Below are 93858 nucleotides of genomic sequence, written 5' to 3'. Positions count from 1 at the left end.
AAGACGGCCACGGTCAGTGGCGTCAGCGACGTCTACGGGGCCGGCAACCTCAACGACGGCAACGCCGGCACCTACTGGGAGAGCACGAACAACGCCTTCCCGCAGTGGGCCCAGATCGACCTCGGAGCCGCGACCAGCATCGACCAGGTCGTCTTGAAGTTGCCGCCGGCGACGGCGTGGGCGACCAGGACGCAGACCCTGTCGGTGCTGACCGGCACGACCAGCCCGCCTGCGACCACGACCGTCGCGTCCGCGGGGTATGCCTTCAACCCGGCGACCGGTAACACGGTGACGATCAACTTCACCGCGACCAGCGCCCGGTACGTGCGGATCAACGTCACCGGTAACACCGGCTGGCCGGCCGCCCAGATCTCCGAGTTCGAGGTCTACGGCGCGAGCGGCCCCGTGGACACCGTCGCCCCGTCCGCCCCGTCGAATCTGGCCTACACCCAGCCGGCGAGCGGTCAGATCCGGCTGACCTGGAGTGCCTCCACCGACAACGTCGGGGTGACCGGGTATGACGTCTACGCCAACGGCGCGCTGCGCGGCAGTGTGGGCGCCGGTGTGCTGACCTACACCGACACCCAGCCGGGTACCGCGACGGTGGCCTACTACGTGCGGGCCAAGGATGCGGCGGGCAACGTCTCGGGCAACAGCAACACGGTGACTCGTACCGGCACGCCGGGTGGTGACACCCAGAACCCGTCCGCTCCGTCGAACCTGGCCTACACCCAGCCGGCGAGCGGTCAGATCCGTCTGGCCTGGGGCGCTTCCACCGACAACGTCGGGGTGACCGGGTATGACGTCTACGCCAACAACGCATTGCGTGGCAGTGTGGGCGCGGGGGTGCTGACCTACACCGACACCCAGCCGGACAGTGCGACGGTGGCCTACTTCGTGCGGGCCAAGGACGCCGCGGGCAACACCTCGGCCAACAGCAACACGGTGACGCGTACCGGTACCAGCGTTCCGGGGTCGAACCTGGCTCTGGGCAAGGAGATGGTCGAGTCCGGTCACGTGCACACCTTTGTCGCGGCCAACGCCAACGACAACAACACGGCCACCTACTGGGAGGGCAACGGCCAGCCCAGCACGCTCACCGTGCAGCTGGGCTCGAACGCCGCCCTCAGCTCGATCGTGCTGAAGCTGAACCCCGACAGCTCGTGGGGGACGCGCACGCAGACCGTCCAGGTCCTGGGCCGCGAGCAGAGCGCCAGCGGGTTCACCAGCATCTCCTCGGCGACGCCCTACGTCTTTAACCCCGCCTCCGGCAACACCGTGACCATCCCGGTCAGCGCGACGGCCGCCGACGTCCAGCTCAGGTTCACCACGAACACCGGCGCGCCCGCCGGTCAGGTCGCGGAGTTCCAGGTCATCGGCGTCCCCGCCCCGAACCCGGACCTGACGATCACCGGTGTGACGTCGGCCCCCGCGTCCCCGATCGAGACCGACTCCATCACGCTGTCGGCCGCGGTCAGGAACATCGGGACGGCTGCCTCCGGCGCGACCAACGTCAACTTCTACCTCGGCACCACCAAGGTCGGCACCGCCACGGTCGGCGCGCTGGCGGCCGGAGCGACCGTCACCGTCTCCGCCAACATCGGCCCGCGTGACGCGGCCACCTACCCGCTGAGCGCCAAGGTCGACGAGGCCAACAGCGTCATCGAGCAGAGCGAGGCCAACAACACCTTCACGAGCCCGTCCTCGCTCGTCGTCAGGCCCGTCGACAGCTCGGACCTCGTCCCGGTGACCAGCTGGACGCCGAGTAACCCGGCGACCGGCAACGTCGTCACCTTCTCCGTGCCGATCAGGAACCAGGGCAACGTGGCCTCCGCGGGCGGCGCCCACTCCATCACCCTGACGGTCGCCAACGAGGCGGGCACCGTCCTCCGTACGCTGACCGGCTCCTACACCGGCGCGATCGCCGCCGGCGCCACCACGGCCCCGGTCAACCTGGGCACGTGGACGGCCGCCAACGGCAAGTACACCGTCAAGACCGTGCTGGCCGACGACGCCAACGAGCTGCCGGTGAAGCGGACGAACAACACCAGCACGCAGTCGTTCTTCGTCGGACGCGGCGCCAACATGCCCTACGACATGTATGAGGCCGAGGACGCCGTCGTCGGCGGCGGCGCGGCCGTCGTCGGCCCGAGCCGGGACGTCGGCACCCTGGCGGGTGAGGCGTCCGGCCGCAAGGCGGTGACGCTGAACTCCAACGGCAGCTTCGTCGAGTTCACCACCAAGGCCAGCACGAACACCCTCGTCACCCGGTTCTCCATCCCGGACGCCGCGGGCGGCGACGGGATCAACTCCTCGCTCAACATCTACGTCAACGGCACCTTCCTCAAGGCCATCGACCTGACCTCGAAGTACGCGTGGCTGTACGGCAACGAGACGGGTCCGGGCAACTCGCCGGGCGCGGGCGGAGCACGTCACATCTACGACGAGGCCAGCGTCATGCTCGGGACGACCGTCCCGGCAGGCAGCAAGATCAAGCTGCAGAAGGACCCCGCCAACACGACGACGTACGGGATCGACTTCATCAACCTCGAGCAGGTGTCGCCGATCGCGAACCCCGACGCCGCCAAGTACGCGGTTCCCACCGGCTTCGCCCACCAGGACGTGCAGAACGCCCTGGACCGGGTCCGGATGGACACCACGGGCAACCTGGTCGGCGTCTACCTGCCGCCGGGCACCTACCAGACGGCGAGCAAGTTCCAGGTGTACGGCAAGGCCGTCAAGGTGGTCGGCGCCGGTCCCTGGTACACCCAGTTCCAGGCCCCGCAGACCCAGGCCAACACCGACGTCGGCTTCCGCGCCGAGGCCTCGGCGAACGGCTCCTCGTTCGCGAACTTCGCCTACTTCGGTAACTACACCTCACGCATCGACGGCCCGGGCAAGGTGTTCGACTTCGCCAACGTCGCCGACATCGTGATCGACAACATCTGGAACGAGCACACGGTCTGCCTCTACTGGGGCGCGAACACCGACCGCGTGACGATCAAGAACTCCCGTATCCGCAACCTGTTCGCCGACGGCATCAACATGACGAACGGCAGCACGGACAACCACGTCATCAACAACGAGGCCCGCGCCACGGGCGACGACAGCTTCGCGCTGTTCTCGGCCATCGACGCCGGCGGCGCCGACATGCGGGGCAACGTCTACGAGAACCTGACCTCGATCCTGACCTGGCGCGCCGCCGGTGTCGCGGTCTACGGCGGGTACGACAACGTGTTCAGGAACATCTACATCGCGGACACGCTGGTCTACTCGGGCATCACGATCAGCTCGCTCGACTTCGGTTACCCGATGAACGGCTTCGGCGCCAGCCCGCCCACGACGTTCGAGAACATCTCGATCGTCCGTGCGGGCGGACACTTCTGGGGCTCGCAGACCTTCCCGGCGATCTGGGTCTTCTCCGCCTCGAAGGTGTTCCAGGGCATCCGCGTCAGCGACGTGGACATCGTGGACCCGACCTACAGCGGCATCATGTTCCAGACGAACTACGTGGGAGGCCAGCCGCAGTTCCCGGTGAAGGACACGATCTTCACGAACGTCTCCATCTCGGGCGCGCAGAAGAGCGGCGACGCCTTCGACGCCAAGTCCGGGTTCGGCATCTGGGTCAACGAGATGCCGGAGGCCGGTCAGGGTCCGGCGGTCGGTTCGGTGACGTTCAACAACCTGAGGCTGACCAACAACGCCACGAACATCAAGAACACGACCTCGACCTTCACCATCATCAACAACCCGTAAGAAAAACCAGAACCGCTAACCCGTAAGCAACCAGAACCAGTCGACAGCGCCGATAACGCCGATACGTCGGTGATGTCGACGACAGGGTGCCGCCGGAGGTCCGACCTCCGGCGGCATCCCTGTGTCCGGGGCGACGTGATCCGCCGTCCACGGCTGGAGCCGACACTCGTCCAGACGTGGACACCGGCTGTCTGCGCGTTCCGGGCGGTACGCGACGGAGATGATGATTTACTCGGGTCTGCGCAACGCGGATGGACGGTTGCTCGCGGCGTGTCCGAGGGGGACGGTTCTCAACGTCCCGGTGCTCCCGGGGACTTCGCCGGGGGAGACGCCCGCCACGCACCGTTCCACCGGCCCCCGCCCCCATCGCCCGTACGGGAGGCCGGACGTCCGCGAGGTGAGGGCACGGCCACTGTAAGGAGATCCATATGCGTTCACTCGGCATCGACGGTGCGTGGGTGTTCGAACCCAGGGTGTTCCCGGACGGCCGGGGCAGCTTTCACGAGTGGTTCCGCGGAGACGCCTTCCGCGAGGCCACGGGCCAGGATCTGAATCTCTCCCAGGCGAACCACTCGATCTCCCGTGCGGGGACGCTGCGAGGCGTTCACTTCGCCGACGTGCCACCCAGCCAGGCCAAGTACGTGAAGTGCGTCCGGGGCGCGGTCCTCGACGTGGTCGTCGACATCCGTGTCGGCTCGCCGACCTTCGGGCGGTGGGAGCCGGTGCGCCTGGACGATGAGGACCACCGCGCCGTCTACGTCTCCGAGGGGCTCGGCCATGCCTTCATGGCCCTGACCGACGACGCGACCGTGGTGTATCTCTGCTCCGAGGGATACGCGCCCGGGCGCGAGCACGGGATCAACCCGCTCGACCCCGAGCTCGGGATCGAGTGGCCGGCCGGCGTGACGCCGCTGCTCTCGGAGAAGGACGCCGCGGCTCCGACCCTCAACGAGGCCAGGGAGCTGGGGCTGCTTCCCGACTACGAGGAGTGCCGCCGGTTCTACGCCAAGCTCCGTGCCGGAAGCCCGGCGCCGAGCTCCGCGCCCGAGGCTTGAGGTCGAGCTCCGCGCCCGCATCGCTCAGAACGGCCACCTCGTCCACTGCCGCAGCGTGGGGCTGATCGATTCCTCCTCGAAGTCGAGGTGTTCGAGCAGGTGCGTGCTCACCTCGTCGAGAGCGAGGACCAGCCGCTTGCGGTTGTCGGGGGTGTCCTCACCGCCGAGCAGATCCGCGAGGGCCGCGACCTGGTCGAGGAGATCGGAGATCCGCCTGTGGTCGGCCTCCAGGCGCTTGACGGTCGGTATCAGCGCGGGATTCGAGCGGCGCAGCGCCGGGAAGAGGTGAGCGTCCTCTCCGCCGTGGTGGGCGTGGACGAACTGGCAGTACTGCAGGCAGTTGACGCGTAGCTGCCACAGGGGGCTCCGGGTCTGCAACGAGCGGATCCTGGCCTGGACGAGCGCGGCTGATCCGCCCGAGCTGATCTGGCCGGCGACCTCCCGCAGGACCCGAAGGTCTCGGCGGAGCATCCCGTGGACCCATTTCAGCTCATTTACCAGGTGCTCACCGGGCGCGCCGGTTGAGGCCGTGTTCTGCGTCATGTTGTTGACGGTAGCAGATGATTGAAGAGCCTCAACGATTAACATGTGCCGACTATCGACCTCCTGTTACGATGCCGGTATGGCAGCGGAGGACACTCGGATGGCGGCGGAGGGGCTGGACCGCATCGGCTTCCTGCTGGCCCGGCACGGCGCGATCACCGACGGCCGCATACGCCAGGCGCTCGGCGTCGCCGGCCTCACGACGAGACAGAGCATGACCCTCATGCACCTCGCCAAGGTGGGACGGATGAGCCAGCAGGCCCTCATCGAGGCCCTGGGCGTCGACCCCAGCATCCTCGTCGCGGTCCTCAACGACCTCGAACGGGACGGGCTCGCCGTGCGCCACCGTGACCCGGCCGACCGGCGCCGCCACATCGTCGAGATCACCACCGACGGGAGCGAGGCGCTGACCAGGGTGGAGCGCGCACTCGCCGCCGTGGAGCGGGAGCTGTTCGCCGACCTCGACGACAACGAGATCGCCCGTCTGCGGGAGCTCCTCGCCCGGGTCAGGACCGCACCCGACGACCCGATATGCGCCGGGCACTGAGTCCTCCCGCCGCCGCCGCCGACCACGCCACGCCGCAGGGCCAGGCCGGTCCGCGATTCGGCGTGCGGTGGTTGCAGGATGGAGACATGGCACAGAAAATGTCGAAGGATCAGTGGCAGGCGTTCGTCTCGGAGGGGACCCGCACCGGCAAGCTGTCCACCGTACGGGTCGACGGGAGCCCTCACATCGCACCCGTGTGGTTCCTGCTCGACGGTGACGACCTGATCTTCATGACCGGTCAGAACACCGTCAAGGGACGCAACCTGGCGCGGGACTGCAGGGTCGCGATATGCGTCGACGACGAGCGGCCGCCCTTCGACTTCGTCACGCTGCAGGGGCGCGCCGAACTCAGCGACGATCTGGACACGCTCCGCGTCTGGGCGACCCGGATCGCCGCGCGCTACATGGGCGCGGACCGGGCACAGGAGTACGGCGACCGCAACGGCGTCCCCGGCGAGGTGATGGTCAGAGTCCGCATCGAAAAGGCCATCGCCCTCGCCGACGTCGCCGACTAGCGCTACGACGGCGATCGCGCCGGCCCGGCCACATCACCGATCTGTGGAGAATCTCGGATCAACGAGCAGGAAGCTCTCCCACCAGCGCGACGGTGTGGCTCCTCGAAGCCCTGCAGACCCAGATGGCATGGCCTCGCGCGCAGTCGACATGCATGCCGAGCCGGTGCTCGGGACAGACGGGCCACGCCGTCCAGATCGTCTCCATGACGACCTCCTGGACGGCGTCGGCAACGATCTCCAGAGCCCCCTCGAACCGGCTTCCGAAGCTCGGGCGGATGCCCTGCCCATGGCACCCGCCGCGGAACTCCACCCACGCCTGCCCGAATTCGGTGTCCCAGTCCGGGATCACCAGGCGCAGGTCCCCGGTGACTCCCGCTGTCCGCACGTCACGTTCGACCACGGCCAGGGCCTGTTCGAGCGTCGTCCACCAGGTGGGCTCAAGGTCGAATCCGGGTTCGAAACCCGCCTCCGCCAGCAGCGACCCACCGAGCCGGACCAGGTCCGCGGAGGTCAGCTCCGCGCTTGGGCGCTCGAGCAACTCCCGTGTGGCGCGGCCACGCCCGCCACCCTCGTAAACCGCGAAGGCCAGCTCCACCAGAGGCCCCACTCGCGCCTCACCGTCGCGATGAGCGAGGTAGACCTGTCTAGCCGCTTGATCGAAGGCGGTGCCGTACATGACCCGAAGTGTCCTCCAACGGCGCAGGCGGGCCAACATGTTTTCCCCGTAGTTCCTTTCCTGCCGCAGAACGGCGAGCCCTTCGGGGATGATCGACCTCTCCCAGACAGGTGGAGGCCCTCCACCTGTGGGGCTTCCACACGACTCCGGAAGCCTTCGGCGCTCCCGTAGCCGCAGGATGGGTCCCTGCTGCCCGCTCCCAGCCGATCTGGCAAAGTCTCGTGTGATCCGACGTTACCCAGAAGGGCCACTCATGACGCACATCGAGTTCAGCACTCCCTCGACGCTGCCGGCGACCAACGGGTACAGCCATGTCGCCGCCATCGCACCGGGCAGCCGGCTCGTCTGGACCTCGGGCCAGGTCCCGATCACCACGGAGGGCACACCGGCCGCCGCCGGCGACTGGGAGGCCCAGACACGCCTGGTCATGCGGAACGTCGAGGCCGCGCTCAAGGCCGGGGGCGCGACCTGGAACGACGTGTTCAAGCTCACGATCTTTGTTGTCGACACCTCGGCGCTGTCCGTCGTCCGGGCCGTGCGGGACGAGTTCGTCAACCTGGAGCGGCCGCCCACAAGCTCGCTCGTACAGGTCGCGGGCCTCTTCCGCCCGGACATCCTGATCGAGATCGAGGCGGTCGCCGCGGTTCCCGCAACCTGACGGCCGGCGCCCCCGTTCTTGCGGGCCAGGCTTCCGTCCTTTGCGATCATGGCTGGGGTGCCGACCGACGAGCCGGTGCCAGACGCGCACCCGGACCCGCGATGGCGGCACGTGGGCCCGGATCCGAACCCGCGACCTCTTCCTCTCGAACACCGGAGCGGTCTTGCATGAGGTGCCAAACGGTACCGAACAGCGCCGGCACCTGCGATCTGCCCTACCTCGCGGTGCTCACGTCGAGGACTCCGAGGACGCTGGTTACGGGGACCATGCCGCCACCCGCCCTGCTGCTATAGCTACGCGAGTCGAGGGAGACATCTCGATTGTCGCCCTGAACCCAGATGCTCCCTTCGGGTACGACGACTGGCTCGAACTCCAGGTGTGAGGCCCGCTCATTGGCCACGTAGGGCTCGTCCAGCGGCTTGCCGTCAACGACCATCCGATGATCCGCGTCGCAGCAGCTGACAGCGCTCCCGGGAACGCCGATGACTCGCTTGATCATGTAACCGCCGCTTCCACCCCATGACTTCGGCGGCAGGAAGGCGATGACGTCACCCGCCTTGGGCGCATACGTCCCGTCGGTCATCTTGCCGGTGACCACGTCGCCCGTCTTGAGCGTGGGCATCATCGCCTCGCTCGGTTCTCGGTAGGACTCGTGTCCGGTCAACTTGGAGACGAGCGGCTCGGGCAGGACCGAACACGCCGACGCCATTGCTACCACAAAAGGGACAATCAGAGTGCGTAATCTGAAAAGTGACATAAAGGTACTATTCGGCCTAAGTCTCGTATGGGTGGCTTGCGCCTCGCCATGATCCCATCGGGGGTCATCTCGCCGCGACCCCCGATATCCCTCTGGGGACCCTCTCGTCTCACCCGAAGGAACGGCGAGCCGGCGACGAAGGCCAGGTCCGTCTTCGGGTGGGCTCCGAGTCGGTGATCTTCTTCGTCCGTGAGGTGTCAACGAGCACGGACGGGCCTGGCTCGGAGGAGTTGGTCCGCTGGGCCTGCCGGGGACGCGGAGGACGGGAATGTGATGTCGGCGTACCTCGCTGGGCTTCGCGGCACGCGGAGCCTTGGGACACCGATACGAGTGCGGCCGTGTCGGCGCTCCGAGAGGCAGGGGCGATGGGTATCCCGAACAGCTCGGAACACCAAAAAGTCCCAGATCATCGGCTGCCGCCGCGACCTGGGACTCTGTCTCCTGTTTGACCAGGTCGGACCTGGCCCACCATGGAGCCTGGTGGACGATACAGGGATTGAACCTGTGACCTCTTCCGTGTCAGGGAAGCGCTCTCCCGCTGAGCTAATCGTCCTCGCTGAAAACCAGAGGTGGAGACGGGATTTGAACCCGTGTACACGGCTTTGCAGGCCGTTGCCTCGCCTCTCGGCCACTCCACCGAGTGGGGGGCACGAGCCCCTTTTCCGAGCGGAAGACGGGATTCGAACCCGCGACCCTCACCTTGGCAAGGTGATGCTCTACCACTGAGCCACTTCCGCGTGTGCCTGGCCAGGATCGGCTCGGCGTCACTGAGGGAACTCTAGCGAATACCCGGCGACTCCCCAAACCGAATGCGACCGGTATGTTGTGATGTAAGGAGCCATTATCGGGTTCACCAGTTACCAATGCTTACTATGCGAGAGAGTGACGCCATGCGCGACAACGTGGTCGTGAACATCGGTCCGGAGCCGTTGAGCTTCGAAGAGGTCGTCCAGGTAGCCCGGTACGGCGCCACCGTACGCCTCACCGACGACGCCGTGGCGGCCATGGCCGCCGCCCGCACCCGCGTGGACGAGCTCGCCGAGAGCCCCACCCCCGCCTACGGGGTCTCGACAGGGTTCGGCGCACTCGCCACCCGGCACATCGACCCCTCGCTCCGGGCCCAGCTGCAGCGCTCCCTCGTCCGCTCGCACGCCGCGGGCTCTGGCCCCGAGGTGGAGATCGAGGTCACCCGGGCACTGATGTTGCTGCGCCTGCACACCCTGGCCACCGGCCACACCGGCGTGCGCCCGAAGACGGCCAAGGTGCTGGAGAGCCTGCTCAACGCGCGGATCACCCCGGTCGTGCACGAGTACGGCAGCCTCGGCTGCTCCGGCGACCTCGCGCCGCTCTCCCACGTGGCCCTCACGATCATGGGCGAGGGCGTCGTCCGCGACGCCGCGGGCGAGCGCGGGGACGCCGCCGAGGTGCTGAAGCAGGCGGGCATCGAGCCCGTCGAGCTGGCCGCCAAGGAAGGCCTGGCGCTCATCAACGGCACCGACGGCATGCTCGGCATGCTGATCCTGGCCATGGACGACCTCACCCGGCTGTTCAAGACCGCCGACATCGGCGCCGCCATGAGCGTGGAGGCGCTGCTCGGCACCGACCGCGTCTTCGCCTCCGAGCTGCAGGCCCTGCGCCCGCACCCGGGGCAGGCCGCCAGCGCCGCCAACCTCAGGGCGATGCTCAAGGACTCCGAGATCATGGAATCTCACCGGGACGGCACCTGCACCCGGGTCCAGGACGCCTACTCACTGCGGTGCGCCCCACAGGTCGCCGGAGCCGCCCGCGACACCCTCGCGCACGCCGCCTCGGTCGCCATGCGCGAGCTCGCCTCCGCGATCGACAACCCGGTGGTCCTGGCCGACGGCCGGGTGGAGTCCAACGGCAACTTCCACGGCGCCCCGGTCGGCTACGTGCTCGACTTCCTCGCCATCGCGGTCGCGGACATGGCGAGCATCTCCGAGCGCCGTACCGACCGCATGCTGGATGTGACCCGCAGCCACGGCCTGCCGGCCTTCCTCGCCGACGACCCCGGCGTGGACTCCGGTCACATGATCGCCCAGTATACCCAGGCCGCGATCGTCTCCGAGCTCAAGCGCCTGGCCGTGCCCGCGAGCGTGGACTCCATCCCGAGCTCCGCCATGCAGGAGGACCACGTCTCCATGGGCTGGTCGGCCGCGCGCAAGCTGCGCCGTTCGGTGGACGGCCTCACCAGGGTCCTCGCGGTGGAGATCCTCACCGCGGCCCGGGCGCTCGACCTGCGGGCGCCGCTCCGGCCCGCCCCCGCGACCGGGGCCGTGGTGGCCGCCCTGCGTGAGACCGTCCCCGGCCCCGGCCCCGACCGTTTCCTGGCCCCGGAGATCGAGTCGGTGGTCCAGTTCGTCGCCGACAACGCGGTCGTCGCCGCCGCGGAGTCGGTCACCGGCCCCCTGGTGTAGTCACTCGCCTCCCCGGTCCGCGGGTACGGGCGCCGGCCCCTGGCGTAGGCAGGCGCCCCCCGGCCCGCGGGCACGGGCGTCGATCCCTGGCGTAGGCACTCGCGTCCCCGGCCGTGAGTACGGTCGCCGGCCTCATCGGGCAGTGGGGGTGGTCACCGGGTAGCGGGCAGGGCGGCGATCACCTCCACCTCGATCATCAGCCCCGGCCGGAACAGCCGTGACACCTCCACGGTCGTGCTGGCCGGGGGCTCGCCGGTGATGTGGCGCTGCCGGACGGCCCCGTACTCCGCCAGCAGCGACATGTCGGTGAGGTGCGTCCGGATGTGGGTCACGTCGTCGAACGTGCAGCCCTGGTCGGCGAGGATGCGCTCCAGCAGGTCCATCACGTACTCCGACTGGCGCGTCATGTCCCCCTCGCCGACCACCTTCCCCCCGGGGTCCAGCGCCACCTGCCCGGAGACGAACAGCAGCCCCCCGGCCCTGGTGGCGTGGGAGTAGTAGCCGTTGGTCGCCGGGACCGACGCGGGGTTCAGCTTCCTCACGCGGGAAGGGCGGGCCGTCGCGGCGTGTCCGAAGACGGCGGTCACATCCGCCCCGCCCAGCCCGGCCGCCGTGGCGTCCAGCAGCCTGTCCCTGGCCGCCGCGGCGAGTGTCTGCGTCTCGTGGGAGGCCAGCACCAGGTCCTTGACCGCGAGCGCGAGGCCGTGGCGGGTCTCGGGGGGCCCGTTCTCGATCGCCGGGCGAACCCGTTCGACGAGCGCCCCCAGGAATGTGCCGCCGAGCACGTCCAGCAGTGTCCCGACGTCCACGCCGGACGCCTCGCCGTACGCGACGGTCTCGGCGAGCAGGACCTGCGCGGGCACCATGGCGCTCATCACGGCCAGCTTCATCGCCGCCCCAGAGCCCGGCCCGCCGATCTCACGAACCTGGCCGAAAACCCCCAATATCTCCCGGCAGCGCTCCAGATCGCCCGGCAGCCCCCCGGCCAGCACCGTCAGCGTGCCGTCCCGCGCGGGCTGAACGCTGCCCAGCACCGGCGCGTCGACCAGTCCCACCTGCGAGGGGAGCCGGTCGCGGAGCTCGGCCACCGCCTCGGGCCCGATCGTGGACATCTCCACGATCACCGCTCCCGGCCGCAGACCGGGTGCCGCGTCCGCGAGTACCCGTTTCACCGCCGCCGGATCGCTGAGCATCGTGATGACCAGCTCCGCCTCCGCCACGGCCTCGGCGGGAGACGCCGCGGTAACGGCTCCCTCGACGGTGCGGGGAGTGCGGTTCCACACCGTCACTTTGTGCCCGGCCTCCACGAGTCGCCGGGCCATGGGGGCGCCCATGTGCCCCAGTCCAAGGAAAGAAATCATGTCCTCCACGGTAGAGAACGCCGGAGGCATTCCACCAACGACTAGATTGCATCAAAGCCATGCGAGGGAGGAATGTGTTCGACACCGACGCACTACGCCTGCTGGACGCGGTGGCCCTCGCGGGGTCGTTCACCGGAGCGGCGGCCAAGCTCAACTACACCCAGTCGGCGGTCTCCCGGCGCGTCGCCTCCCTCGAACAGCAGGCGGGTGGCCCGCTGTTCGAGCGCCTGCCCCGGGGAGTGCGGCTGACGCCCGCCGGCGAGGCGCTCCACCGGCACGCCCAGGTCGTCCTGAACCGGCTGGTCAGAGCCGGGGAGGAGCTGGCCGGCATCCACGGCGGCTACCGGGGACGGCTGCGCGTCGGCGCGTTCGCCACCGCCAACGTCTCGCTGGTGCCGAGCGCCCTGCGCTCCTTCCGGCAGGAGTTCCCCGAGGTCGAGCTCATCCCGATCGAGGGGCCCAGCCGCCGTCTGCTGAGCCGGATGCGTGAGGGCGGCCTGGACGTCGCGGTGATCAGCGACTACCCGTCGGGGCTGCCCTACGACGGCGAGGTGGAGACGGTCGAGCTGGTCGACGACGAGCTGCTCGTCGCGCTGCCTCGCGGCCACCGGCTGGCGGCGGGGGAGAGCGTCGACCTGCGCGAACTGCGGGAGGAGACCTGGATCGAGGCGCCCCCGCCCGCCGGGACCACCATGCTCGGCGCAGCCTGTGCCCGCGCGGGGTTCGCGCCCCGCACCACGGTCAGGATCGCCGAATGGACGGGCAAGTTCGGGTTCGTCGCGGCGGGGCTCGGCATCACGTTGGTGCCCTCCATCGCGGCGGGGGCCGTACCACCCGATCTTGTGCTCCGCTCCCTCGGTGACCTCGCCCCGCGCAGGATCGTTTCCGCGGCCCTGCCGGGCACGCCCCTGCCCGCGGCCCGTGCGCTGGTGCGGTTCCTCGCGAAGGTGGCGGGACAATAGGGGCGTGCACAGTTCATTTGCGCATGTCACCGGATATCTGGCCACTCGGCTCCGCGACGTCACCACCGACCTGGCGGCGCTCGACGGCGAGGGCTGGTGGGCCGTCGTGGTCGACTACGAGGGCAAGGTGACGTGTGCCAGGTTCGACGATGTCCGGCCGGCGCCGCTGCCCACGCCGCGCGGCCCCTGGCGGGGGCCCCACCCGTCGTCGTGGCGCAGCTCGCTGGACCGGGCCGCCTACGAGGACGGCGTGCGCCGCATCCGCGATCACATCGAGCGGGGCGACGTCTACCAGGCCAACCTGTGCCGGGTGCTGAGCGCGCCCCTGCCCGCGAACGCGGACCCGCTGGCGCTGGCCGTACGGCTGGCGGAGGGAAACCCCGCGCCCTACGCGGCCACGGTGAGCCTGCCGGAGCTGAGTGTCGTGTCCGCCTCCCCGGAGCTCTACCTGTCCAGGGACGGCGACGTGATCGAGTCCAGGCCGATCAAGGGGACCGGGGTCACGGCGGAGGACCTGCTGGAGAAGGACTACGCGGAGAACGTGATGATCGTCGATCTGGTCCGCAACGACCTGGGCAGGGTCGCCGAGGTCGGTTCGGTGAGCGTGCCCGCGCTGTGCGAGGTGGAGGAGCATCCGGGGCTCGTGCACCTGGTCTCCACGGTCCGGGCGCGCCTCGCGCCGGAGTGCGGCTGGCCCGAGCTGTTCTCCGCGACGTTTCCCCCGGGCTCGGTGACCGGGGCTCCGAAATCCTCCGCCCTGAGGATCATCAATGAGCTCGAACCAGAGCGGCGCGGGCCGTACTGTGGAACGGTGGGCTGGGTCGACGCCGACCGGCACCGGGCGTCACTGGCCGTGGGAATCCGCACGTTCTGGCTCTCCTCCGACGAAATTCACTTCGGTACGGGCGCGGGCATAACGTGGGGTAGTGATCCGCGACGCGAGTGGGACGAGACCGAGTTGAAGGCCTCCCGGCTCATCGCGCTGGCTTCCACATCAGCTTAGAAGGAGTCGCATGAACGTACCCGTATGGGTTAACGGGGCCCTTATCCCTCCGGATCAGGCCATCGTCTCAGTCTTCGATCACGGCCTGATGGTCGGTGACGGGGTGTTCGAGACGATCAAGTGCATGAACGGCGCCTCGTTCGCCCTCACCCGCCACCTGGACCGGCTCCGACTGTCGGCCCAGCGCATGGATCTGCCCGAGCCCGACGTGGACGCGATCGCCGACGGCATCCGCGCCTGCCTGGCCGAGGCGCCGCCGTGGCCGCTCGGCCGGATCCGCGTCACCTACACCAGCGGCCCCGGGCCGCTCGGCTCCGACCGCGGTGACCAGGGCTGCACCGCCGTGGTGATCGTCGGCGAGCAGTCGCCGTTCCCCGCGACCGCGGACGTCACCGTCGTGCCCTGGCCGCGCAACGAGCGCGGCGCGCTCGCGGGCGTCAAGAGCACCTCCTACGGCGACAACGCCAAGGCCCTGCTCTACGCCAAGACGAGGGGCGGCGCGGAGGCGATCTTCGAAAACCTCGTGGGCGACCTCTGCGAGGGCACCGGCAGCAACATCTTCATCGTGCGCGACGGCCGGCTGATCACTCCCACGCTCGCCTCCGGCTGTCTGGCCGGGGTCACCCGCGCGCTGACGCTGGAGTGGTGCGGGGGCGTGGAGGAGGATGTCCCGCTGTCGGCCCTCTACGAGGCCGACGAGGCCTTCCTGACCTCTACCACCCGCGACATCCAGCCGATCCGGGCGGTCGACCAGACCGTGCTGCCGGTCGCGCCGGGCCCGGTCACCGCCAAGGCGATGAAGATCTTCGCCGAGCGCGGCGCCGCCGACCTCGATCCGTGACGATCCGGCTCCGGGTTCGTGAGAGCCGTACGGAACCCGGAGCCGACCGCGATCCACGGCGATGCGTCGCCGGTTCTGTCCCCCGGACCGCCCCACCCGATTTGTCCTGAAGTGGAAGCTTCTCGTGGCGGAGGCGGGCTTCTACGAGTCGAGTTTCACCACGACCTACCGGGGCTGGAAGAGCGGCGAGGAGAAGATCCGGGTGCCCCGGTGAGATCGCGGGCCGTTCAGTAGGAGGCCTGAGTCTGGGCGTTCAGTTCCTTCAGCGTGACCTTCTTGGCCGGATCGGTCAGCGGGTCGTCGATCCGGAGCACGTCCAGGCCCCTGGTGATGTCGCTGGAGTAGATGTAGCCGTTGTAGTAGTAGGCCGACCAGGAGCCGCCGAGCCCTTCGATCGGGCCGCGTTCGAAGAAGCCGATCTCGCGGGGCTGGGACTCGCCGGTGAAGTCCCAGATCGACACCCCGCCCTGATACCAGGACTGGACCATGATGTCCCTGCCGGGCACCGGGATCAGGGCCCCGTTGTGCGCGACGCAGTTCTCCTCGGGCTGCTGCTCCCGGGGGATCTTGAAATAGCCGCGCAGCTTGAGCGTGCGGTCCGGGGCGAGGTCGTACACGGCGTTCGCCCCCTTGGTCTTCGGGGTGTCGGCGTCACAGGTAGCGCTCCCGCCGCCGCCCAGCTCGTCTCCGAAGATCACCTTGGTGGCGGAATTGTTGAACGTCGCCGAATGCCAGATCGAGAAGTTCTCCTCGTCGCTCACGTGCTGGAGAACCTTGGGCCTGACCCGGTCGGAGATGTCCAGCAGGAACCCGTCGCCGAAGCAGGCGGCGGCGGCCAGGTCCTTCTCCGGGTAGACCGTGATGTCGTGGCATCCGCCGGGGAGTTCCTCCTGGCTGATCTGCCCGGAGAGCTTCGGTTGCGACACCACCTTGGCGGTGGCCGGGGCCTTGACGGGCACCTCGACCACGGAGATGTTGTTGTGCGGGGCCGGACAGGTCGCCGACTGCTCGGGGCCGGGGGAGGAGACGTAGAGGTAGACCTTGTCCGCGTCCTTGCCGGGGACGAGCGTGTGGGTGTGGGAGCCGCATTCCGTGCGGACCGCCGACACGAACACGGGATGGGTCTTGTCCGTGATGTCGAAGATCCGGATGCCCTCCCAGCCGGTGCCCCGCTCCTCTCCGCTGTCGCACTCCGGCCCGACGCGCGCCGCGTCGATCGACAGGAACAGCAGGTTCCCGCTCACGGAGATGTCGTTCTGCTCGCCGGGGCAGAGCACCCGGCTGACCGCCGTGGGTTTGGTGGGATCGGAGATGTCGAACACGCTGAAGCCGTCGAAGTTGCCGACGAACGCGTGATCGCCCTGGAAGGCGAGATCGGTGCCCCAGGACTGGGGCCCGTCGAGCGGCGCCTGGGGCGGCACGTTGGCCACGTGCGTGACGTTGGCGCTGTGGGTGACGTCGTCCGCGGTCGGCGGGGATCCCGAGGGCGATGGCTCCTGGGAGGTCGTCGCGGTCGTCGCGCCCGCCGAAACGGCGGCGCCCGGGGGCGCGGGATCCCCGGCGCATCCGGCCACCAGGAGTAACGCGGCAAGGCCGGATGCCACAGTCGATCGCACAGTGCCCCCATCGAGTCAGCTCTTTTGCCCCATTATTAAAACTATGTGGAGGTTGCGTCTGCCGGATCGGATTATTGTTGCGATCTTGGTTGCGCCGCTCCTCGCGGGCTGCACGACGGCCGAACCGGAGCCGCGGACCCCCCTGGTCGCGGGCACCGGCGCGCCGGTGATCATTCCGGGCGGCCCCGGTGACGCGGGCCGTACGGCGCGGCCGGGTGAGAATCTCGGCGAGTCCGAGGCGAGGATCACGGCGGCCGACGTGAGGTTCGCCGAGGGCATGATCCCGCACCACCGGCAGGCGCTGGAGATGGCCGCGCTGGTCCGGCCCAGGTCGTCCTCGCCGGTCCTGTGGAAACTCGCCGAGAGGGTCACCGCCGCACAGCGGCCCGAGATCGCGGCCATGACGTCCTGGCTGAAGTCGGCCGGCCGGGCTCCGGCCGGGTATGACGGTGGCGGCGGCCCCCACGGCGACCACGGGGACCACGCCGTCACACAGGAGCAGGAAAATCAGCTCAGGACGGCCAGAGGAACGGATTTCGACAGGCTCTTCCTGAGCCTCATGATCGTTCATCACGAGGCGGCGGTGACGATGGCCAAGCAGCAGATCGAGGACGGTACGGATCGGATCATGCTGGCGATGGCCGCGGACGTGGTCTCCGGCCAGGCCATCGAGATCACCCGGATGCGGAGGGAACTGCTCAGGCTCGGAGGCTAGGCGTACGGTCGCTCGCGCGCGAGGTCCACGGCGGCTCGGAGATCAGATGCTCCGAAGGCCGGACACGCGGTGGTTCGACCGCCACGTTCCGAGTACGCGGTGGTTCGATGGCCGGCGTCCCGGATGCGAGATATGTGGCGGCCGGACGCCGGGCTCACGAGTCTCGGGCCGGCGGGCATGGGGCCGCACGGAACCACCGGCATGAGGGCCGCACGGAACCGGGCGTGTCCCCCGCTGCGGTGAGGCAGCCGGGGACACGCGGGGCAGCCGGGGAGGCGGACGGCTGCGGGACGGTCAGGAACTCCAGAGCATGTTGCTGAGCTCGGCGTCGAGATCCATGAAATCGGTCTCGCGACCCGCCGGGACCAGCTCATACGTCCGGTGCAGGAACTCCGTGAGCGGAGCCAGCGGCACCTCGAACAGGGCCTGTCCGAACGGCGACGTGAGGCTGATGTGCAGGGTGCGTTCACCGTCGGCACGCGCCGGCCACACCTGGACGTCTCCGTCACCCACGCGCCGCACGATGCCGACTGTCAGCAACTCGCGGGCAAAGATCCACTCGACCGGTTCGTCGTTCCCCACGTGGAAGGCCATCCTGATCGCGTAAGGATCATCGGCCGTGTAGCTGAGTCCGGCTAGCAGGGGGACGGTGGTACGGTCGGGGACCACAAGCCGAAGGCCCAGCTCGGCAGAGACGGTGGAGCTGTTCATCGTCAGCCAAACCTTTTCGTCGTCGGTCCCCTCTTCGGGGCTTTTGATGCTCTGACGGACTTCGTCCCGAGCTATGCACGCGGAACAAAAAAACCTGTAGGAAAGATTCCGCCTCCACGCCCTTCTGTAACACACATCACAGCGCGACATTTGGGCATCTACCTGGCTAAACATCACCAACAGGGCCGTATTTACAAGGGTTTTGCGTCTCGTTTTGGTCACCGTCGACTTCCCGTTAGGGCGTCTCGGGCGATAGAGGTCTAGCTCGGGTTGTTCGGTGCTTCTGTGGATCAGGACGATGCTATGACACCGTAGCCCCCTGCCGGATGCATCCCCAGACCTTTGCCTCACGGATCGTGCCACCTCCAAGATCATCTTGGTGGTCGGGACCGCTTCGCGAGCGGTGCCGGAGTGCGGTATGGTTTCTCACGTCAGCACCGAGAGGCTGCCGACGGGGCGGGCGATTAGCTCAGCGGGAGAGCGCTTCGTTCACACCGAAGAGGTCACTGGTTCGATCCCAGTATCGCCCACAGTAGTAAGACGCAGGTCAGAACCCGACGGACTACATGGTCCGTCGGGTTTTTCCATGCCCGGGGATGTCTCTGGAAGAACCCAGGGAAACCAAGATCATTGCAAACGCCTTCCGGCGAGAGATTTTCGGCGCCGAGATGTGGGTGCGGCGGAGATCGGATGCGACGGGATCGGGGCCCCGGTTCGCCGAATCGGCAGGGTCGTCCTCCGGGGGAAATCTCCATGACGATCACCCCGAGGCGGGCCGGCCGGATGGGCCGGGACATTTCTCGTGCGTAAGTCGTCGGCGAATCGTGGTCGAGTGCGCCCGCTCGCAGATTCCAATGAGCGCCATTCCATCACTCTTGTCGGGTTACGTAACTACCATCCCTTTTTTACCTTGGGCGCCCTGATGGTGTTTTCAATCATCTCTCGTCGCAATAATCACCGTTGTCCTTGATTGGCCTGAGTCGTGTCCACCGGCTCGGTCATCTCGGAGGTTTTCCGTAAACGCCGTCTTCATTTCCGAACGGCCGCCGGCCCCCTGGCGACGGAGGGCCCATCGCCCGCGTGCCTCACTCGCACCCGCCGCGGCCGCGAACCCGTTCGGCCGTGGGGCGGAGGCAGGGGTCCCTGTATAACCGGCAGGTCTCGGATCGCCGCGTGACCTACCGGTCGGTCGGTTGGCCTCTAGACTGATCGAAAAAACTAGAATGAGGTTCGGTAGCGATGCGATTTGGACTGCTCATCAACGAGTCCAGGGGACCGGACGCGCTGGTCAAAATGCGGGATCGGGTCGCCCGCGGAGCCGACGACGGCTTCTCCTCGGCCTGGGTGTCCAACATCTTCGGCCTGGACGCGCTGACCGCGCTCGCGGTGATCGGCAGTCAGGTCCCCGGGATCGAGCTCGGCACCGGTGTCGTGCCGACCTACCCCCGTCACCCGGCGGTTCTCGCCCAGCAGGCGCTCACGGTCAACACCGCCGTGGACGGACGGCTCGCGCTCGGCATCGGACTCTCGCACCAGATGGTGATCGAGGGCATGTACGGCTACAGCTTCGACAAGCCCGCCCGGCACATGCGCGAATACCTGTCCGTCCTGGTGCCGCTCGTCCGCGGGGAGAAGGTGTCCTTCAAGGGCGAGACCCTCACGGCGAATCTCGGGCTGTCGACACCGGGCACGGGGGAGATGCCCGTGCTCATCGCCGCCCTGGCTCCGCGCATGCTCAAGCTGGCCGGCGAGGTGGCCGACGGTACCGTGCTGTGGATGACCGGTCCCAAGACCGTGGCCGAACACGTCGTGCCCGCCATCACCGAGGCCGCCAGGGAGGCCGGGCGGCCCGCGCCCAGGATCGTGTGCACGCTGCCCATCTGCGTCACCGACGACGCCGAGGCGGCCAGGGCGGATGCCTCGACGAAGCTCGCGATCTACGGCCAGCTGCCGTCCTACCGGGCGATGCTCGACAGGGAGGGCGTCGAGGGCCCGGGCGGGGTGGCGGTCGTCGGCGACGAGGACGCCGTGTCGGCCCAGCTCGAGGAGCTCGCCAGGATCGGGGTCACCGACTTCGTCGCCGCCGAGTACAGCCGCGACGGGCGGACGAGGGAGTTCCTCAAGACCCTGCTCTGAGGGCGCTGCCGTCTCCCGGGGGGCCGAGGGGCTGAGAGCCGAAGGCTCAAAGCCCGAAGCCGCTCAGGACCGCCCAGGCCGTACCGGCGCCGGTGAGGGCCCCGGCGACGACCTGGGCCGGGGTGTGGTGGGCGAGCCGCACCCGGGCCCAGCAGACCGTCGCCACGATCAGCGCGCCCACGCCGAGGGTCGGTACGGCGGGCAGCACCTGGGCGAGCACCAGGACGGTGCCCGCCGACACGGCCGCGTGGAAGGAGATCTTCCATCTGAGGGTGATCGGGATCGTCACCGCGAGCGCGGCCAGCATCGCGGTCACCGTGGCGACCAGCAGCCGGGGCGCGCCCAGGAAGATCAGCAGCAACAGCGCGACGAGCACCGCGGCCACCGCCACCAGCAGCGGCTTCGTCCGGCTCGCGCGGTCCACGAGGTGATGGGAGTCCAGCCGCCCCGAGCGGACCCCGGCCAGGATCACCCCGGCGGGGACGCCGCCGCACAGGGCCGAGGCCACCAGCCCCCAGGCCGCCCCGGACCAGCCGTCCGCCAGCAGCCCGACGATCGGCGGCAGCCCGATGACCAGAATCTGTGGCGCGAACAGCCCGGTGACCCATCGGGCGGCCACCGTCGTGGCCCTCGTGTCGCTCGCCGTTCCCTGAGCGGTCATGGAGCTCCCATCGCTGTCGAGGTCCGTGGGCCAACCCTGTCAGGTGGACGGCCGGGAGTGAAGATCGTCGGGTGGGCGCTCCGGGAGCGAGCCTCGGCAAACCGTTGACGGCGGGCGGGGGCGGCTCGGTGAGCCGCCCCCGCCTCAGACCAGCCGAGGAGAGTCTCGCGGGTCAGCCGTTGGCGTGCAGGATGCTGTTGAGCTCCGGGCCGGTGCCCTTGCGGGGGACGACCTCGACGGCGCCGGAGGTGGAGTTGCGGCGGAACAGCAGGCCGGAGGCGCCGGAGAACTCGGAGGCCTTGGCCACCCGGCCGTCGGGGAGGGTCACCTTGGTCCCGGCGGTGACGTAGAGGCCGGCCTCCACGACGCAGTCGTCGCCGAGGGAGATGCCGACGCCGCTGTTGGCGCCCAGCAGGCAGCGCTGCCCGACGGAGATGACCTGCTTGCCGCCGCCGGACAGGGTGCCCATGATCGAGGCGCCACCGCCGACGTCGGAGCCGTCGCCCACGACGACGCCCGCCGAGATGCGGCCCTCGACCATGGAGGTGCCCAGGGTCCCGGCGTTGAAGTTGACGAAGCCCTCGTGCATCACCGTCGTGCCGACGGCCAGGTGCGCGCCGAGGCGGACCCGGTCGGCCTCGGCGATCCGGACGCCGCCGGGCACCACGTAGTCGACCATCCGGGGGAACTTGTCGATGCCGTAGACGGTCACCTGGCCGCGAGCGCGCAGGCGCAGCCGTACCTCCTCGAAGCCCTCGACCGCGCAGGGGCCGTGGTTGGTCCACACGACGTTGCTCAGCAGGCCGAACAATCCGTCCAGGTTCTGGCCGTGGGGCTGGACGAGGCGGGCCGACAGCAGATGGAGACGGAGATAGGCGTCGTGCGCGTCAGCGGGGGCCTCCGACAGCTTGGTGATCCCGGTGTACACCGCGACCACCTCGACGCCGCGGTCGGCGTCGGGGCCGAGCAGCGCGGTGACCCCGGAGCCGAGCGCCTCGACGGCCTCGGAGGCGCTCAGCCGCCTGGTGCCGGGCGAGGACGGCTCGCCCAGCTGAGGGGAGGGGAACCAGGTGTCGAGCACGGTTCCGTCGGAAGTTATGGTCGCGATGCCGGCGCCATGGGCGCCGGAGGTCTGGGCTGCTGCGTTCACGCCACCCAAGCCTAGTCAAAGTCGGCGCAATGGCCGTACGCCGAGGGAGCGTTGGGCGTGTGCGGAAGGACGCCCGCTGGTTAGCGTGGCCGACATGTTGAACGGCATCGATGTGTCGAACTGGCAGGGCGTCGTCGACTGGGGGCGCCATGCCAAGGCCGGGGTCTCCTTCGCCTTCGCCAAGGCGACCGAGGGCGTCACCTTCACCGACCCGTGGTTCGGCAGGAACTGGACGGGCATGCGGGAGAGCTGGATCGTCTGCGGGGCTTATCACTTCGCGCGCCCGTCGGGCAATCCCGAGGCCCAGGTGGGGCACTTCCTGCGGGCCGTGGGGCAGGCGGGCGGGCTGCACCGCGGTGATCTGCTTGCGCTCGACCTGGAGACCAACGACCACCTGCCCGCCCCCAGGGTGGCCCGCTTCGCCCGGCGCTGGTGCGACGCGGTCATCGCGCAGGCCGGGGTGAGGCCGGTGGTCTACACGTTCCTGTCGTTCGCGCGGGGCGGCAACTGCGCGGGGCTGGAGGGCTACCCGCTCTGGATCGCCGCGCCCGACCACCCGCGGGGCAGGCCGGAGGTGCCGGTGCCGTGGAGCAACTGGGCGATCCACCAGCACTCCAACAAACCGGTGGATCGCAACGTCTTCCGCGGCACCAGGGCCGACCTCACCTCACTGGGTTATCGCCCGCGCCGGAGCGAGGACGCCTGAGATTTCGCGTTGCGAGCACCGGTAGCATCGAGGTTCAAACCAACCTCCGAAGTTTTTCAGGGAGTAACAGTGTCCGCCGTGCCAGAACTTCGTATCACCCTCGCCGGAGCCGAGCGTGTGGTGGCGGGGGGCACGACGTACGGCGACGCGCTCGAGGCCGACGGCCGCTCCGTGATCGCCGCCCGTGCCAACGGTGAGTTGAAGGACCTCGCGGCCGCCGTGTCCGAGGGCGACGTGATCGAGCCGGTCCCCGTGGGCAGCGCCGACGGCAGGGCCATCGTGCGCCACTCCACCGCCCACGTCATGGCCCAGGCCGTTCAGGAGATCTTCCCCGAGGCCAGGCTGGGCATCGGCCCGCCGGTCGAGAACGGCTTCTACTACGACTTCGACGTCAAGAGCCCGTTCACTCCCGACGACCTCAAGCGCGTCGAGAAGCGCATGCGCGAGATCGTCAAGCAGGGACAGCTCTTCTCACGCCGGGCCGTCTCCGACGACGACGCGCGCGCCGAGCTCGCCGCGGAGCCGTACAAGCTGGAGCTGATCGGCCTCAAGGGCGGCGCCGGTTCGGATGACGGGGCGGACGTCGAGGTGGGCGGCGCGGAGCTGACCATCTACGACAACCTCGACCCGAAGACCGGCGAGCTGTGCTGGAAGGACCTGTGCCGCGGCCCGCACGTGCCGACCACCCGGTCCATCCCGGCGTTCAAGCTGATGCGCTCGGGCGGCGCCTACTGGCGGGGCAGCGAGAAGAACCCGCAGCTCCAGCGGATCTACGGCACCGCCTGGGAGTCGCGCGAGAGGCAGGACGAATACCTCCACCTGCTGGAGGAGGCCGAGAAGCGCGACCACCGCAAGCTGGGCGCCGAGCTCGACCTGTTCTCCTTCCCCGACGAGCTGGGCTCGGGCCTGCCGGTCTTCCACCCCAAGGGCGGTGTGATCCGCCGGGTCATGGAGGACTACTCGCGGCGCAGGCACGAGGAGGGGGGGTACTCCTTCGTCAACACCCCGCACATCACCAAGGGCCACCTCTACGAGACCTCCGGCCACCTCCACTGGTACAAGGACGGGATGTTCCCGGCCATGGAGCTGGAGGGCGCCGAGTACTACCTCAAGCCGATGAACTGCCCGATGCACAACCTGATCTTCAAGTCGCGCGGGCGTTCCTACCGTGAGCTGCCGCAGCGGTTCTTCGAGTTCGGCTCGGTCTACCGCTACGAGAAGTCCGGCGTCATCCACGGCCTCACCCGCGTGCGCGGCATGACCCAGGACGACGCCCACATCTACTGCACCCGCGAGCAGATGCAGGACGAGCTGAAGTCGCTCCTGAACTTCGTGCTCCAGCTGCTCAAGGACTACGGGCTCGACGACTTCTACCTGGAGCTGTCCACCCGCGACGACTCCGACAAGTTCATCGGCACCGCCGAGAACTGGGAGACGGCCACCGAGGCGCTCCGTCAGGCGGCCATCTCCAGCGGTCTGGAGCTCGTGCCCGACCCGGGCGGCGCGGCCTTCTACGGACCGAAGATCTCGGTGCAGGCCAAGGACGCCATCGGCCGTTCCTGGCAGCTGTCCACCATCCAGGTGGACTTCAACCTGCCCGAGCGCTTCGAGCTGGAGTATCAGGCGGCCGACGGCTCGCGCCAGCGGCCCATCATGATCCACCGGGCGCTGTTCGGCTCGATCGAGCGTTTCTTCGGCGTCCTGGTCGAGCACTACGCGGGGGCGTTCCCCCCGTGGCTCGCCCCGGTGCAGGTCGTCGGCATCCCGATCGCCGAGGCCCACGCGCCCTACCTGCACGACCTGGCCAAGAAGGCGCGCGAGCGGGGCATCCGCATCGAGGTGGACGCCTCGGACGACCGGATGCAGAAGAAGATCCGCAACGCGCAGAAGTCCAAGGTGCCGTTCATGCTCCTGGCCGGTGACGAGGACATCGCCAACGGCGCGGTCTCGTTCCGTTTCCGTAACGGTGAGCAGCGGAACGGCGTCCCGATCGAGGACGCGATCGACGAGATCGTCAGCGCGATCGAGCGGCGCGTCCAGGTCTGACCCGGCCGTCGTACGACCCGTCCCGGACGGCCCGTGTCTCCCCGGAGATCACGGGCCGTCCGGCTTCTCACTCGTGATCGGGACCTCCGGGACGCGCCGGCATCGATCGCGCGGGCCGTACGGGGATCAGGACTCTTCTGAGCCGTCGCCGGGGATCGAGGGGACGCGCTCGCCGGGCAGGCGGACGTCGTCCACGGTGACGTTGACCTCGATGACCTGCATGCCCAGCATCCGGCTGACCGTGTGGGACACGTTGGTCTTGACCGCGTTGGCCACCTCCATGACCACGTGCCCGTACTCCACCACGATCGTCACGTCCACCGCGACCACCGCGATCGTGCGGTCCTGGACGACCTGGGCGCTCACGCCCTGGGTGCCGTTTCTGGCCCCGATCCCGATGCGCTCGCGGACCGACTCGATCGCGCGGGCGAAATCGCCTCCCAGGTCGGCGACGCCCGCCACCTCAAGGGTGGCGAGGGCCGCGACCTTCTCCACGACCTCGTCGGCGACCTTGATCCGGCCCTTGACCAGCGGTTCGGTACCGGACGGCTCCGACAGCTCCGACAGATCGGAGGGCGCGGAGGAGTCCGGGGAATGCGGACCGTCGGTGGTGCCTGCCTCGGTGGGAGATTCGGTCTTCTCGGTGAGGTCCTCAACGGAGACGTCGGTCATGGGGGGTGCTCCTCGGGTGTCGATGGTCACGCTCGCTGGGATTCTGCCGGAGATTCGCCCAATTTGTCCGCCAATGCTGGGTGGATGGCATCCGAACTCTCCCGGTGACCCTTCTCGCGGCTCTCGGCGGGGAGGTGCCAGACCGTACGAATCCGCTTGGCAATATGCTGATCGCCATGAGCGAAGAGCCAGAGGAGCAGCACGGGGCAGGGACGCCGGACGCGTTCGAAAGGCTCTGGACTCCTCACCGGATGGCTTACATCAAGGGAGCCAACAAGCCGACCGGCTCGGGCCCGGAGGACGGCTGCCCGTTCTGCGAGATCCCCAAGATGAGCGACGAGGACGGCCTGATCGTCGCCCGGGGCGAGTCGGTCTTCGCGCTGCTCAACCTCTACCCGTACAACTCGGGCCACCTGATGGTCTGCCCCTACCGGCACGTGCCGGACTACGCGGATCTGGACGTGGCGGAGACCGCCGAACTCGCCGACTTCACCAAGCGGGCGCTGGTCGCCCTGCGCAAGACGAGCGGCGCGCAGGGCTTCAACGTCGGCATGAACCTCGGCACCGTGGCGGGCGCGGGCATCGCCGCCCACCTGCACCAGCACGTGGTGCCCCGCTGGGGCGGGGACACCAACTTCATGCCCGTGGTCGGCCAGACCAGGGTGCTGCCTCAGTTGCTCCGTGAGACCAGGGAGCTGCTCGCCGGATCCTGGCCCGTCCTGTAAGACCGCGCGTCACCCTCGGGAGCCTTGGCGCCCGCCTGGTGCGGCGTGCCGTCGTCCGGGTTCTCGATCTCGGCCTCGCCGGGCGCCGTGCCGCCGCCCAGGGCCCTGATGCCCACCGACAGCGTCAGCGGCACGCCGAGCGCGAGTGCCATGGACAGCACGGCCGCGCCGGAGTCGTTGACCAGCATGCCGACCACCCCGCTGATCAGGGTGCCGATCAGGCCGGCCTTCAGCGCGGGGGAGTGTTCGAACGCGGCGGGAAGGATCCCGGCGCTGGCCGCCTCCGGCCGCAGCAGCGCGTAGATCAGGAAGGCGAACGCGGCGATCACGATCGGCATCAGGTTGGGGCTGAGCAGCGTGCTCAGCATCGCGCCGAGCTTGCGGAAGATCACATCCAGCGCCTCACCGGTGAACACCTGGCCGACGAATCGGCCCAGGTGTGTCTGGGAGGCCGGCGGACGCATGTAGTCGAGATAGGCGATGATCATCACGGTGACGCCGCCCACCAGGCAGAACGCACCCAGTTTGACGATCGAGACCCTCTGGCCCCCGATCAGCAGCGCGGTCACCGCGATACCGGGCACAAACGCGATCACACCGCCGAAGTCGCTGCCCACGCCCGGCCAGCCGCCCAGGATCATCGCCGTGCAGCCCAGTACGACCACCACGGCGACCGCCGCGCGCCTGAGGTCCCGGCGGGTCAGCCGGTGCGCGATCGTGGCCGCCAGCAGCAGCACCGAGGTGGCGAAGAGGGCGAACGGGATATTGCCCAGGCCGTAGTAGCGGGCTCCGACCACGGCGGTATAACCCATCACGCTGTTGAGCTGCAGGGTCGTCCCGGTCAGCAGGTCACCGCCGAGCACCGCCGCCGTCACCCCCGTCACGATGGCCAGCGGCCCGAGCGGGCTGCGCCGCCAGGGACCCGCCAGCGCCACCGCGGCCAGCAGGAGCGCGAACCCCACGATCCCGCCGACCAGGGCGAGCATCGGCGCCCCCGTGTGGTGCCAGGAGGTGAGGTTGACCAGATACGTCGCCACGGGCACGGACGCGAGCGCCACCGCGGCCACGCGGACCCCGGACAGGCCGCGCCTGCGGCGCAGCAGCAGGAACGCGACGATGTAGAAGGCGACCTGGAGCACGGCGACGGTGGTGAAGAAGATCCCGCCCATCTCCCTGATCGTCTGACCGGCCACGTCGGCGTTCTTCAGCTCGACCCGCGCCGCCTCGATGCCGCCGGTACGGCTCTCGCCCGCCTGCCAGGGCACCCCGACGACGGTCGCCGGCACCGGGATGCCGGTCATCGAGAGCATCGTGGCGGTGATGTCCGGCAGGATCGTGATGTCCTCGCGGTGGGTGGAGGCCGCGCCCAGGAAACGGCCGGAGACGTCTCCCCGGCGCATGACGGCCACCCGCAGGTGCGGTGTGCTCCCGTGGTCGGACAGGCCCGCCAGCAGCACGCCGGCGTCCGTGGGGAGCACACTCAGCAGTGCCCCCGCCTTGGCGTCGGCCAGCCGCAGCGCCGTCGTCCGCTGCGCGGGAGCGAGCTGCTCCTCGGCCGCGGGGAGCCGGCCGCCGGTCACGTAGGGCCTGATCAGATCATCCACGTCCATGGCGATGACCCGGCATCTGGTGAGATCCTCGGCGCGGACCTGCCCGGGGGAGGAGGCGTAGACGTCCACCTTGCCCGCGCGGTCGGCCAGCGCCAGCGCCGCCCCCGGGCCGACCGCCGCCGTGCACTGCCCGGCGGCGTGGACGGCCTCGCCGAGCGTCCCGGCGTTCTTCTGCCCGGCGACCTCGTGCAGGTATCGGTAGTCGGGGATGACCGCGCCGGCCTGGCCGGGCTCGGGCACCGGCGGGAGCCCGCAGCCGTAGCCGACCGCCGACCTCGTCCCCGCCGACACCGTCAGCCACCCGTCGTAGGGACACGTCACCCGGCCCACCGTGCGGACGGACAGCGAGCCCGAGGCGCCCTGCCCGGCCAGCCGCCACAGGTTCGGGGTGACCTCGGCGCTGAGGTCACTCCATTGCAGACCGGGAACCCCGATCAGCACCACCCGTCCGTCCGCCTGCGTGGCAGCCTGCGCGGCCCCCGGCCACAGCACGCTCAAGACCAACGCAAACGCGACAAGCGTCCGCCTCACGAGTGACCTCCCCATACTTTTGACCAAATGCTGGCACCGTAGGGGAGAACCGGGCCACGGGTCCAGCCGACTCGTGGATCGACGTCAGGCCAGGGCGGGGTTGGTGGGCGCACTCTCGTTGCCCAGACGGTCCAGGGCGGTGACGAGGTAGGCGCCGCCCGCCGCGGCGGCGAAGGTCTGGCGGGCGCCGCCCGCCGCGGGAACGACCGCGACCAGGTTGCGGGCGTCGGCGGTGGCGCACTTTCCAGGCTTGCCCGAGGGGACCCGGTAGACCGCGTAGGAACGGGCGTTCGCGGAGGTCTTCCAGGTGAGCGACTTGCCCTGGAGTCTGACCTCGGCGGGCGTGGCGGGAGCCTGACCGCCGAGACCCTTTATCAGGGGCAGCAGCGCCGGGCGGGTGTAAGCGCTCTTGACGATCCGGTCGAGCGCGCCGAGCGGATTGGTGAGGAGCTGTTTGGCGCTGAAGTAGACGTCGCCCTTGACCTCCCCGTACTTGCGGTTCGCAGTGAGATGCGAGGCCAGCTCGCCGGGGTTGGTCCAGGCGCCGCCGGTGCCGACCTGGTAGAGGGCCTGGCCGATGTAGAGATCCACCCCCGTGCCCTTGACCTCCTTCGCCCACCACGGCATCAGCGTGTTGTAGTCGGCGACCTTGAACCCGCGCGGCCAGTAGAGCTGCGGTATGACGTAGTCGACCGTGCCCTGACGGATCCAGTGGCGGGAGTCGGCGTAGATGGAGTCGTAGGCGGACATCCCGGCGGTGGCGGAGCCGGTGGGGTCGTCGGACTTGTTGCGCCAGATCCCGAACGGGCTGATGCCGAACTTCACGTGCTTCTTGGTCGCGTGCACGGTCTTGTCGACCTGGGCGATCAGTTTGTCGACGTTGGAGCGGCGCCAGGCGGCCAGCTTCGTGCCCTTGCCGTACTTCTTGAAGGCGGCGTTGTCGGCGAACGTCGCGCCACCGACCGGATAGGGATAGAAGTAGTCGTCGAAGTGGACCCCGTCCACGTCGTAGCGGCTCACCACGTCCTTGACGACCGAGGTGACGTGGTCGCGGACCTGGGGCAGGCCGGGGTTGTAGTAGGACTGGCCCCCATACTTGACGATCCAGTCGGGGTGGATCCGGGCGGGGTGGTTCACCGGAAGCTTGCCCAGGTCGGTGCCGTAGGAGGCGCGGTAGGGGTTGAGCCAGGCATGGAACTCCAGCCCACGCTTGTGCGCCTCGGCGACCAGGAAGGGCAGCGGGTCCCAGCCGGGGTGCTTGCCGGCCTTACCGGTCAGATACTCCGACCAAGGCTCCATCGCCGACGCGTAGAGGGCGTCGGAGGCCGGGCGGACCTGCACGAACACCGCGTTGAACCGGCGCTTGACCGCGCTGTCGAGAATCCTGACGTATTCCGCCTGCTGCCGGGCGACCGGCAGGCCGGTCCGCGAGGGCCAGTCGATGTTCTTGGTGGTGGCGATCCAGATCCCGCGCAGCTGCCGCTTGGGATACCTCGCGTCGACCGGGCACGCCGCCGTGGCGGAGACCTCACCCGCCGCGCCGACGGTGGGTGCCGTGGCGGCTGCGGCGGCTGCGGCTCCCACCGGCTCGGCACTCGGGCCGAAGGTGTAGGCGGCGCCGGTGGTGACGACGGCAAGGGCGGCAGCGGCAAGCAAAGGGCGTCCTGTTCGCATAGTTCATCAGTTTGGCACCAGGACCGAGATGCTTTGACCGGAAAAACGAAATGAGTTTGTGATACTACCGTGACTTGAGTACATTTTTGGGAGGCGTGCGCCGGATGGTGCGCGCCTCCCAGCGCCTTTCCGCGAGCGACGCGCCCAAGGACTCTGTGGACGGCACGCGCCCTCAGGGACGCTCCGCGGGCGGTGGCACGCCTTCCCGCCGGTCAGCCGGCGACTTTGTCCACCAGGTGGGACGGGAGCGGCTCGTACCGCAGGAAGACGCGCTGGAACGTCCCGGTGCCGTGCGACATCGACCTCAGGTCGATGGAGTAGCGGGTGATCTCCAGTTCGGGCACCTCCGCCCGGACCAGCGTGCGCCCGATGCCGACCGGTTCGGTGCCGAGGACCCGGCCCCTGCGGGAGGACAGGTCGGACATCACCGAGCCGACGTGGTCGTCGGCCACCAGCACGGACACCTCGTCCACCGGTTCGAGCAGCAGCATCGGCACCTTGGCCGCCGCCTCCTTGAGCGCGAGCGCCCCGGCGATCTGGAAGGCCATGTCGGAGGAGTCGACCGAGTGGGCCTTGCCGTCGTACAGCGTCACCCGGACGTCCACCATGGGATATCCGGCCAGCACCCCGCGCTGCATCTGGGTGCGCACCCCCTTCTCCACCGAGGGGATGAACTGGCGCGGCACCACACCGCCGACGATCTTGTCCACGAACTCGAAGCCGCCGCCCGAGGGCAGGGGCTCGATCTCCAGGTGGCAGACGGCGAACTGACCGTGACCGCCGGTCTGCTTGACGTTGCGGCCCAGGGCCTGGCAACTGCCGCCGAAGGTCTCCCTGAGCGGCACCCGGAGGTCGATCTTCTCCACCTCCACGCTGTGCCGCTTGCTCAGCCGTTCGAGCAGCACGTCGGCGTGGGCCTCGCCCATGCACCACAGCACGAGCTGCCGGGTCTCGGCGTTGTTCTCCAGCCGGAGCGTCGGGTCCTCGGCCACCAGTCGCTGCAGCGCCTGGCCGAGTTTGTCGTCGTCGGCCTTGGACTTGGCCTGGATCGCCACCGGCAGCAGCGGTTCGGGCATCGTCCACGAGGTCATCAGCAGCGGCCGCTCCTTGTCCGACAGGGTGTCACCGGTCTCCGCCCGCGCCAGCTTGGCCACCGCGACGATGTCGCCGGCCACGCATTTGGCGGCCGTCCGCTGAAGCTTGCCCAGGGGCGAGGAGAGCGCGCCGATGCGCTCGTCCACGTCGTGGTCATCGTGACCGCGATCGGCCAGGCCGTGCCCCGAGACGTGCACGGTCATGTCCGGGCGCAGCGTCCCCGAGAACACCCGGACCAGGCTGATCCGGCCCACGTAGGGGTCGCTGGTGGTCTTGACGATCTCAGCCACGAGCGGTCCGTCGGGGTCGCAGGCGATGGCCGGGACCGGAGTGCCGTCAAGAGAGGTGATCTCCGGCATCGGGTGCTCGAGCGGGGAGGGGAATCCCTGGGTGATGAGTTCCAGCACCTCCAGCGCGCCCACGCCGGTCCCCGCGGCGAGCACCGGATAGAAGCCCCCGCGCGCGACGGCCTTCTCCAGGTCGTCGATGAGGACCTTGGTGTCGATCTCCTCGCCGGAGAGGTAACGGTCCATCAGGGACTCGTCCTCGCTCTCCTGGATGATGCTCTCGATCAGGGTGTCGCGATACTCCTCGAGCTGGTTCTCATACGTGGGGCCCGGGACGTTCTCGGTCCTGGTGCCGGTCGCGTAGTTGTAGAACTTCTGGCTCAGCAGCCCGATCAGGCCGTTCACCCGGCCGTTGGTCACCACGGGGAGATACAGCGGCGCCACGCCGTCGCCGAAGGCGTCCTGGCAGGCGATGAGGACCTCCTCGAAGTTCGCCCTCTGGTGGTCGATCTTGGTGATCACGACCGTACGGGGCATCCCGACCGTCGCGCACTCCTCCCACAGCATCTTGGTCAGGCCGTCCACGCCCTCCGACGCCGAGACCACGAACAGCGCGGCGTCGGCCGCGCGCAGTCCGGCGCGCAGGTCGCCGACAAAATCGGCGTAGCCGGGGGTGTCCAACAAGTTGATCTTGACGTCGTTGTAGATCATCGGAGCCACGGTCAGGTTCACCGACCGTTGCTGACGCACCTCGACCTCGTCGAAGTCGCTGACCGTCGTGCCGTCCTCGACCCGGCCGGTCCGCTGAATGGTCCGCGTCGCGGCCAGCAGCGCCTCGACGAGAGTTGTCTTTCCGGCACCGGAAGGGCCGACCAGCACGACATTACGCACCATGTCCGGCCGATCGACCGCAGGTGCCCTCCCCGCGGCTCCTGCTGTTCCGCCGGTTGCTCTCTCCGCCACATCGCCTCCCGCGTCATTGCCGAAGGAGCGCGGCCAGTGGGGCCACACCCCTGGATCCGCTGTCGCGTCCATACCCCGCATGAACGCAGTGTGTTCACCAAATACCCATGTGGCGAATATCACAAGAGGGCTGGGCGCATCCTCTTGCGAACCCATGACTTGCCCGCTAGCGCTTCGGCCCGGTTTCCGCGTCCTCGTCGGGCCTCTCCGGCCCTGTCGGGCCCCGTCTCGCCTCCCGGTTCGCTTTCCTTTGCGCGGGGCTCGCCGCTTTCCGCTGTACGGGGGTCGCCACTCCCTGACCTCGATACGCGCGCGCAGGACGAGTGGCCTACGATCAGAGCGCGATGCTGAAACTTCTGCGCCCCGTCGTCACCCGAATCTTGACCCCCCTGGGCAGGGCACTGGCCCGCAGGGGGATCAGCCCCAACGTGGTCACCACGGTCGGCACGGTCGGCACGGTCGCCTCTGCGCTGTTCTTCTACCCCCGCGGCCAGCTGTTCCTCGGCACGGTGGTGATCACGTTCTTCGTGCTGGCGGATCTCCTCGACGGGGTCATGGCCAGGATGACCGGCTCCGGAAGCCTCTGGGGGGCCTTCCTCGACTCCACCCTTGACCGGGTGGGCGACGCCGGGATCTTCGCGGGACTGGTGTTCTGGTTCATCGTGAGCGATCAGCGGGTGCTGGCGGGAGTCGCGCTGTTCTGCCTCGCCGCAGGGGCGCTGGTGTCCTACATCAAGGCCAGGGCCGAGGGGCTGGGCATGACGTGCGACGTCGGCATCGCCGAACGGCCCGAGCGCCTGGTCGTGGGATTGGTCTCCGCCGGCCTCAGCGGCCTTGGCCTGCCGTACATCCTGGCTGTGGGACTCTGGCTGCTCGCGGCCGCCAGCGCGATCACGGTCGGCCAGCGCCTTCTCCGTGTCTACCGGCAGGCCGTCTCCGCCTCACCCCCCACCCTCCGCTGATCGGGAGAGCGATGACCGACAAGCCGTCCCCGCAGGATCGTCTCGTCGCGGCCGGGTTCGGTGCGGGCTGGGCCGTCGTGCCCCGCCTCCCCGAACGTCTCACGGGCTGGGCCTTCCGCGTGGCCGCCGACCGGCTGTGGAAGCGCCGTGGCAAGTCGGTGCTCCGGCTGGAGTCCAACCTCGCCAGGGTCAAGGGCGCATCGCCTGACGATCCGGCGATCCGAATGCTCAGCCGAGATGGCATGCGCTCCTATTTCCGCTACTTCCACGAGGTGTTCCGGCTCCCCTCGATGTCCACCGACGAGATCGTCTCCCGCATGCACGTCATCGGCGACGCGCAGATCTACGACAACCTGGACAAGGGCCGCGGCGTGGTCCTCGCCTTGCCGCACATGGGCAACTGGGATCAGGCGGGCGCCTGGTTCGCCGGGACGGGCCACTCGTTCACCACCGTCGCCGAGCGCCTCAAACCCGAGTCGCTGTTTCACCGCTACACCGCCTTCCGCGAAGGGCTGGGCATGGAGGTGCTGCCCCTCACCGGCGGTGACGGCCATGTCTTCGCCACCCTGGCCTCGCGTCTGCGTGCCGGTCGCACGGTCGCCCTGCCCGCCGAGCGGGATCTGACCGCCAACGGGGTCGAGGTCCAATTCTTCGGCTCGCCCACGCGCATGCCCGCCGGCCCCGGCCTGCTCGCCGTGCACACCGGGGCCGCCCTGATCCCGGCGATCCTCTATTTCGAGGGCAGGGACTGGGGACTCCAGTTCCACGAGGAGATCGCGGTTCCCGAGGAGGGCACGAGAAAGGAGAAGGTGGCCGTCGTCATGCAGAGTCTGGCCACCGTCTTCGAGAAGGGCATCACCGAGCACCCCGAGGACTGGCACATGCTCCAGCGGCTCTGGCTGGAAGATCTGGATCCGGGAGCGGTGGGGGAGTAGTGAGAATCGGCATTGTCTGCCCGTACACATGGGATGTGCCGGGCGGCGTTCAGGCGCATATCCGCGACCTTGCCGAGGCGCTCATAGAGGACGGTCACCACGTCTCGGTGATCTCCCCGGCCGCGGAGAACGCGTCGCTGCCTCCCTACGTGACCTCGGCGGGCCGGGCGGTCCCCGTGCCCTTCAACGGATCGGTGGCCAGGCTGTCGTTCGGATTCCTGTCGGCCAACCGGGTGCGCCGCTGGGTGCGCGAGGGCGGGTTCGACGTGCTTCACGTGCACGAGCCCGCCATTCCCTCACTGGGCCTGCTCGCCTGCTGGGTGGCGAGGGGGCCGATCGTGGCCACCTTCCACGCCTCCTACGAGAACTCCCGCTCGCTCTCGGTCACGGCCTCGGTCCTCATGAGCGCCCTGGAGAAGATCACGGGCCGGATCGCCGTGTCCGACGCGGCCAGGAAGACGCTGGTCGAGTTCATGGGCGGCGACGCCGTGCTCATTCCCAACGGGGTGACGGTCAGCCGCTACACCGAGGGCGAGCCCCTGCCCGGCTGGGACGGGGGCGAGGTGATCGGTTTCCTCGGCCGGATGGACGAGCCGCGTAAGGGCCTGCCCGTGCTGCTGGAGGCGTTCACCCTGCTGGCCGCCGAGAGGCCGGGGCTGCGCCTGCTCATCGCCGGACCCGGCGACGCCAAGGAGGTGCTGGAGAAGGTCCCGGCCGCCTTCCACGACAGGGTCGGCCTGCTCGGCATGGTCAGCGAGGAGGACAAGGTGCGCGCCTACCACACGGTGGACGTCTTCTGCGCTCCCAACCTGGGAGGAGAGAGTTTCGGCATCGTGCTCACCGAGGCGATGTCGGCCGGCGCCGCGATCCTGGCCAGTGACATCCCGGCCTTCCGCAAGGTGCTCGGCGAGGGTCAGGCGGGAGCGTTGTTCACGACCGGCGACGCCTCCTCACTCGCTCGCGAGGCCGCCGCGTTGCTCGACGACCCCGTGCGCCGGGCCAAACTGTCGGACGAGGCACGCCAGGCGGTCTGGAAATACGACTGGTCCACGGTCGCGCGCGATGTCCTCCGCGTCTACGAGACGGTGGCGGCGAGCACGGCCGGCGTCGAGGAGGACGACACCCCGTGACGACCACGTTGATCCTGGTGGTGGGCGTGATCGTGGTGCTCACGGCCGTCTACATCTCCTGGCGGGCGGGCCGGCTGGACCGGCTGCACATCCGGTTGGAGCTGGCCCGCGAGTCCCTGGACGCCGCCCTGGTACGGCGGACCGCCGTCTGCCTGGAGCTGGCCGGCTCCCGGCTCCTGGATCCGGCGACGAGCCTGGTGCTGGCCGCGGCGGCGCACGAGGCCCGCACCGCGGGGCCGGAGGAGCGCGAGCACGCGGAGAGCGACCTGTCGCGCACGCTGCGGGCCGTGGTCGACCAGGAGCGCTTCCACGATCGGCTGGCCGACACTCGCACGGGTCCCGACCTGCTGGAGGAGCTCGGTGCCGCGGTGGCGAAGGTGCTCTACTCGCGCCGTTTCTACAACAACGCGGTGGGTGTGACTCGCACCGCTCAGCGCCGCTGGCTGGCCCGCACGCTGCGACTGGCCGGTCACACCGAGTATCCGGATTTTTTTGAAATCGACGACGCGCCCCCGCAGGCTTTGGCTGCGGAGTAATGCCTTTATAAAGCACGGCACCTGACAAGTCGGACACGGGTAGGCTCTTGGCATTTCGTGACCGACTTGAGGAGATGTAGTCGTGCGGGTGCCCCGGATGATCGCCATCACGCTGGCGGGAGTGACGGTTCTGGCGCCGGCCGCTGCCTGCTCTTCCGCCGATTCGCCCGCCGCGGGTCAGGCCGCGCAGGCGGCCACGGCTCCCCCCGCGACTCCCACCCCCGAGCCGACCCACCCGTTCACCGGGCTCCCGGGTGCGGCCCGCAAGCCCGTGCTGGTGGCGAAGATCGAGAACACCTCGTCGGGCAAGCCGCAGCTCGGCCTCAAGAAAGCCGACATCGTCTACATCGAGCAGGTCGAGGCGGGCCTGACCCGGCTGATGGCGGTCTTCTCCTCGAACCCCCCGGCCAAGATCGGCCCGGTCCGCAGCGCCCGGATCTCCGACCTGCACCTCATGCCGCAGTTCGGAAAGCCCGCATTCGCCTACTCGGGCGCGCAGACCAAGATGCTGCCCTTCATCGCGAAGGCGTCGCTGTTCGACGTCTCCGACAGCCGGGTGCCGGGCGCCTACTTCCGCCAGCCGGGGCGTTACGCGCCCTACAACCTGTTCGCCAACACCAAGCAACTGCTGGCGGCGGCGCCCAAGGCGACCAAGGAGAAGGACATCGGCTTCACCTTCGGAGACGCCCCCGAGGGCGGTGTGCCCAAGAAGACGTTCAGCGTGAAGTATCCCGGCGCCCGCTTCACCTTCGGCTGGTCGGAGACCGCGGGCAAGTGGCTGATCTGGCAGGACGGGCAGAAGGACATGGCGGCCGAGGGCGGCCAGCTCGGCGCGCCCACGATCGTCGTGCAGTACGTCAAGACCGAGCGCTCGGAGTTCCACGACCTGAACGACAGCTACACGCCCCTGATGCACACCACCGGCAAGGGCAAGGCGGTCGTGCTCCGCGACGGCCAGGCGTTCAAGGCCGAGTGGTCGCGTGACTCGGAGAAGGACGGCACCGTCTTCACCACCGCGGCGGGGGAGCCGATGAACTTCGCTCCCGGCCAGGTCTGGGTGGTCCTGGCCGCGCCCAAGCCGGTCATTCCCTGACGGCGCGAGCCGTACAACTTGTCCAAGAAGATCGTTCAAGCGGGACAAGACGGTGTAGGGGGGCGAGCTGATCAGCGCCTACCATGGAGAGGTGGTGGCCGTCCCCCACGGGCGGCCCGTGATCCGCAACCAGCCGTCGTGAGGTAAAGACCGTGTCCAGCAGCACGCCCGAAGTCACCGAGACCACCGTCACCGGCACCGCCCGGGTCAAGCGCGGCATGGCAGAGATGCTCAAGGGCGGCGTCATCATGGACGTCGTCAACGCCGAGCAGGCCAAGATCGCCGAGGACGCCGGTGCCGTCGCGGTCATGGCCCTCGAGCGCGTTCCCGCCGATATTCGCGCCCAGGGCGGCGTCTCCCGGATGAGCGACCCCGACATGATCGACGGCATCATCGCCGCCGTCTCGATCCCCGTCATGGCCAAGGCCCGCATCGGCCACTTCGTCGAGGCGCAGGTGCTCCAGTCGCTCGGTGTCGACTACGTCGACGAGTCCGAGGTGCTGACTCCGGCCGACTTCGCCAACCACATCGACAAGTGGCAGTTCACGGTGCCCTTCGTCTGCGGCGCGACCAGCCTGGGCGAGGCGCTGCGCCGCATCACCGAGGGCGCGGCGATGATCCGCTCCAAGGGCGAGGCCGGCACCGGTGACGTCTCCAACGCCACCACCCACATGCGCAAGATCAGGGGTGAGCTCAAGCGCCTCTCCTCGCTGCCCGAGGACGAGCTGTACGTCGCGGCCAAGGAGCTGCAGGCGCCGTACGAGCTGGTCGCCGAGGTGGCCAGGACCGGCAAGCTGCCCGTCGTGCTGTTCACCGCGGGCGGCATCGCCACCCCGGCCGACGCCGCGATGATGATGCAGCTCGGCGCCGAGGGCGTGTTCGTCGGCTCGGGCATCTTCAAGGCCGGCAACCCGGCCCAGCGTGCCGCCGCGATCGTCAAGGCCACCACGTTCCACGACGACCCCGACGTCATCGCCAAGGTCTCCCGCGGCCTCGGCGAGGCCATGGTCGGCATCAACGTCAGCGACATTCCGGTTCCGCACCGGCTGGCCGAGCGCGGCTGGTAGGGAGTTTCGGGGAAGGCGACATCCATGGAGGATGTCGCCTTTTTCATGACCGGAGAAGTTCACTCTCCCGTCATGATGCTCAGCAAGGCTGACGGGCATTCGTGCCTGATCACTCTGGGAGGCCCCCCATGTCCCGGCTCACCCGACGGTCCTTTCTTGTCACCGGCATCGCGGCGGGCGCGGTGGCCGGTGTTCCCGCCATCGCGAACGCCGATCCCGGCCCCGCCGCTTCGGAGAGCGCCGCCTCCCTGGCCTCCCGTGGCCTGAGCGCCAACCCCTTCACGCTCGGCGTCGCCTCCGGCGATCCCGACGCGGGCGGCTTTGTCATCTGGACCCGCCTGGCACCCCAGCCTCTCGCCGAGGACGGCCTGGGCGGGATGCCCAGCAGGCGCTTCTCGGTTGACTGGCAGGTTTACAGCGACGAGGCAGGCCGCCGCGTCGTGCGGCGGGGCGTGGCCGCGGCGACCCCGGAGTGGGGTCACAGCGTCCACGTCGAGCTGGACGGGCTCTCCTCGGACCGGGACTACTGGTACCGCTTCAAGGTCGGCCACTACGTCTCGCCGATGGGCCGCGCCAGGACCGCCCCGCACGCGTCCTCCTACGGTTCGGGCCTGGCGATGGCCTTCGTCTCCTGCGCCCAGTACGAACACGGCTACTTCACCGCCTACGGGCGCCTGGCCGAGGAGCAGCCCGATCTGATCCTGCACCTGGGCGACTACCAGTACGAGTACCGGCGCGACACCTACACCATCCCCGGCGGCAACATCCGCCACCACGAGGGCCCCGAGACCGAGAGCCTGGCGAACTACCGTCAGCGGCACGCCCAGTACAAGACCGACCCCGACCTGCAGGCCGCGCACGCCGCCGCGCCCTGGCTGGTCGTCTGGGACGACCACGAGCTGGACAACAACTGGGCCGACGAGGTGCCGGAGAAGCCGGAGGTCCCCCAGCCGGACTTCCTCACCCGGCGCGAGGCGGCCTTCCGCGCGTACTACGAGAACATGCCGCTGCGGCGCGGATCCATCCCGCGGGGCATCGACATGCAGCTCTACCGGCGGATCCAGTGGGGACAGCTGGCCAACTTCCACATGCTCGACACCCGGCAGTACCGCAGCGACCAGGGCTGCGGCGACGGCTACGACGACTGCCCGGAGGCGGTCGACCCCGCCCGTTCGATCACCGGTGCGGCGCAGGAGCGCTGGCTGCTGGACGGTTTCCGCCGCTCGCGGGCGCGGTGGGACATCCTCGGCCAGCAGGTCTTCTTCGCCCAGCGCGACAACAACGCCGGACCGGCCAAGATCACCAGCCAGGACGCCTGGGACGGTTACGTCGCCTCCAGGCAGCGGATCACCCAGGGCTGGGTCGACGCCAAGGTGCGCAACCCCGTCGTGCTCACCGGCGACGTGCACGCCCACTGGGCGAGTGACCTCAAACTCGACTACGACGACCCCACCACGCGCACGGTCGGCTCGGAGCTGGTCGCCTCCTCCATCACCACCGGTGGCGACGGCGCCGACTCCGACCCGAAGACCCAGCCGTTCCTGACCATCAACCCGCACCTGAAGTTCTACAACAACCAGCGCGGCTACGTGATCACCCGGGTCGGGCGCGATCAGCTCACCGCGGACTTCAAGGTGCTGCCGCGGGTCACGCAGGCGGGCGCGGAGGCGTACACCAAGGCGACCTTCGTGATCGAGGACCGGGTCCCGGGCGTCCAGCAGACCTATCTGCGCCCGCTCGACCCGTCGGCCGCCAGGACCCCCGGGGTCGACCGGATCCAGGAGGTCGTGGACCTGGAGACCAAGCGTCCCTGATCGTCGCCGGTCGCGGGCGGCGTCCCTCCGGGGGCGCCGCCCCTTTCGCGTCCAGGAGGCTTCTCCCGTCGCGGTCCTGTCCTGCTGGCAATGATCGGGTTTGGGGCGATCCACGGAGTGGTCATACGCTAGGAGGGCATTCCAGGCTCGTTGAAAGGACCATAGGTGACCATCGCCCCGACGATCGGCGTGTTCGCTCTGCAGGGAGACGTGCGCGAGCACGTGCGCGCGCTGGAGGCGGTGGGCGCGAAGGCGGTGGCCGTACGGCGTCCCGCCGAGCTTGAGGCGGTCGACGGGCTGATCATCCCCGGCGGGGAGTCCACCACGATGTGGAAGCTCGCCGAGACGTTCGAGCTGCTCGAACCGCTCCGGATGCGGATCAAGAGCGGTATGCCCGCCTACGGTTCCTGCGCCGGCATGATCATGCTGGCCGATCGGATCGAGGGCGGGATCGAGGGGCAGCAGACGATCGGCGGCATCGACATGGTGGTCCGCCGCAACGCCTTCGGACGTCAGGTCGACTCCTTCGAGGCCGACATCGACTTCGCCGGGCGCGGCGAGATGCGCGCGATCTTCATTCGCGCTCCATGGGTGGAATCCATGGGTTCCGATGTCGAAGTGCTGGCACGGGCCGAACCTGGGGATAGGATCGTCGCGGTCCGCCAAGGACCGCTGCTCGCCACGTCCTTCCACCCGGAACTTACCGGGGATGTCGGTGTGCATTCATATTTTGCTGAGATGGTGAGGGAGTTCTAGGCGATGTCCGGCCACTCCAAATGGGCGACGACGAAGCACAAGAAAGCCGCGCTTGACTCCAAGCGGGGCAAGCTGTTCGCCAAGCTCATCAAGAACATCGAAGTCGCGGCCCGGACCGGCGGCCCCGATGTGGACGGTAATCCGACGCTTTTCGACGCCATCACCAAGGCGCGCAAGAGCTCGGTCCCGATCGACAACATCGAGCGTGCCCGCAAGCGCGGCGGCGGCCTGGAGGCCGGCGGCGCCGACTGGCAGACCATCATGTACGAGGGCTACGCCCCCGGCGGTGTCGCGGTGCTGATCGAGTGCCTCACCGACAACCGCAACCGGGCGGCCACCGGGGTTCGCGTCGCCCTGAGCCGCAACGGCGGCTCGCTGGCCGACCCCGGCTCGGTCTCCTACATGTTCAACCGTAAGGGCGTTGTGCTCGTCCCCAGGGGGGGTCTGTCCGAGGACGACGTGCTGACCGCGGTCCTCGACGCGGGAGCCGAGGAGGTCAACGATCTGGGTGACCAGTTCGAGGTCGTCTCCGAGGCCACCGACCTGGTCCCGGTCCGCAAGGCCCTGCAGGACGCCGGGATCGACTACGACTCGGCCGAGTCGAGCTTCATGCCGACGATGAGCGTCCCGCTCGACGAGGACGGCGCGCGCAAGGTCTTCAGGCTGATCGACGCGCTGGAGGACGACGACGACGTCCAGAACGTCTGGGCGAACTTCGACGTCTCCGACGAGATCCTGGAGAAGCTCGACGCGTAACCGTCCGGAGTGCCCGCCTCTCCGCAGGGAAGGCGGGCATTTCGCGGTTCCTGGGTAGCCTCGGGCTCTCTGTGAGGTTTGTCCTTTAGGTCAAGGGCATATCAGGCGGACCATGGGGAACCCTGACCTGATCTTTACGTTGGCGGGCATCGCCGCCCTGCTCGCGGCCGTGCTGCCCCGGCTGCTCAACCGGCTGCCCTTCTCACTGCCGCTGGCCTGCCTCATCGGCGGGTTCCTGCTCTACCTCCTACCCCTCGATCTGCCCGGGCCCGATCCGGTGGCTCACCGGGCACTGGTCGAGCACGCCACCGAGATCTGCGTGCTCATCTCGCTGATGGGCGCCGGACTGGCGATCAACCGCCCCTTCGGGCGGCGAAACTGGTCCTCTACCTGGCGTCTCCTGGGATGGACGCTCCCGCTGACCGTGGCCGGGGTGACCGCGGCCGCCTACGGCCTGCTGGGATGGCCCCTGGCCGCGGCACTGCTCCTGGGCGCGGTGCTCGCCCCGACCGACCCGGTGCTCGCCTCCGACGTGCAGGTGGGCGAGCCCGTCGACTCGGAGAAGGCCGACGACGAGGTCCGGTTCACCCTCACCTCCGAGGCCGGCCTGAACGACGGCCTGGCCTTTCCCCTGGTGTACGCCGCGATCGCCCTGGCCGCCGCCGGGGGCGCCGGGTGGGTCGGTGAGTGGGCGCTGGTGGACCTGCTCTACCGGTGCGGGGCGGGCGTGGTGTGCGGTCTGCTGATCGGAAAGCTGCTTGGCCGGCTGTTCTTCCGCGCCCAGGTGTCCGATCTGCGGCTGGCCGAGCACCGCGACGGCTTCGTGGCACTGGGCGCGACGTTCCTGGCGTACGGCCTGACCGAGCTGGCGCACGGATACGGCTTCATCGCGGTGTTCGTGACCGCGTGCACCATCAGGGCCGCCGAGCGCACCCATGGATACAACGGGGTTCTCCACGGTTTCATCGAGCAGGTCGAACGGCTGTTCACCGCCTGGCTGATCGTGCTGCTCGGCGGGTTCGTGGCGGTCGGAGGCCTGGCCTCGCTCACCTGGGAGGGCGCGGCGGTCGCCCTCCTGCTCCTGCTGGTGATCCGGCCGCTGACCGGATGGCTCGCGGGGCTGGGCGGCCCGGCGGGGCCGAGGGAACGCGGGGTGACGGCCTTCTTCGGCATCCGGGGCATCGGCTCGCTGTTCTACCTCGCCTACGCTCTCGGCCAGGCCGACTTCGGCGTGCCCGCCGACGAGCTCTGGGCCGTGGTCGCCTTCACCGTGCTGGCATCCCTGGTCGTGCACGGCGTCACGGCGACGCCGATCATGGCGCGGCTGGACAGCCTGCGCGACAGGGCGGGAAAGGCAGGGGACGAGGAGAGCGCCGAGCCCGCGGCTCGGCATCTTTGACCCGGATTCACCTTCTCCACCCGGTCCCCTATCTTTGGTGACCGTGGAGCTACGTGATCTGACCGTCGACGACTTCGACGCGGTCCTGGACAATCGCAAACGCGCCTTCGGGCCGGTCTCCGACGGCGAGGTGGACGCCTGGCGCAGGCATGTCATCCCGGTGCTCGCCGGCGGGAGGTATCTCGGCGTCGTCGACGGCTCCCGGCTCGTCGCGATGAGCAAGATCAACGATCTCACCCAGTGGTGGCACGGCAGGCCGATCTCCATGGCCGGCATCGGTTCGGTGACGGTCGCGCCCGAGGACCGCGGACGTGGCGTCGGCCGGACGCTGATGCGGGCCACCATCGACCGCTGCGCGGACCTCGGTCACCCCATCTCGGCGCTCTACCCGGCCACCACCCGGATCTACCGGTCACTCGGCTGGGAGCACGCGGGCGCCATGCACCGGGCCACCCTGCCAACCGAGGCCCTGCGTACGATCAGGCCCACCGAGCAGGTCAAGGTCCGCCGGATGGGTCCCGACGACGCTCCCGAGGTGATCGCGGTCCTCAACCGCGTCCACGCCGCCACCCGCGCCTCCGGTCCCATCTGCTGGGACGAGCGGATCTGGCGCCTGTGGCTGGAGAGGAAGGACGACTTCCTCTACCTGGCCGACGACGGCTTCCTCATCTATCGCTGGGACGGCGGCGACATCGAGGTCGGCAACCTCGTCGCGGGCTCGGAGGCCACCGCCCGCGCCCTGTGGTCGCTGGTCGGCTCGTCATCCTCCGTCGCCGCATCGGTCCACGCGGTCGTCGCCCCCGACGACCCGGTGTTCTGGCTGATCGGCGACCGCCCCAGGGACGAGGTCGGGCAGACCCGCTGGATGTTCCGCGTCATCGACCTCGCCGCGGCCGTCGGCCGGCGTGGCTTCCCCGCGGGCGTCACCCTCGACGCCGTGATCCAGGTCGACGACCCCCAGCGTCCCGCCAACTCCGGCCCCTGGCGCCTGTCCGTCGCGGACGGATCCGGTACGGTCGAGCCCGCGGGGTCCCAACCGGGGGCCGTCCCCGTCTTCACCGCCGGCGCCTTCTCCGCCCTGTTCGCCGGGGTCCCGACCGCCACCCTCCGCCGCTCGGGAACGCTCACCGGCCCGACGGACGCCGACGAGGTCCTCGACGCCGCCTTCCACGCCAGGCCGCATATGCTTGACCACTTCTGACCGCCGGTGGCGAACCGCGCGCGACGTGTCCGCACAGCCGTGCGTGGCGTGCCCTCACGCGGTAGAGTCGGGCACCGAACAGGTGTTCGGCGAGCGGAGGCGTGTCAGTGCGGTTGCCCGAGCTGCGGGTGATGGGGATCGATCCCGGGCTGACCCGGTGCGGGCTCGGTGCCGTCGAGGGGCGGCCCGGGGCGCCGTTGAGCCTGATCAAGGTCGGAGTCGTCAGAACGCCGGCCGATGACGACCTCGGAGCCCGGCTGGTGGCGATCGAGGCGGGCATCGAGCAGTGGCTCGACGAGGTCAAGCCCGACGCGGTGGCCGTGGAGCGGGTTTTCGCCCAGCACAACCTCAGGACCGTGATGGGCACCGCGCAGGCGTCCGCCGTGGCGATCCTGTGCGCCTCCCGCAGGGGGCTGCCGGTCGCGTTGCACACCCCTTCCGAGGTCAAGGCCGCGATCACCGGCAGCGGCACGGCCGACAAACAGCAGGTGGGAACCATGGTGACCCGGCTGCTGCGGCTGGACGCCATGCCCAAGCCCGCCGACGCCGCCGACGCGCTCGCGCTCGCGATCTGCCACGTGTGGCGGGGCGGGGCCCAGAGCAGGCTGGCCGAGGCGGTGGCCAAGGCCAAGACCGGGCCGGGAACGACCCCCGCGGCCTACTTCCGGGGGCAGGGCAGGGCCGGATATTCGAGAGGAACCACCAAGTGATCGCCTCGGTTCGGGGACAGGTGACCGCCATCGCACCGGAAGGGGCGGTGGTCGAGGTCGGCGGGGTGGGCATGTTCGTGCACTGCACGCCGGGCACGCTGGCAACGCTCAGGATGGGTGAGGAGACCAGGCTGGCCACCTCGCTCGTGGTCCGTGAGGAGTCGCTGACACTGTTCGGCTTCGGGAGCGACGACGAGCGCGGGATCTTCGAGATGCTGCAGACGGCCAACGGGGTCGGTCCCAAGGTCGCCCTGGCGATGCTGGCCGTATACACGCCCAACGCGCTCCGGGTGGCCGTGGCGAGCGCGGACGTGAAGGCGCTGACCAGGGTTCCGGGGGTGGGGCCCAAGGGGGCACAGCGGATCATCGTCGACCTCAAGGGCAAGCTCGGCACGCCGGAGGAGACCGTCAACGCCGCGCTCAACGGCCATGTGACCGTGCCCGTCTGGCGGGATCAGGTGCACTCGGGTCTGGTCGGTCTCGGCTACTCGGCCAAGGACGCGGACGAGGCGGTCGCCGCCGTCACGCCCCAGGCCGACGCCGAGGTGCTGGAGGGCCGGACCCCGCAGGTGGCCGCGCTGCTCAAGGCCGCGCTCCGCGCGCTGAGTGTCCGATGAGGGGCTCCCGCGGGCGGACGCCCGATGATCGCCGAGGGCTCGCCCCTGGTGATCGCCGGAGGCCCGTGCCTGAAAGCCGGAGGCCCGTGCCTGAAAATCGCCGGGGGCTCGCGCCTGATGGTCGGGGACTTGCGCTTGATGGTCGAGGGCTTGCGCCTGATGGTCGCCGGAGGCTCGCACCCGATGGTCGCCGGAGGCTCGTGTTCGATGGTCGCCGGGGGCTCGACGGAGCGGAGGGCGCCCGCATGAGTGTGACGGAAACCCGCGTGTGTGAAGGTGGATCGGCGTGAGTTCGGAGCGGGATCTGGTGTCGCCGGACGCCGAGGGCGACGAGCAGTTCATCGAGGCGGCGCTGCGGCCCAAGCGGCTGGAGGAGTTCATCGGCCAGGCGCGGGTGCGCGAGCAGTTGTCGCTGGTGCTGCAGAGCGCGCTGCGGCGTAACCGGCCGCCGGACCACGTACTGATGAGCGGAGGGCCAGGGCTCGGCAAGACGACCCTTTCCATGATCATCGCGACCGAGCTCTCCGTGCCGCTCCGGATCACCTCGGGTCCCGCGCTGGAGCGGGCGGGTGATCTCGCGGCGATCCTGTCGACGCTCTCGGAGGGCGAAGTCCTCTTCATCGACGAGATCCACCGGATGGCCAGGCCCGCCGAGGAGATGCTCTACCTCGCGATGGAGGACTTCCGCGTCGACATCGTGGTGGGCAAGGGGCCGGGGGCGACCGCGATCCCCCTGGAGATCGCGCCGTTCACCCTGGTGGGGGCCACCACCAGGGCCGGAATGCTGCCCGCGCCCCTGCGTGACCGTTTCGGTTTTGTCGCGCACATGGACTTCTACTCGGTCGCCGAGCTGGAACAGGTGCTGGACCGCTCCTCCCGGCTGCTCGCCGTCAGGCTTCCCGGCGACGCGGCGCACGAGATCGCCGGGCGATCGCGGGGCACGCCCCGTATCGCCAACCGGCTGCTGCGCCGGGTCCGCGACTTCGCCGAGGTGCGCGCGGACGGGGTGGTCACCAAGGACATCGCCTCCGCGGCACTGAACCTCTACGAGGTCGACGCCGAGGGGCTCGACCGGCTCGACAGGGCGGTCCTCGGAGCGCTGCTGCGCAAGTTCGGCGGCGGGCCGGTCGGGTTGTCCACGCTGGCGGTAGCGGTGGGGGAGGAGCCGGAGACGGTGGAGGTGGTCGCGGAGCCGTTCCTGGTGCGGCAGGGCCTGCTGGCCCGCACTCCACGGGGACGGGTGGCGACCGCGGCGGCCTGGGTGCACATGGGCCTGACACCGCCACCGGACGCGTTCGGAGCCTCGCTCCTTGTAGACCTTGGGGATGATCTGGGGCAGATCTGACGTTGGGTTTCGGTAGGGGAGTCGTACAGCGTTGATCACAAGTCGGTGACGACGGTATCGAAATGGGAACTTCCCTGCGCGCCGAATCGTGACTTCGTTGCCGCGCTTCTAACAGCTCGCCTAAACTCCGAGGCTTGGCTGGCTGTGTAGGCTGACGTGCTGAGCGGCGTGGCCGTATATGACGTCCGGCGCCCGGCCGGCCATTTTCAAGAGAAGGAGCGGCCCTGTGGGCAGCTATTCGAGCCTTATCATGATCGCTCTGATGGTCGTGGTGTTCTACTTCCTGCTCATCCGTCCGCAGCGTAAGCGGCAGCAAGAGCAGACTCAGATGCAGAACAGCCTCGCCACGGGCACCAAAGTCATGACCACGACCGGTCTGTTCGCGACCGTGGTGGCGATCGACGCCGACGACGTGATCCTGGAGATCGCACCCGGTGTCGAGACCCGCTGGGTCAAGGCGGCGATCGGCCGCGTCCTGACTCCGGTTGACGATGTGGAGGACGAAGGCGTCACCAACATCGACGACAATGTGACTGAGACCGTGGAACAGCACGGCGACAGCCAGGATTCGACGACCAAGAAGGCATGAGCAGGCTCACCACCAACCCCCTATAGCCGAAAGAACTGACGACCAGTGGCCCGACCGACCAGTGGCCAGAGCAGACCGGGGCGTATGCTCCTGGTGCTTCTGGCGATCATTCTCGCCATGGGCGGGGTTATGCTGCTGAACAAGGCATACGCCCCCCAATATGGCCTCGACCTCGCCGGCGGCACGACGGTGACGCTGCAGCCAATCACGCCGAACGGCAGCGCTCCCACAGACGAGAGCCTCGACCTGGCCGTGAACATCATCCGTGATCGGGTGAACGGCAGCGGCATCTCCGACGCCGAGGTCGTCAAATCCGGTGACAACATCGTCATCTCCGTCCCCGGAGTTGGCCAAGAGGAAGTCGTCAAACTGGTCGGCACCACCGCGGAGCTTCGATTCCGTCAGGTGATGGCGATCGCCCCCGGGGCGCCCCAACCTCCCGGTCAGTTGCCCACCCAGGCACCGACGCCCGCTCCTTCGGGCACCGGTAAGCAGGACTCCAAGACTCCCAAGCCCACGGGCTCCGAGGCTCCCAAGCCCACCGGATCCAAGGTCCCCGACTCCGCCACGACCGCCGCGCCGAACCCGAGTGGTTCGCCCGCAGGTCGTGCCCTGTCCTCGGCGCTCACCAACCCGAGCCCGGGCGCGACGCCCGCCGCCTCGGACAAGCCGGCCAAGGGCGCGACTCCGGCCAAGCCGAGCGGGAGCACCGCTCCGACCGCCCAGCCGGGCGACAGCGCCGCTCCCTCGGCGCCTCCCGTGAATCCCGATGACCCCATGGCGGGCGTGGACACCACCGGGATCGACCCGGCGGTGCTCAAGCAGTTCGAGGCGCTCGACTGCTCCAAGAACAAGGGCGAGGGCGCTCAGGACGCACCGGAGAAGCAGTACGTCGCCTGTAGCGACGACGGCAGCGCCAAGTACGTGCTCGACAAGGCGGCGGTGACCGGCACCGCGATCGACACCGCGTCCGCCGGCGTCGACCCGAGCACCGGCGAGTGGCTCGTCCAGCTCTCCTTCAAGGGCCAGGGACCCCAGCAGTGGTCGGCGGTCACCACCACCGCCTTCAACTCGCAGCCCCCGCGCAACCAGGTCGCCATGGTCCTGGACGGTGTGGTCATCTCCGCTCCGACCATCCAGGAGCCCATCACCGGCGGCCGGGCGCAGATCTCGGGCAGCTTCACCGACGCGACGGCCAACGACCTGGCCAACCAGCTCAAGTTCGGCGCGCTGCCGCTGAAGTTCGAGATCGGGTCCAACGAGGAGGTCTCCTCCACCCTGGGCGCCGACCAGCTCCGCGGCGGTCTGATCGCGGGTGCGATCGGTCTTCTCCTGGTGCTCATCTACTCGATGCTCTACTACCGGGGTCTGGGCATCGTCGCGGTGCTGAGCCTCGTGGTGGCGACGGTCCTGACCTACGAGACCGTGGTGCTGCTCGGGACGTTCGCGGGCTTCCGCCTGTCGCTCCCGCACATCATCGGTCTGATCGTCTCGATCGGTATCACGGCGGACTCGTTCATCGTCTACTTCGAACGCATCCGTGACGAGATGAAGGAAGGCCGCCGTTCGCTGCGCACGGCCGTCGAGGTCGCCTGGACCCGTGCCCGGCGGACGATCCTGATCGCGGACGCCGTCATGTTCATCGCCGCTCTCGTGCTGTTCTTCCTGGCGGTCGGCGGTGTGGCCGGATTCGCCTTCGCGATGGGTCTGACCACGCTCATCGACATCGTGGTGGTGTTCATGTTCACCAAGCCGTTTGTCGCACTGCTCGCCAAGCGGAAGTTCTTCGCCAGGGGCCACAAGCTCTCCGGCCTTGACGCCGAGCGCATGAGCGAGAGCGTCGTCAACCCCAAGACCGTTCCGCAGGAGGCCTGATGTCTGGCATCGCGCGCCGTCTGTACCGCGGCGAGGTCAATGTCGACTTCGTCGGGCGCAAGAGACTCTGGTACAGCCTCTCCGCACTCCTGCTGGTGATCTCCATCGCGGGTCTGATCTTCAACGGCCTGAACCTGGGCGTGGAGTTCAAGGGCGGGTCGGTGTTCTCCTTCAAGCCGGCCGCGACCGCCGACATCGAGCAGGTGCGCGGCACGTTCCTCGACGCCGGGGCGCACCAGGTCATCGTCCAGACGACGAACAACGGCTGGCGGGTCACCACCGAGAGCCTTCCGGCCGACACGGTGACCGCGGTCCAGAAGACGGTCGCCCAGAAGTACGGCCTGCCGCAGGACCAGGTCAACCTCCAGGTGATCGGCGCCTCGTGGGGTGGTCAGGTCGCGAACCAGGCCATCATCGGCCTGATCGTCTTCATGCTGGCGATCATCCTGTATCTGACACTCGCCTTCGAGTGGAAGATGGCGCTGGCCGCCGTCGTGGCGCTGCTGCACGACCTGGTGATCACCGCAGGCGTCTACGCGTGGTCCGGCTTCGAGGTCACTCCGGCGACCCTGCTGGGCTTCCTGACGATCCTCGGATACTCGCTGTACGACGCCGTCGTCGTGTTCGACATGATCAAGGAGGTCACCGCCAAGCTCGGCACGACCTCCAAGATGACCTACACCGAGGCCGCCAACAACGCACTGAACCACACGCTGATCCGGTCGCTGAACACCACCCTGGTGGCGATCCTGCCGGTCGCGGCGATCCTGTTCATCGGCACCACGCTGTTCGGCGCGGGCACGCTGAAGGACCTGTCGCTGGCGTTGTTCGTCGGCATGCTCGTCGGCACGTACTCCTCGCTGTGCGTCGCGACGCCGCTGCTGGTCACGTTGAAGGAGCGCGAACCGCGCTACCAGTCGATCGCCCGCAGGCTCGCCTCCCACGGCGGCGGTGCCGCGTCCGCGGCCAAGAAGGCCGTCCGCCAGCCGGTCGCGGCCGGAGCCTCCAATGGCACCGTCGCGGGCTCCAACGGCACGGCCGGAGCCGCAGGCGGCACCGTTGCCAGCGGGGAAAAGCGCAAGAAGAAGTAGTCCGGAGAGATCACGCCTCCGCTCCCTTTCAGGGGGCGGAGGCGTTTTCCATAGGTGAGCGACCATGAGTGATTCCATAAGGGGAGCGACCGTGAGTGACCTGAGCAGGCTGATCCTGGACCGGATCCGCGACGTGCCCGACTACCCCGCGCCGGGAGTGCTGTTCAAGGACATCACCCCGCTGCTCGCCGACCCCAAGGCGTTCGCCGCGGTGACCGACGAACTCGCCGGGCTGTACCAGGTGGACAAGATCGTCGGCATCGAGGCCAGAGGGTTCATCCTCGCCGCTCCCGCCGCCTACAAGGCCGGCGCGGGGTTCGTTCCGGTACGTAAGAAAGGCAAACTGCCCTCTGAGACGCTTGAGGCGTCCTACGATCTGGAGTACGGCTCCGCCACCATCGAGGTTCACCGGGACGCCTTCGTCCCCGGGGAGCGGGTTCTGATCGTCGATGACGTGCTCGCCACCGGAGGCACGGCGTGCGCGGCGGTGGAGCTGGTCCGCAGGGCGGGCGCCGACGTCGTCGCCATCGCCGTGCTCATGGAACTCGCCTTCCTCAAGGGCCGTGAGCGCCTGGACGATGTCACGCTGCACTCCCTCGTCATCGTCTGATCGACCCCGCGGACGGATGCACACAAGCCGGTCTGGATACACTGAGGGATCTGGACTCGAATGTTAAGGAGTCTGAGTGCCCCGTGATGTGGTCGTCCCCGACGTGACCGCTGACGGCGGCGGTCCTGAGACGGCCGTTCCGGCAGACGGTGCCGGTTCCGCCATGTCTGGAACCGCCGAGGAGAAGCCGGCGGTAAGACGTAGGCTCGCGCGTTTTGGGGGGCAATGGGGTGGCGCGATGAATCCGGTGCTGGAGCCGCTGTTCCGGACGGTCCGTGCGACCCATCCGAAGGCTGACCTGCGGCTGATCGAGCGCGCCTACGACGTGGCCGCCTACCATCATCGTGATCAGAAGCGTAAGAGCGGCGATCCCTACATCACCCACCCGCTGGCGGTGGCGACGATCCTCGCCGAGCTGGGCACCGACGACGAGACGCTGTGCGCCGCGCTGCTGCACGACACCGTCGAGGACACCGCCTACGGTCTGGACGAGCTGCGCTCGGACTTCGGGGACAACATCGCGCTGCTGGTCGATGGCGTCACCAAGCTCGACAAGGTCAAGTTCGGTGACGCGGCCGAGGCCGAGACCGTGCGCAAGATGGTCGTGGCCATGTCCCGCGACATCCGCGTGCTGGTGATCAAGCTCGCCGACCGGCTGCACAACATGCGGACGATGCGCTACCTGCCCGAGCACAAGCGGCACCAGAAGTCCCGCGAGACGCTGGAGATCTTCGCGCCGCTCGCCCACCGGCTGGGCATGAACACCATCAAGTGGGAGCTGGAGGACCTCGCGTTCGCCATGCTCTACCCCAAGCGCTACGACGAGATCGCCCGGATGGTGTCGGAGCGGGCCCCGCGCAGGGACCTGTTCCTGCAGGAGGTCATAGAGAACGTCTCCGGCGACCTGCGCGACGCCAAGATCCGCGCCTCGGTCAAGGGCCGGCCCAAGCACTACTACTCGGTCTACCAGAAGATGATCGCCAGGGACGTCGCCTTCGACGACATCTACGACCTGGTCGGCATCCGGGTGCTGGTCGACACGGTCCGCGACTGCTACGCCGCCCTCGGAACGATTCACGCGCGATGGAACCCGGTGCCCGGCCGGTTCAAGGACTACATCGCGATGCCCAAGTTCAACATGTACCAGTCGCTGCACACGACGGTCATCGGCCCCGAGGGCAAGCCGGTGGAGCTGCAGATCCGCACCCACGGCATGCACCACAGGGCCGAGTACGGCGTGGCGGCGCACTGGAAGTACAAGGAGGACATGACCACCTCCGGTCCTCCCGGGGCGAAGCTGAAGCCGGCCAGCGACATGGCCTGGCTCCGTCAGCTCCTGGACTGGCAGAAGGAGACCGCGGACCCGGGAGAGTTCCTGGAGTCGCTCAGGTTCGACCTGTCGGTCTCGGAGGTCTACGTCTTCACGCCGCGAGGCCAGGTCATCGCCCTGCCCGAGGGGGCGACGTCGGTCGACTTCGCCTACGCCGTGCACACCGAGGTCGGCCACCGCTGCATCGGAGCCCGGGTCAACGGCCGCCTGGTGCCGCTGGAGTCGCGGCTCAGCAACGGCGACACCGTGGAGATCTTCACCTCCAAGTCGCCGGACGCCGGACCGTCGCGCGACTGGCTCAAGTTCGTCAAGTCCGGCCGTGCCCGCAACAAGATCCGGCAGTGGTTCTCCAAGGAGCGCCGCGAGACCGCGATCGAGGCGGGCAAGGAGGCGATCGGCCGGGCCATGCGCAAGCAGGGCCTGCCGCTGCAGCGCCTGATGTCCGGAGAGTCCCTCCTGGCCCTCGCCAGGGACCTGCGCTACCCCGACGTCTCCGCGCTCTACGCGGCCGTCGGAGAGGGCCACATCGCGGCCCAGAACGTGGTGCAGAAGCTGGTGCACGCCCTCGGGGGAGTGGACGGCGCGGAGGAGGACATCGCCGAGGCCTCGGTGCCGACCAAACTGCGGGGCCGTCCCCGCGGCAGCGGCGGCGCGGGCGTGGTGGTGGCGGGCAGCTCCGACGTGTGGGTACGGCTCTCACGCTGCTGCACCCCCGTTCCCGGCGATGAGATCGTCGGGTTCGTCACCCGGGGGCACGGTGTGTCGGTGCACCGCACCAACTGTCCCAACATGGATCAGCTCAACTCCGAGCCGGATCGCCTGGTCGAGGTCGCCTGGTCGGCCGCGGACGACTCGGTGTTCCTGGTCGCCCTCCAGGTCGAGGCGCTCGACCGGCCCCGCCTGCTGTCGGACGTCACCAGGACCCTGTCGGACCAGCACGTCAACATCCTGTCGGCGTCGGTGACGACGTCCAGGGACCGCGTGGCGATCAGCAAGTTCACCTTCGAGATGGGCGATCCCAAGCACCTGGGCCACGTTCTGAAGGCCGTACGCAACATCCCGGGCGTATACGACGTCTATCGGGTCAGCGGCGCCGGCTCCTGATCGGCCGTCCCTGACGCATGGTGCCCGTCTCCTTCGGGGCGCCCGTCTCCGAGGCGGAGCCGGGCGGGGAGGCGTGGCACCGGCCGGTCGGCGATCCCGCGGCGCCGTACGTGACGCTCCGTGCGCGCGGCGCCCGTCCGGTGCTCTGGGTTGCGATGCCATGCGGGAGAAGGCCTCAGGGGCATACAGAGGCCCCCAGGACGTGCCCTCGTCGGGGCGCGGCCTGGGGGCCTTCCTCAGCGGCTCAGGAGAACTCGGCGAGTGTGCGCTCGGCCTCCTCCAGCCAGGAACGGCGGGCGGCCAGGGCCTCCTCGGCGTCCTTCACGTCCTTGTCCTTGCCCGCGGTCTGGGCCTTGACCAGGCGGGTCTCCAGCTGCGCGATCGTCTTGCGGAGCTGGTCGACCGTGTTCTGGGCGCGGGCGCGGGCCTCGGGGTTGGAGCGCTTCCACTCCGTCTCCTCGGCCTTGCGGATCGCTTCGTCGATCTTGCGTAGCCCGCCCTCAAGACGGTCACGCTGCTCCCGCGGAACCGAACCCGCGGCCTCCCAGCGTTCCAGGAGGTTGCGCAGGGTGGTCCGGGCGGAGCGGGCGTCGGAGACCGGGAGGATCTTCTCGGCCTCGGCCAGAAGCTGCTCCTTGATCTCGGCGTTGGCCGCGAGCGAGGCGTCGCGCTCGGCGAAGACCGTCGAGCGTGCCTGGAAGAACTGGTCCTGGGCGCCCTTGAAACGGCCCCAGAGCTCGTCCTCGACCTCGCGGGAGGCCCGGCCCGCCATCTTCCACTGCTGCATCAGCTCGCGGTAGGTGGAGGCGGTGGCGCCCCAGTCGGTGGAGGACGACAGCGCCTCGGCCTCGATGACGATGCGCTCCTTGGCGGAGCGCACGCTCTCTCGCTGCTCGTCCAGCCCCGCGAAGTAGGCCTTGCGCCGCTTGGCGAAGGCCGTGCGGGCGGCGGACAGGCGTTTCCAGAGCGCCGCCTCTGTCACCCGGTCGATGCGCTCGGCGGCCTTCCACTCCTCGATGAGCTGGCGCAGCCGCTCGCCGCCGGTCTTCCAATGAGTGGTGTCGTCGGCGATGCGCTCCGCCTCGGCGACGATCCGCTCCTTGATGTCCTTGGCCTCCGCGCGGGCCACGTCGCGTGCCGCCTTGACCTCCTCGCGGCGCTGGGCGACCAGCTCCGTGACGACGCCCAGCCGGCTCAGCAGTCCGTCGAGATCGCCGATCGCATGCGCGTCGGTGATCGCCTCACGGAGCTTGACGATGGTCGCCTCGGCCTGGGCGGGTGGCAGGTCGGTGCCGCGAACCCGCTGCTCCAGAAGGGTGACCTGCCCGGCCAATTCGTCGAACTTGCGATGGAAGTAGGCAAGCGCCTCTTCCGGTTCGCCGGCCTGCCAGGACCCGACGGCCCGTTCTCCCTCAGCCGTACGTACGTAGACGGTGCCGTCGTCGTCTACCCGGCCCCACGGGTCGGTGCTCACCGTGTCCTCCCGCACTTTCATCAGCCTTTCGGGACTAGCCGTCCCTTGCTTGTATTACGTCAGCTCTTGCCGGACATTGTCACGTCTTCGATTTGTACGGTTTCCTTCGGGGCTCCGGTGCCGTCAGGTCCCGGAGTAATAACGCCGGCCTTGTTCACCTTGTCGATGATCTCCAGTCCCTTGGTCACCGTACCGAACGGGGTGTAATTCGGGGGCAGTTGGGTGTCGCCGAACACGATGAAGAACTGACTGCCGTTGGTGTCGGCGCCGCTGTTCGCCATGGCCACGACGCCACGGGTGTACTTGGCGCCTTCGAGGTTCTCGTTCACGAAGCGGTAGCCGGGGCCACCCTGGCCGTCAGTCTGGCTCTTACCGTCGGCCTTGGCCAGTGGGTCGCCGCACTGCAGCATCGGGAACGCGGCGGAACCCAGGCGGTGACACTTGGAGCCGTCGAAGTACTTCTTCTTCGCCAGGAAGGCGAAGGAGTTGACCGTGCACGGGGTCTTCTCGGCGGACACCTGGATGACGATGTCACCGCGGTTCGTCTTGAGGGTCATCTTGTTGGGCGTGGTGTCCACCTTCGCCGGAGGCATGCCCACGTCCTTGGAGGGGCCGCCGGCGGTGTCCGCGACGTAGCCGCAGGTCCCGCTGGCCGGGTCGAAGGCCGTCGGCTGGGCTCCGGCGTCGGACGCGGCCGGGCTGGCGGCCGGGCTCGCGGCCGGGTCCGGGCTGGCCGTCGCCGTGGTGTCCGAGCTGCCGAGCAGGGTGGTCGCGGCGATCACGCCTCCCACGACCACCACTACGGCCACGCTGGTGCCGATGATCGCGTTGCGCTTGGTTTTGGTCTCGCGCTCGACGCGTCGTTGCATCTGCCGCTCGTAGTGCTCGCGCGCCAACTGCTTCTGGCGTTCCTTGCCGCTCACCGCTTCGCCCTCCCGAGTGCCGGAGTATTACTTATTGAGGTGGGCGAATCGTATCGGCCAGAGGGTAATGGTTCGCAGCCCGCCGACCCGCACCGGTACCCTTCGGTTACATTCCCATCCGCATTCTTGACGAGATCAGCTGAGGCAGATGCTCATCGCCGGCTTTCCAGCAGGGTCGTTCCAGACCAACTGCTACGTCGTCGCTCCCGCCGCGGGCGAGGAGTGCGTCATCGTCGATCCGGGCCAGAACGCCGTCGGCGACCTGGACGACGTGCTGCGCGAGCATCGGCTCAAGCCGGTCGCGGTGCTGGTCACCCACGGTCACATCGACCACATGTGGTCGGTCGCCCCGGTCTGCGGCGCGCGTGGCGTCCCGGCGTGGATCCACCCCGAGGACCGTGAGCTGCTCTCCGACCCGGGCAGGGGACTGTCGACGGCGACCAGGCAGCAGATGTTCGGCGGCCTGACCTTCACCGAGCCCGACGACGTGCGCGAACTCATCGACGGTGCGGTGTTGCGGCTGGCGGGTATGGAACTGACCGTCGACCACACTCCGGGCCATACCAGGGGGTCGGTGACGTTCAGGCTGCCCAGCACCGAGGAGATTCCGGACGTGATGTTCTCGGGCGACCTGCTGTTCGCCGGCTCCATCGGCCGCACGGATCTTCCGGGAGGCGACTACCCGACCATCCTGCGCAGCCTGGCGGCCAAGTGCCTGCCGCTGCCGGAGAGCACGGTGGTCCTGCCCGGCCACGGACCACAGACCACGATCGGCCACGAGCGTGCCACCAACCCGTATATGGCGGAAGCGGAAGCGGCGTCCAACGCCGGCTCCGAGAGCCTTCGGCACGGCCGTGGTCCCACCAGGGGACTTTAAGAGATGACTCTGCAGGCGCCCAAGGGCACCTTCGACTGGCTTCCGCCGCAGTCCGAGCGGGCGCTCGCCGTGCGCGAGGCGCTGACCGCTCCGGCCCGTCGCGCCGGTTACGGCTATATCGAGACACCGGTCTTCGAGGACACCGCGCTGTTCGTGCGCGGTGTCGGCGAGTCGACCGACATCGTCTCCAAGGAGATGTACACCTTCGAGGACAAGGGCGGACGCTCCCTCACGCTGCGCCCCGAGGGCACCGCCTCGGTCGTGCGGGCCGTCCTCCAGCACGGCCTGCACAACGGCCAGCTTCCCGTGAAGCTCTGGTACTCGGGCAGCCAGTTCCGCTATGAGCGCGCCCAGAGAGGCCGCTACCGCCACTTCTGGCAGGTCGGCGCGGAGGCGCTGGGGGCCGAGGACCCCGCGCTGGACGCCGAGCTGATCATCCTGGCCAGCGACGGCTACGCCGGACTGGGCCTGACCGGGGTCCGGTTGCTGATCAACACTCTGGGCTGCAAGGAGTGCCGCCCCGTCTACCGGGCCGCGCTCCAGGAGTTTCTGCGCGGGCTCGACCTCGACGAGGCCACGCGCCAGCGGATTGAGATCAATCCGTTGCGCGTGCTCGACGACAAGCGCCCCGAGGTGCAGGCCCAGCTGGCCGACGCGCCGCTGGTGACCGACCACCTGTGTGAGGCGTGCAAGGTCTACCACGAGGAGGTCCGCTCGCTGCTGAGCGCCTCCGGCGTGATCTATGCCGACGACCCCCGGCTGGTCCGCGGCCTCGACTATTACACGCGCACCACGTTCGAGTTCGTCCACGACGGGCTGGGCTCGCAGTCGGCGGTGGGCGGTGGCGGCCGTTACGACGGGCTGAGCGAGATGCTCGGCGGTCCCGCCCTGCCCAGCGTGGGCTGGGCGCTCGGCGTCGACCGGACGGTCCTGGCCATGGAGGCCGAGGGGCTGTTCGGAGGCGAGGCCGGTGAGTCCCGTGTCCAGGTGTACGGTGTGCCGCTGGGTGAGGAGGCGCGCCGCCGGATGTTCCTGCTCATCACCGAGCTGCGCCGGGCAGGCCTGGACGCCGACATGTCGTTCGGCGGCAAGGGTCTCAAGGGTGCCATGAAGGGCGCCGACCGCTCGGGAGCGAGCTACGCCGTGATCCTTGGCGAGCGAGATATCGCCGTCGAGTCCGCGCAGGTCAAAGACCTGGTCAGCGGTGATCAGATCACCGTACCGCTCGTTGAGATCGTCACGACTTTGAAGGAGAGACTGAACAAATGATCCGCACGCACGAAGCGGGATCACTGCGCGAGGAGCACGCCGGGCAGCAGGTGACGCTGGCCGGTTGGGTGGCGCGCCGCCGCGACCACGGCGGTGTGGTCTTCATCGACCTGCGTGACGCCTCCGGCTCCTCCCAGGTGGTCTTCCGCGAAGAGGACGACGCACACGGCCTGCGCGCCGAATACTGCGTGAAGGTTGTCGGAGAGGTGCGGGTCCGTCCCGAGGGCAACGCGAACCCCGATCTGCCGACGGGCTCGATCGAGGTCGTCGCCTCCCAGGTCGAGGTGCTCAGCGAGTCCGCGCCGCTGCCGTTCCCGATCGAGGGCACCGCGGGCGTCTCCGAGGAGGCCCGGCTCAAATACCGCTACCTCGACATCCGCCGCCCGCAGGTCGCACAGGCCATGCGGATCCGCTCCAAGGCCACCTACCTGGCCCACCAGGTGATGGACGAGCACGGGTTCAACTACATCGAGACCCCGACGCTGACCCGTTCCACCCCCGAGGGCGCCCGCGACTTCCTGGTCCCGGTCCGGCTCCAGCCCGGCAGCTGGTACGCGCTGCCGCAGTCGCCGCAGCTGTTCAAGCAGCTCCTCATGGTCGCCGGCCTGGAGCGCTACTACCAGCTCGCCCGCTGCTTCCGTGACGAGGACCTGCGCGCGGACCGGCAGCCGGAGTTCACCCAGATCGACGTCGAGATGTCCTTCGTGGACCAGGACGACGTCATCGCGCTGGGCGAGGCCCTGATCGGCCGCATCTGGAAGGAGACGATCGGCTACGAGCTGCCGACGCCACTGCCCCGGATGACCTACTGGGACGCCATGGCCCGCTACGGCTCCGACAAGCCGGACCTGCGCTTCGGCCAGGAGCTCGTCGAGATGACCGAGTTCTTCGCCGACACCACCTTCCGGGTGTTCCAGGCGCCGTACGTAGGCGCCGTGGTCATGCCGGGCGGCGCCTCCCAGAGCCGCAAGGAGCTGGACGGCTGGCAGGACTGGGCCAAGTCGCGGGGTGCCAGGGGCCTGGCCTACGTGCTCGTGGGCGAGGACGGCACGCTCGGCGGCCCGGTCGCCAAGAACCTGTCGGAGACCGAGACCGCCGGCCTGGCCGCAAAGGTGGGCGCCGGACCGGGTGACGCGATCTTCTTCGCGGCCGGTGCGGCCTCCGCCTCCCGCGACCTGCTCGGCGCGGCCCGCCTGGAGATCGGCCGCCGCTGCGGTCTGATCGACGAGTCCGCCTGGAACTTCCTCTGGATCGTCGACGCCCCCATGTTCGAGGAGGACGGCGACGGCGGCTGGACCGCGGTCCACCACCCATTCACCGGGCCCAAGCCCGAGTGGGCCGACACCTTCCAGGACCACCCCGGTGAGGCCCTGGCCTACGCCTACGACATGGTCTGCAACGGCATGGAGATCGGCGGCGGCTCGATCCGTATCCACCGGGCCGAGATGCAGCAGCGCGTCTTCGACGTGCTCGGCATCTCCAAGGAGGAGGCGGAGAACAAGTTCGGCTTCCTGCTGGAGGCGTTCAAGTACGGCCCGCCGCCGCACGGAGGCATCGCCTACGGCTGGGACCGGATCTGCATGCTCCTCGTGGGCGGCGACTCGATCCGTGACGTCATCGCCTTCCCGAAGACGGCTTCCGGCTTCGACCCGCTGACCGGCGCGCCCACTCCGATCACGGGTGAGCAGCGTAAGGAGGCCGGTGTGGACGCCAAGTCCAAGGAGGCCGGCGACGCCAAGCTGAGGGCGGGGGCCTAGCCCGCGAATGCGGTGAGGGCCTCCGCCCCGAGGTGAAGGCCTGGCTCGCGAATGCGGTGAGGGCCTCAGACGAGGTGGAGGCCTGGCTCAAGGATGTGGCGGAGGCCTCCCGGAGAACGCTCCGGGAGGCCTTCCTCATGCGGGGTCAGAAACCGACCGGCAGTGCCCGCAGCCCGCGGATGATCGAGCCGTCCTGACGCCAGGCGATCTCGGACGGCGCACAGGCGAGCGCGAGGCCGGGCAGGCGGCGCAGGAGCGTCCCGAAGGCGATCTGCGCCTCCAGCCGCGCCAGCGGCGCGCCCAGGCAGAAGTGGATGCCGTGCCCGAAGGCCACGTGGCGGTTCTCGGTCCGGGCGATGTCCAGGGTCTCGGGGGCGTCGAACGCCTCCGGGTCGTGGTCGACCGCGCCGAGGGAGATGTGAACGACGCTGCCCTTGGGGATGTGGACGCCCGCGATCTCCAGGTCCTCGGCGGCGAACCGGAACGTGGCCCGTTCCACCGGACCGTCGTAGCGCAGGAACTCCTCGATCGCCGAGGGCAGCAGTTCGGGCTTGTCCCGCAGCAGCTGGAGCTGGTCGGGGTGGGTCAGCAGGGCCAGCATGCCGTTGCCGATCAGGTTGACCGTGGTCTCGTGCCCGGCGATGAGCAGCAGCGTGAGCGTGGCCAGCAGCTCCTGCTCGCTGAGCAGCTCTTCCTCGTCACTGGCGGCGACCAGCGCGCTGACCATGTCGTCGCGGGGCTCGGCCCTGCGCTCGGCGAGGAGCCGGGTGAAGTAGGCGCGGGTGGCGGCGTTCGTCTCGGCGCGGTGCCGGGCCTGCTCCTCGTCGAGCGCAGGGCTGACCAGGCTGGTCGACCAGTCGCGGAAGTCGTCGCGGTCCTCGGCGGGAACGCCCAGCAGCTCGCAGATCACGATGATCGGCAGAGGGAAGGCGAAGTCGTCGAGCAGGTCGGCGTGTCCCTTGGCGGCCATCGCGTCGATGAGGCCGTCGGTGATCTCCTGGATGCGTGGACGCAGGCTCTCGGTCCGGCGTGGGGTGAACGCCTTGGAGACCAGGCGGCGCAGCCGGGTGTGGTCCGGTGGGTCGCTGTTGAGCATGTTGTGGGCGAGCACCGGGTTGTCGGTGGAGGTGAACTCGCGGAACCGGGCCGGTCCCCGGCTCATGCCCTTGGCCAGCCGGGGATCGTTGAGCGCCTGCCGGCCGTGCTCATAGCCGATCACCAGGAACGCGTCCATTCCGGGCGGGAAGTCGATCGCGTGAACCGGCCCCTCGTCCCGGAGCGTGGAGTAGGCGGCATAGGGATCCCTGCCGAACTCCGTGTTGAACACGAACTCGATCGGTAGCTTCTCAGACATCGGTGCACCCTCGGTGAGATGGATTACACGTCTTCCGGTATCAGTTTGGCCCTGTAAATGGCGGTATCGCCCGATTGTGATTGGGATCACAGGGGCTGAGATCCGGTGAGTTCTCGGGGTGGAAGCAGGAATGCCCCGGCGGTCAGGTGACCGCCGGGGCATTCCATTCCGTGTCCTGATCGGAATCCCGCTAGGAGAGTTTCAGATCCTTGATGATCACCGGGATCTTGGGGGCGTTGGAGCCGCCGTCGCCGGTGATGTCCTCGGGGTTGGTGATCCACCCGCCCTTGAAGATCTTGTCGAGGATGTCCATGCCCTTGGCGACGGTCCCGACGGGGGTGTAGACCGGGTCGAGCTGGGCGGTCTCGTTCGAGAGCGAGATCCAGAACTGGCTGCCGTTGGCGTTGGGGCCGCCGTTCGCCATGGCCACGACGCCCGGGACGTACTGGACGCCCGCGGAGAGCTCGTCGTCGAAGACGTAACCCGAGCTGCCCTGGCCGTCGGTGGGGTTCTTGCCGTCGGCCTTGGCCTGCGGGTCGCCGCACTGCAGCAGACCCAGACCGGAGTTCTCCGGGGTGGCCAGGCGATGGCACTTGGTGTTGTCGTAGAAGTTCTTGCTGGCCAGGAAGGCCAGGGAGTTGACGGCGCAGGGGGACTGCGCGGTCAGAAGATCGATCACGACGTCACCGTGGTTGGTGGTGATCGTCATGGTCTTCAGCTTCATGTTGGGCTTGCTCGGCGGCATGCCCACCTTCTTGGCCGGGCTGCCGCTGGTGTCCTTCTTGTACGAACAGGTCACCTTGGCCGGGTTGACCGAACCGCTGGGCGCCGGGGTGGGATTCAGCGGCGCGAGAGCGCTGTCCGAGGGTGCCGGCGAACTGGCGGCTGCGGGGTCGGCCTTGTCGGTACCCCCGAGCAACGTCGTCGCGGCGATCAGGCCTCCCACGACGACGACCGCTGCGACGACCGCTCCGATGAGAGCGTTCCGCTTGGTCTTGGGTGGCGCCTGCTCGGCACGCTGCGCCTGCCGCTCCTTGTGCTCCCGAGCCAGCTGGCTCTGGCGGTCCTCGCCGCTCACCGCTATGTCCTCCAGGATTACTGTTACATGACTACTGACTGGCCGAAAGCGTACCGGCCTCAGCGTGTGTTGCATGTAAGTGGCGAAATCTACCGCGTGGGGGTGAAGGGGTATATGTGGTGCTTCACGCTGCCCATAACCCGTTCATGGTGTGATCCGTGCTTACCAATGCTGATCCGCAGATGATCGGAGAGATATATGTTTGACGAGATCCTTGGCCTGCCCCTCCACCCCTTGATCATTCACGTCCCCGTGATCCTGACGCCGCTCCTCGCGGTGCTCGCCATCGTGTACGCCCTGGCACCGCGCACGCGCGGCGTGACCACCTGGGCGCTGGTGGGGCTCGCGCCGGTGGTCCCGGTGTCGGTCTTCGCGGCCAGGTTGAGCGGCGAGGCGTTCCTGGAGAGCAGCCGCTTCTCCTCCGTCGGCGGCGAAGCCGCCCTGCGCATCGCCGAGCACGAGAGCTTCGCCGTCCCCCTGCTGATCGCCACCGTGACGCTCGGCCTGGCCTCGCTGGGGCTCGTCCACGTCTCGCGCGGTGATCGGTTCGGCCGCCCGGTGAGACTGGCCGTCTCGGGCCTGACCGTGGTCCTGGCCGTCGTGGCGCTCTACTACGTGGTGCGCGCCGGGCACAGCGGGGCCACCGCGGCCTGGGGGAGCTGAGGCGTGTCTCCTGACGGTAATGTCTGACCGTGGACAGCCTGTTCGATGCGGCGGCGGAGGAGGCCCATCGCGGCCATGAGCCCCTGGCGGTGCGAATGCGCCCGCGGGGCCTGGACGAGGTGATCGGCCAGCGGCACCTGCTGGGCCCCGGCACGCCGCTTCGCAGGCTGGTCGAGGCCGAGGCGCCGATGTCGTTGTTCCTGTGGGGTCCGCCGGGAACCGGCAAGACCACCCTCGCCTACGTGGTCGCGGGTGTCACCAAGCGTCGCTTCGTCGAGGTCTCCGCGGTGTCGGCGGGCGTCAAGGACGTCCGCGCCGCCATCGAGCAGGCCCGGCGAGATCTCGGCATGTCCGGTCGCCAGACCGTGCTGTTCGTGGACGAGGTGCACCGCTTCAACAAGGCCCAGCAGGACGCGCTGCTGCCGGCGGTGGAGAACCGCTGGGTCACCTTCATCGGCGCGACCACCGAGAACCCCTTCTTCTCCGTCATCTCCCCGCTCCTGTCGCGCTCGCTGCTGCTGACCCTGGAGTCGTTGTCCGAGGACGACATCCGGGTGGTGCTGGAGCGCGCCGTCGCCGACCCCCGCGGCCTGGACGGGAAGGTACGGCTGGCGCCCGAGGCCGCCGAGCACCTGGTGCGCCTGGCCGGGGGAGACGCCCGCAGGTCACTCACCTATCTGGAGGCCGCCGCGCTGATCACCGGCGACGAGATCACCGTCGAGGTGGTGGAGCGCGCGGTGGACAGGGCGGCAGTCAGATACGACCGTCAGGGCGACCAGCACTACGACGTGATCAGCGGCTTCATCAAGAGCATGCGCGGCTCCGACGCCGACGCCGCGCTGCACTATCTCGCCCGGATGATCGAGGCGGGGGAGGATCCGCGGTTCATCGCCCGCAGGATCGTCATCTTCGCCTCCGAGGACGTCGGCATGGCCGACCCCACCTGCCTGCAGATCGCGGTGGCCGCGGCCCAGGCGGTGGAGTTCATCGGCCTGCCCGAGGGACGGCTCAATTTGGCTCAGGCGGTCATCCACTGCGCGCTGGCCCCCAAGTCCAACGCGGTGGTCAACGCCATCGGAGCGGCCTCTGAGGACGTACGGCGGGGCAACATCGGCCACGTCCCGAACCACCTGCGCGACGCCCACTACGGGGGAGCCAAGACACTCGGCCACGGCAAGGGCTACAAATACCCCCACGACTTCGAGCACGGGCTGGTCCGCCAGGACTACGCCCCGGAGGAGCTGAGGGACCGCCGCTACTACCAGCCCACCCGGCACGGCGCCGAAGCGGGCTTCGCCGACCGCTGGTCCAAGATCCGCTCCTTCCTGCGCGGCCAGTAGCCACCCGGGGGAGACCCTCCCCGAGGTCCGTCCCGGCCGTGCACCGAGCCCTCACGATCTTCGGAGCCGCGCGGCTCCGCGTGGACGCGTCCGGGGGCGGACCGGCGAACGGTGCGCACGCCGTGACCCGGCATGCCGGAGGGAGCGAGGCAAGACGCGATAGGGTCTTGCCCATTCCAGCCGGGTGAACTAAGGAGATCGGCGCATGCTTACCGCAGGAGAGGTCGCCGGACTGATCGTCGCCATGGCCTGGGCGATCCTGGTCTGTTTCATGGCCGTGGTTCTGGTCAAGCTGGCCCGGTTGCTCACCGAGACCACCAAGATGGTCTCCGAGCTGAGCGACCGCGTGGTGCCGCTGCTGGAGGACGCCGCGGTGGCCGTCAGTCAGACCAACCGCCAGCTGGTCGCCGTCGAGGCCATCGCCCTGGACGTCAAGCAGGTGAGCGGGCACGTGGCCAAGGTCAGTAACATCACCCAGAGCCTGGTCACCGGACCGCTGATCAAGGTGGCGGCACTTGGCCACGGCATCCGGCAGGCCCTTTCCGCCCACCGGCGCGCCAAGCCGAGCCCCCGAGAGCTGGAGAGGCGGCGGCGATGATCCGGCGACTGTTCTACATGGCCCTGGGCGCGTTCGGCGCGGTGTGGGTCATGCGTAAGCTTCAGGCACTGCATCCGAACCACCTGGCCCGTCGCGCCGTGCACAACGCCACCGGCGCCCTGGAGCAGGTGAGGGATCTCACCGGAGACGCCCTGGAGGGCGCGGCCAGGCGAGAAACCGAGTTGCGGTCCAGGTTCGGGCTCGACACTGTGGAAAACACCTATCACTACAAGGTAAAGGATGGCCGCTGACATGGAGTCGGCAGAGATCGCCCGCCGCTTCCTGCGCTTCTTTGAGGAGCGTGGGCACACCGTCGTGCCCTCGGCCAGCCTCATCGCCGAGGACCCGACGCTGCTTCTGGTCAACGCGGGCATGGTGCCCTTCAAGCCCTACTTCCTGGGCCAGCAGAAGCCGCCCTTCAAGCGGGCCACGAGCGCGCAGAAGGTCGTCCGCACCCTCGACATCGACGAGGTTGGCAAGACGACCAGGCACGCCAGCTTCTTCCAGATGCTCGGCAACTTCTCCTTCGGGGACTACTTCAAGGAAGACGCGATCCCGCTCGCCTGGGAGTTGCTGACCAAGCCCGAGTCCGAGGGCGGCTTCGGCTTCCCCGGGGACAAACTCTGGGTCACCGTCTACCTCGACGACGACGAGGCCTTCGACATCTGGCACGACAAGGTCGGCATCCCGGCCGAGCGCATTCAGCGCCGCGACCTCGAGGACAACTACTGGCACATGGGCGTGCCGGGTCCCGGCGGGCCGTGCAGCGAGATCTACTACGACCGCGGCCCCGAGTACGGGCGCGACGGCGGTCCCATCGCCGACGAGAACCGCTATCTCGAGGTGTGGAACAACGTCTTCATGCAGTTCCAGCTCAGCGAGGTCCGCACCAAGGTGGACTTCGACATCTCGGGTGAGCTGCCCGCCAAGAGCGTCGACACCGGCATGGGCCTGGAGCGCATGGCGGCGATCTTGCAGGGCGTCGACAACATCTACGAGATCGACACCACCTACAAGATCCTCGACCGGGCCGCCGAGCTCACCAAGACGCGCTACGGCCGTGACGAGCGCGCCGACGTCTCCCTGCGGATCATCGCCGACCACGTCAGGACCGGCGTGATGCTCGTCGCCGACGGCGTGCTGCCCTCCAACGAGGGCCGCGGCTACGTGCTCCGCCGGATCCTGCGCCGCGCCATCCGCAACCTGCGCCTGCTCGGCGCGGGCGAGGAGCGCTACATGCACGAGCTCACGGCGGTGACCATCGAGGTGATGGGCGAGCAGTACGCCGAGCTCAAGGCCGACGCCCCGCAGATCCACGGTGTCATCGACGCCGAGGAGGCCTCCTTCCTGGGCACCCTCCGCACCGGCACCGCGATCTTCGACGTGGCGGCGGAGGAGACCAAGCGCAAGGGGCAGGGCACGCTCGTCGCGGACCAGGCCTTCCAGCTCCACGACACCTACGGCTTCCCGATCGACCTGACCCTGGAGATGGCCTCCGAGCAGGGCCTTCAGGTCGACGAAGAGGGCTTCCGCCGGTTGATGAAGGAGCAGCGCGACCGGGCCAAGGCCGACGCCGCCTCCAAGAAGACCGGCAACGCCGACATCTCGGTGTTCGGCCGGCTCCTGGAGAAGACCGGCAAGGTCGAGTTCCTGGGCTACGACCAGGTGAGCGCCGAGTCCGAGGTCGTCGGCCTCCTCGTCGACGGCGTCTCGGTCCCCGCGGCCGGCGCCGGCACGTCGGTCGAGGTCGTGCTCGCCCGCACCCCGTTCTACGCCGAGGGCGGCGGGCAGCTCGCCGACCAGGGCGTCATCCGCACCGACGGGGCCGAGGTGGAGATCGTGGACGTGCAGTCCCCGGTCGCCGGAGTCGTCGTGCACCGGGGCAAGGTCCGCACCGGCGAGATCCTGGTGGGCGACCAGGCCCAGGCCGAGATCGACGTCGAACGGCGCCGGGCCATCTCCCGCAGCCACACCGCCACGCACCTGGTGCATCGCGGATTCCGCAACGCGCTGGGCGAGACGGCGGCGCAGGCCGGTTCCGAGAACTCACCGGGCCGCTTCCGCTTCGACTTCACCGCCTCGGGCGCCGTGGCGCCCAGCCTGTTGCGCGAGGTCGAGGACGAGGTCAACGCCGTTCTGATCAACGACCTCAAGGTCAACGCCTTCCACACCTCCCAGGCCGAGGCCCGGGCGATGGGCGCGCTGGCCCTGTTCGGTGAGAAGTACGGCGAGACGGTCCGCATCGTCGAGGTCGGCGAATACTCCCGCGAGCTGTGCGGCGGCACCCACGTCGCCAGTTCCGGCCAGCTCGGCCTGGTCAAGGTGCTGGGAGAGGCCTCGATCGGCGCCGGGGTGCGCCGGGTGGAGGCCCTGGTCGGCCTGGACGCCTTCCGCTTCCTCGCCAGGGAGAGCGTGCTCGTCTCCCAGCTCTCCGAGCAGCTCAAGGCCCGGCGGGAGGAGCTGCCCGAGCGGATCGAGGGCATCGTCACCCGGCTCCGCACCGCGGAGAAGGAGCTGGCCACGCTGCGCTCCGCCCAGGTGCTCGAGGGCGCGGGTGAAATGGCGGAAAGTGCCCGTGATCTGCAGGGAGTCTCCGTTGTGACGCACCGCGCGCCTGATGGAACCTCTCCTGATGATCTGCGTAAGCTTGCCCTTGATGTGCGCGGCCGGTTCCCGGGCGACCGTGCCGCGGTCGTCGTGGTCGCCGGTGTTCCCGGCGACCGGCCGGTCGTCGTCGCCGCGGTCAACGAGGCGGGGCGCCTGCGGGGCCTGAAGGCGGGCCGCCTCGTCGGTGTCGCCGCCAAGGCACTCGGCGGTGGCGGTGGCGGCAAGGACGACGTCGCGCAGGGCGGCGGAGTGCGTGCCGAGGCGATCGGCGACGCGCTCGGCGCGGTCGAGCAGGCGATCATCCAGACGCTCGCCTGACAGGAGATGACACCCTCGAGCCGTATTCGGCCAGGAGGGTGAGGACAGGGATGATGAGAGACGGCGTTCGGTTGGGTGTCGATGTCGGTTCGGTCCGCATCGGCGTGGCTCGTAGCGATCCCTCGGGAGTGCTCGCCACGCCGGTGGAGACCGTCCGGCGCGGCAAGGGCGACCTGGATCGGCTCGCGGAGATCGCGGCCGAGCACGAGGTCGTCGAGATCGTGGTCGGCCTGCCGACCTCGCTCTCCGGCCGTGAGGGACGGGCGGCCGAGGCCGCCCGCGACTTCGCCACCCGGATCTCGCTACGGCTGGCGCCCCTTCCGGTGCGGCTGTTCGACGAGCGGCTGACCACGGTCAGCGCCCAGCACGGCCTGCGGGCCAGTGGGGTCAAGGCCAAGAACCAGCGGGGCGTCGTGGACCAGGCGGCGGCCATCGTGCTGCTCCAGGCGGCGCTGGACGCCGAGCGTGCCACCGGCAGGCCGCCGGGGAGGCCCGTCGACCCACCCACGGAGGGCGAGCGGTCCGGAGGGGAGCCGGGCGGCGGGGCCGTCCGGTGAGCCGAAGATCGCTAGAATGATCTACAACCGGATCGGGGCCCGGACGTCGCTCCGATCCGGCACCACCGCGGTTGCGCGCACGGGCGCAGGACGCTCAAGATGTCGGATAAGGACATCACCATGAGGTCACCGTGCAATACCTACTTCAGGCCCGGGCCGCCGCCCGGTCTCGTCGCGAATCCCGGGAAGAGGACATCGGCCGTGTTCCTCCAACCAGACCGAGGTGATTGGTTTTGGTGTGTTACAACCGATCTGGAGCATAGAATCACGAAATTCACTGACACAGAGAGTGAGTTTGTGAGATACCGGGAAGAGCTGGACATATACCTCGGGAGACGTTGATGCCCGGCGGGACATCCCCCGTTCTGCTGCACGCGGCGACCTGCACCGACAAGCTAAGGGAAGGTGCCCGGCGGACCGGGACTTTCAGCCCGGTGTCCCCCTTCGGTCTGGCACACCCGCTTGACGCCAGGCCGTCCCAACCGGGAGATTGGCCAGCGCATCTATGAACGATCTCGATATGGACTTCCTGGTCGCCGACGACGACGATGGTCGGTCGCGGCGCGGATCTCGCACATCCCCAGGGCGTGACTCCGGCGGACGGCGAGGTCGCCGCAGGCGCCGGCGCCGTAACCGGGGTGGCTTCCTGGCGCCGATGCTGGCGATCATCGTCCTTGTGGGCGGTCTCGGCGCCGGTGGCTTCTTCGGCTACATGTGGCTCCGAGACGCGGTCACCCCCGACGACTACGTCGGACCGGGCACCGGTGAGGTGCGGGTGGAGATCAAGGACGGCCAGAGCGCCACCGACGTCGCCCAGACCCTGCAGGACCAGGGCGTGGTGAAGAGCGCCAAGGCGTTCGCCAACGCCGTCGCGAGCGCGGGCCAGAGCTCCTCCCTGCAGCCGGGCGAATACAGCATGCGCAAGCAGATGTCCGCCGCCGAGGCGGTCAAGCTGCTCGACCCGGGCAAACGGCTGCGGGAGAAGGTCACCATCAATGAGGGACTGCGCCTGTCCGACACCCTGGTGCAGCTCTCCAAGAAGACCGGCAAGCCGCTCAGGGAGTTCCAGCAGATCGCCAGGAGCGGCAAGGGGCTGGGCCTGCCGAGCTATGCCAAGGGCAAGCTGGAGGGGTATGCCTTCCCGGCCACCTACGAGGTCACACCCAAGATGGGGCCCGCCGACATCCTGACCGCGATGGTCGACCGCTTCAACCAGACCGCGGACAAGGACGACCTCCAGGGGAAGGCCAAGGCGCTCGGTCACACTTCGCACGAGATCATGACGATCGCCAGCATCGTCCAGGCCGAGTCCGGCAGCAAGCAGGACATGGGCAAGGTGGCGCGGGTCATCTACAACCGGCTCGACGGCAATCCCGTGCGCAAGCTCGAGATGGACAGCACGCTCATGTACGCGCTGAACAAGTACGGCGTCGAGGCCTCCAACGCGGATCTGAAGAGCACCTCGCCCTACAACACCTACATGCACCCGGGCCTGCCTCCGGGGCCGATCACCAATCCGGGCGACGACGCGATCCAGGCGGCGCTCAACCCGGCCAAGGGCGACTGGGTCTGGTTCGTGACCACCGACACCAAGCGGGGCATCACCAAGTTCGCCACGACGGAGTCCGAGTTCCTCCAGCTCAAGGCGGAGTACGAGCGGAACAAGGCGGCCGGCGGATGAGAGCGGCGGTCCTGGGCTCGCCGATCGCCCACTCGCTGTCGCCCTCCCTGCACCGCGCCGCCTACGAGGGCCTCGGCCTGCACGACTGGCGCTACGAGGCGATCGAGTGCGACGAGGCGGGGCTGGGCGGCCTGATCGCCGGGCTCGGGCACGAGTGGGCGGGCCTGTCGCTGACGATGCCGCTCAAGCGGGCCGTTCTGCCGCTGCTCGACACGGTCTCCGAGCTCGCGGTCGAGGTCGGCGGGGCCAACACCGTGATCTTCTCGGGCGGCGGCCTGCACGGTGACAACACCGACGTCCACGGCATCGTCCAGGCGCTCGCCGAGGCGGGCGTGGCCCCGCCCAGGGCGGCGACGATCCTCGGCGGAGGGGCCACCTCAGCCTCCGCGCTGGCCGCCCTGCGCGAGCTGGGCCTGGGTGAGGCCACCCTGGTGGTCCGCGACCCGGCCAGAGCCGGGGAGACCGCCGAGGTGGCCGAGCGGCTGGGCGTGACCCTGACGGTGCAGACCTTCGACAAGATCGACACCGTGCTCGAGGTGGACCTGATCATCTCGACCCTGCCCTCCGGGGCCGCCGACGGCTTCGCCGATCTGCTGTCGGGCGTGCCCGCCCTCTTCGACGTGGTCTACGCGCCCTGGCCCACCCGCCTGGCGGCGGCCGTGGCAGAGGGCGGCGGCATCGTCGTCGGGGGCTTCCCGATGCTCCTGCACCAGGCGGTCCGGCAGGTCGAGCTGATGACCGGCCGGACGGGCGTGCCCGTCGAGGCGATGCGCGCGGCGGCCAGGGCCGAGATCGTTAGGCGAGCCGCTCCTGCGAGCTGACCGGCGTGGAGCCAGGGGAGCGGGAGCCTCGTGTTGACCGGCTTTTCGCATGGTTTTTGCATGTCAATGGTCTTGGCGTCGCACAACGGAATCACCGGACGCCGACTCGGCGATTACGCGCCGGGATGATTCGGACGACGTCCGTGGTTGTGGTAATGTAACTACTCGATCGGTCCGGCATGCCTGCCGGACGCGCAAGCGGAGGTTCATCTCCCACCTGATTGACCGCGAGGTCGACGGGTCAAGGATCACACCGGGTAATTCCGGAGAGCTTACGGCGTCAGATGCTTGTGAGTTCGTGTGGCCCCGCATGCGCGACGTGCGGGGCATTTCGCGTTCTACGACCTGAAACGGCGTGCGTTCTGCGACCTCCCGGCACGATCGAGCATGTGGCAGCCGTCCGAAGGGCGGCCGCGGATCGCAAACCTAGGAGGCCCCATCAGCGCCGAGCCCCGCATCAATGACCGTATTCGCGTGCCCGAGGTCCGCCTCGTCGGCCCGAACGGCGAACAGGTGGGCATCGTCTCCATCGGCGATGCTTTGAAGCTGGCTCAGGAATCAGACCTCGACCTCGTTGAGGTCGCAGCCACGGCTCGCCCGCCAGTGTGCAAGCTCATGGACTACGGCAAGTTCAAGTACGAGTCCGCGATGAAGGCACGCGAGGCGCGCCGTAACCAGGCGTACACGATCATCAAGGAGATCAAGCTCCGGCCGAAGATCGACCCGCACGACTACGAGACCAAGAAGGGTCACGTGGTGCGGTTCCTCAAGGCCGGCGACAAGGTCAAGGTTACGATCATGTTCCGCGGACGGGAGCAGTCCCGGCCCGAGCTGGGTTTCCGGCTCCTGCAGCGTCTGGCGGAGGATGTCACGGAGCTTGGCTTCGTCGAGTCCCAGCCCAAGCAGGACGGCCGAAACATGATCATGGTGATCGGCCCGCACAAGAAGAAGGCCGAGGCCAAGGCCGAGAAGGCGGCGGCCAAGGCACGGCATGACGAGGACCCTTCTGAGGACCAGGCATCAGCCGCCGACGAGACGCTCGTCGAGGATGAGGCGTCGGTCAGTGACGCGGTAGCCGCTCCGCAGGAGTGACTCGCATAGCCTGAACCATCAGGTAGTGACGAGATCAAGCCGAGACCGGGTCCGGTCTCGCAGTCAGGCATGCCCTTGACTTGGGTCACCGGCCCGGGACATAGGCACGATAGAGGGAGAGACGGCTGAGATGCCGAAGATGAAGACGCACAGCGGTGCGAAGAAGCGGTTCCGGGTCACCGGCTCCGGCAAGCTCGTTCGCCGTCGTGCCAACCGTGCGCACTACGCCGAGCACAAGTCGTCGAAGTTCATGCGCCGTCTCAAGTCTGATGTCGTGCTCTCCGATGCCGACTCCAAGAAGATCAAGAAGCTGCTCGCTAAGTAACCGGCCCCCGGGGAGATAGATTCACATGGCACGCGTCAAGCGGGCGATCAACGCCAAGAAGAAGCGCAAGGTCGTTCTCGAGCGGGCGAAGGGCTACCGGGGTCAGCGATCCAGGCTGTACCGCAAGGCCAAGGAGCAGATGCTCCACTCGATGACCTACGCCTACCGCGACCGCAAGGATCGCAAGGGCACCTTCCGCCGTCTCTGGATCCAGCGCATCAACGCCGCTGCCCGCCAGAACGGCATCACGTACAACCGGCTCATCCAGGGTCTGCGCCTCGCCTCCATCGAGGTCGACCGCAAGATCCTCGCTGACCTCGCGGTCAACGACACCGCCACGTTCGCGACTCTGGTCGAGGCCGCCAAGAAGGCGCTCCCGTCCGACGTGAACGCGCCGGTCGCCGGCTGAGCCGGCACTGACGAATATGCGGCCCGCAGCGATCACGCTGTGGGCCGCATTCGCATTCTTGGGGGACGGGCATGGCCGGATCTGAGCTGACCAACATCAAGTCGCCGCGGGTCAAGGCCGTGCGGCGGCTGACCAAACGGGCCTTCAGGGACCGTGACCGTTCCTTTTTGGCCGAGGGGCCGCAGGCGGTTCGTGAGGCGCTCGCGCTGGACGGCGTCGTCATGGAGCTGTTCGCCACCGCCGACGCCGAGCTGCGGCACGCCGAGATCATCACCGCCGCCACCCTCGCCGGGGTGCCCCTCTTCCGGGCCAGCGGCGAGGTCATGACCGAACTCGCCCAGACCGTCACCCCGCAGGGGCTGCTGGCCGTGTGCCGTTTCGTGCACGTGCCCCTGGAACGCGCCGTGACCGCCGAGGCCAGGCTGGTGGCCGTGCTCGCCCACGTCCGCGACCCCGGCAACGCGGGCACCGTGCTGCGCACGGCCGACGCGGCGGGCGCCGACGCGGTGGTCTTCACCGACGCCTCGGTGGACCCCTACAACGGCAAATGCGTACGGGCCAGCGCCGGCAGCCTGTTCCATCTCCCGGTCACCACGGGGGTCCCGGTGGCGGAGGCCGTACGGAAGCTGAAGGACACCGGGCTGCGGGTGCTCGCCGCCGACGGCGCGGGCAAGCAGACCCTGGACGACGTGGATCTGTCCGGTCCGACCGCGTGGATCTTCGGCAACGAGGCATGGGGACTTCCGGAGGAAATCCTGCGGCTGGCCGACGAGGTGGTGCAGGTGCCCATCTACGGCCGGGCCGAGAGCCTGAACCTCGCGACCGCCGCCGCGGTATGTCTGTACGCATCTGCCCGATCCCAGCGCACCGGTCCCGGTGCTGGGTGAGGCCCCGCGCTCCGGGGCTGCCGTACAACGTGGGAAACCCGCTATTGTCGGCCCTGTAGCGTCGAGGAGGCGGGGTCGTGCACGGCGAACACATCGACGAGCGGAGCGCTGACACCGCGTCTGTGATCGACGTAAACGATCTTCCTGACGGGCTCGTCGTGACCGACAGGGACGGCCATGTGCTGACCGTCAACCGCGCCGCGGCCCGTCTCACGGGCGTCACCCACGATCAGGCCGTCGGCCGGCATCTGCGGGATGTGTTCTCCTTCCGCGACCGCGACGGGCGCGACTGGTGGAAGTGGCTCGACACCTATGGTGGGCTGCCCACCCGCACCCGCCAGCCGGAGCTTTCGCTGCGCACCCCCGGCGGCCAGGAGATGCTCGTGGCCGCGCGTCTGGTGCGCACCCCCGAGCGGGGTGGGGAGATCGTCCGGGTGGTGATCACGCTGCGTGACGCCGGTGCCCGCGCCCGCCTGGAGCGCAGCCGCGCCGACCTGGTCTCCACCGTCGCCCATGAGCTCCGATCCCCGCTGACCAGCGTCAAGGGGTTCACCGCGACCCTCCTGGCCAAGTGGACCCGCTTCACCGATGACCAGAAACTGGTCATGCTGGAGACGGTCAACGCCGACGCCGACCGAGTGACCCGGCTGATCACCGAGCTGCTCGACGTGTCCCGGATCGAGTCCGGGCGGTTGGAGATCCACCGCCAGGTGGTCGACATCCCCGCCAGGATCCGTAAGATCATCGCGGGCCGGGTGGCTGCGGGGGAGCCGGATGACCGTTTCCGGCTGGAGATGGGCGGCGAGCTTCCGGAGACCTGGCTCGACCAGGACAAGATCGATCAGGTGCTGGCCAACCTGATGGAAAACGCGGTGCGTCACGGGCGCGGTACGGTGACAATAAGTGTTGAGCCGAACGAATGGGGAGTGACCGTGTCCGTCCGCGACCAGGGAGAGGGCATCCCGCCCGAGCTGGTCACGCGCGTGTTCCAGCAGTTCTGGCGGGGCAACGCCCGCCGCCGCGGCGGTACCGGTCTCGGCCTGTTCATCGTCAAAGGCCTGATCGAGGCCCACGGCGGCACCATCTCCGTGCAGCGGGGGCCCGAGGGCGGGGCCGAGTTTCGATTTATGGTGCCCACCGGCACCCCTGACTTCGCCTGACGCGGATTCTTGGCCGGTGGGCTTTCCCGACTAGACTCATGGCCGCTCAAGCCCTGGATTCGGAGCTCTCTCTTGTCTAACTACGACCCCGTTGAGGTGACCCCGCTGCACGCCGATGAGATGGCGCGCATGCAGGCCGACGCGCTCGACGCCATCAAGGCGGCGCGCGACCTCGACGAACTCAAGCAGGTACGGCTCACGCACGTCGGTGATCGCTCGCCGATCGCCCTGGCCAACCGTGAGATCGGTGTGTTGCCCCCGGCGGCCCGCGCCGAGGCGGGCAAGCGCATCGGCGGTGCCCGCAAGGCCATCGCCGAAGGCCTCGCCGTGCGCCAGGCCGAGCTGGAGGCCGAGCGCGACGAGCGGGTCCTCGTCGAGGAGACCGTCGACGTCACGCTGCCCTCCGGCCGGGCCCCGCACGGCGCCCGGCACCCGCTGACCACGCTGCAGGAGCGCATCGCCGACGTGTTCGTCGCGATGGGCTACGGGGTGGCCGAGGGGCCCGAGCTGGAAGGGGAGTGGTTCAACTTCGACGCCCTGAACATCTCCCCCGACCATCCGGCGCGTTCCGAGCACGACACCTTCTTCGTGGAGTCCGTCGACTCGGGCAAGGTGCTGCGGACCCAGACCTCCCCGGTGCAGATCCGGACGCTGCTCAGCCGCAAGCCCCCGATCTACGTGATCGCCCCGGGCAAGGTGTTCCGCACCGACGAGCTCGACGCAACCCACACCCCGGTCTTCCACCAGATCGAGGGGCTGGCGATCGACGAGGGCCTGACCATGGCCCACCTCAAGGGCACCCTGGACCGCTTCGCCGAGGTCATGTTCGGCGAGGGCATCACCACCCGGTTCCGGCCGAACTACTTCCCGTTCACCGAGCCCTCGGCCGAGATGGACCTGAAGTGCTTCGTCTGCCGCGGTGACTCCGCGATTCCCGGCAACCCGCCCTGCCGCACCTGCAAGTCGGAGGGCTGGATCGAGTGGGGCGGCTGCGGCATGGTCAACCCGCGGGTGCTCATCGCCTGCGGTGTCGACCCCGGCCGCTACAGCGGCTTCGCCTTCGGCATGGGCGTCGAGCGCACCCTGATGTTCCGCCACAATGCCGAGGACATGCGCGACATGGTCGAGGGAGACGTTCGTTTCACGCTTCCCTTCGGAATGGAGGTCTGATGAAGGTCCCGCTTTCATGGCTGCGGGAGTACGTCGATCTCCCCGCGGTCACCGCTCACGAGGTCGCCGAGAAGCTCACCGCCGCCGGACTCAAGCTGGAGGGCGTCACCTCCTACGGCCACGACATCAAGAACGTGGTCGTCGGCGAGGTGCTCGCGATCGAGCTGCTGGAGGGCTTCAAGAAGCCGATTCGCCACTGCCAGGTCGAGGTGGGGGAGGCCACGCCGCGTGAGATCGTCTGCGGCGCGACCAACTTCGAGGTCGGAGACCGCGTCCCGGTCGCGTTGCCCGGCGCCGTACTGCCCGGTGGGTTCGAGATCGCCTCGCGCAAGACCTACGGACGCCTGTCCGACGGCATGATCTGCTCGGAGGCGGAGCTCGGCATGGCCGACTCCTCGCCCGGCATCCTCGTGCTGCCCAAGGGCACCCCGATCGGCGTCGACGTGGTCGAGTTGCTCGACCTGCGCGACGACGTGATCGAGCTGGAGATCACCCCGGACATCGGCTACGCGCTCTCCATCCGGGGCGTGGCCCGCGAGGCCGCCACCGCCTTCGACTCGGCGTTCCTCGACCCGGCCGACGTCTCGCCGCCCGCCGAGTCCGGTCCGTCCTACCCGGCCTCGATCGCCGATCCGTCGGCGTGCGATCGCTTCGTGCTGCGCGAGATCCGGGGGTTCGACCCCTCGGCCGAGAGCCCGCCGTGGATGCGGGCACGGCTCTCCCGCGCCGGCATGCGCCCGGTCTCGCTGGCCGTGGACGTCACCAACTACGTCATGCTGGAGCTCGGCCAGCCCCTGCACGCCTTCGACGCCACGAAGCTGACCGGCGAGATCGTCGTGCGCAGGGCCGAGCCCGGCGAGACGCTGGAGACGCTCGACCACGTCGTGCGCACGCTCAACCCGGAAGACATCCTGATCACCGATCAGTCGGGTGCGATCTCGATGGCCGGGACCATGGGAGGTCTGCACACCGAGATCTCCGATGACTCCACCGACATCGTGATCGAGGCCGCGCACTTCTCGCCCAGCGGCACCGCCCGCATGTCCCGCCGCCACAACCTGGTCAGCGAGGCGTCCAAGCGCTTCGAGCGGGGCGTGGACCGGGAGCTCCCGCTGCAGGCCTCCTGGCGTGCGGCCCTGCTCCTGGCCGAGCTCGGCGGCGGCACGATCCAGCCGGGCGTGACCCACGCCGCGGCCCCGGTCCGGCCGGTCCACATCCTCATCCCGAGCGGTCATCCCGGGAAGGTCGCCGGGACCACCTATGATCGCGAGACGGTGATCCGCCGCCTGGAGCAGGTCGGCTGCACGGTCGAGAGCGGCGTGGCCGAGAGCCCGGCCGACCCCGGCGAGATCGCCGCGAAGCTCGCGGTCACCGGCGAGGACATGCTGAAGGTCACCCCGCCCTCGTGGCGGCCCGACCTGACCGACCCGAACGACCTCGCCGAGGAGGTCATCCGGCTCGAAGGCTACGAGAACCTGCCCTCGATCCTGCCGACCGCCCCGGCGGGCACCGGTCTCAGCGAGGCTCAGCGGCTGCGCCGCCGGGTCGGCCGGGCGCTGGCCGCCTCCGGCTACGTCGAGACCCTCGCCTACCCGTTCAACGGGGAGCGTGACTTCGACAACCTGCAGCTGCCCGCCGACGACGCGCGCCGCCTGGCCGTACGGCTGGCCAACCCGCTCAGCGAGGACGAGCCGCTGATGCGGACCACCCTGCTGCCGGGCCTGCTCAAGACACTGGTCCGCAACGTGGGCCGGGGCTGGGGCGACGTGGCGCTGTTCGAGATGGGCCTGGTCTACCGCCCGTCGAAGGACGCCCCCGCGGTGGCCCCGGTGCTCGGTGTCGCACACAGGCCGGACGAGCGGGAGCTCGCCTCTATCGAGGCCGCGCTGCCCGCTCAGCCCCTGCGGGTCGGGGTCGTGCTGGCCGGGGAGTTCGACCCGTCGGGCTGGTGGGGCAGGGGCCGCGCCGCCGACTGGGCGGACGCCGTCGAGGCGGCTCGTACGATCGCCCGCGAGGCCGGGGTCACCCTCGACGTCCGCGCCGACCGGCACGAGCCCTGGCACCCGGGCCGCTGCGCCGCCCTGTACGCCGGAGACACGCTCATCGGCCACGCCGGCGAGCTGCACCCGCGCGTCATCGAGGCGTACGGCCTGCCCCCGCGCACCTGCGCGATGGAGCTGGAACTGACCAGGCTGGAGTCGCTGCCGGTCAGCTCGGCGCAGGCACCCGTGATCTCCGCCTACCCGGTCGCGAGCCAGGACGTCGCGCTCATCGTCGACGCGGACACCCCGGTGGCCCCGGTGGAGGCGGCACTGCGTGAGGGGGCGGGCGAGCTCCTGGAGTCCATCCGCCTGTTCGACGTCTACACCGGCGCCCAGGCCGGAGAGGGCAAGAAGTCCCTCGCCTACTCCCTGAGGTTCCGGGCCTCCGACCGTACGCTCACCGTCGAGGAGACCACCGCGGCCCGTGACGCGGCCGTGGCCCTGGCGGGCGAGCGTACCGGAGCCCAGCTCCGCGGCGTCTGACCCACATGTGAGAGGGCCCCCGGCGGCACGGCCGCCGGGGGCCCTCCTGCTCAAACGGAGAGCCGCTCACCGGACGCCACGTGGCCGGTGAGCGATCTCGGCTTCGGCCGGAGACTTCATCCCGGGAGGGGACGATGAGGCATCTGCTGGTGTTCGCCGATCGTGACGACGCCGAGACGGTCGCGGAGACCGTGGGCGAGGAGTTCTTCACGGAGATCGACCCTCCCACGGTGATCAGGGAGACGCTCGCGGGCGAGGACGACGCCGAGGACGCCCAGTGGCTCGTCGTGGTCGAGGACCCCGCCGGCGCCATCGGGCCGGAGGGCCTGGCCCGCTTGGACGCGCTGGCCGAGGAGCACGACGGCTGGCGCGAGACGGAGTGACGGCTCAGAGGCTGTCGATCTCCGTCAGGTCGACGTCGAGGTCGAAGGGGGCCGAGAGCTTGAGCCGGTCGTGGTGGATGCCGGTGAGAACGTAGGAGCGGGCGAGGGGATCGAGCTCGTAGACGTAGATCGCCGGTCTGCCCGACTGGTTCTCGACCAGCCAGAAGTGCTTGATCCCCGCCTGGGCGTACAGCGCCGGTTTGCGATCACGGTCGCGGCTTTCGGACTCAGGGGAGATGACCTCCACCACGAGCACGACATCCTCCGCCCGGTAGGCGGTCTGCTCCGGACTGTGCTCGGCGGAGGCGTGGATGACGCTCACATCCGGCTCAGGCCGCTGCCGCTTGCCCAGTACGACGCTCATCTCCCGGCGCGCACGGAAATCGGCGGGTACGGCCCGGCGCAGGGCGATCATCAGAAGCTCTACCGCGCGCATGTGGAAGGAAGCCTGAGGACTCGCGAAGACCAGGCTTCCATCAATCAACTCTGTGTGTGCGGGCAACTGCGGAATGCGATCGAGGTCTTCCGCGGTGAATCCCCCGGGCGGCGGGAAGGCCCAGTCGGGCAGTGAGGACTCCGTCACCTCAGGGCTCCGTACGTCGACCTTCATGCCCCCACAGTAACAACAGGGCTCCGTTCGGTGAGGATGCTTTCCCGGTGCCCCTCAGGCCTGGGCGAGTTCCTCGCGGCGGGTGCGTTCCCTGATGGCGTGCTCGTCGGTGCGGGCGTCGTAGTTTCTGAACTTCGGCAGCAGCGCGGCCATGGCGACCACCGCGCCGACGCACAGCAGGCCGCCCGCGCCGAGCGAGAAGCGGTTTCCGCCGAGATGGCCCATCAGCCCCGCCCGGGCGTTGCCGATCATCGGGCCGCTGGTGTAGGAGAGCAGCTCGATGCCCGCCAGCCGGCCGCGGAACTCGTCGGGGATGGTCTGGTTCCAGATGGTCGCCCGGAAGACGCCGCTGACCATGTCGGCGGCCCCGGCCAGGGCCAGGCAGGCGAAGATGCCCCAGACGTTCGGCATGACGGACGCCAGCGCCACCGCGGCGCCCCACACGATCGCCGCGACGATCACGCCGAGGCCGTGCCGGTGAACGTGCCTGGTCCAGCCGGAGGTGACCGAAGCGATCAGCGAGCCGACGGCGGAGGCGGAGAAGAACAGGCCCAGCGCCTCCGGGACGCCCAGTTCGTCGGCGAGGAACGGGTACAGCGCGGTGGAGAACGCGAAGACCATCGCGGCGACGTCCACCAGGTAGGTGCCCATCAGGTCAGGACGGCCCACGGCGTAGCGGACCCCGTCGACCAGCGCGCGGATCGACGCCGGAGGCGTGTCCTCGGGTTGCGGGGGAGCCTTCACCATCCAGAGCAGGATCAGGGAGAACAGGAAGGTCGCCACGTTGATGCCGTACGCGGCGGCGACGCCGTACCAGGCCGCGATCAGGCCGCTGAGGCCGGGGGCGACGATGGCGCCGAGGTTCCAGCGGAAGCTGCTCAGCGCGGCGGCCGCGGTGAGCTGGTCGTGCCTCACCACGCGAGGCATCAGCGACTCCAGGCTGGGCCGCTGCAGGCTGCCCAGGCCCGCCGAGAGCGCGCCGACCACGTACAGCACCCAGACCTGGGGATGGGGCAGCACCGCGTTGAGGAGCAGGATCGAGACCGTGAGGCAGAGCCCGACCTCGGTGTAAAGGATGATCTTGCGCCGGTCCAGCGCGTCCGCGATCGCCCCGCCCCAGAGCCCGCACAGCACCATCGGCACGAACTCCACCGCGCTGACCAGGCCGACCGCCAGGTAGGAGCCGGTGAGCTCCTTCATCTGCAGCGGGACGGCGACCAGCGTCAGGAAGGTGCCGAACATCGTGACCACCCCGGAGCCGAAGAGCAGCCGGAAGTCGCGGGAGTCCCGCAGGGGACTGAGATCCATCTTCATGTGACGGATCAGGGTTCTGATCGATCGATCGGGGTTCTCTGGCACGAACAGCCAGTGTCGGCGGTGACCTGCGCCAAATCAAGTGATTTTCCGGCAGGTCACCGCCGGGCGGCGTCAGGAGCCCAGAACCTCCTTGCGAAGGAGGGTCTTGAGGATCTTGCCGCCGGGGTTGCGGGGAAGCTCGCCCTCGCGCACCCAGAACCGGACCGGGATCTTGAAGGCCGCGATCCGCTCGCGCAGGAACGCCTGCAGCTCCTCGGGGGACACCGGTGACGTCAGCCGTACCACCGCGCCGACCTCCTCGCCCAGCTCGTCGTGGGGGATGCCGATCACCGCGACGTCGTCCACCGCGGGGTGTTCGAACAGCGCGGCCTCGACCTCGGCGCAGTAGACGTTCTCGCCGCCGCGGATGACCATGTCCTTGGCGCGGTCCACGATGAACACGAATCCCTCGTCGTCGACCCTGGCCAGGTCGCCGGTGTGCAGCCAGCCGTTCACGAAGGTCTCGGCGGTGGCGTCGGGGCGGTTCCAGTAGCCGAGGATCACGTTCGGGCCGCGCATGCAGAGCTCGCCGATCTCGCCGACGGGCACCTCGTCGCCGGTCGGGTCGGCGATCTTCACCTCGACCACGGCCACCGGCAGGCCGATGCTGTCGGGCTTGGCGAGGTAGTCCGCACCGCTGTTGCCGATGGCGAGCGCGGTGGTCTCGGTCATGCCGTACCCGTTGGAGGGGGCGCGGTTGGGCAGCTGCGTGGTGATGCGCTCCAGGAGCTTCGGCGGGGCGGGGGCGCCGCCGTATCCGAGGCCGACGAGGCTGGAGACGTCGAACTTGGTCAGATCGGGGTGGGACAGGAGCTGCCAGACGTTGGTGGGCACACCGGTCATTCCCGTGATCTTCTCGCGTTCGATCAGCTCCAGCGCCCGTCCCGCGTCCCACTTGTACATCAGCACGACGGTGCCGCCGGTGAACATGGTGGTGGTCATCACCGAGAAGCAGCCGGTGACGTGGAAGAGCGGCACGGTGAGCAGGGTGACGCGGCGCTGCCCGGTCGTCTCCGCCGGGTCCCTGCCCGCCAGGAGCACGGCGCGCATCAGGCTATAGGCGACGGTCATGGGCGACTGGCCGAGGTTGCGATGGCTGCCGAGCGCGCCCTTGGGGCGGCCCGTCGTGCCCGAGGTGTAGAAGATCGTGGCCGGGTCATCGGGGGAGAGTTCGACCGCGGGCAGGGTGACGTCCGCCTCGACCGCGCCCAGCACGTCCTCGAACGAGCGGGCGCCTTCCGGCACCTCGCCCCGGGTCACGATCAGGGACTGTGTCAGGCCGGGCAGTTTGGCCGCGCGCTCACCGTCGGCGATCAGCACCTTGGCCCCGGAGTCCGACAGTCCGTACTCCAGCTCCTGCGTGGTCCACCAGGCGTTGAGCGGTACGGCTATCGCCCCGGCCGCCAGCGTGGCGGAGAAGGCGATCACCCACTCCGGATAGTTGCGCATGGCGACGGCCACCCGGTCGCCCTTGACGATGCCGTACTCCTCCACCAGGCGCCGCGCCAGCGTGGCCACCCGCCGGAAGTGCTCCTCGTAGGTGAGGTGCTCCTCTTCGTATGACAGGAAGATCTTGTCTCCATGGAGCCGGCTTGTCTCGAGGAGCGCGCGGAAGTCGCCGGGGGCGTGTTTCCAGGTCTTGACGGTCCCGCCGTGGCTGGGGACGTCGTCCATCTCGAAAAGCTGCCCGGGGCCGGTGAGCTGGGCCTGGACCTGGTCATGGGTGACAGTCATACGTTGATACTCCCGGGGGCGGAGGGGCCGGAAACGTCACGATACCGACCGGTAGGTACGTACAACAGTGCCCGAACGCGACTGGTGATTTCCAGTTCGAGGTCATAAATAGAGAAAAATCCTATTTGTAGTGCTTTGACCGGCCGAGGCGCGAGCGGTTGCCGGAGGCCTCCCTCTTTCGAGACTTGCATGACAATCCTTGGCGATGCATAATCTCTCTAGTAAGTTCATGAGAACGTACGCATAAACATGCAGACTTGAGGGGGATGGATGAGAGCGGCCATCGTAGGCGCGAGCGGTTATGCCGGAGGTGAGCTCCTGCGCCTGCTGCTGTCCCATCCCGAGATCGAGATCGGCGCGCTGACCGCGAAATCCAGCGCGGGCACCGCTCTGGGCGCCCACCAGCCCCACTTGGCCCCGCTGGCCGACCGGATCCTGCTCGACACCACCGCCGACGCCCTCACCGGTCACGACCTCGTCTTCCTCGCCCTCCCGCACGGCCAGTCGGCCGCCGTCGCCGAGCAGCTCGGCCCGGACACGCTGGTCGTCGACTGCGGCGCGGACTTCCGCCTGTCCGACCCCGCCGCCTGGGACCACTTCTACGGCGGCGTCCACGCCGGCACCTGGCCGTACGGCCTGCCCGAGCTGCCGGGCCAGCGCGACCGGCTCCGCGGCACCTCGCGGATCGCCGTCCCCGGATGCTTCCCGACGGCCGTCACCCTGGCGATGTTCCCCGCCTTCGCCGCCGGTCTCGTCGAGCCCGACGTGGTCGTGGTCGCCGCCACCGGTACCAGCGGGGCGGGCAAGTCGCTCAAGCCGAACCTGCTGGGCAGCGAGGTGATGGGCTCGGTCAGCGCGTACGGCGTCGGCGGTGTCCACCGGCACATCCCCGAGATGGAGCAGAACCTCTCCCCGCTGGCGGGCGAGCCGGTGAAGGTCTCCTTCACCCCCATGCTGGCCCCGATGAGCCGTGGCATCCTCGCCACCTGCACGGCGCCTGCCAGGGCGGACCTCACCTCGCAGGCCCTGCGTGAGGCCTACGAGATCGCGACCAAGGACGAGCCGTTCCTGCGGCTGCTGCCCCAGGGGCAGCAGCCCGCGACCTCGATGACCCTCGGCGCCAACACCGCCGTCCTCCAGGTCGCCCTGGATGAGCGCGCCGGACGCGTCGTTGTTGTCATCGCCCTCGACAACCTGACCAAGGGAACCGCGGGCGGCGCGATCCAGAGCGCCAACCTCGCCCTCGGCCTGTCAGAAGATCTCGGCCTTCCTCTCAATGGAGTTGCCCCATGAGTGTGACCGCCCCCCTCGGCTTCCGGGCGGCGGGTGTCGACGCCGGAATCAAGTCCGGTGTCGCCCGCGACCTGGCACTACTCGTCAACGACGGCCCCTCGCGCGCCGCGGCCGGTGTTTTCACCGCCAACCGCGTGAAGGCCGCGCCGGTCCTGTGGTCCCAGCAGGTGCTGGCCGGAGGCCGGGTCCACGCGGTGATCCTCAACTCCGGCGGGGCCAACGCCTGCACGGGACCGCTCGGCTTCCAAGACACCCACGCCACCGCGGAGAAGGTCGCCGAGGCGCTGGCGGAGTCGGCCGGCGAGATCGCGGTCTGCTCCACCGGCCTGATCGGTGAGCGACTGCCGATGGACGCCCTGCTGGGCGGGGTGGACCTCGCGGTCTCCCAGCTCGCCAGGGACGGCGGCCTGGCCGCCGCGGACGCCATCCGCACCACCGACACCGTCTCCAAGATCTCCTTCAAACGGGGCGAGGGCGGCTACATGGTCGGCGGCATGGCCAAGGGCGCGGGCATGCTCGCCCCCGGCCTGGCCACCATGCTGTGCGTGATCACCACCGACGCCGACCTGCCCGCCGCCCAGCTCGACGCGGTGCTCCGCAACGTGACGAGGGTCACCTTCGACCGGCTCGACGCCGACGGCTGCATGTCCACCAACGACACCGTGCTGCTCCTGGCCAGTGGCGCCTCGGGGGTCGTCCCGGACCTCGGCGAGTTCGAGCAGATGGTCCACGCCGTCTGCGCCGACCTCAGCCGCCAGCTCCTGGTGGACGCCGAGGGCGCCAGCAAGGCGATCGCCATCGAGGTCGTCGGCGCGGTGTCGGAGGACGACGCCGTGACCGTCGCCCGCGCCGTCTCCCGTTCGAATCTCTTCAAGTGCGCCATCCACGGGGAGGACCCCAACTGGGGCCGGGTGCTGTCGGCGGTCGGCACCACCGACGCGGTCTTCGAGGTCGACCGGCTCAACGTGGCCATCAACGGCATCTGGATCTGCCGGGGCGGCGCCGCCGGGGACGACCGGTCCAAGGTCGACCTGAGCCCCCGCGATGTGACGATCACCATCGACCTGTCGGCGGGCCCGCACTCGGCGACGGTCCACACCACCGACCTCACCGCGGCCTACGTCCTCGAGAACTCGGCGTACTCGTCATGAGGACCGCCGACGCCCTGGTCAAGGCCCACACGCTGATCGAGGCGCTGCCCTGGCTGGCCCGCTTCCACGGGGCGACCGTCGTCATCAAGTACGGCGGCAACGCGATGACCGAGGAGCACCTGCGCGAGAAGTTCGCCGAGGACGTCGTCTTCCTGCGGTACGCGGGGCTCAAGCCGGTGATCGTGCACGGAGGCGGCCCGCAGATCAACGCCCAGCTCGACAGGCTGGGCATCGAGTCCACCTTCACCGCCGGACTCAGGGTCACCAGCCCCGAGGCCATGCAGGTCGTCAGGATGGTCCTGGTCGGGCAGGTCAACCGGGACGTGGTCGGCCTGATCAACCGGCACGGGCCGTTCGCGATCGGCATGTCCGGCGAGGACGCCCACCTGTTCACCGCGGTCCGCAAGCACGCCGTCGTCGACGGCGTCACGGTGGACATCGGCCAGGTCGGCGACATCGTCAGGGTCGAGGCCGGAGCCGTGCGGGCGCTGCTGGACGACGGGCGCATCCCGGTGATCTCCTCGATCGCGCGCAGCGACGACGGCACCGTCTACAACGTCAACGCCGACACCGCCGCCGCGGCCCTCGCCGTGGCGCTGCAGGCGTCCAAGCTGATCGTCCTGACCGACGTCGAGGGGCTCTACCGCGACTGGCGTCCCGGAACCGACGGCGTGACCGTCGCGAAGGACGGGAGCGATGCGGCAGGCATGAACGGCGCGACCGGCGGGGATGAAGCGGGTGACGCGGGATCAACCCAGGTCAACGTGGTGATCGGCGAACTCTTCGCCACCGAGTTGGAAGAACTCCTGCCGAGCCTGTCCAGCGGCATGGTGCCCAAGATGGAGGCGTGTCTGACCGCCGTCCAGGGCGGCGTGCCCCAGGCACATGTGCTCGACGGCAGGGTGTCCCACTCGGTGCTGCTGGAGATCTTCACCGACCAGGGCGTCGGAACCATGGTGCTGCCGGACATCGCCGAGACGGCCGATACGGCCAAGACGGCAGCGGTACCCAATCTGGTCAAGCGGGGGCCGGCGGCCCCCGTTCAGCTGAACGGGAGTGACGAGTGAGCCTGTACGAGCGTCCGGTCGGAGACGCGCTCAGCAAGCGCTTCGAGGCCGCCTTCATGCCGAACTACGGGGTGCCCCCGCTGGCGCTGGCGCGCGGCGAGGGCTCGAAGGTCTGGGATGTCGACGGCGGTGAATATCTCGACCTCATCGGCGGCATCGCGGTCAGCTCACTCGGCCACGCCCACCCGGCGCTGGTCGAGGCCGTGTCCAGACAGGTCGCCACGCTCGCGCACACCAGCAACCTGTTCCTGCACGAGCCCGAGGTGCTGCTCGCCGAACGGCTGCTCGACCTGCTCGCCGCTCCGGGCAGGGTGTTCTTCACCAACTCCGGCACCGAGGCCAACGAGGCCGCCCTGAAACTGGCCGTCAAGTACGGCAAGACGAACGGCCGCACCTACTTCGTGGCCGCCGAGAACTCCTTCCACGGCCGGACTCTCGGGGCACTCGCGCTGACCGGTAAGGCGTCGATCCGCGACCAGTTCGGCCCGTTCCCGGTGGACGTCCGGTTCGTCCCGTACGGCGACGCCGAGGCACTGAAGAGCGCGGTCACCGAAGAGTGCGCCGCGGTCTTCATGGAGCCGACCCAGGGCGAGGCCGGGGTCGTGCCCCCGCCGGCGGGCTACTTCAAGGCCGTCAGGGAGATCTGCGACGCGAACGGCGCGCTGCTGGTGGCCGACGAGATCCAGTCGGCGATCGGCCGCACCGGACACTGGTTCGCCCACCAGCACGAAGGGGTCCTGCCCGACGTGCTGACCCTGGCCAAGGGCCTCGGCGGCGGCATGCCGATCGGCGCCTGCATCGGCTTCGGCCCGGCGGGCACGATCTTCGCCAAGGGCGATCACGGATCCACCTTCGGGGGCAACCCCGTCTCGGCCGCCGCGGCGCTCGCCGTACTCGACACGATCGAGAAGGACGGCCTGCTGGAGCACGTCCGGACGGTCGGCGCCCAGCTCGCCGACGGGATCGCCGCGACGGGCCACCCGCTGCTGGCGGGGGTCCGCGGCCGCGGCCTGTGGCTGGGCGTCCTGCTGACCGCCGACCGCTCCGCGCAGGTCCAGGCCGCGGCGCAGGGGGCGGGCTTCCTGGTCAACGCCCTCCAGCCCGACGTCGTACGGCTCGCGCCGCCGCTGGTGATCACTTCCGGTCAGGTCGCCGCCTTCGTGGCCGCCCTCCCCGCGATCCTTGACGAGGCCGCCGATGCCTAGGAACCACGCGGAATCCGCGCACGTCAGGCACTTCCTGAGGGACGACGACCTGTCGCCCGCCGAGCAGGCCCAGGTGCTCGACCTGGCCGACGCCATCAAGAAGGACCGGTACGGCTACCGGCCCTTCGAGGGTCCGCAGACGGTCGCCGTGCTCTTCGACAAGCCGTCCACCCGGACCCGCGTCTCCTTCGCGACCGGCATCGGCGAGCTCGGCGGGCTGCCCCTGATCATCGACGCCGGCACCTCCCAGATGGGCCGGGGCGAGTCCATCGAGGACACCGCCCGGTTCCTCGGACGCCAGGTCGGCGCCATCGTGTGGCGGACCGCGGGGCAGGAGAGGATCGAGGCCATGGCCTCGGCATCCTCGGTGCCGGTGGTGAACGCGCTCACCGACGAGTTCCACCCCTGCCAGATCCTCGCCGACCTGCAGACCATCAGGGAACGCTTCGGCAGGGTCGACGGGCTCACCCTCGCCTACTTCGGAGACGGCGCCAACAACATGGCCCACTCCTACCTGCTCGGCGGTGCCGTCGCCGGTATGCACGTGCGGATCGCCGCCCCCGCCGGATACCTGCCCGATTCGGAGATCCTCCGGCGAGCCGGTGAGATCGCGGTGCGGACCGGCGGGTCGGTCGCCGTGCTGTCCGACGCGGGCGAGGCCGCGGCCGGCGCGGACGTGATCGCCACCGACACCTGGGTCTCGATGGGCCAGGACGGCAAGGAGCAGCGGATCGCCGACCTGATGCCCTTCCAGGTCAACGCCGAGCTGATGGGCCGGGCGGCCCCCGGCGCGATCCTCCTGCACTGCCTGCCCGCCTACCGGGAGCTGGAGGTCACCGCCGACGTCCTCGACGGCCCGCAGAGCGTGGTGTGGGATCAGGCGGAGAACCGGCTGCACGCCCAGAAGGCCCTGCTGTCCTGGCTGGTCTCGGCGACCGCGCCGGCCTCGGCGATCGATCTGCTCTCGGCCACCGAGCTGGTCGGAGTGGCCGGGGTGGTATCGCCGGCCTCGCCGACGGAGCGGGGCGAGGACGCCGGCGGTCGCGGCACATCTCCCGGCAGACCCGGGGAGGAGCCCACATGACGATCCCCATGACCAAGGTCGCCCGCCAGGCGCGGATCGCCGACCTCCTGGGAAGGCAGCCGGTCAGGTCGCAACCCGAGCTGGCCAAACTCCTGCTGGAGAGCGGGGTCGAGGTCACCCAGGCCACCCTCTCGCGGGACCTCGACGAGCTCGGCGCGCTCAAGCTACGCGCGGAGGACGGTTCCCTGGTCTACGCCCTGCCCGGCGAGGGCGGGGGCCGGATACGGCTGACCAGGCTCGGCACGGGAGAGTCTCCGGCCGCCAGATTGAGCCGGTTCGCGGAGGAACTGCTCGTCTCCGCCGAGGCGTCCGCCAACCTGGTGATCGTCCGCACGCCACCGGGCGCCGCCCAGTTCCTCGCCTCCGCCATCGACCACGCCGACTGGGAGTCCATCCTCGGCACGGTGGCCGGAGACGACACGATCCTCGTCATCAGCCGTGACCCGATGGGTGGGGCCTCGGTCGCCGAAGGGCTGCTCCGGCATGCCGACCGACGTACGCAGCCCGTTCAGGCGGGCGACCCCCGGCATCATCTGGCACCTGTGACAAAAGATTTTGGAGAGATTGATCATGACTGACCGGGTCGTACTCGCCTTCTCCGGAGGCCTCGACACCTCCGTGGCCATTCCCTTCCTCGCCGAGAAGACCGGGGCGGAGGTCATCGCGGTGGCCGTCGACGTCGGCCAGGGCGGCGAGGACATGGAGGTCATCCGTAAGCGGGCCATCGACTGCGGTGCCATCGAGTCAATCGTCGTCGACGCCCGCGAGGAGTTCGCCACCGACTTCTGCGTGCCCGCCCTGCAGGCCAACGCCCTCTACATGGACCGCTACCCGCTGGTCTCCGCGCTGTCGCGGCCGCTGATCGTCAAGCACCTGGCCGACGCGGCCAAGCAGTACGGCGGCACCCACGTCTCGCACGGCTGCACCGGCAAGGGCAACGACCAGGTCCGCTTCGAGGCCGGCCTGGCCGCACTCTTCCCCGAGCTCAAGGTCATCGCCCCCGCCCGCGACTACGCGTGGACCCGGGACAAGGCGATCACCTACGCCGAGGAGCGGAACCTCCCGATCGAGACCAGCAAGAAGAACCCGTACTCGATCGACCAGAACATCTGGGGCCGGGCCGTCGAGACCGGCTTCCTCGAGGACATCTGGAACGGCCCCGTCGAGGACGTCTACTCCTACACCGCCGACCCGTCCCAGCCGCGCGAGGCCGACGAGGTCATCGTCAGCTTCGTCAAGGGCGTCCCGGTGGCGCTGGACGGCCGGCACCTGACCCCGTTCCAGATCATCGCCGAGCTCAACCGGCGGGCGGGCGCCCAGGGCATCGGCCGCCTCGACATGGTCGAGGACCGGCTCGTCGGCATCAAGTCCCGCGAGGTCTACGAGGCGCCGGGCGCCATCACGCTGATCACCGCGCACATGGAGCTGGAGAATGTCACCGTCGAGCGCGACCTCGCCCGGTTCAAGCGGTCGGTGGACCAGCGCTGGGGCGAGCTCGTCTACGACGGCCTCTGGTTCTCCCCCCTGAAGAAGGCCCTGGACGTCTTCATCGCCGAGGCGCAGGAGCACGTCACCGGTGAGATCCGGATGACCCTGCACGGCGGCCGGGCCACGGTCACCGGCAGGCGCTCCGAGGCCTCCCTGTACGACTTCAACCTCGCCACCTACGACACCGGCGACACCTTCGACCAGTCCCTGGCCAAGGGCTTCGTCGAGCTGTGGAGCCTGCCCTCCAAGATTGCGTCGGCCCGGGACTCCCGGCTGGCCTGATTGGGCTAAGGTCGCGGATTGAATGAGGAGGAGAACAACGGTGACTGATGGTGGTAAGCCGATGCGGCTGTGGGGCGGCCGGTTCGAAGGAGGTCCGGCCGACGCGCTGACCAGGCTCTCGGTAAGTGTGCACTTCGACTGGCGGCTCGTGCCGTACGACCTGCTGGCCTCGCGCGCGCACGCCCGGGTGCTGCACCGCGCGAACCTGCTCACCGACGACGAGCTGGGGCGCATGCTCGGTGCGCTGGACGATCTGGAGCGGGCCTGCAAGACGGGCGAGTTCCGGCCGACCGTGGCCGACGAGGACGTCCACACCGCGCTGGAGCGCGGTCTGCTGGAGCGCCTCGGCACGCTCGGCGGCAAGCTCCGCGCCGGTCGGAGCCGCAACGACCAGGTCGCCACCGATCTGCGGCTCTACCTCCGCGACCACGTCAGGCACATCGTGTCCCGGCTGGTCGAGCTGGAGACCGCGCTGATGAGCCAGGCCGAGGAGCACGCCGAGACGGCGGCCCCCGGCATGACCCACCTGCAGCACGCCCAGCCGGTCTCCTTCGGGCATCAGCTCCTGGCCCACGTGCACGCCTTCGCCCGCGACATCGAGCGGCTGCGCGACTGGGACAAGCGCGCGGCCGTCTCCCCGCTCGGCTCCGGCGCGCTGGCAGGCTCGTCCCTGCCGCTGGACCCGCAGGCGGTGGCGCGGGAGCTCGGGTTCGACTCCGCCGCGCCCAACTCGATGGACGCGGTCGCCGATCGTGACTTCGCCGCCGAGTTCCTGTTCGACGCGGCGATGATCGGCATGCACCTGTCGCGGCTGGGCGAGGAGATCGTCCTGTGGGCCTCCCAGGAGTTCCGCTGGATCGAGATGGACGACGCCTACTCCACGGGCTCGTCGATCATGCCGCAGAAGAAGAACCCGGACGTCGCCGAGCTCGCCCGGGGCAAGAGCGGCCGTCTCATCGGCAACCTGGTGGCGCTGCTGACGACCCTCAAGGGCCTGCCGCTGACCTACAACCGTGACCTGCAGGAGGACAAGGAGCCGGTGTTCGACTCCGTGGACACCCTCCTGCTGGTCCTGCCCGCCGTGGCCGGCCTGGTCGCCACCATGCGCGTCAACACCGCCAAGATGGAGGCCTCGGCCCCCGACGGGTTCGCGCTGGCCACCGACCTGGCCGAACTTCTGGTCCGCAGGGGCGTGGTCTTCCGCGAGGCGCACGAGGCGGTCGGTCACCTGGTCGTCTGGTGCCAGGTCAACGACAAGACCTTCGACGAGCTCACCGACGAGGAGCTGGCCAAGGTCTCGCCGCACTTCACGCCGGACTCGCGGGAGGTGCTCTCGGTGCCGGGCGCCCTCGCGGCCCGCAAGGCGCACGGCGGCACCGCCCCCGACAGGGTCAGGGACCAGCTCACCGAGCTGCGCGAGGTCGTTGACGCACAGGCGGCCTGGGCGAGCGGAAACTGATTCTCATCGATGTCCGCAGACGGTTCACCGATGATCCGCTAGCGTCCATCCATGGTCACGCTCATGCCCGCTGACGGATCCGGTGAGCACCCGCTCGCCGGATCCGCGCCCTTGACGCGGGAGTTCTTCGACCGGCCGACGCACGAGGTCGCCCCGGACCTGCTGGGGCGGGTGTTCGTGCACGGGCCGGTCGCGGTGCGTCTCACCGAGGTCGAGGCGTACGGCATGCCGGGGGAGGACCCCGCCTCCCACACCTATCGCGGCCGGACGCCCCGCAACGCGGTGATGTTCGGACCACCGGGCCACCTGTACGTCTATTTCACGTACGGCATGCATTTCTGTGCCAACCTCACCTGTCTGCCCGAGGGAATCGGCTCGGGGGTGCTGCTCCGGGCCGGGGAGGTGATCTCCGGCATCGAGGTCGCCTTGGCCCGCCGGAGCGCGGGCGCGAGCCGTACGGTCGCCGAACGCGACCTCGCCCGCGGGCCCGCACGCCTGGCCGTGGCACTCGGCCTCGCGAGGGAGCAGAACGGGCTCGATGCCTGTGTGCCCGGTCCGATCTCCGTACGGGCGGGCGAACCGGCCACGGCAGGATCGATCATGTCGGGGCCGCGCACGGGGATCTCGTCGGGCAGGGAGACGCCCTGGCGCTTCTGGATCGACGGAGATCGCACTGTCTCGCCGTACCGGCCGCATGTCCCGCGCCGCCGGTAGGCACATCCGCCCATACCCGCTGGTCCTCTCGCCCGGGGGAGAGTTTTCGGGTGGCGGAACGAGGCCGTGATCGGGCAGGGTAGTACGACAGCGGTATATGTCCCTTCGAGCATTGGAAAGCAAGGATCGTGACCGACATTCTGGATGACCTCGCCTGGCGCGGCCTGATCGCGCAATCCACCGATATCGACGCCCTGCGCGCGGCGATGGCCGAGGGTCCGATCACGGTCTATTGCGGCTTCGACCCGACCGCGCCCTCGCTCCACGTCGGCAACCTGGTCCCGTTGCTGACCCTCACCCGTCTGCAGAGGGCGGGCCACCGGGTTGTCGGGCTGGTGGGCGGCGCGACAGGGCTGATCGGCGACCCCAGCGGCCGGAGCACCGAGCGCTCGCTCAACTCCTCGGACGTCGTGGCCGAATGGGTCGAGCGGATCCGGGTCCAGGTGGAGAAGTTCATCGACTTCTCGGACGAGAAGACCGGCATCCTGGTCAGCAATCTCGACTGGACCGAGGGCATGTCCGCGATCGACTTCCTCCGTGACGTCGGCAAGCACTTCCCGGTCAACCGCATGCTCGCCCGCGAATCGGTCTCCGCCCGCCTCGGCGGTGACGGGCTCAGCTACACCGAGTTCAGCTACCAGATCCTGCAGGCCAACGACTACCTGGAGCTGAACAGGCGGCACGGCTGCACGCTGCAGATCGGCGGCAGCGACCAGTGGGGCAACATCACCGCGGGAACCGATCTCATTCGCAGGGTGACCGGAAACCACGTGCACGCCCTCACCGTGCCGCTGATCACCAAGGCTGACGGCACCAAGTTCGGCAAGACGGCCGGCGGTGCGGTCTGGCTCAACCCGGAGATGACCTCGCCGTACGCGTTCTACCAGTTCTGGTTGAACGCCGACGACCGCGACGTGGTGAAGTTCCTCAAGATCTACAGCTTCAGGTCCCGCGAGGAGATCGAGGAGCTGGAGAAGGCATCCTCCGAGCGGCCCGCCGCGCGTGCGGCTCAGCGCGCGCTCGCCCAGGAGTTCACCACGCTGCTGCACGGCGCGGAGGAGTGTGACGCGGTGATCGCGGCCTCGGCGGCCCTGTTCGGCCAGGGGTCGCTGGAGGACCTGCCCGCACGGACCCTGGGGGAGGCCCTCGCCGAGGTGCCGCGCGCGGAGGTGCCGGGGCTGGGCGCGTCGATCGTCGACCTGCTCGCCGAGAGCGGCCTGGTCAACTCGAAGTCCGAGGCCCGCCGCGCGGTGAAGGAGGGCGGTGCCTACCTCAACAACGTCAAGGTCACCGACGAGACGTACGTGCCCTCGACGGAGGACCTCCTGCACGGCCGCTTCCTGGTGCTGCGCCGGGGCAAGCGCTCCGTCGGCGGTGTCGAGATCGTCGCGGCTTGATGCCTTCACGGGGCTGAAGCACTGATTCTTTGTCTATTTGGTCGGCGCCCCGGTTTCGGCCGGGGCGCTTGCCGTTGAGCGGGTAACGTTCAGGTAGCGAACGGCGCGGTTTTTCTTGAATAATGGCGCTGACCTGCATGTTCTTGATGCGGGGTTGATTTGACGAGGTTACGAGGGCCGCCTAGTGTTCTCAATGCCCCGGGAGCGAGCCGGACGCCGAATCGGCGGACGGGCCCCAGGGAGCCCCTCACTGAACGAACCTCAGCGTTCGGCCTCTGTTTGGATCACTGGAAAATCGGTTGATTTGGCATGGCTTGGATGTCACGGTAGGTTTAGAGGGTTGCCCTGGAAGCAGGGCGGTCGAGATCCTAACGGATTCGACGGGATAAGCGGAAACGGTGCGAACGGCGCTGGTTTCCC

Annotated in this window: 82 protein-coding genes and 4 tRNA genes; 64 read left to right on the top strand and 22 right to left on the bottom strand. The window is 69.0% G+C overall.

Annotated features, from left to right (window positions below; all coding sequences use genetic code 11):
* Both CHC08_RS30065 and rfbC read left to right on the top strand, forming a co-directional pair.
* Positions 1-3756: galactose-binding domain-containing protein (locus CHC08_RS30065; protein ID WP_089210737.1), on the top strand; the 3756-nt coding region annotated here is incomplete at its 5' end.
* Positions 3757-4184: 428 nt separating this feature from the next.
* Complete coding sequence (gene rfbC / locus CHC08_RS30060; protein WP_089210736.1) at positions 4185-4811, top strand: dTDP-4-dehydrorhamnose 3,5-epimerase; 627 nt, start codon at positions 4185-4187, stop codon at positions 4809-4811.
* 24 nt (positions 4812-4835) lie between these two features.
* Here rfbC and CHC08_RS30055 read toward each other — a convergent pair whose 3' ends face one another.
* Positions 4836-5354, bottom strand: a complete 519-nt coding sequence (locus CHC08_RS30055) for a hemerythrin domain-containing protein (RefSeq protein ID WP_179282292.1) — start codon at positions 5352-5354, stop codon at positions 4836-4838.
* Between the two features lie 79 nt (positions 5355-5433).
* On the opposite strand from CHC08_RS30055, the gene CHC08_RS30050 reads away from it, so the two are divergent.
* Positions 5434-5901, top strand: coding sequence for a MarR family winged helix-turn-helix transcriptional regulator (locus tag CHC08_RS30050; protein WP_179282291.1), 468 nt, complete (start codon positions 5434-5436; stop codon positions 5899-5901).
* A gap of 86 nt (positions 5902-5987) precedes the next feature.
* Positions 5988-6416 (top strand): PPOX class F420-dependent oxidoreductase, encoded by a 429-nt coding sequence (locus CHC08_RS30045; RefSeq protein WP_089210751.1) that lies wholly within the window; start codon positions 5988-5990, stop codon positions 6414-6416.
* Positions 6417-6474: 58 nt separating this feature from the next.
* On the opposite strand, the gene CHC08_RS30040 is transcribed toward CHC08_RS30045, so the two are convergent.
* Positions 6475-7092 carry a hypothetical protein gene (locus CHC08_RS30040; protein ID WP_143653391.1) on the bottom strand — a complete coding sequence of 206 codons (618 nt, stop codon included), beginning with the start codon at positions 7090-7092 and terminating at the stop codon, positions 6475-6477.
* A 253-nt stretch (positions 7093-7345) separates the two neighbouring features.
* Here CHC08_RS30040 and CHC08_RS30035 point away from each other — a divergent pair, with 253 nt between their 5' ends.
* Positions 7346-7750: a RidA family protein gene (locus CHC08_RS30035; RefSeq protein ID WP_089210732.1), complete on the top strand. Its 405-nt coding sequence runs from the start codon at positions 7346-7348 to the stop codon at positions 7748-7750.
* Between the two features lie 214 nt (positions 7751-7964).
* On the opposite strand, the gene lepB is transcribed toward CHC08_RS30035, so the two are convergent.
* From lepB to CHC08_RS30015, 4 genes are all read right to left on the bottom strand, one after another.
* Complete coding sequence (lepB, locus tag CHC08_RS30030; RefSeq protein ID WP_245878649.1) at positions 7965-8459, bottom strand: signal peptidase I; 495 nt, start codon at positions 8457-8459, stop codon at positions 7965-7967.
* Positions 8460-8985: 526 nt separating this feature from the next.
* Positions 8986-9060 (bottom strand) — tRNA-Val (locus CHC08_RS30025).
* A gap of 14 nt (positions 9061-9074) precedes the next feature.
* Positions 9075-9145 (bottom strand) — tRNA-Cys (locus tag CHC08_RS30020).
* 27 nt (positions 9146-9172) lie between these two features.
* Positions 9173-9244 (bottom strand) — tRNA-Gly (locus CHC08_RS30015).
* Positions 9245-9397: 153 nt separating this feature from the next.
* Between CHC08_RS30015 and hutH the strand changes: the two genes are divergently transcribed.
* The gene (gene hutH, locus CHC08_RS30010; protein WP_089210750.1) at positions 9398-10945 is read left to right on the top strand and encodes a histidine ammonia-lyase; all 1548 of its coding nucleotides are present in this window, start codon (positions 9398-9400) and stop codon (positions 10943-10945) included.
* A 152-nt stretch (positions 10946-11097) separates the two neighbouring features.
* Here hutH and CHC08_RS30005 read toward each other — a convergent pair whose 3' ends face one another.
* Positions 11098-12306, bottom strand: coding sequence for an NAD(P)-binding domain-containing protein (locus tag CHC08_RS30005; protein ID WP_089210749.1), 1209 nt, complete (start codon positions 12304-12306; stop codon positions 11098-11100).
* Between the two features lie 74 nt (positions 12307-12380).
* Here CHC08_RS30005 and CHC08_RS30000 point away from each other — a divergent pair, with 74 nt between their 5' ends.
* From CHC08_RS30000 to CHC08_RS49830, 4 genes are all read left to right on the top strand, one after another.
* Entirely contained in the window at positions 12381-13268 is an 888-nt protein-coding gene (locus CHC08_RS30000) for a LysR family transcriptional regulator (RefSeq protein ID WP_089210730.1), read from the top strand.
* Between the two features lie 4 nt (positions 13269-13272).
* Positions 13273-14271, top strand: a complete 999-nt coding sequence (locus CHC08_RS29995) for a chorismate-binding protein (protein ID WP_089210729.1) — start codon at positions 13273-13275, stop codon at positions 14269-14271.
* A 10-nt stretch (positions 14272-14281) separates the two neighbouring features.
* Positions 14282-15112, top strand: a complete 831-nt coding sequence (locus CHC08_RS29990; protein WP_089210728.1) for an aminotransferase class IV — start codon at positions 14282-14284, stop codon at positions 15110-15112.
* A 61-nt stretch (positions 15113-15173) separates the two neighbouring features.
* Positions 15174-15326: a hypothetical protein gene (locus CHC08_RS49830; protein WP_179282289.1), complete on the top strand. Its 153-nt coding sequence runs from the start codon at positions 15174-15176 to the stop codon at positions 15324-15326.
* Between the two features lie 13 nt (positions 15327-15339).
* Here the strand turns inward: CHC08_RS49830 and CHC08_RS29985 are convergent, their stop codons facing one another.
* Positions 15340-16728 (bottom strand): LVIVD repeat-containing protein, encoded by a 1389-nt coding sequence (locus CHC08_RS29985; RefSeq protein ID WP_245878645.1) that lies wholly within the window; start codon positions 16726-16728, stop codon positions 15340-15342.
* A gap of 85 nt (positions 16729-16813) precedes the next feature.
* Here CHC08_RS29985 and CHC08_RS29980 point away from each other — a divergent pair, with 85 nt between their 5' ends.
* The gene (locus CHC08_RS29980) at positions 16814-17443 is read left to right on the top strand and encodes a DUF305 domain-containing protein (RefSeq protein WP_245878644.1); all 630 of its coding nucleotides are present in this window, start codon (positions 16814-16816) and stop codon (positions 17441-17443) included.
* 294 nt (positions 17444-17737) lie between these two features.
* Here CHC08_RS29980 and CHC08_RS29975 read toward each other — a convergent pair whose 3' ends face one another.
* Entirely contained in the window at positions 17738-18154 is a 417-nt protein-coding gene (locus CHC08_RS29975) for an SsgA family sporulation/cell division regulator (protein ID WP_089210725.1), read from the bottom strand.
* Positions 18155-18612: 458 nt separating this feature from the next.
* Between CHC08_RS29975 and CHC08_RS29970 the strand changes: the two genes are divergently transcribed.
* Positions 18613-18684 (top strand) — tRNA-Val (locus CHC08_RS29970).
* A 709-nt stretch (positions 18685-19393) separates the two neighbouring features.
* Positions 19394-20290: an LLM class F420-dependent oxidoreductase gene (locus tag CHC08_RS29965; RefSeq protein WP_089210724.1), complete on the top strand. Its 897-nt coding sequence runs from the start codon at positions 19394-19396 to the stop codon at positions 20288-20290.
* A 46-nt stretch (positions 20291-20336) separates the two neighbouring features.
* On the opposite strand, the gene CHC08_RS29960 is transcribed toward CHC08_RS29965, so the two are convergent.
* Together CHC08_RS29960 and dapD are read right to left on the bottom strand one after the other, a co-directional pair.
* On the bottom strand, positions 20337-20951 hold the full coding sequence (locus CHC08_RS29960) for a phosphatase PAP2 family protein (RefSeq protein WP_089210723.1): 615 nt from the start codon (positions 20949-20951) through the stop codon (positions 20337-20339).
* Positions 20952-21123: 172 nt separating this feature from the next.
* A complete protein-coding gene (gene dapD / locus CHC08_RS29955; RefSeq protein ID WP_179282288.1) occupies positions 21124-22101 on the bottom strand; it encodes a 2,3,4,5-tetrahydropyridine-2,6-dicarboxylate N-succinyltransferase in 978 nt (325 codons plus the stop codon).
* A gap of 94 nt (positions 22102-22195) precedes the next feature.
* On the opposite strand from dapD, the gene CHC08_RS29950 reads away from it, so the two are divergent.
* Together CHC08_RS29950 and thrS are read left to right on the top strand one after the other, a co-directional pair.
* A complete protein-coding gene (locus tag CHC08_RS29950; protein WP_218825564.1) occupies positions 22196-22807 on the top strand; it encodes a glycoside hydrolase family 25 protein in 612 nt (203 codons plus the stop codon).
* Between the two features lie 69 nt (positions 22808-22876).
* Positions 22877-24853: a threonine--tRNA ligase gene (gene thrS, locus CHC08_RS29945; protein WP_089210721.1), complete on the top strand. Its 1977-nt coding sequence runs from the start codon at positions 22877-22879 to the stop codon at positions 24851-24853.
* Between the two features lie 126 nt (positions 24854-24979).
* Here the strand turns inward: thrS and CHC08_RS29940 are convergent, their stop codons facing one another.
* Positions 24980-25525: an Asp23/Gls24 family envelope stress response protein gene (locus tag CHC08_RS29940; RefSeq protein ID WP_089210720.1), complete on the bottom strand. Its 546-nt coding sequence runs from the start codon at positions 25523-25525 to the stop codon at positions 24980-24982.
* Between the two features lie 176 nt (positions 25526-25701).
* Between CHC08_RS29940 and CHC08_RS29935 the strand changes: the two genes are divergently transcribed.
* Positions 25702-26250, top strand: a complete 549-nt coding sequence (locus CHC08_RS29935; protein WP_245878643.1) for an HIT family protein — start codon at positions 25702-25704, stop codon at positions 26248-26250.
* Here CHC08_RS29935 and CHC08_RS29930 read toward each other — a convergent pair.
* From CHC08_RS29930 to CHC08_RS29920, 3 genes are all read right to left on the bottom strand, one after another.
* Positions 26196-28391, bottom strand: a complete 2196-nt coding sequence (locus tag CHC08_RS29930; RefSeq protein WP_179282286.1) for an alkaline phosphatase family protein — start codon at positions 28389-28391, stop codon at positions 26196-26198. The two genes, CHC08_RS29935 and CHC08_RS29930, sit on opposite strands and share 55 nt — an antisense overlap.
* A gap of 84 nt (positions 28392-28475) precedes the next feature.
* Positions 28476-30047, bottom strand: a complete 1572-nt coding sequence (locus CHC08_RS29925; RefSeq protein ID WP_245878642.1) for a glycoside hydrolase family 10-like protein — start codon at positions 30045-30047, stop codon at positions 28476-28478.
* Positions 30048-30277: 230 nt separating this feature from the next.
* A complete protein-coding gene (locus tag CHC08_RS29920; protein WP_089210747.1) occupies positions 30278-32410 on the bottom strand; it encodes an elongation factor G-like protein EF-G2 in 2133 nt (710 codons plus the stop codon).
* A 344-nt stretch (positions 32411-32754) separates the two neighbouring features.
* Between CHC08_RS29920 and pgsA the strand changes: the two genes are divergently transcribed.
* The 19 genes from pgsA (at position 32755) to CHC08_RS29820 (ending at position 53330) form a co-directional block, all read left to right on the top strand.
* The gene (gene pgsA / locus CHC08_RS29915) at positions 32755-33372 is read left to right on the top strand and encodes a phosphatidylinositol phosphate synthase (protein WP_089210746.1); all 618 of its coding nucleotides are present in this window, start codon (positions 32755-32757) and stop codon (positions 33370-33372) included.
* A gap of 11 nt (positions 33373-33383) precedes the next feature.
* Entirely contained in the window at positions 33384-34307 is a 924-nt protein-coding gene (locus CHC08_RS29910) for a phosphatidylinositol mannoside acyltransferase (protein WP_089210717.1), read from the top strand.
* On the top strand, positions 34307-35437 hold the full coding sequence (locus CHC08_RS29905; RefSeq protein WP_089210716.1) for a glycosyltransferase family 4 protein: 1131 nt from the start codon (positions 34307-34309) through the stop codon (positions 35435-35437). Before CHC08_RS29910 ends, CHC08_RS29905 begins: the two co-directional genes overlap by 1 nt.
* On the top strand, positions 35434-35973 hold the full coding sequence (locus CHC08_RS29900) for a hypothetical protein (RefSeq protein ID WP_089210715.1): 540 nt from the start codon (positions 35434-35436) through the stop codon (positions 35971-35973). Before CHC08_RS29905 ends, CHC08_RS29900 begins: the two co-directional genes overlap by 4 nt.
* An 82-nt stretch (positions 35974-36055) precedes the next feature.
* The gene (locus CHC08_RS29895) at positions 36056-37066 is read left to right on the top strand and encodes a DUF3048 domain-containing protein (RefSeq protein WP_089210714.1); all 1011 of its coding nucleotides are present in this window, start codon (positions 36056-36058) and stop codon (positions 37064-37066) included.
* Between the two features lie 152 nt (positions 37067-37218).
* Positions 37219-38133 (top strand): pyridoxal 5'-phosphate synthase lyase subunit PdxS, encoded by a 915-nt coding sequence (pdxS, locus tag CHC08_RS29890; RefSeq protein WP_089210713.1) that lies wholly within the window; start codon positions 37219-37221, stop codon positions 38131-38133.
* A 128-nt stretch (positions 38134-38261) separates the two neighbouring features.
* A complete protein-coding gene (locus tag CHC08_RS29885) occupies positions 38262-39947 on the top strand; it encodes an alkaline phosphatase D family protein (RefSeq protein WP_089210712.1) in 1686 nt (561 codons plus the stop codon).
* Between the two features lie 165 nt (positions 39948-40112).
* Positions 40113-40703, top strand: a complete 591-nt coding sequence (pdxT, locus tag CHC08_RS29880; RefSeq protein ID WP_089210711.1) for a pyridoxal 5'-phosphate synthase glutaminase subunit PdxT — start codon at positions 40113-40115, stop codon at positions 40701-40703.
* A gap of 3 nt (positions 40704-40706) precedes the next feature.
* Positions 40707-41459 carry a YebC/PmpR family DNA-binding transcriptional regulator gene (locus tag CHC08_RS29875; protein ID WP_089210710.1) on the top strand — a complete coding sequence of 251 codons (753 nt, stop codon included), beginning with the start codon at positions 40707-40709 and terminating at the stop codon, positions 41457-41459.
* 112 nt (positions 41460-41571) lie between these two features.
* Positions 41572-42858: a cation:proton antiporter gene (locus CHC08_RS29870; protein ID WP_089210709.1), complete on the top strand. Its 1287-nt coding sequence runs from the start codon at positions 41572-41574 to the stop codon at positions 42856-42858.
* 43 nt (positions 42859-42901) lie between these two features.
* Positions 42902-44059, top strand: coding sequence for a GNAT family N-acetyltransferase (locus CHC08_RS29865; RefSeq protein ID WP_089210745.1), 1158 nt, complete (start codon positions 42902-42904; stop codon positions 44057-44059).
* 122 nt (positions 44060-44181) lie between these two features.
* Positions 44182-44769, top strand: a complete 588-nt coding sequence (gene ruvC / locus CHC08_RS29860) for a crossover junction endodeoxyribonuclease RuvC (protein ID WP_089210744.1) — start codon at positions 44182-44184, stop codon at positions 44767-44769.
* The gene (gene ruvA, locus CHC08_RS29855) at positions 44766-45386 is read left to right on the top strand and encodes a Holliday junction branch migration protein RuvA (RefSeq protein ID WP_089210708.1); all 621 of its coding nucleotides are present in this window, start codon (positions 44766-44768) and stop codon (positions 45384-45386) included. The genes ruvC and ruvA overlap by 4 nt, the downstream gene beginning before the upstream one ends.
* A gap of 286 nt (positions 45387-45672) precedes the next feature.
* Positions 45673-46731: a Holliday junction branch migration DNA helicase RuvB gene (gene ruvB, locus CHC08_RS29845; protein ID WP_089210706.1), complete on the top strand. Its 1059-nt coding sequence runs from the start codon at positions 45673-45675 to the stop codon at positions 46729-46731.
* Positions 46732-46957: 226 nt separating this feature from the next.
* On the top strand, positions 46958-47320 hold the full coding sequence (yajC, locus tag CHC08_RS29840; RefSeq protein WP_245878641.1) for a preprotein translocase subunit YajC: 363 nt from the start codon (positions 46958-46960) through the stop codon (positions 47318-47320).
* 84 nt (positions 47321-47404) lie between these two features.
* Complete coding sequence (gene secD / locus CHC08_RS29835) at positions 47405-49195, top strand: protein translocase subunit SecD (RefSeq protein WP_089210704.1); 1791 nt, start codon at positions 47405-47407, stop codon at positions 49193-49195.
* On the top strand, positions 49195-50286 hold the full coding sequence (secF, locus tag CHC08_RS29830) for a protein translocase subunit SecF (protein ID WP_089210703.1): 1092 nt from the start codon (positions 49195-49197) through the stop codon (positions 50284-50286). Before secD ends, secF begins: the two co-directional genes overlap by 1 nt.
* A 64-nt stretch (positions 50287-50350) precedes the next feature.
* Positions 50351-50896, top strand: a complete 546-nt coding sequence (locus tag CHC08_RS29825; RefSeq protein WP_089210702.1) for an adenine phosphoribosyltransferase — start codon at positions 50351-50353, stop codon at positions 50894-50896.
* Positions 50897-51134: 238 nt separating this feature from the next.
* Positions 51135-53330 carry a RelA/SpoT family protein gene (locus CHC08_RS29820; RefSeq protein WP_089210701.1) on the top strand — a complete coding sequence of 732 codons (2196 nt, stop codon included), beginning with the start codon at positions 51135-51137 and terminating at the stop codon, positions 53328-53330.
* A 244-nt stretch (positions 53331-53574) separates the two neighbouring features.
* Here the strand turns inward: CHC08_RS29820 and CHC08_RS29815 are convergent, their stop codons facing one another.
* Both CHC08_RS29815 and CHC08_RS29810 read right to left on the bottom strand, forming a co-directional pair.
* On the bottom strand, positions 53575-54804 hold the full coding sequence (locus CHC08_RS29815) for a DUF349 domain-containing protein (RefSeq protein ID WP_089210743.1): 1230 nt from the start codon (positions 54802-54804) through the stop codon (positions 53575-53577).
* A 59-nt stretch (positions 54805-54863) separates the two neighbouring features.
* Complete coding sequence (locus tag CHC08_RS29810; RefSeq protein WP_089210700.1) at positions 54864-55727, bottom strand: peptidylprolyl isomerase; 864 nt, start codon at positions 55725-55727, stop codon at positions 54864-54866.
* A 148-nt stretch (positions 55728-55875) separates the two neighbouring features.
* Between CHC08_RS29810 and CHC08_RS29805 the strand changes: the two genes are divergently transcribed.
* Genes CHC08_RS29805 through aspS form a run of 3 tightly spaced genes read left to right on the top strand, consistent with a single transcriptional unit; the run spans position 55876 to position 59630 of the window.
* Positions 55876-56604: an MBL fold metallo-hydrolase gene (locus CHC08_RS29805; RefSeq protein WP_089210699.1), complete on the top strand. Its 729-nt coding sequence runs from the start codon at positions 55876-55878 to the stop codon at positions 56602-56604.
* Positions 56605-56607: 3 nt separating this feature from the next.
* Positions 56608-57873 (top strand): histidine--tRNA ligase, encoded by a 1266-nt coding sequence (hisS, locus tag CHC08_RS29800; RefSeq protein WP_089210698.1) that lies wholly within the window; start codon positions 56608-56610, stop codon positions 57871-57873.
* Complete coding sequence (gene aspS / locus CHC08_RS29795; RefSeq protein ID WP_089210697.1) at positions 57870-59630, top strand: aspartate--tRNA ligase; 1761 nt, start codon at positions 57870-57872, stop codon at positions 59628-59630. The genes hisS and aspS overlap by 4 nt, the downstream gene beginning before the upstream one ends.
* Positions 59631-59775: 145 nt before the next feature.
* Here aspS and CHC08_RS29790 read toward each other — a convergent pair whose 3' ends face one another.
* Positions 59776-60984 carry a cytochrome P450 family protein gene (locus tag CHC08_RS29790; RefSeq protein WP_089210696.1) on the bottom strand — a complete coding sequence of 403 codons (1209 nt, stop codon included), beginning with the start codon at positions 60982-60984 and terminating at the stop codon, positions 59776-59778.
* A 190-nt stretch (positions 60985-61174) separates the two neighbouring features.
* Complete coding sequence (locus CHC08_RS29785) at positions 61175-62062, bottom strand: peptidylprolyl isomerase (protein ID WP_089210695.1); 888 nt, start codon at positions 62060-62062, stop codon at positions 61175-61177.
* A 198-nt stretch (positions 62063-62260) separates the two neighbouring features.
* Between CHC08_RS29785 and CHC08_RS29780 the strand changes: the two genes are divergently transcribed.
* From CHC08_RS29780 to CHC08_RS29705, 16 genes are all read left to right on the top strand, one after another.
* Positions 62261-62725, top strand: coding sequence for a DUF2231 domain-containing protein (locus CHC08_RS29780; protein WP_089210694.1), 465 nt, complete (start codon positions 62261-62263; stop codon positions 62723-62725).
* Between the two features lie 29 nt (positions 62726-62754).
* Entirely contained in the window at positions 62755-64065 is a 1311-nt protein-coding gene (locus CHC08_RS29775) for a replication-associated recombination protein A (RefSeq protein WP_089210693.1), read from the top strand.
* 205 nt (positions 64066-64270) lie between these two features.
* Positions 64271-64663 (top strand): DUF948 domain-containing protein, encoded by a 393-nt coding sequence (locus tag CHC08_RS29770; protein WP_089210692.1) that lies wholly within the window; start codon positions 64271-64273, stop codon positions 64661-64663.
* Positions 64660-64914, top strand: a complete 255-nt coding sequence (locus CHC08_RS29765) for a hypothetical protein (RefSeq protein ID WP_089210691.1) — start codon at positions 64660-64662, stop codon at positions 64912-64914. The genes CHC08_RS29770 and CHC08_RS29765 overlap by 4 nt, the downstream gene beginning before the upstream one ends.
* 1 nt (position 64915) lies before the next feature.
* Positions 64916-67588 (top strand): alanine--tRNA ligase, encoded by a 2673-nt coding sequence (alaS, locus tag CHC08_RS29760; RefSeq protein ID WP_089210690.1) that lies wholly within the window; start codon positions 64916-64918, stop codon positions 67586-67588.
* Positions 67589-67641: 53 nt separating this feature from the next.
* Positions 67642-68145, top strand: coding sequence for a Holliday junction resolvase RuvX (ruvX, locus tag CHC08_RS29755; protein ID WP_089210742.1), 504 nt, complete (start codon positions 67642-67644; stop codon positions 68143-68145).
* 655 nt (positions 68146-68800) lie between these two features.
* Positions 68801-69826: an endolytic transglycosylase MltG gene (mltG, locus tag CHC08_RS29750; RefSeq protein ID WP_245878640.1), complete on the top strand. Its 1026-nt coding sequence runs from the start codon at positions 68801-68803 to the stop codon at positions 69824-69826.
* Positions 69823-70647: a shikimate dehydrogenase gene (locus CHC08_RS29745; protein WP_089210688.1), complete on the top strand. Its 825-nt coding sequence runs from the start codon at positions 69823-69825 to the stop codon at positions 70645-70647. The genes mltG and CHC08_RS29745 overlap by 4 nt, the downstream gene beginning before the upstream one ends.
* 300 nt (positions 70648-70947) lie before the next feature.
* Positions 70948-71739 (top strand): translation initiation factor IF-3, encoded by a 792-nt coding sequence (infC, locus tag CHC08_RS29740; protein WP_239514252.1) that lies wholly within the window; start codon positions 70948-70950, stop codon positions 71737-71739.
* Between the two features lie 130 nt (positions 71740-71869).
* Complete coding sequence (gene rpmI, locus CHC08_RS29735; protein WP_089210686.1) at positions 71870-72064, top strand: 50S ribosomal protein L35; 195 nt, start codon at positions 71870-71872, stop codon at positions 72062-72064.
* A 25-nt stretch (positions 72065-72089) separates the two neighbouring features.
* Complete coding sequence (gene rplT / locus CHC08_RS29730) at positions 72090-72473, top strand: 50S ribosomal protein L20 (RefSeq protein ID WP_089210685.1); 384 nt, start codon at positions 72090-72092, stop codon at positions 72471-72473.
* Positions 72474-72544: 71 nt separating this feature from the next.
* Entirely contained in the window at positions 72545-73360 is an 816-nt protein-coding gene (locus tag CHC08_RS29725) for a TrmH family RNA methyltransferase (RefSeq protein ID WP_089210684.1), read from the top strand.
* Positions 73361-73437: 77 nt separating this feature from the next.
* The gene (locus tag CHC08_RS29720) at positions 73438-74520 is read left to right on the top strand and encodes a sensor histidine kinase (protein WP_089210683.1); all 1083 of its coding nucleotides are present in this window, start codon (positions 73438-73440) and stop codon (positions 74518-74520) included.
* A gap of 120 nt (positions 74521-74640) precedes the next feature.
* A complete protein-coding gene (pheS, locus tag CHC08_RS29715; RefSeq protein ID WP_089210741.1) occupies positions 74641-75690 on the top strand; it encodes a phenylalanine--tRNA ligase subunit alpha in 1050 nt (349 codons plus the stop codon).
* A complete protein-coding gene (gene pheT / locus CHC08_RS29710; RefSeq protein ID WP_089210682.1) occupies positions 75690-78215 on the top strand; it encodes a phenylalanine--tRNA ligase subunit beta in 2526 nt (841 codons plus the stop codon). Before pheS ends, pheT begins: the two co-directional genes overlap by 1 nt.
* A 134-nt stretch (positions 78216-78349) precedes the next feature.
* Positions 78350-78598, top strand: coding sequence for a hypothetical protein (locus CHC08_RS29705; protein WP_089210681.1), 249 nt, complete (start codon positions 78350-78352; stop codon positions 78596-78598).
* Between the two features lie 4 nt (positions 78599-78602).
* Here CHC08_RS29705 and CHC08_RS29700 read toward each other — a convergent pair whose 3' ends face one another.
* The 3 genes from CHC08_RS29700 to CHC08_RS29690 all read right to left on the bottom strand — a co-directional run bounded on the left by CHC08_RS29700 (position 78603) and on the right by CHC08_RS29690 (position 82298).
* Positions 78603-79208 (bottom strand): Uma2 family endonuclease, encoded by a 606-nt coding sequence (locus tag CHC08_RS29700; protein ID WP_089210680.1) that lies wholly within the window; start codon positions 79206-79208, stop codon positions 78603-78605.
* Positions 79209-79262: 54 nt separating this feature from the next.
* Positions 79263-80522 carry an MFS transporter gene (locus CHC08_RS29695; protein ID WP_245878639.1) on the bottom strand — a complete coding sequence of 420 codons (1260 nt, stop codon included), beginning with the start codon at positions 80520-80522 and terminating at the stop codon, positions 79263-79265.
* A 114-nt stretch (positions 80523-80636) separates the two neighbouring features.
* Complete coding sequence (locus CHC08_RS29690) at positions 80637-82298, bottom strand: class I adenylate-forming enzyme family protein (RefSeq protein WP_089210679.1); 1662 nt, start codon at positions 82296-82298, stop codon at positions 80637-80639.
* A gap of 270 nt (positions 82299-82568) precedes the next feature.
* On the opposite strand from CHC08_RS29690, the gene argC reads away from it, so the two are divergent.
* The 10 genes from argC (at position 82569) to tyrS (ending at position 93438) form a co-directional block, all read left to right on the top strand.
* The gene (argC, locus tag CHC08_RS29685; protein ID WP_089210678.1) at positions 82569-83591 is read left to right on the top strand and encodes an N-acetyl-gamma-glutamyl-phosphate reductase; all 1023 of its coding nucleotides are present in this window, start codon (positions 82569-82571) and stop codon (positions 83589-83591) included.
* Positions 83588-84742: a bifunctional glutamate N-acetyltransferase/amino-acid acetyltransferase ArgJ gene (gene argJ / locus CHC08_RS29680; RefSeq protein ID WP_089210677.1), complete on the top strand. Its 1155-nt coding sequence runs from the start codon at positions 83588-83590 to the stop codon at positions 84740-84742. The genes argC and argJ overlap by 4 nt, the downstream gene beginning before the upstream one ends.
* The gene (gene argB, locus CHC08_RS29675) at positions 84739-85809 is read left to right on the top strand and encodes an acetylglutamate kinase (RefSeq protein ID WP_089210676.1); all 1071 of its coding nucleotides are present in this window, start codon (positions 84739-84741) and stop codon (positions 85807-85809) included. Before argJ ends, argB begins: the two co-directional genes overlap by 4 nt.
* A gap of 56 nt (positions 85810-85865) precedes the next feature.
* Positions 85866-87014: an acetylornithine transaminase gene (locus CHC08_RS29670; RefSeq protein ID WP_245878646.1), complete on the top strand. Its 1149-nt coding sequence runs from the start codon at positions 85866-85868 to the stop codon at positions 87012-87014.
* Complete coding sequence (argF, locus tag CHC08_RS29665) at positions 87007-88098, top strand: ornithine carbamoyltransferase (RefSeq protein WP_089210675.1); 1092 nt, start codon at positions 87007-87009, stop codon at positions 88096-88098. The genes CHC08_RS29670 and argF overlap by 8 nt, the downstream gene beginning before the upstream one ends.
* Positions 88095-88676 carry an arginine repressor gene (locus tag CHC08_RS29660; protein WP_245878638.1) on the top strand — a complete coding sequence of 194 codons (582 nt, stop codon included), beginning with the start codon at positions 88095-88097 and terminating at the stop codon, positions 88674-88676. Before argF ends, CHC08_RS29660 begins: the two co-directional genes overlap by 4 nt.
* Complete coding sequence (locus CHC08_RS29655; protein ID WP_089210674.1) at positions 88669-89868, top strand: argininosuccinate synthase; 1200 nt, start codon at positions 88669-88671, stop codon at positions 89866-89868. Before CHC08_RS29660 ends, CHC08_RS29655 begins: the two co-directional genes overlap by 8 nt.
* A 40-nt stretch (positions 89869-89908) precedes the next feature.
* Positions 89909-91327 (top strand): argininosuccinate lyase, encoded by a 1419-nt coding sequence (gene argH / locus CHC08_RS29650; protein ID WP_245878637.1) that lies wholly within the window; start codon positions 89909-89911, stop codon positions 91325-91327.
* Between the two features lie 63 nt (positions 91328-91390).
* Positions 91391-92041, top strand: coding sequence for a DNA-3-methyladenine glycosylase (locus CHC08_RS29645; protein WP_089210738.1), 651 nt, complete (start codon positions 91391-91393; stop codon positions 92039-92041).
* Between the two features lie 128 nt (positions 92042-92169).
* The gene (tyrS, locus tag CHC08_RS29640; RefSeq protein ID WP_089210672.1) at positions 92170-93438 is read left to right on the top strand and encodes a tyrosine--tRNA ligase; all 1269 of its coding nucleotides are present in this window, start codon (positions 92170-92172) and stop codon (positions 93436-93438) included.
* Positions 93439-93858: the final 420 nt, after the last annotated feature.

The organism is Streptosporangium subroseum (assembly GCF_900188345.1).
In the GTDB taxonomy this organism is placed as follows: Bacteria; Actinomycetota; Actinomycetes; order Streptosporangiales; family Streptosporangiaceae; genus Streptosporangium; species Streptosporangium subroseum.
Note: the sequence above shows the minus strand (reverse complement) of the source record. Positions and strands in the feature narration are given on the sequence as shown.

What these genes read in the sequence shown, in the direction of transcription:
- rfbC (WP_089210736.1), top strand. Translation starts at nt 4,185, where the DNA reads ATGCGTTCACTCGGCATCGACGGTGCGTGGGTGTTCGAACCCAGGGTG.
- CHC08_RS30055 (WP_179282292.1), bottom strand. Translation starts at nt 5,354, where the DNA reads ATGACGCAGAACACGGCCTCAACCGGCGCGCCCGGTGAGCACCTGGTA.
- CHC08_RS30050 (WP_179282291.1), top strand. Translation starts at nt 5,434, where the DNA reads ATGGCAGCGGAGGACACTCGGATGGCGGCGGAGGGGCTGGACCGCATC.
- CHC08_RS30045 (WP_089210751.1), top strand. Translation starts at nt 5,988, where the DNA reads ATGGCACAGAAAATGTCGAAGGATCAGTGGCAGGCGTTCGTCTCGGAG.
- CHC08_RS30040 (WP_143653391.1), bottom strand. Translation starts at nt 7,092, where the DNA reads ATGTACGGCACCGCCTTCGATCAAGCGGCTAGACAGGTCTACCTCGCT.
- CHC08_RS30035 (WP_089210732.1), top strand. Translation starts at nt 7,346, where the DNA reads ATGACGCACATCGAGTTCAGCACTCCCTCGACGCTGCCGGCGACCAAC.
- lepB (WP_245878649.1), bottom strand. Translation starts at nt 8,459, where the DNA reads ATGGCGTCGGCGTGTTCGGTCCTGCCCGAGCCGCTCGTCTCCAAGTTG.
- hutH (WP_089210750.1), top strand. Translation starts at nt 9,398, where the DNA reads ATGCGCGACAACGTGGTCGTGAACATCGGTCCGGAGCCGTTGAGCTTC.
- CHC08_RS30005 (WP_089210749.1), bottom strand. Translation starts at nt 12,306, where the DNA reads ATGATTTCTTTCCTTGGACTGGGGCACATGGGCGCCCCCATGGCCCGG.
- CHC08_RS29990 (WP_089210728.1), top strand. Translation starts at nt 14,282, where the DNA reads ATGAACGTACCCGTATGGGTTAACGGGGCCCTTATCCCTCCGGATCAG.
- CHC08_RS49830 (WP_179282289.1), top strand. Translation starts at nt 15,174, where the DNA reads ATGCGTCGCCGGTTCTGTCCCCCGGACCGCCCCACCCGATTTGTCCTG.
- CHC08_RS29975 (WP_089210725.1), bottom strand. Translation starts at nt 18,154, where the DNA reads ATGAACAGCTCCACCGTCTCTGCCGAGCTGGGCCTTCGGCTTGTGGTC.
- CHC08_RS29965 (WP_089210724.1), top strand. Translation starts at nt 19,394, where the DNA reads ATGCGATTTGGACTGCTCATCAACGAGTCCAGGGGACCGGACGCGCTG.
- CHC08_RS29960 (WP_089210723.1), bottom strand. Translation starts at nt 20,951, where the DNA reads ATGACCGCTCAGGGAACGGCGAGCGACACGAGGGCCACGACGGTGGCC.
- CHC08_RS29950 (WP_218825564.1), top strand. Translation starts at nt 22,196, where the DNA reads ATGTTGAACGGCATCGATGTGTCGAACTGGCAGGGCGTCGTCGACTGG.
- CHC08_RS29940 (WP_089210720.1), bottom strand. Translation starts at nt 25,525, where the DNA reads ATGACCGACGTCTCCGTTGAGGACCTCACCGAGAAGACCGAATCTCCC.
- CHC08_RS29935 (WP_245878643.1), top strand. Translation starts at nt 25,702, where the DNA reads ATGAGCGAAGAGCCAGAGGAGCAGCACGGGGCAGGGACGCCGGACGCG.
- pgsA (WP_089210746.1), top strand. Translation starts at nt 32,755, where the DNA reads ATGCTGAAACTTCTGCGCCCCGTCGTCACCCGAATCTTGACCCCCCTG.
- CHC08_RS29910 (WP_089210717.1), top strand. Translation starts at nt 33,384, where the DNA reads ATGACCGACAAGCCGTCCCCGCAGGATCGTCTCGTCGCGGCCGGGTTC.
- CHC08_RS29885 (WP_089210712.1), top strand. Translation starts at nt 38,262, where the DNA reads ATGTCCCGGCTCACCCGACGGTCCTTTCTTGTCACCGGCATCGCGGCG.
- CHC08_RS29875 (WP_089210710.1), top strand. Translation starts at nt 40,707, where the DNA reads ATGTCCGGCCACTCCAAATGGGCGACGACGAAGCACAAGAAAGCCGCG.
- CHC08_RS29870 (WP_089210709.1), top strand. Translation starts at nt 41,572, where the DNA reads ATGGGGAACCCTGACCTGATCTTTACGTTGGCGGGCATCGCCGCCCTG.
- secD (WP_089210704.1), top strand. Translation starts at nt 47,405, where the DNA reads ATGCTCCTGGTGCTTCTGGCGATCATTCTCGCCATGGGCGGGGTTATG.
- secF (WP_089210703.1), top strand. Translation starts at nt 49,195, where the DNA reads ATGTCTGGCATCGCGCGCCGTCTGTACCGCGGCGAGGTCAATGTCGAC.
- CHC08_RS29825 (WP_089210702.1), top strand. Translation starts at nt 50,351, where the DNA reads ATGAGTGATTCCATAAGGGGAGCGACCGTGAGTGACCTGAGCAGGCTG.
- CHC08_RS29820 (WP_089210701.1), top strand. Translation starts at nt 51,135, where the DNA reads ATGAATCCGGTGCTGGAGCCGCTGTTCCGGACGGTCCGTGCGACCCAT.
- CHC08_RS29805 (WP_089210699.1), top strand. Translation starts at nt 55,876, where the DNA reads ATGCTCATCGCCGGCTTTCCAGCAGGGTCGTTCCAGACCAACTGCTAC.
- hisS (WP_089210698.1), top strand. Translation starts at nt 56,608, where the DNA reads ATGACTCTGCAGGCGCCCAAGGGCACCTTCGACTGGCTTCCGCCGCAG.
- aspS (WP_089210697.1), top strand. Translation starts at nt 57,870, where the DNA reads ATGATCCGCACGCACGAAGCGGGATCACTGCGCGAGGAGCACGCCGGG.
- CHC08_RS29790 (WP_089210696.1), bottom strand. Translation starts at nt 60,984, where the DNA reads ATGTCTGAGAAGCTACCGATCGAGTTCGTGTTCAACACGGAGTTCGGC.
- CHC08_RS29780 (WP_089210694.1), top strand. Translation starts at nt 62,261, where the DNA reads ATGTTTGACGAGATCCTTGGCCTGCCCCTCCACCCCTTGATCATTCAC.
- CHC08_RS29770 (WP_089210692.1), top strand. Translation starts at nt 64,271, where the DNA reads ATGCTTACCGCAGGAGAGGTCGCCGGACTGATCGTCGCCATGGCCTGG.
- CHC08_RS29765 (WP_089210691.1), top strand. Translation starts at nt 64,660, where the DNA reads ATGATCCGGCGACTGTTCTACATGGCCCTGGGCGCGTTCGGCGCGGTG.
- alaS (WP_089210690.1), top strand. Translation starts at nt 64,916, where the DNA reads ATGGAGTCGGCAGAGATCGCCCGCCGCTTCCTGCGCTTCTTTGAGGAG.
- ruvX (WP_089210742.1), top strand. Translation starts at nt 67,642, where the DNA reads ATGAGAGACGGCGTTCGGTTGGGTGTCGATGTCGGTTCGGTCCGCATC.
- mltG (WP_245878640.1), top strand. Translation starts at nt 68,801, where the DNA reads ATGCTGGCGATCATCGTCCTTGTGGGCGGTCTCGGCGCCGGTGGCTTC.
- CHC08_RS29745 (WP_089210688.1), top strand. Translation starts at nt 69,823, where the DNA reads ATGAGAGCGGCGGTCCTGGGCTCGCCGATCGCCCACTCGCTGTCGCCC.
- rpmI (WP_089210686.1), top strand. Translation starts at nt 71,870, where the DNA reads ATGCCGAAGATGAAGACGCACAGCGGTGCGAAGAAGCGGTTCCGGGTC.
- rplT (WP_089210685.1), top strand. Translation starts at nt 72,090, where the DNA reads ATGGCACGCGTCAAGCGGGCGATCAACGCCAAGAAGAAGCGCAAGGTC.
- CHC08_RS29725 (WP_089210684.1), top strand. Translation starts at nt 72,545, where the DNA reads ATGGCCGGATCTGAGCTGACCAACATCAAGTCGCCGCGGGTCAAGGCC.
- pheS (WP_089210741.1), top strand. Translation starts at nt 74,641, where the DNA reads ATGGCGCGCATGCAGGCCGACGCGCTCGACGCCATCAAGGCGGCGCGC.
- pheT (WP_089210682.1), top strand. Translation starts at nt 75,690, where the DNA reads ATGAAGGTCCCGCTTTCATGGCTGCGGGAGTACGTCGATCTCCCCGCG.
- CHC08_RS29705 (WP_089210681.1), top strand. Translation starts at nt 78,350, where the DNA reads ATGAGGCATCTGCTGGTGTTCGCCGATCGTGACGACGCCGAGACGGTC.
- CHC08_RS29700 (WP_089210680.1), bottom strand. Translation starts at nt 79,208, where the DNA reads ATGAAGGTCGACGTACGGAGCCCTGAGGTGACGGAGTCCTCACTGCCC.
- CHC08_RS29695 (WP_245878639.1), bottom strand. Translation starts at nt 80,522, where the DNA reads ATGAAGATGGATCTCAGTCCCCTGCGGGACTCCCGCGACTTCCGGCTG.
- CHC08_RS29690 (WP_089210679.1), bottom strand. Translation starts at nt 82,298, where the DNA reads ATGACTGTCACCCATGACCAGGTCCAGGCCCAGCTCACCGGCCCCGGG.
- argC (WP_089210678.1), top strand. Translation starts at nt 82,569, where the DNA reads ATGAGAGCGGCCATCGTAGGCGCGAGCGGTTATGCCGGAGGTGAGCTC.
- argJ (WP_089210677.1), top strand. Translation starts at nt 83,588, where the DNA reads ATGAGTGTGACCGCCCCCCTCGGCTTCCGGGCGGCGGGTGTCGACGCC.
- argB (WP_089210676.1), top strand. Translation starts at nt 84,739, where the DNA reads ATGAGGACCGCCGACGCCCTGGTCAAGGCCCACACGCTGATCGAGGCG.
- CHC08_RS29670 (WP_245878646.1), top strand. Translation starts at nt 85,866, where the DNA reads ATGCCGAACTACGGGGTGCCCCCGCTGGCGCTGGCGCGCGGCGAGGGC.
- argF (WP_089210675.1), top strand. Translation starts at nt 87,007, where the DNA reads ATGCCTAGGAACCACGCGGAATCCGCGCACGTCAGGCACTTCCTGAGG.
- CHC08_RS29660 (WP_245878638.1), top strand. Translation starts at nt 88,095, where the DNA reads ATGACGATCCCCATGACCAAGGTCGCCCGCCAGGCGCGGATCGCCGAC.
- CHC08_RS29655 (WP_089210674.1), top strand. Translation starts at nt 88,669, where the DNA reads ATGACTGACCGGGTCGTACTCGCCTTCTCCGGAGGCCTCGACACCTCC.
- CHC08_RS29645 (WP_089210738.1), top strand. Translation starts at nt 91,391, where the DNA reads ATGCCCGCTGACGGATCCGGTGAGCACCCGCTCGCCGGATCCGCGCCC.